Consider the following 114,982-nt stretch of genomic DNA (forward strand, 5'->3'; position numbering starts at 1 on the left):
GCGCGCGTCCGGACTGGGTTCTGGACCAGATCTTCGACCTGTTCGACAACCTCGGTGCTACCGAAGAACAGCTGGACTTCAAAGTCGTCTACGCCTCGGCCCTGAACGGCATTGCCGGTCTGGAACACACCGACATGGCTGAAGACATGACCCCGCTGTACCAGTCGATCGTCGACAACGTACCTGCGCCGAAAGTCGACCGTGAAGGTCCGTTCCAGATGCAGATCTCCGCTCTGGACTACAACAGCTTCCTGGGTGTTATCGGCGTTGGCCGTATCGCTCGTGGCCGCATCAAGCCGAACACTCCGGTTGTCGCTATCGACGCCGATGGCAAGAAGCGTACCGGTCGTATCCTGAAGCTGATGGGTCACCACGGTCTGCACCGTATCGACGTTGAAGAAGCAGCTGCCGGCGACATCGTCTGCATCAGCGGCTTCGACCAGCTGTTCATCTCCGACACTCTGTGCGACCCACTGAACGTCGAAGCGATGAAGCCGCTGACCGTTGACGAACCAACTGTTTCCATGACCTTCCAGGTAAACGACTCGCCTTTCTGCGGTAAAGAAGGCAAGTTCGTGACGTCCCGTAACATCAAGGAACGTCTGGACAAAGAACTGCTCTACAACGTTGCCCTGCGCGTTGAAGAAGGCGACACCGCCGACAAGTTCAAAGTCTCCGGCCGTGGTGAGCTGCACCTCTCGGTACTGATCGAAACCATGCGTCGCGAAGGCTTCGAAATGGGTGTTGGTCGTCCGGAAGTGATCATCCGTATGGTTGACGGCGTGAAGCACGAACCGTACGAAAACGTGACCATCGACCTGCCAGAAGAATCGCAAGGTTCGATCATGGAACAGATCGGTATCCGTAAGGGCGACCTGACCAACATGGTTCCGGATGGCAAGGGCCGTGTGCGCCTTGAGTACAACATCCCGGCTCGTGGCTTGATCGGTTTCCGTAACGAGTTCCTGACCCTGACCTCCGGTGCAGGCATCCTGACCTCGATCTTCGACCGTTACGACGTGATGAAGTCCGGCGACATGTCCGGCCGTCAGAACGGCGTGCTGGTTTCGGTAGCGACCGGTAAGGCTCTGACTTACTCGCTGGAAACCCTGCAAGCTCGCGGCAAACTGTTCCTGGGTCACGGTGAAGACGTGTACGAAGGTCAAATCGTCGGCATCAACAGCCGCGACAACGACCTGGGCGTCAACCCAACCAAAGGCAAGAAGCTCGACAACATGCGTGCCTCGGGTAAAGACGAAACCATCGCTCTGGTTCCGCCTATCCGTTTCACCCTGGAACAAGCTCTGGAATTCGTTCAAGAAGACGAATTGTGCGAAGTCACTCCTAAGTCCATCCGTCTTCGCAAGAAGATCCTGGGCGAAAGCGAGCGTACCCGCGCTGCCAAGAAGTCCGGTAACTAAGTTATTTAGTTAGCTGACAAAAAAACGCCCCCGACCTCAAGGTCGGGGGCGTTTTTGTATGTCTGGGGAAGTGGAATTTGATGATGGAGTTTTCAGAGCCTTGGGATGACTTGGGATCGACCCCTCACCCTAACCCTCTCCCCAGAGGGTAGAGGGGACTGACCGAGTTGTTCTTTCGAGTTACATCGACCTGAAATATCGAGTCGAACTCAGGTTTGAAAAGCTTGAAGATCTGCTCCCTTTCCCCTCTCCCCACTGGGGAGAGGGCTGGGGTGAGGGGTGGTTCTCAAGAGCGGCGCAGAATCAGCCCTTAGCCTCGATCAGAACTTCTCAAGCGTCCGACGGCTCTCGCTGGTCTCACGCGCCACTTCTTTAGGCTTGTAAGCGCAATACCCCGGCCGTGGCCCGATTTTTGGGTGATTGCGGCAGGTGTCCGGGCGCTTTTCATAAATAGTGCACAGACGGCTCTTGCGATCCAGGTACAGGCAATCGTTATTGCTCATGCGCTGGAGGGTGAAGATCTCGGTTTTCTGGCTGTAGCGCTCGACGACCCCTTCCTTCTGCAAACGCTTGGCGATGTTCTTCGCCGGCTCGCCGCGCTCGAATTCGTCGACGATGCCGATACGGATCAGATCCTTGATCTTGACCTCGACCGGCAGGGTGCAGCAACTGGATACACACGAGCCGCACATCGGCGCAGAATATTTGGCCCAGGTATCGAGGCGATCGATCTCTGCGGCAGCGATCAGGTTGGACTTCATCATCGGTTGTTACCAGCGTGTGCATCAGGGCGCGCGATCATACCGGGACTGGTGGATTTTTGAACAACCTTTCGCCAGATTTTTTCTCCTTCTCCCAAATAACACCATTAATCCGGCACGGCCCCTGCATTGATTCAGGTACATGACAATGTAATGCCGGCCTATCTCGCACTATCAGGAAAAACTGCCGAACCAGAGTCCCCGCGGCCTGTCAGACCGTCTAGGCTCAACAACTCCACGCTCGCTCGAGGTCCTATCGATGACTCAAGAACCACTTGTTCGCGAAGCAGAGGTGGCCGCATTTCGCGATGCCGTCTTGACCAAACTCACCTACGCGGTGGGCAAAGACCCGGATCACGCCTTCGACCACGACTGGTTCGAAGCCATTGCCCTGGCAGCGCGCGATCACATGGTCGAACACTGGATGGATCACACCCGGCAGATCTACCGCAAAGGTCAGAAGCGGGTTTACTACCTCTCCCTCGAATTTCTCATCGGCCGGCTGCTGTACGACAGCCTGAGCAACCTCGGCCTGCTCGACGTCGCCCGCGAAGCGCTGACCGAACTTGGCGTCGACCTGGAACGCATTCGCCTGCTGGAGCCCGACGCGGCCCTGGGCAACGGTGGCCTCGGTCGTCTGGCAGCGTGCTTCATGGAAAGCATGTCGACCCTCGGCATTGCTGGCCACGGCTATGGCATTCGTTATGAGCACGGCTTGTTCCGCCAGGCCATCGTCGATGGCTGGCAGCAGGAGCAAACCGAACACTGGCTGGATTTCGGCAACCCGTGGGAATTTGAACGGCCTGAAGTCGTGTACCCGATCGGCTTCGGCGGCAGTGTCGAGACCGTGACCGATGAAGCCGGCAAGTCCAAGCAAGTCTGGTCCCCGGCGGAAACCGTGCGGGCCATTGCTTACGACACACCGGTGGTCGGCTGGCGCGGGGCGAGCGTCAATACGCTGCGCCTGTGGCGTGCCCGCGCCATGGAAGATTTGCACCTGGAACGCTTCAACGCAGGCGACCACTTGGGCGCTGTGGCCGAAGTCGCCCGGGCCGAAAGTATCTCCCGCGTGCTCTACCCGGCGGACAGCACCGAAGCCGGCCAGGAACTGCGCCTGCGCCAGGAATACTTCTTCGTCGCCGCGTCCTTGCAGGATTTGCTGCGCCGCCATCGCAACATGCACACCTCGGTCCTGACCCTGGGCGACCATGCGGCGATCCAGCTCAACGATACGCACCCGTCGATTGCCGTGGCCGAACTGATGCGTCAGCTCGTCGACGTCTACGATGTAGCATGGGACGCCGCGTGGCAGGTCACCGTCGACACGCTCTCGTACACCAACCACACGCTGTTGCCGGAAGCGCTGGAAACCTGGCCGGTCGGTTTGATGGAGCGGATGCTGCCGCGGCACATGCAGATCATTTATCAGATCAACGCCCAGCATATCGATTCGCTGCGTGCCAAAGGCATTCACGACTTCGACGTGCTGCGTGCGGTGTCGCTGATCGAAGAAGACAACGGCCGCCGCGTGCGCATGGGCAACCTGGCGTTCCTTGGTTCCCACAGCGTCAACGGCGTGTCCGCGCTGCACACGCAGCTGATGCGCAAAACCGTGTTCTCCGAACTGCACAAACTCTATCCAGAGCGGATCAACAACAAGACCAACGGCATCACCTTCCGCCGCTGGCTCTACCAAGCCAACCCCGAGCTGACGTCGATGATGGTCGACGCCCTCGGCCCGGACCTGTTGGACAACGCTGAAGCACGCCTGAAGGAACTGGAGCCGTTTGCCGAGAAAGCTGCGTTCCGCAAAGCCTTCGCCGAACAGCGCCTGCACAGTAAAAAAGCCTTGGCGTACCTGATTCATGAACGGCTGGGAATCGCGGTCAACCCGGCGGCGATGTTCGACGTGCAGGTCAAACGGATCCACGAATACAAGCGCCAGTTGCTCAACCTGATGCACACCGTGGCGCTGTACCAAGCGATTCGCGCCGAGCCGGAAATCGACTGGGTGCCGCGGGTGAAGATCTTCGCCGGCAAGGCGGCGGCCAGTTATCACCAGGCCAAGCTGATCATCAAGTTGACCAACGACATCGCCCGGGTAGTGAACAACGACCCGACGGTGCGCGGTCTGCTCAAAGTGGTGTTCCTGCCCAACTACAACGTCAGCCTGGCGGAGAGCATCATTCCGGCGGCGGATTTGTCGGAGCAGATTTCCACCGCAGGCTTCGAAGCCTCGGGTACCAGCAACATGAAGTTCGGCCTCAACGGCGCGCTGACCATCGGCACCCTCGATGGCGCTAACGTCGAAATGTGCGAGTTCATCGGCGCCGAGCACATGTTCATCTTTGGCCTCAGCGCCCAGCAGGTTGAAGCGCGCAAACAGAACCATGAGTTCAATGCGACGCCGGACATTGCCGCATCACACCGTTTGAATGACGTGCTGCAAGCGATCCGCGGCGGGGTGTTCTCGCCGGATGATCCGTCCCGTTACGCGGGTTTGATCGATTCGCTGATCGACTACGACCGCTTCCTGGTCTGCGCCGATTTCGATTCCTACTGGGACGCGCAGATGCGCGTGGAAGCCCATTGGCACGATTCGCAAGCCTGGTGGCGTTCGGCGGTGTTGAACACTTCCCGGATGGGTTGGTTCTCGTCCGACCGGACCATTCGCGAGTACGCCACGGATATTTGGAAGGCGTTGGAGTAACTTTTAGCAGTAATTGCGAGCAAGGCCCGACGGTTGTTGGGCCTGACCGATATACTAGGCACCAGTTCAGTTAGCGCTGCCCGCGATGACGTCAGCGCAGACGCTACAAGGCAATGGGCCGCTTAGGGATATCGACCATGCAATGGATGTTCATGCTGATTGGGCTGGTGCTGGGCTGGATACTCGATGAGTCGTTCAGTGATGCGCTATTGGGTGCGCTGCTCGGGCTGGGTATTGGCCAGGCCATTCGCATCGGCCGTATGGATTCACAAGTGGCCGAGCAGCGTCGGCTGCTGGAACAGGCGCAGGTGGCGCTCAATGGGGTGCAGCAACGCCTGACATTGTTGGAAGTGTCTGGCGTCACCGCGCCTGAAACCAGCGAACCGGTAGCCAGCGAAGCCGCTTCGTCGCCGGAGTTCACACTCGATGAAATTCCTGTCGAAACCCCAGTGCTGATCTGGGACCTCCCGCCCGAACTTGAACCGATGGCCGCAACGGCAGCGCAAACCAGCCGTCCGCTGCCCGACGATGTCTGGAAACCCGAGCCGGTCACCCGCGAACCGCAACAACCCGCCGTCCCGCGCGGCCCGAATTTCATCGAGCGGACCATCAGTGGCGCGCGCAACTGGCTGTTCGGGGGCAACACCGTGCTGCGGGTCGGCGTGGTGCTGTTGTTCCTCGGTCTGGCGTTCTTGCTGCGGTATGCCACCGAAGGCATGGTGGTTCCGATCGAACTGCGTTACGCCGGGGTTGCAGCCGCTGCGTTGGGCTTGCTCGGCCTGGGGTGGTGGCTCAGAACACGCAACAGCAATTACGCACTGATGCTGCAAGGCACCGGGATCGCCGTGTTGTACCTGACGGTGTTCGCCGCGATGCGCCTGCACCCGCTGCTCGATCCAAGCGCCGCGCTGGGCCTGCTGGTCGCGGTGACGGTGTTCTCGGCGATTCTCGCTATCACTCAGGATGCTTTGGGCTTGGCCGCGGCCGCTGCGCTCGGCGGCTTCGCGGCGCCGATCCTGACCTCCACAGGCGCCGGCAACCACGTCGCGCTGTTCAGCTACTTCGCGTTGCTCAACGCCGGCATCCTCGCCATCGCCTGGTTCAAGGCCTGGCGCCTGCTGAACCTGATCGGTTTCGTCGGCACCTTCGGCATCGGTTTCGCCTGGGGCCTGCGCTCCTACACGCCGGAATTGCTGTGGAGCACCGAGCCGTTCCTGATTCTGTTCTTCCTGATGTACTTGGCCATCGGTCTGCTGTTCGCCCGGCGCAAGCTGCTGGAGATGAGCGACGCACCCGAGGACGACAGCCGCGAGGCGTTGCTGCGTTGGTCGGCGCGCAAGGGCGATTACGTCGACGGCACGATGCTGTTCGGTCCGCCGCTGGTGGGCTTCGGATTACAGTTCGCGCTGGTCCAGCATCTCGAGTTTGCCGCGGCGTTCAGTTCCTTGGCGTTGGGCATGATCTACATGGGCCTTGCGCGTTTCCTGATGGGCGGCCGTGCATTGCTGCTCGCGGAAACCTGCCTGGCGCTGGGCGTGATCTTTGCCAGCCTGGCGATTCCGCTGGGGCTCGACGCGCGCTGGACGGCTGCCGCCTGGGCCGTCGAGGGCGCCGGGATCTTCTGGCTCGGCCTGCGTCAGCAACGACCACTGGCTCGCGCGTTTGCCTTGTTGCTGCAGCTGGGCTCAGCCCTGGCGTTTGTCAGCGAACTGCGGATCGGCGACGGCAGTTTGCTCGACGGCGCTCCACTGGGCGCGTTGATGCTCGGCGCAGCGTTGTTGTTCAGCTTCTATCAATTGCGCAAAGCCTCGCCCGAGCAAACGTCGGCATGGGAACGCCAGGGGCTGCCGGTACTGGCTTGCCTCGGCCTGACCTTCCTGTATCTGCTGGCGCCGTTGTTCTTCCTGACCCACGGCACCGCAATCAGTTGGGCGCTGGCGGGGTTGGCGACGTTGTTTGTCGGCTTGCGCCTGCAATCGCGCACGTTCCTGTTCACCGCGTTCGCAGTGCAGTTGCTCGGCGGTGCGTTGTTCCTGCTGCGCTTGCAAGGTTCTGGCGGTGAGTCGGCTGCGGTATTCAGCGCTGGCTGGAGTGGTTTGCTCAGCGCGTCCCTGATCGGCCTGGCGTTGATCGCCGGTATGTTGCTCGCCGCCCGTGATGAGATGGTGCGCAGCGATGTTCGGCTGTTGCGCGGCTTGTCGGTGGTGTTGCTGGCCGGTCTGGTGCTGATGAATCTGGCGGTGCTGTTCGTGCTGCCATGGCAGACCGCGAGTGCGGTGTGGGCGGCCAGTGGCTTGTTCATCATTTGGCTGAGTCTGTACCTCAAGCAGCGCGTGAGTTTTGTCTTCGGTTTGCTGTTGCAGTTGATTGGCGGCGCGGCGTTCCTGTTCGCCGGTCCGGACCTGCTCGGGCCGCTGGCCAGCGAAGGTTTGAAGCCGCTTGCGCACAGCGGTTTCTGGACGCCATTGGTGTTGGGCCTGGCCGCGATGGTCGGCGCCCGGCGCTTGCAACTCGGCAACCATGCCTCGGCGTTCGATGTGCTGAGCTTGCAACGTTTGTCCGAAGTGCTGTTGGTGTGGGGCGCGGGATGGTGGGCGCTGGCGTGGATCAGTGAAGTGCTGCGTTTCGCACCAATGAATCTGCAAGCGACCTTATTGCTGGCGGTTGCAGCCGTGAGCGTGGCGCTGTGGGCGGTGTTGGCGCTGCGGCTGAAATGGTCGTCGCTCGGCCTGCTCTGCACCTTGCTGATTCCCGCTGCCGGTCTGGTGCTGCTCGCCGCGTGGCATTCGCGTTATCACCCGGTAGCGAACTTCGGTTGGCTGGTGTGGGCGGCCGTGTTCTTCGTGCATTTCATCTCCCTGCAACGTCTGGCGCCGATGTTGCCGGCGCGTGCCTTGAGCACCGCCCATGTGCTCGGCTGCTGGCTGCTGATCGGCGTGCTGGCGCTGGAGCTGCGCTACGGTTTGCTGCTGTTGTCCGAGCAGTACAACGCCTGGCGCTGGCTGGGGTGGGCGATCCTGCCGAGTCTGTATCTGGTGTTGATGGCGGCGCCGCGCACCTGGCCTTGGCCTGTTTCGGCTTATCCACGCGAATACCGTTTCTACGCGGCGGCACCGTTGGCCGTGCTGATGCTCGGCTGGTTCTGGCTGGCGAACATTGTCAGCGACGGCACCGCCGAACCTCTGCCCTATGTGCCGCTGATCAATCCGTTGGAGTTGGGGCTGCTGTTTGCGCTGTTCGGCGTCTACGTCTGGTCGCGCAGCGCCGTGACGCAACTGGCCATTCGCAAGGACTACGTTGCCCACGCCACGCAACTGATCGCCGGAGTTTCGCTGTTCGCCTTCTTCACCGCGCTGGTGATGCGCACCGCGCACCATTGGGGCGGCGTGCCGTTCGAGCTGGATGCCTTGCTTGAATCGATGCTGGTGCAGGCCGGTCTGTCCATCGTCTGGACCTTGATGGCGCTGAGTCTGATGATCGGCGGCCATCTGCGTCATCGCCGTGAGGTGTGGCTGATCGGCGCTGCGCTGATCGGCGTGGTGGTGGCCAAACTGTTCTTTGTCGAATTGAGTAACCGCGGCGGCCTTGCGCGGATCGTGTCGTTTATCGGCGTTGGCGTGTTGCTGCTGGTGGTGGGCTATTTCGCGCCGCTGCCGCCCAAGCGTGCCGAGGCTGCGCCGGATATTGAAAGGCCGGCCCCTGAAACCGAAGGAGTGTCGTCTTGAGTCAGAAGTTGAACCTGGGTTGGTTGGGCGCTGTTGCGCTGGGTGTGGCGCTGTCCGCCAGCGCTCAGGAAAAACCGGCGGACTTCGCCACGCAGGTGCCGTTGTCGGTGAGCGGCGAGGGACCTTGGTATCGCCTCGACTTGCCCTTGAGCGTGCAACTGAATGCCCGGCAAACGGACCTCAGCGATGTCCGCGTGTTTAACGCTGCCGGCGAGGCCCAGGCCTACGCCTTGGCGCGCGAGGCGGCGTCAACCCGGGAAAATCGCACGCTGAGCGATGTGAAGTGGTTCCCGCTGTACACCTCGGCTGACGCCACGGAGCGTGCGCCGGGCATTCGCGTGCAATCGAGCGCGAACGGCACCTTGGTTGAAGTCCAGCCGTCCACTCAGCTGGAGGCCGGCGAAGAAGTGCTGCGCGGCTGGTTGCTCGATGCCAGCGGCATCAAGGCACCGTTGCAGCAGCTAATCCTCGACTGGACCAGCGAGCGCGATGGCTTCCAGCGTTTCACCATCGAGGCCAGTGACGACTTGCAGCATTGGCAGTCGTGGGGTGAAGGGCAGGTGGCGCGGCTGACGTTTGCCGACGAGCGGGTCGAGCAGCATGAAGTCGGCTTGCCGGGGCAATCGGCGCGTTATCTGCGCTTGTTGTGGAATTCACCGCAATCGGCGCCGGCGCTGACGTCCGCACAGCTGCAAAGCGCGAATACCCGCAGCCTGCCGCTGCCGTTGGTCTGGTCGCAACCGCTGGCGGGCAGCAGCGTGAAGTCAGGTGAGTACACATGGCAATTGCCGAAGGGGCTGAATGTCGAACGGGTGCAGGTCGAGCTGAGTCAGGCCAACAGCCTGGCGCCGGTGACATTGTCCGGTCGTCGCGAAAGCAGCCTGCCGTGGCAGCCGCTGAGCAGCGGTTTGCTCTATCGCCTGACCCAGAGTGGCCAGGACGTAGTGCAGAACGAATTGCAGCTGTCGGGGCAGACCGTTCAGCAGTTGAAACTTGTCGTGGATGAGCGCGGCGGCGGCTTGGGCGCTGAAGCGCCGACGGTGAAATTTGCTGTGCGCTCGACGCAACTGGTATTCTTGGCGCGCGGGGCGGGGCCTTATACGCTGGCGCTGGGGAATGCGACGGTGAAGGCAGCGAACCTGTCGTTGTCGACGCTGATCCCGGATTACAGCGCGGCGAAGTGGGCGGCGTTGGGCAAGGCTTCGGTGGAAGGTGCGGCGGTGGTGAGCAACACCTCCACGGTGACTGCGGCCGCGACAACGGACACGAACTGGAAGAAGTTCGGGTTGTGGGGGGTGTTGTTGCTGAGTGTGCTGTTTCTGGCGGCGATGGCGTTCAGTTTGCTGCGCAAGCCTCCCGTAAAACCCTGAAGGCGGGTGCTTCGCACCCGATCGCCAGCAGGCTGGCTCCCACAGTTAATCGCATTCCCCTGTGGGAGCCAGCCTGCTGGCGAATGCGGTTTATCGGACGGTAAAAATGCCGGTTTAGAACTACGCTCAACCCGGCGCATGAACTCTATTGGGCGTATCACGTCTGATAGGAGGAAATGCGCCTCGACTCGCGTTAAACTGCGCGGGTTTTTAGCCCCCAATTCCACCGGAGCCTTCCATGTCCCGCGTTACCCTGAGTCGCTATTTGATTGAGCAGACCCGTAGCAACAACACCCCTGCCGATCTGCGTTTCCTGATCGAAGTGGTGGCGCGTGCTTGCAAGGAAATCAGCCACGCCGTCTCCAAGGGCGCCCTCGGCGGCGTTCTGGGCAGCATGGGCACCGAAAACGTCCAAGGTGAAGTGCAGAAGAAGCTTGATGTGATGTCCAACGACATCCTGCTCGAAGCCAACGAATGGGGCGGTCACCTGGCCGGCATGGCATCCGAAGAAATGGACAATGCCTACCAGATCCCGGGCAAATACCCGAAAGGCGCGTACCTGCTGGTATTCGACCCACTGGATGGTTCGTCGAACATCGACATCAACGCGCCGGTCGGTACGATCTTCTCGGTGCTGCGTTGCCCGAACGAATACCTGACCCAGAACGAGCCTTTGAACGAAAAGGCTTTCCTGCAGCCAGGCACTCAGCAGGTTGCCGCCGGTTATGCGATTTACGGTCCACAGACCATGCTGGTGCTGACCCTGGGCAATGGCGTGAAAGGCTTTACCCTGGACCGTGAAATGGGCAGCTTCGTGCTGACCCATGAAGACATCACAATCCCTGAGTCCACGCAGGAATTCGCGATCAACGCGTCCAACCAGCGTCACTGGGAAGCCCCGGTACAACGCTACGTCGGCGAATTGCTGGCGGGCGATGAAGGCCCGCTGAAAAAGAACTACAACATGCGCTGGGTCGCCGCGATGGTTGCCGACGTGCACCGTATCCTGACCCGCGGCGGTCTGTTCATGTACCCACGCGACAGCCGCGAGCCGTCGAAGCCGGGCAAACTGCGCTTGATGTACGAAGCCAACCCGATGTCGTTCCTGGTTGAACAGGCTGGCGGCGCTTCCACCGACGGCCATCAGCGCATCCTCGACATCAAGCCTGACGGCCTGCACCAGCGCGTAGCAGTGTTCCTCGGCTCGAAAGAGGAAGTCGCCCGCGTCACGGCATATCACAAGGAATAAACATGACCGCGCCCTGGCAGCCGTTGCTCGAGTGGTGGTTCGGAACCCTCGAATCCCCCCACGACATAGCGGCTGACAAGGGCAAGTTATGGTTCGGCAAGCGCGACAGCCAGGACCTCGAAGCGCAGACGCGTTTCGGGGACTGGGTCGAGCAGGCACTGGCCGGCGGATTGACTGACTGGGCGCAACGCCCCGAAGGTTGGCTGGCCCTGGTGCTGCTGCTCGATCAACTCCCGCGAATGATCTTTCGCGACACTCCCAAATCCTTTTCAGGCGATCTCAGGGCTCAGGCACTGGTGGCGCAAGGCATTGCGGCGGATTTCGACCGGCAGTTGCGGCCGATCCAGCGGGTGTTTATCTACCTGGTGTTCGAGCACTGCGAGAATCTGGCGGTGCAGAACGAGGCGATTTCGCGGTATATCGATCTGGTGGCGCAGCAGCCGGAGGGTGATCGGAATTTGTTTACCGACTATCTGAACTATGCCGAGAAGCATCAGCGGGTGATTGCGCGGTTTGGGCGGTTTCCGCATCGCAATGCGGTGTTGGGGCGGGAGTCGACGGCTGAGGAACTGGCGTTTCTTTCGGGGCCTGGGTCTCGGTTCTGAATCTTCATTGCGGCTGATGTCGTCATCGCCAGCAGGCTGGCTCCCACATTTGGTTTGTGTCGTTCACAAATTCCCTGTGGGAGCCAGCCTGCTGGCGATGGGGCCAGTGAAAGCAGCTTATATCCGGAAGCTGCCCACCAACTGCTTCAACCGCGCCGCCTGCTGCTCAAGATCCGCACACGCGCGCAAGGTCGACTGCAAGTTCTCCACGCCTTCCTGATTCAACGTGTTGATCTCGGTGATGTCGACGTTGATCGACTCCACCACAGCGGTCTGCTCTTCGGTAGCGGTCGCCACTGACTGGTTCATCCCGTCGATCTCGCCAATGCGCTGGGTCACGCTGCCCAGACGCTCACCGGCCTGGTTGGCGATGCCGACGCTGCTTTCGCTCTGGCGCTGGCTGTCGGTCATGGTGCTCACCGCTTCCCGGGCGCCGACCTGCAATTCCTCGATCATCTTCTGCACTTGCTGCGCCGAATCCTGAGTGCGGTGGGCGAGATTGCGCACCTCGTCCGCGACCACGGCAAAACCACGGCCGGCCTCACCGGCACGCGCCGCTTCGATGGCTGCGTTCAATGCCAGCAAGTTGGTCTGCTGCGAGATGCTGGTGATCACTTCCAGAATCTGTCCGATGTTCACGGTGTTGCTGTTGAGCGTTTCGATGTTGCCGCACGAGTCGCTGATCTTCGCCGAGAGTTGCTGCATCGCCGCGATGGTTTTATCCACCACTTGCTGACCGTCTTCGGCCAAGGCACGTGCGTCGCTCGAATGCTGGGAGGCGAGGGCGGCGTTCTGGGCGATTTCCTGGGCGGCGGCGCCCAGCTCGTTGATCGCGGCTGCCACGCTGCTGGTGCGCGAAGCTTGTTGGTCGGAGTTGAACATCGACGAGTTCGACGCGGCAACCACACGCAAGGCGACTTCGTTGACCTGGCCAGTGGCCGAGGACACTTCGCGAATCGACGTGTGAATACGCTCCACGAAGCGGTTGAACGAGGTGCCCAGTGCGCCGAATTCGTCCTGACCGTGGATGGTCAGGCGTTTGGTCAGGTCACCTTCACCTTCGGCGATGTCATGCATGGCGCGGCCCATGGTCAGCAGCGGCTGCATCAGAAAGCTGATCAGCATGCCCAGCAACGCGATAATGATGACCACGGCGATAACCATGGCGATGATTGCCGAGGTGCGGAATTCGCTTAGCATCGCGAATGCGGTCTCCTGGTCCAGCACCAGCGCCACGTACCAGTCGGCCGAGGGCACACCGTTGACGTGGGTGAAGGAGATGAACTGGGTCTTGCCTTCGAGTTCGACCTCTTTCAGGCCCGGGCTGACTTTCGGCGCGCCGTTCGGGTAGGCCTCGGCGAGGCTCTTGAGCACCAGTTTGCTGTCCGGGTGGATCAGAATCTTGCCGTCGGCGCTGACGATGAACGCGTGGCCGTGACCACCGAAGTTCAGCGAGTTGATGATCGCGCTGACGCTGGACAGGTCTATGTCTGCACCGGCGATGCCGATCATCTGGCTCTGATGCTGAACCGGCGTGGCGACGGTGATCACCAGTTTGCCGGATGACGCGGCGATGTACGGTTCGGTGACGATGGTCTGCTGCGCGCTGTTGGCCGCCTTGTACCAGCCACGGGCGCGGGGATCGTAGTCCGCCGCGCGATTGCCGGCAGGTATCGAGAACATCACGCCGTCGGTGCCACCGAAGTAGCTCAGCTGGAAGTTGCCGGTGTAGGCCGGCAAGTCGATGGCGCGCTTGAGGCTGGCGGGTGCGCTGCCGTCCACGGCGATCTGCTGGGACAAGGATTGCAGCAACTGAATGCGGCTTTCCAGCCAGGTCTGGATGTTGCTGGTAGTCAGGCTGCCGAGTTCCTGCATCGAGGATTCGGTACTGCTGCGCAAGGCCTGGCGCTGGCGGTAGTCGTTGAACAGGATGAAGCAGGCGAACGCAACGGCGACCACGAGGGCGGCTGCCAGCAGGATCTTGTGGCTGAATTTCATGTTTCTGGTCATTAAGTGCACTACCGCGGAGGGACTGGTCAGCGAGGGGCGTCAATTTGCCACAGTCGAGGGCTTTGCGCTGCTTCTATGTCGACTGGCGAGCGCCAAAGATTAGGCGCCTTTTTGCAAAAACCGACGAAATACTCAACGGCTCAAGAAAGTGGCTGATTTATCGGAAAAAGGCAGACGAGCGGCCTGATAAATAGCTGGGCAGTCGGGGAACCAGATAGGGGTTTTCTCTTCTAAGCTTCTGCTTGGCAGCCATGCCATTCCCCCTTCGCCCCAGGAGCTACACCATGTCGCTGCGATCTATCGCCTTGCTCTCGTTCTGCGTGTTGTTGGCCGCATGCAGCAAGGTCAATCAGGAAAACTACTCGAAGCTGTCGGCCGGCATGCCCAAGGCAGAGGTTGAAGCCTTGCTGGGTAAAGCCACTGATTGCTCGGGCGCGCTCGGCATGTCCAGTTGCACCTGGGGTGACAAGAACAGCTTTATCAGCGTGCAGTACGCCGGTGACAAAGTACTGATGTTTTCCGGCCAAGGCCTGAAGTAATCCGGGGCATTACGCCCACGGGAGAAAAACAATGAAGCGGTTATTGATACTCCTTTTTGCCAGCCTGGCATTGGCTGGCTGCGCCACTTCTGGCACAGATCCGTTGGCACCGAAAACCGTCAACAGCGTCAATCTCAAGAAATACCAGGGCACCTGGTACGAGTTGGCCCGTCTGCCGATGTATTTCCAGCGCAACTGCGCGCAATCCGAAGCCCATTACACGCTCAAGCCTGACGGCAACGTGCTGGTGCTGAACCGCTGCCTGACGGCGGACTGGCAATGGGAAGAGGCCAAGGGCACGGCTTATCCACAAGTGCCGGGCAAGACCGACAAGTTGTGGGTCGAGTTCGATACCTGGTTCTCGCGATTGCTGCCGGGTGTAGCGAAAGGGGAATACTGGGTGCTGTACGTCAGCGACGATTACAAGACCGCCATCGTCGGTGACCCGAGCCGCAAATATCTGTGGCTGCTGTCTCGGACGCCGACGGTTAACGGTGTGGTCCGTGAAGACCTGCTGAGCAAGGCGCGTCAGCAGGGCTACGACACCACGCGGTTGATCTGGCGTGCGTCGGATACGCAGATGGCCAAGACCTCGAACTAGCAGTCACCGAAGATTAAAACTGTGGGAGCGAGCCTGCTCGCGATAGCGGACTGTCAGTCAACATCCTTGTTGAAGCTGATGACCCTATCGCTAGCAGGCTAGCTCCCACATTTATTTTGTGTCAGCCGAGGAGATCGCGCAGGACTTGGGTGAACGCCCGATTGCTCTCTTCTTCTGCGGCATGCCGCCCATCCCGCACCACCCACTGGCCATTGACCAGCACATCCCGAACCTGGCGATCGCCGCCGGCAAACAACCAGCGATTCAGAATCCCGTCACCACTGGCCGTCGCCAGGTACGGATCGTTGCCGTCCAGCACCAGCCAATCCGCACGTTTCCCCACTTCCAACGCACCAATCGGCTGGCCCAGCGCCTGAGCGCCGCCATCCAGCGCCGCGTCATACAGTGTGCGGCCAACCATCGGCTGATCCTCGCCATACAACCGGTTACGCCGCTGATCGCGCAGGCGCTGGCCGTATTCCAGCCAACGCAATTCTTCCACCACGCTCAACGACACATGGCTGTCGGAGCCGATGCCCATCCGCCCACCCTGAGCGAGGAAGTCCACTGCCGGAAAAATCCCGTCGCCAAGGTTGGCTTCGGTGGTCAGGCATAAACCGGCGATGGCGCGACTCTTGGCCATCAGCGTGACTTCTTCCTGGTTTGCATGGGTCGCGTGGACCAGGCACCAGCGCTGATCGACTTCGGTATTTTCGTACAGCCATTGCAGCGGACGACGGCCGCTCCAGGCGATGCAGTCATCGACTTCTTTCTGCTGTTCGGCGATGTGAATGTGCACCGGGCACTGCTTGTCGCTGGCGGCCAGCACTTCGCTGATCTGCTGCGGTGTTACCGCGCGCAACGAGTGGAAGCACAAGCCCAGCGACTGCGCCGGTTGCTGCGCCAGGATCGGCTGCAAACGCGACTGAAGCGTGAGGTAGTTTTGGGTGCTGTTGATGAAGCGGCGCTGGCCGTCGTTCGGAGTCTGGCCGCCGAAACCGGAATGGCTGTAGAGCACCGGCAGCAGGGTCAGGCCGATACCGGCGGAGCTGGCCGCCTGGCTGATCCGCAGCGCCAGTTCGGCGGGATCTGCATACGGTTGGCCGTTGGTGTCGTGGTGTACGTAATGAAATTCCGCGACCGATGTGTAACCGGCCTTGAGCATTTCGATGTACAGCTGACGCGCAATGACGCCGAGTTGATCCGGGCTGATTTTTCCGACGAGCCGGTACATCAGATCGCGCCAGGTCCAGAAACTGTCGTTCGGATTACCCGCCACTTCCGCCAACCCGGCCATGGCCCGCTGGAAGGCGTGGGAGTGCAGATTCGGCATTCCCGGCAGCAACGGACCGCTTAGCCGTTCGGCGCCATCTGCGTGGGAATCGGCCTGGATATGGGTCATTACGCCATCGGCGCTGACCTCAAGACGTACATTGTTGGCCCATCCACTAGGCAGCAGCGCGCGTTCGGCAAAGAAGGCGGACATGGTTCAGCACCCCATCGTGTGTTATTTGTATATACATATACAGACGTTTGCCTGCTCGGTAAACTCCGGCAAGCTAGTAACCCTAACCAAACGAACAAGGATTAACCGTGCCGACTCCGCCTGCAGTCTCTCCGTTGGCCGCACACATGGGCGACAGTCCGGCGCCCTTGTACGCCCGCGTCAAACAAATGATCACCCAACAAATCGACAGTGGAAACTGGCCGCCGCACTACCGCGTTCCGTCGGAAAGCGAGCTGGTCAACCAACTCGGTTTCAGCCGCATGACCATCAACCGCGCCCTGCGCGAAATGACCGCCGACGGTCTGCTGGTGCGCATGCAAGGTGTCGGCACCTTCGTCGCCGAACCGAAAAGCCAGTCCGCGCTGTTTGAGGTGCATAACATCGCCGACGAAATCGCCTCCCGTGGTCATCGCCACACCTGCAAGGTGATCACCCTCGAAGAAGAGGCCGCCGGTTCCGAGCGTGCGTTGGCGCTCGATATGCGCGAAGGCCAGCGGGTTTTCCATTCGCTGATCGTGCATTTCGAAAACGACATTCCGGTGCAAATCGAAGACCGTTTCGTCAACGCGCTGGTCGCCCCGGACTATCTCAAGCAGGATTTCACCCTGCAAACGCCTTACGCCTACCTGAACCAGGTTGCGCCGTTGACCGAAGGCGAGCACGTGGTCGAGGCGATTCTGGCCGAGGCCTCCGAGTGCAAGTTGCTGCAGATTGAAAAGGGCGAGCCGTGCCTGCTGATTCGTCGCCGCACCTGGTCCGGCCGTCAGCCAGTGACCGCTGCCCGCTTGATCCACCCCGGTTCCCGTCATCGTCTGGAAGGTCGGTTCCATAAATGAATGAAATGAAAGTCTTACGCGCAAAAGATTACCCGCGCATGCCGTGGAAAAACGGCGGCGGCAGCACTGAAGAAATTACCCGTGATGGCGGTGCCGGCCTTGAGGGTTTCGGCTGGCGTCTGTCGATTGCCGACATCGGCGAGTCGGGCGGTTTCTCGACATTCGCCGGCTATGAGCGGGTGATCACCGTATTGCAAGGCGACGGCATGACCTTGCGGGTTGATGGCCAGGACACTCGGCCATTGTTACCGCTGGACCCGTTTGCTTTCAGCGGCGAGAGTCAGGTCTCGTGCACCTTGCTCGGTGGACCGATCCGAGACTTCAACCTGATTTATGCACCGCAGCGTTATAGCGCGCGGTTGCAGTGGCTGGACGGTGAGCAGCGGTTCTTCAGTTCGGCCGGAACGGTGCTGGTGTTCAGTGTCACCGACGAGCTTGAAGTGAAGGTCGGTAACAGCGCCTCACAACTCGGTCGCCATGATTGCCTGCAACTCGACGGTAACGTTGGCTTGCTGGAGGTCTCCGTCAGTGGCCAATGCTGCGTGATCGAGCTGACTGCACGCTGATCCAACTGTTTACAAAATCTCTGTGGTGAGGGGGCTTGCCCCCGTTGGGTTGCGAAGCGACCCCAAAAAATGGGGCTGCTACGCAGCCCAACGGGGGTAAACCCCCTCGCCACAAAAGCAATCCTCATCCTGTTTCCCGTCGCGCACCAACTTGTTACCGAACGCCCCAGCGTGGCGCAAAATCACAATCAAGTAACAGCTGACACTCTCCCCGCAATATCCCCCCCGAAAATTTCATCTTCGTCAAAACCCTTGATCTACAAGCCTTCCAGCCCTTTAAAGATTTTTCTTGAACACTCATCCAGCAAGTTGGCCGCTTGATTGCATATGCTTGTATGTACAAGTAAAGACGTATGCGTATGAGTCGATCGAGACTCCTCGCAGCGTCCACTGATTCGCTTGTGGCGCGTTGGCGCGCACAGGCTGGCTTACCCACCGCCAGGGTTGGTTTGGATTGATCGCTGAGGAGTCTTTTTCGTGACTGACAATACCCAGAAACCTACGAAGTATCGTGACGTTGAAATCCGTGCCGCGCGCGGTAACAAGCTGACCGCCAAGAGCTGGCTGACTGAAGCGCCGCTGCGCATGTTGATGAACAACCTCGACCCGGAAGTCGCCGAGAACCCTAAAGAACTGGTGGTTTACGGTGGTATCGGTCGCGCGGCACGTAATTGGGAATGCTACGACAAGATTGTCGAGAGCCTGACCAACCTGAACGATGACGAGACCCTGCTGGTGCAATCCGGCAAGCCGGTCGGCGTGTTCAAGACTCACACCAACGCCCCGCGCGTGCTGATCGCCAACTCCAACCTGGTGCCACACTGGGCGAGCTGGGAACACTTTAACGAACTGGATGCCAAGGGCCTGGCCATGTACGGCCAGATGACCGCCGGCAGCTGGATCTACATCGGCAGCCAGGGCATCGTTCAGGGCACCTACGAAACCTTCGTCGAGGCCGGTCGCCAACACTACAACGATGACCTGAAAGGTCGTTGGGTTCTGACCGCAGGCCTCGGCGGCATGGGCGGTGCTCAACCTCTGGCCGCCACCCTGGCCGGCGCGTGCTCGCTGAACATCGAATGCCAGCAGGTCAGCATCGATTTCCGCCTGAACAGCCGTTATGTCGATGAGCAAGCCACCGACCTCGACGACGCACTGGCCCGCATCGAGAAATACACCAAAGAAGGCAAGGCGATTTCCATCGCGCTGCTGGGTAACGCGGCAGAAATTCTGCCGGAACTGGTCAAGCGCGGCGTGCGCCCGGACATGGTCACCGACCAGACCAGCGCCCACGACCCGCTCAACGGTTACCTGCCAGCCGGCTGGACTTGGGAAGAGTACCGCGCTCGCGCCAAGACCGAGCCAGCTGCCGTGGTCAAAGCCGCCAAACAATCGATGGCCGTGCACGTTAAAGCGATGCTCGAATTCCAGAAAATGGGCATCCCGACCTTCGACTATGGCAACAACATCCGTCAGATGGCGCAAGAAGAAGGCGTGGAAAACGCATTCGACTTCCCAGGTTTCGTACCGGCTTACATCCGTCCACTGTTCTGCCGCGGCATCGGTCCATTCCGTTGGGCTGCACTGTCGGGCAACGCGGAAGACATCTACAAAACCGACGCCAAAGTAAAAGAACTGATCCCGGACGACGCCCACCTGCACAACTGGCTGGACATGGCGCGCGAGCGCATCAGCTTCCAAGGGCTGCCGGCGCGTATCTGCTGGGTGGGCCTGGGCCTGCGCGCCAAGCTCGGCCTGGCGTTCAACGAAATGGTTCGCAGCGGTGAATTGTCCGCGCCAATCGTGATCGGTCGCGACCACCTCGACTCCGGCTCGGTCGCCAGCCCGAACCGCGAAACCGAATCGATGCAGGACGGTTCCGATGCCGTGTCCGACTGGCCACTGCTCAACGCTCTGCTGAACACCGCGAGCGGCGCGACCTGGGTTTCCCTGCACCACGGCGGCGGCGTCGGCATGGGCTTCTCCCAGCACTCGGGCATGGTGATTGTCTGCGACGGTACTGACGAAGCGGCCGAGCGTATCGCTCGCGTGCTGCACAACGACCCGGCGACCGGTGTCATGCGTCACGCCGATGCGGGTTACCAGATCGCGATCGACTGCGCCAAGGAACAAGGGCTGAACCTGCCGATGATCACCGGCAAGTAACTCGGTCCCTGTGGGAGCGGGCTTGCTCGCGAATGCGATGGGTCAGCCAGCACAGATGTTGAATGTGCCGGCCTCTTCGCGAGCAAGCCCGCTCCCACAGAAAAGCAGAACCACGCGACTTCCCAGAACAATCCACAGAGGTTGAATCATGGCTGTTAACAGCGATCGTGCAGGCAGTAAACCGTTGATCGAGACGCGCTCGATCGACTACATCCCGGAAGCGGAAAGACACGGTCGTCTGTTGAGCCAGTTCACCCTGTGGATGGGCGCAAACCTGCAAATCACCGCCATTGTGACCGGCGCTCTGGCCGTCGTACTGGGTGGTGATGTGTTCTGGTCGTTGATCGGTTTGCTGATCGGGCAACTGATCGGCGGTGGCGTGATGGCGCTGCATGCTGCGCAAGGGCCCAAGCTTGGCCTGCCGCAGATGATCTCCAGCCGCGTGCAGTTCGGCGTGTATGGCGCGGCCATCCCGATCGTGCTGGTGTGTCTGATGTACCTCGGATTCACCGCAACGGGAACCGTGCTTTCCGGCCAGGCGCTGGGCCAGTTGTTTGGCGTCAGCGACAGCGTCGGCATCCTGATTTTCGCCAGTGTCATCGTGCTGGTCACAGTGCTCGGTTATCGGGTGATCCACTGGATCGGCCGTGTTGCCAGTGTCATTGGCGTGATTGCCTTCGTTTATCTGTTCAGCCGTCTGATGAGTCAGGTTGATGTTGGCGCACTGTTGCAAATCCGCCATTTCAGCTGGAGCAGTTTCTTGCTCGCGGTTTCGCTCGCGGCGTCCTGGCAGATCGCTTTCGGCCCTTACGTGGCGGACTACTCTCGCTACCTGCCGAGCAAGATTTCGTCGGTAAAAACTTTTTTTGCCGCAGGCGCAGGTTCGGTCATTGGTGCGCAGGTAGCGATGGTCCTCGGCGTGTTCGCTGCCGCATCGGCCAACGGCCAATTCGCCGGCCACGAGGTGGCCTATATCGTAGGTTTGGGCGGTACCGGTGCCACCGCTGCGCTGCTGTACTTCAGCATCGCGTTCGGCAAGGTCACCATTTCCACGCTCAACTCCTACGGCAGCTTCATGTGCATTGCGACCATCATCAGCGGTTTCCGTGGTGAGCTGAAGGTCACGCGCTTGCAGCGTCTGGTCTTCGTGCTGGTCATCGTCGGTGCTGCGACCCTGATGGCGTTGCTCGGTCAGCACTCGTTCCTCGGTGCGTTCAAGTCGTTCATCCTGTTCCTGCTGGCGTTCTTTACGCCATGGAGCGCGATCAACCTGGTGGACTACTACTGCATTACCCGCGAGCGCTATGACGTGCCGGCGTTGGCGGATCCGAACGGTCGCTACGGCCGTTGGAACGCCCTCGGTATCAGCGTCTATGTCTTCGGAGTACTGGTGCAGTTGCCGTTCATCGCCACCAAGTTCTATACCGGTCCGCTGGTAGAAGTTCTGGGTGGTGTGGATATTTCCTGGATCATCGGTCTGGTGCTTCCCGCAGCCCTGTATTACGTGTGCGCAAAAAAATGGCACGGCTCGGTACCCGATCACCTGATTCTGCCGGTTGAGCAGGACAGCGTTGTACAACAAAAAACAAGTGGGGCTGGTCGCGCTGCGGCGCAGGCCTGATTGGACGTGGACAGGGCTGGATGCCTCTTGACTGCCGTAAGCCAACTCATGATTAGGAGCGTCAAACAATGAAATCGAACAAGACCCTGCTGACCACATTGCTTTCCATGGGCCTGCTGGCCAGCGCCGGCGCTACTCAGGCCGCCGGTTGGTGCGAGTCGGGCAAACCGGTGAAGTTTGCCGGCCTGAACTGGGAAAGCGGCATGCTGCTGACCGACGTGATGCAAATCGTGTTGGAGAAGGGGTACGACTGCAAGACCGACAGCCTGCCGGGCAACTCCATCACCATGGAAAACGCCCTGAGCAGCAACGACATTCAAGTGTTTGCCGAAGAGTGGGTCGGCCGCAGCGAAGTCTGGAACAAGGCCGAGAAGGCCGGCAAGGTTGTCGGTGTTGGCGCTCCGGTCGTTGGTGCAATCGAAGGCTGGTACGTGCCGCGCTACGTGATCGAAGGCGACGCCAAGCGCAAGCTGGAGCCAAAAGCCCCGGACCTGAAAGCGATTGCCGATCTGGGCAAATACGCTGCCGTGTTCAAGGACCAGGAAGAGCCATCCAAAGGCCGTTTCTACAACTGTCCGGCCGGCTGGACCTGTGAACTCGACAACAGCGAAATGCTGAAAAGCTACGGCCTGGAAAGCACCTACACCAACTTCCGTCCGGGCACCGGCCCGGCGCTGGATGCCGCGGTGCTGTCGAGCTACAAGCGTGGCGAGCCGATCCTGTTCTACTACTGGTCGCCAACCCCGCTGATGGGCCAGGTCGACCTGGTCAAGCTTGAAGAAAAGCCAGGCGTGGACAAAAGCGTGAGCATCAAGGTCGGCCTGTCCAAGACCTTCCACGAGCAAGCCCCGGAACTGGTGGCCGTGCTGGAAAAGGTCAACCTGCCAATCGACCTGCTCAACCAGAACCTCGGGCGTATGGCCAAAGAGCGGATCGAGTCGCCAAAACTGGCCAAGATCTTCTTGAAGGAACATCCTGAAGTCTGGCACGCATGGGTGAGCGAAGACGCAGCCAAGAAAATCGACGCGGCCTTGTAGGTTGAGCCTCTCCGACTGCCGGCGACAGCAGTCGGACGCTTGATCGCAACCCCTTGATTGAGAGTCTCTTATGTTTCCCGAAAGCTTTACCTTTTCCATCGCCGACTGGGTCAACAGTTGGGTCGATTCGCTGGTCACCAACTACGGCGACGTGTTCCGGCACATCTCCGACACCCTGTTGTGGGCCATCGTCAATCTTGAAGGGCTGCTGCGAGCAGCGCCGTGGTGGCTGATGCTGGCCATCGTGGCGGGCGTTGCCTGGCACGCGACCCGCAAAGTCGTGACCACTTCGGTGATCGTCGGCCTGTTGTTCCTGGTGGGCGCGGTCGGCCTCTGGGACAAGCTGATGCAGACCCTGGCGCTGATGATGGTCGCGACGGTCATTTCGGTGCTGATCGGCATCCCGCTGGGCATTCTCTCGGCCCGCAGCAATCGCCTGCGTTCGGTGCTGATGCCGTTGCTGGACATCATGCAGACCATGCCGAGTTTCGTGTACCTGATCCCGGTGCTGATGCTGTTCGGCCTGGGCAAGGTCCCGGCGATTTTCGCCACCGTGATCTACGCCGCGCCACCGCTGATCCGCCTGACTGACTTGGGCATCCGCCAGGTTGACGGTGAAGTGATGGAAGCGATCAACGCCTTCGGTGCCAACCGCTGGCAGCAACTGTTTGGTGTGCAACTGCCGCTGGCCCTGCCGAGCATCATGGCCGGGATCAACCAGACCACCATGATGGCCCTGTCGATGGTGGTAATCGCCTCGATGATCGGTGCCCGTGGCTTGGGTGAAGATGTGTTGGTGGGGATTCAGACCCTCAACGTCGGACGTGGGCTTGAGGCCGGTCTGGCGATCGTGATTCTGGCAGTGGTGATCGACCGCATTACTCAGGCGTATGGTCGGCCACGGCATGAGGTGAGCAAATGAACAACGAAGCCATCAGCAAAATCGAAGTCAAAAACGTCTTCAAGATTTTCGGCAACCGCTCCAAGGAAGCGCTGGGCATGATTGGCCAGGGCAAGACCAAGGATCAGGTGCTGGCCGAGACCGGCTGCGTGGTCGGCGTGAACGACCTGTCGTTGAGCATCGGCACCGGCGAGATCTTCGTGATCATGGGCCTGTCGGGTTCCGGCAAATCGACCCTGGTGCGCCACTTCAACCGCCTGATCGACCCGACCAGCGGCGCGATCCTGGTGGACGGCGTGGACATCCTGCAATACGACATGGAAGCCCTGCGCGAATTTCGCCGTCACAAGATCAGCATGGTGTTCCAGAGCTTCGGCCTGCTGCCGCACAAGACCGTGGTGGACAACGTCGCCTACGGCCTGAAAGTGCGCGGCGAGAGCAAGCAAATGTGTTCCGAGCGCGCGCTGCACTGGATCAACACCGTGGGCCTGAAGGGCTACGAAAACAAATACCCGCACCAGCTCTCGGGCGGCATGCGTCAGCGAGTGGGCCTGGCCCGCGCCTTGGCGGCGGACACCGACATCATCCTGATGGACGAAGCCTTCAGTGCGCTCGACCCGCTGATCCGCGCGGAGATGCAGGACCAGTTGCTGGAACTGCAAAAGACCCTGCACAAGACCATCGTCTTCATCACCCACGACCTCGACGAGGCGGTGCGGATTGGTAACCGCATTGCGATCCTCAAGGACGGGCGCCTGATTCAGGTGGGTACGCCAAGAGAGATCCTGCATTCGCCGGCGGATGAGTATGTCGACCGGTTCGTGCAGCGGCGCGCTGCGGTGGTTTAAAGAGATTTGCGGTGATCGAGCGGGCCTCATCGCGGGCAAGCCCGCTCCCACAGGGATTGGTTGTGTTGCATAAATTTTCTTCACACAACAGAACACTGTGGGAGCGGGCTTGCCCGCGATGGCGCCGGTAAAGCTGCATCAATATTCAAGTTGTACGCACGAGGTCAAAGATGTCCCAGGCTGAAAAAATCGTTATCGCCGACGCTCCGTTGCGTTGGCAGGATGTGGTCGCGGTAGCCCGCTTTGGCGCCGAGCTTGAGCTGTCGCCACAGATTTGGGCACGCATCGAAAACGCCCAGGCCATCGTTCAGCGCATCGTCGCCAGCGGCGAGCGCGCCTATGGCGTCAACACAGGCCTGGGTGCCTTGTGCAACGTCTCGCTCAAAGACGAACAGCTCAGCCAACTGTCGCGCAACACGCTGCTCAGCCACGCTTGTGGCGTCGGCGCGCCGCTGGCCGACGAGCAGACTCGCGCGATCATGTGCGCGGCGATCCGCAATTACAGCCACGGCAAATCCGGCATTCATCGCCGTGTGGTCGAAGCCCTGCTGGCGCTGCTCAATCGCGGTATCACCCCGCAAGTGCCGTCCCAGGGTTCGGTCGGTTACCTGACCCACATGGCCCACATCGGCATCGCGCTGTTGGGTGTCGGCAATGTCAGCTATCGCGGGCAGATCGTTTCTGCGCAGCAAGCCCTGGCCGAAGAAGGTCTGCAACCGGTCCAGCTCGGTGCCAAAGATGGCCTGTGCCTGGTCAACGGCACGCCGTGCATGACCGGCCTCAGCTGCCTGGCGATTGCCGACGCGACGCGTTTGGTGCAATGGGCCGACGTGATCGGCGCCATGAGTTTTGAAGCCCTGCGTGGCCAGATCGCGGCGTTCGATGCCGAGATCATCGCGCTCAAACCGCACCCCGGCATGCAGCAAGTCGGGATCAACCTGCGGGCATTGCTGGATGGCAGTGAAGTAATTGCGTCGAGCAAAGGCATTCGTACGCAGGATGCGCTGAGCATCCGTTCGATTCCGCAGGTTCACGGCGCTGCACGGGATCAACTGACCCACGCGATCAGCCAGATTGAAACCGAACTCAACTCGGTCACCGATAACCCGATGCTGCTGGGCACGCCGGATGATTTCCGCATCATGTCCCAGGCTAATCCACACGGTCAGTCAGTGGCGTTGGCGGCCGATTTGCTGGCCATCGCCATGGCCGAAATCGGCTCTATTGCCGAGCGTCGCCTCGATCGCTTGATCAACCCGCACGTCAGCGGCCTGCCAGCCTTTTTGGTGGCCAATCCCGGGGTGAATTCCGGGATGATGATCGTCCAGTACGTCGCCGCTTCGCTGTGCGCAGAAAACCGCCAGTTGGCGCAACCGGCCGTGCTCGACAACTACGTCACTTCGGGCCTGCAAGAAGACCACTTGAGCATGGGCACCAACGCGGCGTTGAAGCTGCATCGTGCGCTGGAAAACTGCACGCAGATCCTCGCCATCGAGTACCTGCTGGCGGCCCAGGCATTTGAATTTCTCAAGGAACAACGTTTTGGCGCAGGCACCGACGCCGCGTGGCGACTGCTGCGTGAACGCGTCCCGGCTTACGATCAGGACCGTTGGCTGGCACCGGACATTGCCGCCGCTGCCGGCGTGTTGAAAGACTCGAATTTGCTGCACAAGGCGTTACCGAACCTCAACTGATTCCACATCAAACCAGCGTGCCAAGGCGCCAGCCCCCCACAAGGCGGGAAGCGACGGACAACGGACATTTCCGGAGCGTCTGGTTAGTTAACAAGAAGACTCTCAAAAGGAGATAAAAGTGACTGCGCTAAATTTGATTCCCGGCAAACTGAGCCTTGCCCAACTGCGTGATATCTATCAGCAGCCGGTCAAAATCACCCTCGACAACAGCGCCTCGGCCCAGATCGAAGCCAGCGTTGCCTGCGTGGAACAGATCCTCGCCGAGAACCGCACCGCCTACGGCATCAACACCGGTTTCGGCCTGCTGGCTTCGACCCGCATCGCCAGCGAAGACCTGGAAAACCTGCAGCGCTCGCTGGTGCTGTCCCACGCCGCCGGTGTCGGCGAGCCGATCAGCGATGCGCTGGTGCGGTTGGTCATGGTGCTCAAGGTCAACAGCCTGAGCCGTGGTTTTTCCGGCATTCGTCGTGTCGTGATCGACGCACTGATCGCGCTGATCAACGCCGAGGTTTACCCGCACATTCCATTGAAAGGCTCGGTCGGTGCCTCCGGTGACCTGGCGCCTCTGGCCCACATGTCGCTGGTGCTGCTGGGCGAAGGCAAGGCTCGCTACAAAGGCGAGTGGATGGAAGCGACCGAAGCGCTGAAAATCGCCGGCCTGACGCCGTTGACCCTGGCGGCGAAAGAAGGCCTGGCGCTGCTCAACGGCACACAGGTTTCCACTGCTTACGCGCTGCGTGGCTTGTTCGAAGGCGAAGACCTGTTCGCTGGCGCCGTGGCGATTGGTGCCCTGACGGTTGAAGCGGTATTGGGCTCGCGCTCGCCGTTCGATGCGCGCATCCACGCTGCCCGTGGCCAGAAAGGCCAGATCGACGCCGCCGCCGCTTACCGCGATCTGCTGGGTGAACGCAGTGAAGTGTCCGACTCGCACCAGAACTGCGAAAAGGTCCAGGACCCGTACTCCCTGCGCTGCCAGCCACAAGTCATGGGCGCCTGCCTGACCCAGTTCCGTCAGGCCGCCGAAGTGCTGGCCGTCGAAGCCAACGCCGTTTCCGACAACCCGCTGGTGTTCGCCGCTGAAGGCGACGTGATTTCCGGCGGCAACTTCCACGCCGAACCGGTGGCCATGGCCGCTGACAACATGGCCCTGGCCATCGCTGAAATCGGTTCCCTGAGCGAACGCCGCATCTCGCTGATGATGGACAAACACATGTCGCAACTGCCGCCGTTCCTGGTGGCCAATGGCGGCGTGAACTCCGGTTTCATGATCGCCCAGGTGACCGCTGCGGCACTGGCCAGCGAGAACAAGGCGCTGTCCCATCCGCATTCGGTGGACAGCCTGCCGACTTCCGCGAACCAGGAAGACCACGTGTCCATGGCGCCGGCTGCGGGCAAGCGTCTGTGGGAAATGGCCGAAAACACTCGCGGTGTTCTGGCGGTGGAGTGGTTGGCGGCCGTTCAGGGGCTGGATTTGCGCGAAGGTCTGAAGACCTCGGCGAAGCTGGAAAAGGCTCGCGGGATTTTGCGTAACGAAGTGCCGTTCTATGAGAAGGATCGCTTCTTTGCGCCGGACATCAATGCGGCGACTGAATTGTTGGCGACGCGTTGCCTGAATGAACTGGTGTCGGCCAAGCTTTTGCCGAGCCTGTGATGTACTCATCGCCAGCAGGCTGGCTCCCACAGTTGTAATGCGCATCCCTGTGGGAGCCAGCCTGCTGGCGATTCGATTTTGAATAATGTGGAGACTACGGGATGAAAACTCTCTGGCAACACTGCCACGTCGCAACCATGGCGCAAGGCGTCTACTCGATCATCGAAGACGCGGCCATCGTGACGTCCGGTGCGCACATTGAGTGGGTCGGCCCGCGCAGTGAACTGCCGGCTGGGGAATACCCGGCCGTCAACGACTTGAAAGGGGCCTGGGTTACGCCGGGCCTGATCGACTGCCACACCCACACGGTGTTCGGCGGTAACCGCAGCGGTGAATTCGAACAGCGCCTGCAAGGCGTCAGCTACGCGGAAATCGCAGCCGCCGGTGGCGGCATCGCCAGCACTGTGCGCGCCACCCGCGCAGCGACCGAAGACGAACTGTTCGCCAGCGCCGGCAAGCGCCTGAAAAGCCTGATGCGCGACGGCGTGACCACGGTCGAAATGAAATCTGGCTATGGCCTCGACCTGGCCAGTGAACGCAAGATCCTGCGCGTGATCCGTCGCCTCGGCGCCGAACTGCCGGTCAGCGTGCGCAGCACCTGCCTCGCCGCTCACGCGTTGCCGCCGGAATACGCGGATCGCGCCGACGACTACATCGATCACATCTGCGCTGACATGCTCCCGGCCCTGGCTGCCGAAGGGCTGGTGGATGCGGTGGACGCGTTCTGCGAATACCTGGCGTTTTCACCGGCACAGGTCGAGCGCGTGTTCATCACCGCGCAAGAGCTGGGCTTGCCGGTGAAGCTGCACGCCGAGCAATTGTCGTCCCTGCACGGGTCGAGCCTCGCCGCGCGTTACCACGCACTGTCCGCCGATCACCTGGAATTCATGACCGAAGACGACGCCATCGCCATGGCCAAATCCGGCACTGTCGCGGTGCTACTGCCGGGTGCGTTCTACTTCCTGCGCGAAACCCAGTTGCCGCCGATGGAGGCCCTGCGCAAACACGGCGTGAAAATCGCCATCGCCAGCGACCTCAACCCCGGCACTTCGCCGGCGCTGTCGCTGCGCTTGATGCTGAACATGGCCTGCACCTGTTTCCGCATGACCCCGGAAGAAGCCCTCGCCGGTGCAACCATCCATGCTGCCACCGCGTTGGGCATGGCCGACACTCACGGTTCGCTGGAGGCCGGCAAGGTCGCGGATTTCGTCGCCTGGCAAATCGATCGTCCCGCCGACCTGTCGTACTGGCTGGGCGGTGACCTGGAAAAACGCGTCGTGCGTCACGGCGTCGAAACGAGCGTTTAGGAGAACAGTTGTGGATAAGGTTCTGAACTTCAAACAAGGCCGCGTGCCGCTGCTGATCAGCATGCCTCACGCTGGCCTGCGCTTGACCCCGGCGGTCGAAGCCGGGTTGATCCCCGACGCGCGCAGCCTGCCTGACACTGACTGGCACATTCCGACACTGTATGAATTTGCTGCCGAGCTGGGCGCCAGCACCTTGGCTGCCGAATATTCACGGTTTGTCATTGACTTAAACCGGCCGTCTGACGACAAGCCTTTGTATGTCGGCGCGACCACCGGTCTGTATCCGGCAACGCTGTTCGACGGCATTCCATTGTTTCGTGAAGGGATGGAGCCGTCGGCTGCGGAACGGGCGACGTATCTGGAACAGGTTTGGACGCCGTATCACACCACGCTGCAGAACGAGCTGGCGCGACTCAAAGCCGAGTTTGGCTACGCGTTGCTGTTCGATGCGCATTCGATCCGTTCGATCATCCCGCACCTGTTCGACGGCAAACTGCCGGACTTCAACCTCGGGACCTTCAATGGCGCCAGTTGCGATCCGCAGTTGGCCACTCAGCTGGAAGCGATCTGCGCGAAGCACACCGATTACAGCCATGTGCTGAACGGTCGCTTCAAAGGCGGCCACATCACCCGGCATTACGGCAACCCGGCCGAAAATATCCACGCGGTGCAACTGGAGCTGGGGCAGTGCACGTACATGGAAGAGTTCGAGCCGTTCCGCTACCGCCCGGACCTGGCTGGGCCGACGCAAGTGGTGCTCAAGGAATTGCTGCAAGGCCTGCTGGCCTGGGGCAAAAACCACTACAAGCACTAGAACCTGTCGCATAACCCTGTGGGAGCGAGCTTGCTCGCGATGGCGGACTGACAGGCAACAATAATGTTGAATGTTGTGGCCTCATCGCGAGCAAGCTCGCTCCCACAGGTTATGTGTTTACTTCATAGCGCATCACGACGGTCGCCACCGTGCAAATCTCGGTCGCTACAGTTCGCTTTTCCCCTCTCGACGCTGCGTAATGTTCGGGCCACGGTGCACAAAGACACCGGCCCTCACAATAATCTGCCGTACGAGAAAGCTCCCTATGACAAGCACCAAAGGTTTGTTCACCCGCTGTCTCTCAATCCTCTGTGGCACCGCTCTGCTGAGCACCAGCGTCCTGGCCAGTGACGACGCGTCTTGCAAGGCTGTGCGCATGGGCGTGGTCAACTGGACCGACGTCATCGCCACCAGCGGCATGGCTGACGTGTTGCTCAACGGCCTCGGCTACGAAAGCAAGCAAACCAGCGCCGTGCAGCAAATCATCTTCGCCGGCATTCGCGACAAGCGCCTCGATATCTTCCTCGGTTACTGGAAACCAGCGATGGACAAAAACATCGCGCCGTTCGTGGCCGCCAACCAGGTGAAGGTCATGGACAAGCCGAGCCTGGCCGATGCCCAGGCGACGCTCGCGGTGCCTCAGTACGTGGCTGACGCTGGGCTGAAAACCTTCGCCGACATCGCCAAATTCAAAGACAAGCTCGGTGGCAAGATCTATGGCATCGAGCCGGGCAGCGGCGCCAACACCACGATCAAAACCATGATCGAGACCAATCACTTCGGCCTGAAGGATTTCAAACTGATCGAGTCCGGTGAAGCAGGCATGCTCGCCGCCGTTCAGCGGGCGGTGAATCGTAAGGAGTTCGTGGTGTTCGTCGGCTGGACCCCGCACCCGATGAACATCAACATGAAGATCGCCTACCTGACCGGCAGCGAAGACGTCTATGGCCCGAACGAAGGTGCGGCGACGGTCTCCACGGTGACGTCCCCGGACTACGCCGAACGTTGCCCGAATGTGAATCGCCTGCTGCAAAACCTGACCTTCACCGCCGCCCAGGAAAGCCAGCTGATGGTGCCGATCATGGAGCGCAAGACGCCCCAGGACGTTGCCCGGCAATGGCTGCGTGATCATCCAGAAGACCTTCAGCGCTGGTTGGCAGGGGTCAGCAGCTTTGATGGCAAGGATGGCGTAGCCAGCGTTCAGGCCAGCCTGAAAAACTGACGACTAAATACCACCGCCAGTTTGAGTGAGATCACTGTGGCGAGGGGGCTTGCCCCCGTTCGAGTGCGCAGCGCTCGCAAAATCCATAGTCAATCCAGGATTTCGGGGCCGCTTCGCAGCCCAACGGGGGCAAGCCCCCTCGCCACAAAGGCCCCCATTCACAAATCTACTGATGGACTGGCAGCAGGCTCATGACCCCGTATCCGATTTCTGAACAGATGACGGCATTCGTCGAGAAAACTGTCAGCTTCAACAGCGCCGACAGTAGCCTCGACGGGCTGCGTCAGGCCTACAGCGAGATGTGCCGGGCGTTCACTCCGCCACGTCCTGCCGGTCTTTACGTGGTCGATTTCGAGTTGGCCGGTGTGCCGGTGCGCTCCTATCAGCCGCCGGTTTCACCACCGACCGGCGGTGCCCCGTGCATCGTGTATCTGCATGGCGGCGGTTGGGTGGTGGGGGATCTGGATTCCCACGACTTCATCTGCGCCGAGCTGGCGTCTGCACTCGGCGTGCTGGTGATCGCGGTCGATTACCGATTGGCGCCAGAACATCCGTTTCCGGCGGCGTTCGATGATTGCCTGGGTGTCTGGCGCGCGCTGCGAACCGGACCTTTTAAGCTTGACCCCAAACGCACGTTGGTAGCTGGGGACAGCGCCGGGGGCAATCTTGCAGCCGCGCTGTGTCTGGCGCTGCGGGATGCGGGCGAGCCATTGCCGGCGGCGCAGGTCCTGATCTATCCGGGGTTGGGCGGTGATCACCAGTTGCCATCGCGCAGTGAATGCATCGACGCCCCGTTGCTCGCCAGCAGCGATGTGGATTGTTATCACGCCTTGTACCTGCGCGGCACCCGACAGCCGGGCGCCTATGCCATGCCGTTGCTCGCCGAAGACTTTGGCGGTCTGCCGTCGGCATTGATCGCCGTGGCGCAATTCGACCCGCTGCGCGATGACGGCGTGCTCTACGCCGAACAGCTGCAGGCCGCCGGCGTACCCACCACGCTTTACTACGGTGAAGGTCTGGTTCACGGCTGTTTGCGGGCCCGGGGCCAGGTCGCCGAGGTCGACTTGCTCTATGAAACGCTGCTCGGGTATTTGGCTGACAAACTATGACGCTGCAAGGGGCATGCTCATTCGCGTAATTCGGGTTTATGATGCCGGACGGCAGAATAATAGAAGTCCCCCCAGGGATGACCTCGACCCCTTACGGAGCGCGCAATGCAGACTTTGTACCCGCAGATCAAACCCCACGCCCGGCACGATCTGGCCGTCGATGAAACGCACACCCTGTATGTCGACGAAAGCGGTTCCCCGGAAGGTTTGCCGGTGGTGTTCATCCACGGCGGCCCCGGCGCCGGGTGCGATGCCCAGAGCCGCCGGTACTTCGATCCGAACCTGTACCGCATCGTGACCTTCGACCAGCGCGGTTGCGGTCGCTCCACGCCCCACGCCAGCCTCGAAAACAACACCACCTGGGATCTGGTCGCCGACCTTGAGCGAATTCGCAAACACCTGGGCATCGATAAATGGGTGCTGTTCGGCGGTTCCTGGGGTTCGACGCTGGCGCTGGCCTACGCGCAAACCCATCCGGAGCGTGTACACGGTCTGATTCTGCGCGGAATTTTTCTCTGCCGTCCGCAGGAAATCGAGTGGTTCTACCAGTGTGGCGCCAGCCGTCTGTTCCCCGATTACTGGCAGGACTACGTCGCACCCATTCCGCTGGACGAGCGCGACGACCTGCTCAGCGCTTTCCACAAGCGCCTGACCGGCAACGATCAGATCGCCCAGATGCACGCGGCCAAGGCCTGGTCCACCTGGGAAGGCCGGACCGCGACTTTGCGTCCGAACCCGCTGGTGGTCGATCGCTTCTCCGAGCCTCAGCGCGCGTTGTCCATCGCACGCATCGAATGCCACTACTTCACCAACAATGCCTTCCTTGAGCCGAACCAGCTGATTCGCGACATGGGCAAGATCGCCCATTTGCCAGGCGTGATTGTCCACGGTCGATATGACGTGATCTGCCCGCTGGACAATGCCTGGGAACTGCATCAGGCCTGGCCGAACAGCGAACTCCAGGTGATTCGCGACGCGGGCCACGCTGCGTCCGAGCCGGGTATCACCGATGCGCTGGTACGCGCCGCCGGGCAGATGGCTCGCCGCTTGCTCGACCTGCCGCCCGAAGAAGCATGAAGGGCCTGCTGCAACGCGTGCGTGGCGCGCGAGTCGAGGTAGCGGGGGAGGTAGTTGGGGCGGTGGATCAGGGGTTGCTGGTGCTGGTGGCGGTCGAACCCGAGGATACTCGTGCCAGCGCCGACAAACTTCTGCATAAACTGCTTAACTATCGAGTATTCAGTGACGCCGAGGGCAAGATGAATCTGTCGTTGGCGGATGTAAGCGGCGGGTTGCTGCTGGTCTCGCAGTTCACCCTGGCCGCTGATACCAAGAGCGGGTTGCGCCCGAGTTTTTCGACCGCGGCCCCTCCGGCCCTGGGCGAGGAACTTTTCGACTATCTATTAAGCAAAGCGAAACAGGTGCATGGCACTGTGGCATCAGGTAGATTCGGCGCGGATATGCAGGTGCACCTGGTCAACGATGGCCCGGTCACCTTCCTGTTACAGACGTGAAAGCCCTTGAAACATGTTTTTCAGGGCTTTTCGACTGAAAACAGGGGTTTTTCGCGATAAATACTTTGTTACCCCTGATGCGTTGTAACGCGGCCTACTAGATAATCGCGCGCTACGGGGATCAGCGTTCGTTGGTCCATTTTGACTTAGGTAGAGACTTGTCCGTGACCTGTTGGGGAATCATTTAGCCCCATGGGAGTCGGAACAATGCTCGCCAACCTGGCATATAGATAGCTGGCCGTTGGTTTTTTGATCTGTTTTCGGCGAGGGTTGCTCGTGATTGTTAGTCCCTGTAATGCACCAAATATGACTGCCAAACGGTTCCGAAGCGCTCTGGTAGCGGGCTCTGCACTGCTCTGCCTGCTCAGCGCCGGCCAGCTTTGGGCATTCAATCTGGAGGATGTATCGGTCAAGGCGAAAGAGCTGGCCGGACAAAAATACGAAGCCCCGCGCAGTAACCTGCCGAACGAATTCCGCGAAATGAAATTCGCGGACTATCAAAAAATTCGTTTCCGCACTGAAAAAGCCGAATGGGCCGATCAGAAAACCCCGTTCAAGCTTTCGTTCTATCACCAGGGCATGCACTTCGATACGCCGGTGAAAATCAACGAAATCACGGCCAACACCGTCGAAGAGATCAAATACGACCCGAGTCGTTTCGATTTCGGCGATGTGAAGTTCGATCCTAAAGCCACCGAACAACTGGGTTATGCCGGTTTCCGCGTGCTTTACCCGATCAACAAGGCCGACAAGCAAGACGAAATCATGACCATGCTCGGCGCGAGTTACTTCCGCGTTGTCGGCAAGGGTCACACCTATGGCTTGTCCGCTCGCGGCATGGCCATCGATACCGCATTGCCGTCCGGTGAAGAATTCCCGCGTTTCACCGAATTCTGGATTCAACAGCCGAAACCGGGTGACAAGCACCTGGTGATCTTCGCGCTGCTGGATTCGCCACGCGCCACCGGTGCTTACCGTCTGACCCTGCGTCCAGGCAGCGACACTATTGTCGACGTCAAGGCCCGCATGTTCCTGCGTGACAAGGTCACCAAGCTCGGCGTTGCGCCGCTGACCAGCATGTTCCTGTTCGGCGCCAACCAGCCGTCGAAAGTGCTGAACTACCGTCGTGAACTGCACGACTCCAGCGGTCTGTCGATTCATGCCGGCAACGGCGAATGGATCTGGCGTCCACTGAACAATCCAAAACACCTGGCCGTGAGCAACTACTCGATCGAAAACCCGCGTGGTTTCGGCTTGCTGCAACGTGGCCGCGACTTCAGCCACTACGAAGACCTTGACGATCGCTACGACAAGCGCCCAAGTGCCTGGATTGAACCAAAAGGCGATTGGGGCAAGGGCTCCGTCGATCTGGTAGAGATTCCGACTGCCGACGAAACCAACGACAATATCGTTGCCTTCTGGAGCCCGGAAAAACTGCCTGAGCCTGGCCAGCCGCTGGACGTCGCTTATCGCATGCACTGGACCATCGACGAAGCCGCTCTTCATGCGCCGGACAGCGCCTGGGTCCAACAGACCCTGCGCTCCACGGGTGACGTGAAACAGTCCAACCTGATCCGTCAACCGGATGGCAGCGTTGCCTATCTGGTGGATTTCGAAGGTCCGTCCCTGGCGGCACTGCCGGAAACCGCGGACGTTCGCAGCCAGGTCAGCGTGGGCGACAATGCCGAGCTGGTCGAGAACAGCGTGCGCTACAACCCTGAAACCAAGGGCTGGCGCTTGACTCTGCGGATGAAGATCAAGGATCCGGGCAAGCCTACCGAGATGCGTGCAGCACTGGTCGAGAACATCGTGCCGGGCGACCTCTCGAAGAACTCGCTGCCAGTCTCCAACTCTTCGGTTGCCAAGGCCGACAAAGTCGCCGCCAAGCAACAAGAGAAGGCGGACAAGGAAGCCAAGGACGCCAAGCAAGCCGAGGCCAAGCAGGCTGATGCGAAGCCAGTTGCCGATACCAAGGACAAGGACAACAAAGACGCCAAGCAGCCTGTTGCTGCGGACGCGGCCCCAGCCACACCGGAATCGGCCTCGACTGAAGAAGTCCTGACCGAGACCTGGAGCTACCAGTTGCCTGCCGATGAGTAATTCTCAAGTACAGCCAGAGACTCTTGCCGAGTATCTGGCGCATTTACCGATGACCGACCAGCAGCGCGCGGAACTCGCGGGCTGCCAGTCCTTCAGCGAACTGCACCAACGTCTGTCGTCTTCGACATTTGACGCACCGGCCGAGGCTGCTCAAGCCTCGGTGGGCCGTCGCCTGACCCTGAACACCGCTGAAGAGCTGGAAGAAGCGGAAATGCTGGCGGTCGACGCCAGTGGTCGGGTGTGCCTCAAGGCCACTCCGCCGATCCGTCGAACCAAAGTCGTGCCGGAGCCGTGGCGCACCAATATTCTGGTGCGTGGCTGGCGTCGTCTGACCGGTCGCACCAATCCGCCGGCCCCGCCGAAGGACGAGAACGTGCTGCCGGCGGCTCGCTGGCGCACCGTCGGTTCCATTCGGCGTTACATCCTGCTGGTCCTGATGCTCGGTCAGACCATCGTCGCCGGCTGGTACATGAAAGGCATCATGCCGTATCAGGGCTGGTCGTTCGTCGACCTGAACGAAGTCCTGCATCAACCGATCCTGAAAACCGTCACGCAAGTGCTGCCGTATGCGCTGCAAACCAGCATCCTGATTCTGTTCGGGATTTTGTTCTGCTGGGTCTCGGCTGGTTTCTGGACCGCGCTGATGGGCTTCCTTGAGTTGCTCACCGGGCACGACAAATACCGCATCTCCGGTAAAAGTGCTGGCAACGAGCCGATCGCCAAGGACGCGCGCACCGCACTGGTGATGCCGATCTGCAACGAAGACGTGCCGCGGGTGTTTGCCGGTTTGCGGGCGACTTTCGAGTCGGTTGCAGCCACGGGTGACCTGGATCGCTTCGACTTCTTCGTCCTCAGCGACAGTAACGACGCAGACATTTGCGTAGCCGAGCAACAGGCCTGGCTGGACGTCTGCCGTGAAGCCAAGGGTTTCGGCAAGATTTTCTATCGCCGTCGTCGCCGTCGTGTGAAACGTAAAAGCGGCAACCTCGACGACTTCTGTCGTCGCTGGGGCGGTGATTACAAGTACATGGTCGTGCTCGACGCGGACTCCGTGATGAGTGGTGACTGCCTGACCAGTCTGGTGCGCTTGATGGAAGCCACGCCGGACGCCGGGATCATCCAGACCGCGCCGCGTGCCTCGGGCATGGACACCCTTTATGCGCGTATGCAGCAGTTTGCGACCCGTGTGTACGGTCCGCTGTTTACCGCCGGCCTGCACTTCTGGCAGTTGGGTGAATCCCACTACTGGGGCCACAACGCGATCATCCGCATGAAGCCGTTCATCGAGCACTGCGCCCTGGCGCCGTTGCCGGGTAAAGGTGCTTTTGCCGGTGCGATTCTGTCCCACGACTTCGTCGAGGCTGCGTTGATGCGCCGTGCCGGCTGGGGCGTGTGGATTGCCTACGATTTGCCGGGCAGCTACGAAGAACTGCCGCCGAACCTGCTGGACGAACTCAAGCGTGACCGTCGCTGGTGCCACGGAAACCTGATGAACTTCCGCCTGTTCCTGGTCAAGGGTATGCACCCGGTTCACCGTGCGGTGTTCCTGACCGGCGTGATGTCTTACCTGTCGGCGCCGTTGTGGTTCTTCTTCCTGGTGTTGTCGACGGCGCTGCTGGCGGTCAACACCTTGATGGAACCGCAGTACTTCCTTGAGCCGCGTCAGCTCTATCCGCTGTGGCCGCAATGGCACCCGGACAAGGCGATTGCGCTGTTCTCGACGACGATCGTGCTGTTGTTCCTGCCGAAGCTGTTGAGCATCATCCTGATCTGGGCCAAGGGCGCGAAAGAGTTCGGTGGCAAGTTCAAGGTGACCTTGTCGATGCTGCTGGAGATGCTGTTCTCCATGTTGCTGGCGCCGGTGCGGATGATTTTCCACACCCGTTTCGTACTCGCCGCGTTCCTCGGCTGGGCCGCGACCTGGAACTCGCCACAACGTGATGACGACTCCACGCCATGGAGCGAAGCGGTCAAGCGCCACGGTCCGCAAACCCTGCTGGGCTTCTTCTGGGCCCTGCTGGTGGTCTGGCTGAACCCGAGTTTCCTGTGGTGGCTGGTGCCGATCGTCGGTTCGTTGATGCTGTCGATCCCGGTGTCGGTGATCTCCAGCCGTGTCGGTCTGGGGCTCAAGTCCCGTGACGAGAGCCTGTTCCTGATCCCTGAGGAATACAATCCGCCACAGGCGCTGCTGGCAACCGATCAGTACACCCACGAAAACCGTTGGCATGCACTGAACGACGGTTTCATCCGTGCGGTGGTCGATCCGCAGCAGAACGCCTTGGCGTGCTCGCTGGCGACCTCGCGTCACGGTCAGGCCGAGCCGATCGAATGGTTGCGCATCGAGCGGGTGCGTCACGCCTTGAAAGTCGGGCCTGACGGCCTGAACAACAATGAGCGTGTGCAACTGCTGAGCGACCCGGTGGCACTGGCTCGCTTGCACGAGCAGATCTGGAATGAAGGCCATCCCGAGTGGCTGGCAGCCTGGCGCAAATCGGTGAAAGCCGATCCCCATGCGCCGCTGCTACCGCTTAAACCACTGAGTGCGCAGCCTCAGTTGGCGTAACAGACAGCCCCGCTAACCAGCGGGGCTTTTTTTTGGCTGAACGTTGCCAAACCCTTGTGCAAACAAACGAGTGCGTTAGCATCCGTCCCCGAATGGGTGCGCCCGGACAATTTTCTGTTCGTATCTGCCGGTTTCCTAAAGGAAATCCGCCGTTTGCGCGCCTCACAACGCAATGGTTTTGGGGACTTGATGATGAAGAAGTATCTGTCGATGCTGCTGGTCGGCGTCACGGCATTGGTTGCAGTCAGCGCGGCGCAGGCCGGTGCCATTGATGACGCGGTCAAGCGCGGCACGCTGAAAGTCGGCATGGACCCGACCTACATGCCGTTCGAAATGACCAACAAGCGCGGCGAGATCATCGGTTTCGAAGTCGACATCCTCAAAGCCATGACCAAGGCGATGGGCGTCAAACTGGAATTGGTATCCACCGGTTATGACGGCATCATCCCGGCCCTGCTGACCGACAAGTTCGACATGATCGGCAGCGGCATGACCCTGACCCAGGAACGCAACCTGCGCCTGAACTTCAGCGAACCGTTCATCGTGGTCGGCCAGACCCTGCTGATCCGCAAGGAACTGGAAGGCACCATCAAATCCTATAAAGACCTGAACACCGCCGACTACCGCATCACCTCCAAGCTCGGCACCACCGGTGAGATGGTCGCCAAGAAGCTGATCTCCAAAGCCAAGTACCACGGCTACGACAACGAGCAGGAAGCTGTGCTCGACGTGGTCAACGGCAAGGCCGACGCCTTCATCTACGACGCGCCGTACAACGTCGTGGCCGTGAACAAGGTCGGCGCCGGCAAACTGGTGTTCCTTGACAAGCCGTTCACCTACGAGCCGCTGGCTTTCGGTCTGAAGAAGGGTGATTACGACAGCATCAACTTCATCAACAACTTCCTGCACCAGATTCACGAAGACGGCACCTACGATCGCATCCATGACAAGTGGTTCAAGGACACGGCCTGGCAGAAGGACATGGAGTAACTCGGTCAGATAAACCGAGTCGCGCCCAATCGCCAGCAGGCTGGCTCCCACAATGAAATTCATTCCCCTGTGGGAGCCAGCCTGCTGGCGATGACGGCCTCCAAGGCAATACAAATCCCGGAACCTGCAATGAAACAGAAAAAAGCCCAATGGCCCTGGCACGTCTTGACCGTACTCGTGCTGATCGGCCTGGCCGGCGCGTTGTATTACGCCACCTCGCTGATGTCCTACGAATGGCGCTGGAACCGCGTGCCGCAATACTTCGCCTACCATGCCGAAGAGTCCCAGCGCGCCGCCGACATCTCCACTGTCAGCGAACTGGTGCGCAAGGGCGATAAAGCCGAAGTCACCCTGCGCAATGACGCAGGCGACGAGCAACACGTGACCGTAGACGACAACAGCCTGCAAGTCGCCCGGGGCGATGACGTCGCGGAGGGTGACGTGATCGGCGTGACTCGCCATTGGGCCGCCGGACCGCTGATGTGGGGCCTGTGGACCACCTTGTGGTTGTCCGTGGTGTCTGGCGTGCTTGGCCTGCTGATCGGCCTCGCCACGGGCTTGTGCCGTCTGTCGAACAATCCGACTTTGCGCGATCTCTCGACCATTTACGTCGAACTGGTGCGCGGCACGCCGTTGCTGGTGCAGATCTTCATTTTCTACTTCTTCATCGGCACCGTGATGAACCTGTCCCGGGAGTTCGCCGGGATTGCCGCGCTGTCGCTGTTCACCGGTGCCTATGTCGCTGAGATCATCCGTTCCGGCGTGCAGTCCATCGCCCGTGGCCAGAACGAAGCCGCCCGTTCTCTGGGCTTGAGCGCTGGCCAGTCGATGCGCCATGTCGTGCTGCCGCAAGCCTTGAAGCGCGTGCTGCCGCCGCTGGCCGGGCAGTTCATCAGTCTGGTCAAGGACACTTCACTGGTGTCGGTGATCGCGATTACCGAACTGCTCAAAAGCGGCCGTGAAGTCATCACCACCTCGTTCTCGCCGTTCGAAATCCTGTTCTGCGTGGCCGGGCTGTACCTGTTGATCAACCTGCCGCTGTCGAAAATCGCCAGCCGGCTTGAGCGGAGGCTCGCGCAAAGTGATTGAAGTCCGCGATCTGGTAAAAGTCTTCGACACCCGTGGCCAGGTGGTTCGCGCGGTGGATAACGTCACCACGCACGTGGCCAAGGGCGAAGTGCTGGTGGTGATCGGCCCGTCCGGTTCCGGCAAGTCCACTTTCCTGCGCTGCCTCAACGGCCTGGAAGAGTTTGACTCGGGTTCGGTGAGCATCGACGGCCTGCAACTGGCCGATCCGAAAACCGACGTGAACGCCTACCGCCGCGAAGTCGGCATGGTGTTCCAGCATTTCAATCTGTTCCCGCACATGACCGTGCTGGAAAACCTCTGCCTGGCCCAGAAAGTCGTGCGCAAACGCGGCAAGAAGGAGCGCGAGGCCAAGGCCTTGGCGTTGCTGGAAAAGGTCGGCATTGCGCAGAAGGCCAACGAATTTCCGTCACGCCTGTCCGGCGGTCAGCAACAGCGTGTGGCGATTGCCCGGGCGTTGGCGATGGAGCCAAAGGTCATGCTGTTCGATGAGCCGACTTCGGCGCTTGATCCGGAAATGGTCGGCGAAGTGCTGGACGTGATGAAAACCCTGGCCGTGGAAGGCATGACCATGGTCTGCGTCACCCACGAAATGGGCTTTGCGCGGGAAGTGGCGGATCGGGTGCTGTTCTTCGATCACGGTAAATTGCTGGAAGATGCCTCACCGGCGGAGTTCTTCGATGCACCGAAGGATCCGCGGGCGCAGGCTTTCTTGCGGCAGGTCCTCTGACAGTAGCGCCTTGCGGGCCGCTAATCGCTAGCAGGCTAGCTCCCACAGTGGATTTGTGGTGTTCACACCAAACCCTGTGGGAGCCAGCCTGCTGGCGATAGCATCACCTCGGTCCCAAGCGAGCCGAGGTATTTACATCGCCTTATACCTTGAACCGCCCCACCAGCATCTGCAGATGCGTCCCCAACCGCGCCAGCTCAACGCTGGAGGCCGCGGTCTCTTCACTGGCTGCCGAGGTCTGGTCCGACACGTCGCGCACGTTCAGCACGCTACGGTTGATCTCCTCGGCCACGGCGGTTTGCTGCTCGGCCGCGGCGGCGATCTGCTGATTCATCGATTGAATCGCCGACACCGTGCGGGTGATGCTTTCCAGTGAGCTGCCGGCGCGGCGGGTCAGTTCGACGCTGCTGTCGGTCAGGCTGCGGCTGTTGTCCATGATGGTCGCGACCTGCTGGGTGCCGGTTTGCAGGCCGACGATCAGCTCTTCGATTTCCTCGGTGGACTTCTGGGTGCGCTGGGCCAGGCTGCGGACTTCATCGGCGACCACCGCGAAACCGCGACCCGCTTCACCGGCACGGGCGGCTTCGATCGCCGCGTTGAGCGCCAACAGGTTGGTTTGCTGGGCGACGGATTTGATCACGTCGAGCACGCTGCCGATCTTGTCGCTTTCGCGTTTCAGATCGCCCATGGCCGCAGTGGAGTTGCCGACTTCAAGGGCCAGGCGCTCGATCTGGGCGATCGCTTCGCCGACCACTTTGTCGCCCTCGCGGGCTTGTTGGTCGGCGGCGACGGCCGCTTCGGAGGCTTCTTCGGCGTTACGCGCGACTTCCTGCACGGTGGCGGTCATTTCGTTCATCGCGGTGGCCACCTGGTCGGTCTCGACCTTCTGGCTATTGACCCCGGCACTGGTCTGTTCGGTGACGGCGGACAGCTCTTCCGCAGCATTGGCGATTTGCGTAACGCCATCGCTGATGCCGCCGATCAGTTCGCGCAGGCCCAGGGTCATGCTCTGCATGGCGCGCTGGAGTTGGCCCAATTCGTCGCGACGCTCGGAAACGAGGTTTTGCGTCAGATCGCCAGCGGCCACGCGTTCGGCGACTTTGAGGGTCTGGTTCAGCGGAATCACGATCTGGCGAGTGATCGCCCATGCCGCCAGCAAGCCAAACGCCAGGGCCAGAACGGTGGCCATCAGTAACAGGTTCTTGGCGTGCGCGGCGTCGGTGTCACGGACGATGGTTTGCGACACGGTGAGTTTTTTGCTGACGTTGAGCAGGATCTCGCCTTGCTCGGCCATGCGCTTGAGGGAGGCGGCGCTGGCAACCTGCGAGTCGCGGAACTGGCTGACAGCGGCACGGTAGGCTTTAAGCGAATCACTGGCCTGTTGCAGGTTGGCGATGTGCTGCTCAGGCAGTTTCGATGGCAGGCTTTCGAGATTTTTCAGGGCGTTATCGATGGCGTCCAGCGCAGGCTGTTCGGCCTCGGTCTTGCCGCTGTAGGTGTAGCCGCGAACCTGGAAGCGGGCCTGCTGAATCAGTTTGCTCAGGTCGATCACGCTGTTGAAGTCGGCGACGCTCTCGCCTTGCAGCATGGATTTTTCGACCTCGGCGACGCGGGCTACCGCATTGTCGGCGGTCGCGCCCAGCTTGCTGCGGGCGTCTTCGCGGTTGGCGCCGGCCTGGGTCATCGCGATGAAGGCTTGCTTGTACTGACTGACGGCAGCCAGTTGCTGATCGATCATCGCCACGTCGGAAGGCTGTTCGATCAATTTGCGCGCGGTTTGCAAACCGGCGTCGAGTTGGCTCAGCAGGTCGTTGACGGCGGCCGGGCCTTGTTCACCTCGGCGCATGTCGTAATCCATGCGGGCCAGGCGCAGGTCTTTGGTCAGGTCATTGAGGCTGGCGATGAACCCGAGCTTGTCGCCACGGCTCATCACGCCGGTCAGGCCGGTCCAGCCGGTGAAGGTGATCAGCAACGTGAGCAGCAGCACCAGACCGAAGCCGATCCCCAATTTGCGATTGACGCTTACATTTCCCAGACTCTCGGCTAGCCAACGGTACATGCTGCTACTCCCTCGGACCACTCATTGGTTTTATGGGGGCTGTATCGGCAGGTGGCCGGGAATCTGTAGGTGCAACGCGGTATTCGGGTTGAGTAAATCCCCGTGGCGAGGGAGCTTGCTCCCGCTCGGCTGCGGAGCAGTCGTAAAACCGATGAATACGGTCTGGCTGGATAAAAGCGGTGGCCGCTGCGCGCCCAAGCGGGAGCAAGCTCCCTCGCCACAGTGACCGTGCTTGATCTTAAAAGAGCCGGGCGAGCAGCGCGGTGACGGCGGTTTCGACGCGCAGGATGCGCTCGCCGAGTTGTACCGGTTGCAGGCCGGACTTGGCCAGCAGGTCGATTTCGTAAGGGATCCAGCCGCCTTCAGGGCCGATGGCCAGGGTTACCGGCTCGTCCAGGCCGCGGGGGCAGGGCGGGTAGTTGCCGGGGTGACCCACCAGGCCAAGGGTGCCTTCGGATATGGCCGGCAGACGGTCTTCGACGAAGGGTTTGAAGCGCTTCTCGATGACGATTTCCGGCAGCACGCTGTCCCGGGCCTGTTCCAGACCAAGGATCAATTGCTCACGAATCGCCTCCGGCTCCAGAAACGGCGTCTGCCAGAAGCTCTTCTCGACGCGATAGCTGTTCACCAGGATGATTCGCGGCACACCCATGGCGGCCACGGTCTGGAACACCCGACGGAGCATTTTGGGGCGCGGAAGGGCCAACACCAGGGTCAGTGGCAGCTTGGCCGGTGGCGGCTGGTCGAGGGAGACGCGTAGTTCGGCTTCATCGGCGTCCAGACGCAGCACTTCGGCCGAGCCCATCAGCCCGCCGATACGTCCGACGCGCATGCTGTCACCCACTTCGCAACGATGGACTTCCTGCATGTGCGTCAACCGGCGATCGCGCAGGATCACCCGGTCGGCCGCAATGAAGTCGGCCTCTTCGAGGAGCAGCAGGTTCACGGCTGGGTCGCTGGCGGCTGGTCGTTGTGATCGTCGACCGGCTGGTCGTCCGGATGCTCGCCGCGCTTGCTGATCAGGCCGCCAAACAGGATGCCGATCTCGAACAGCAGCCACATTGGTACAGCCAACAGCGTCTGCGAAAAGATGTCCGGCGGCGTCAGGATCATGCCGACGACGAAGCAGCCGATGATCACGTACGGGCGGATCTTCTTCAGGTATTTGACGTCGACCACGCCGATCCACACCAGCAGCACCACGGCCACCGGAATCTCGAACGCCACGCCGAAGGCAAAGAACAGCGTCATGACGAAATCGAGGTAGCTGCTGATGTCGGTCATCATTTCCACGCCGGCCGGGGTGGCGGCGGCGAAGAATTTGAAGATCAACGGGAACACCAGGTAATAGGCGAACGCCATACCGGCATAGAACAGCATGATGCTGGACACCAGCAACGGCACGGCGATGCGCTTCTCATGCTTGTACAGGCCCGGCGCGATGAAGCCCCAGATCTGATGCAGGATCACCGGAATCGCCAGGAACAGCGACACCATCATGGTCAGCTTCAGTGGTGTCAGGAACGGCGACGACACGTCGGTGGCGATCATCGTCGCACCGACCGGCAGGTATTGGCGCAGCGGCGTCGAGACGAAGGTGTAGATCTGCTGGGTGAAGGCGAACAACCCGGCGAAGATGATGAAGATCGCCGCTACGCAACGCAGCAGGCGGGTACGCAACTCGGTGAGGTGCGAAACCAGCGGCATGTGCTGGTCGTTTTCAGGAAGATCGCTCATGGGGCTCGCGGCGGCAGTGTTGGGTCATGAGGGGCCGGCGCAACAGGCGCAGCCGCAGGCGTGGCAGGTTCAAGCGGTGGCGTTGCAACAACGGTGGCAGGTTCTACAGCCGCTGTGACAGGCGCAGGCTCGGAGGCAGGTGCATGAATCGTCTGCTCCGCCACGGGCTCAACCGGTTGGACCGGTTGGACCGGTGTGGCTTCCTGCTGGGTCGGCGTGAAGATCTTCCGCGCCTCCTGCTCCAGCGACAGAATGTGCTCGTTGTGCAGTTGCCGACGAATCTCGTCGGCACCGATTTCACGTTCAACTTCCTGTTTGATCGCGTTGAAGCTGCGCTTCAGACGACCGACCCACAGGCCGGCGGTGCGCGCAGCACCCGGCAGACGCTCGGGACCCAGCACCAGCAGGGCGATGAGGCCGACGAGCAGCAGTTCAGAGAAGCTGATACCAAACATTAGTCAGTGCTCACACGTCTTTGCGGATCGGCTCTTCGACTTTTTGCGCCTGCACGTCGATGGTGTGCGGCTGGTTCACGGACTGCGTGGTCTGTGGCTGAACCGGTGGCACCGGTTGGGCCGGAGTAACAGTCGGATCGGCCGGTTTTTCGTCGTCGTTCATGGCTTTCTTGAAGCCCTTGATCGACTCGCCCACGTCAGTGCCGAGGTTTTTCAGTTTTTTGGTGCCGAACACCAAAACGACAACAACCAGGATGACGATCCAGTGTTTCCAGTCAAAAATGCCCATGTTGCTGCTCCTCTCTAATAGTTGTTCAGGCGGACGGGCGCGAGGCTTTCTCGGCGTGTCCGGACAGACCGAAACGACGGTCCAGTTCATCGAGTACAGCCTGTGGATGCTGCCCCAGTTGGGCGAGCATGACCATGCTGTGGAACCACAAATCGGCGGTCTCGTAGATCACATCGCTGCAGTCACCGCTGATGGCGGCGTCCTTGGCGGCAATGATGGTTTCGACCGACTCTTCGCCGACTTTTTCCAGAATCTTGTTCAAGCCTTTGTGGTACAGGCTGGCGACATACGAGCTGTCGGCGGCGGCGCCTTTGCGCTCTTCCAGCACCTCGGCCAGACGGGTCAGGGTGTCACTCATGGGTGTGTCCTGCGGAATAAATGGCGTGCGGGTCTTTGAGCACCGGGTCGACGGTTTTCCAGTCGCCGTTCTCGAAGACGCGATAGAAGCAGCTCTGGCGGCCGGTATGGCAGGCGATGTCGCCGATCTGCTCGACCATCAGGATGATCACGTCGGCGTCACAGTCCAGGCGCATCTCATGCAGCGTTTGCACATGGCCGGACTCTTCGCCCTTGCGCCACAGCTTGCCACGGGAACGTGACCAGTAAATGGCACGGTTTTCGGCCGCGCTCAGTTCCAGTGCTTCGCGGTTCATCCAGGCCATCATCAGGACGCGCCCGGTCTTGTGATCCTGGGCAATCGCCGGCACCAGGCCGTCGGCGTCCCACTTGATCTCGTCCAGCCAGTTTTTCATCTTCGACTCCGACAGCGGGTTCCACACTTCATGAGCAGAACCCAAGCGTTGAAACAGTGTGCCAGCGTGCGGTGGCTCTGGCTATCGGCGAACGACCAGATACAAACCGACGGCTACCATGAGGCCGGCCGGCCAGTGGCCCAGTTCGTTCAACGGCCTGCCCGCCGCGAGTATGGTGCCGCCGGCCAGGTGCGCACAGCCGAGCAGTCGCAGGAACCAGTCGTCCTTGCGCTTGTGCCACGGTGGTGGCGGGTCGTTGGCGTGGGGTTGGGACATGCGCTCAAGCAGGTCGCGGGCCATGTTGGTCAGGTGCGGAATCTGTTCGAACTGGCTCTGCACGTTGCCGAGCAAGGCTTTGGGGCTGACGCGCTCGCGCATCCAGCGTTCGAGGAACGGCTGCGCGGTGTTCCACAAATCCAGATCCGGGTACAGCTGACGGCCCAGGCCTTCGATGTTCAACAGGGTTTTTTGCAGCAGCACGAGTTGCGGTTGCACTTCCATGTTGAAGCGTCGAGCGGTCTGGAACAGGCGCATCAGCACCTGACCGAATGAAATATCTTTTAATGGTTTTTCGAAGATCGGTTCGCACACCGTACGGATCGCCGCTTCGAATTCGTTGAGTTTGGTTTCCGCCGGTACCCAGCCCGAATCGATGTGCAGTTGGGCGACACGTCGGTAGTCGCGCTTGAAAAACGCGAACAGGTTACGCGCCAGGTAATCCTGGTCTTCCGGGGTCAGGCTGCCGACGATGCCGCAGTCGATTGCAATGTACTGCGGGCTCCACGGATTCACGGTGCTGACAAAGATGTTGCCCGGGTGCATGTCGGCGTGGAAAAAGCTGTCGCGAAACACCTGGGTGAAGAAGATTTCCACACCGCGTTCGGCGAGCATTTTCATGTCGGTGCGCTGGTCGGCCAGGGTCGCCAGATCGGTCACCTGAATCCCGTAGATGCGCTCCATCACCAGCACTTTTGGCCGGCACCAGTCCCAATAGACTTGCGGCACATACAGCAGCGGTGACCCGTCGAAGTTGCGCTTCAATTGGCTGGCATTGGCCGCTTCGCGCAGCAGGTCGAGTTCGTCATAGATGGTTTTTTCGTAGTCCAGGACCACGTCCACCGGGTGCAGCAGGCGCGCGTCGGCCGAGAGCTTTTCGGCGGCGCGGGCGAGGATGAACAGCCACGCCAGGTCCTGGGCGATGATCGGTTTCAAGCCCGGGCGGATGACTTTGACGACGACTTCTTCGCCGGTTTTCAGCTGCGCGGCATGCACCTGCGCTACTGAGGCCGAGGCCAGCGGTTCAACGTCGAAGCGGCTGAAGACCTCACTGATCTTCTTGCCGAGCTGCTCTTCGATCAGGTTGACCGACACCTGCGAGTCGAACGGCGGCACCCGGTCCTGCAGCTTCATCAGCTCATCGGCGATGTCTTCGGGCAGCAGGTCGCGGCGCGTCGAAAGGATCTGCCCGAACTTGATGAAAATCGGCCCAAGGTCCTGCAACGCCAGGCGCAAGCGTGCGCCACGGCTCAGGTCCAGCGTCTTGCGCGGGAACCAGCGCCACGGCAACGCATAGCGCAGCGCCAGCAGAAACCAGGGCAGCGGCAGGGCGAACAACAGGTCATCGAGGCGGTAGCGAATCACAACGCGCTGGATGCGCAACAAACGGCGGACGGCAAGCAGCTTCATGCGTTATCGCTTGGGTCGAGGGATCGGGAAAGGCGCTCGAAACGCGCCTCGAGACGTTCCAGATCGAGCTTGATCTGGTCCAGTTCACTGAAACGGGCTTCGGCTTCGCGCTGACCGACGAGGGTGCGCGATTCTTCGGCCAGGTATTCGCCCAGATTCTGATTCAGGCTGGCGAAGCCTTGCTGATACCAGCGTGCGCGACTGCGCAGGTGCCCGCTGACCAGTTGCGTGGCCACAGGCCCCAGCCAGCGCGAGAGTTCGTACTCCCAGTCCAGCTCAAGGTCCTGAAGGATCGCCGCCAGTTCCAGCAGTACGCCGCTGTCACCGTCAAGCTCGACTTCCGGGCCATGCAGCACCGATGTCTTGTCCTTGCTCATCGCCAGTTTCAACAGGCTTGAAGCCGGTGCGCGCAAGGTGCAATCGGCGCCGGTTTCCCAGTGGGAGGCGAGCATCAGGCCTTCGTCGCTGGGCAAAATGAACAGTTGCAGCGCCGGGCTGCAGCAATCGACGGCAATCACTCTTCCGCTCAAATGCGCCAGCCGCGGCAGCGCCGTACTGTCGAGACGCAGCACCCGGTTCAGACCGAGTTCAACGCTGGCGAGCAGGCCGGCCAGCAGCATCAGGGTTTGATGCCGCGGTGCAGGGCGACGATGCCTGCGGTCATGTTGTGGTAAGTCACGCGGTCGAAACCGGCTTCGACCATCATCGACTTCAGGGTTTCCTGATTCGGGTGCATGCGGATCGATTCGGCCAGGTAGCGATAGCTTTCCGAGTCGTTGGTGATCAGCTTGCCCATCAGCGGCATGAAGGCGAACGAGTAAGCGTCGTAGGCTTTGGACATCAGCGCGTTGGTCGGTTTGGAGAATTCCAGCACCAGCAAACGGCCGCCTGGCTTGAGTACGCGCAGCATCGAGCGCAGGGCGTCTTCTTTATGCGTCACGTTGCGCAGACCGAAGGCGATGGTCACGCAGTCGAAATGGTTGTCCGGGAACGGCAGCTTTTCAGCGTCGGCCTGAACGAATTCGACGTTGCCGGCCACACCCAGGTCCAGCAGGCGGTCACGACCGACCTTGAGCATGGATTCGTTGATGTCGGCCAACACCACCTGGCCGGTCGGACCCACGAGGTGCGAGAATTTCTTGGTCAGGTCGCCCGTGCCGCCAGCGATGTCCAGCACGCGGTTACCGGTGCGAACGCCCGACAGCTCGATCGCGAAACGCTTCCACAGGCGGTGCATGCCGCCCGACAGGAGGTCGTTCATCAAGTCGTACTTGGCCGCTACCGAGTGAAAAACCTCAGCGACTTTTTCCGCTTTCTGGCTTTCCGGAACGTTTTTGAAGCCGAAGTGAGTGGTGGGTTCGGCATCGCTGCCTTTGCGCTGATCAGTCATATCGCTGTCACCAAAAGAGAATGCGGGACATTCTAATCCCGGTGGCCTGCTTTGTCTTGGCAAGGCTGCAGGTAAGATAGGCAACCACCGGGACGTTTTGCCGCAGCAGCGGTCAAGATGCTTCAGGAAAGCATTCATAAAGCAGGAGTCATTCGATGGCCCGTATTAGTGTTGAACGTGCCCACGGCCTGGGCAAGGAAGCGGCCCGCGAGAAGGCCGACCAGTTGGCGCAGAAACTGTCCGATCAATATGGCCTGGAGCCGCAGTGGTCCGGCGACACCCTGAACCTCAGACGCTCCGGCGTTAAAGGCGCGGTACTTGTCAGCGAAGACTCGATCCGCGTCGATGTGGAGTTGGGCCTGATGATGTCGGCCATGAGCGGCATGATCAAATCGGAAATCGAAAAGGCTCTTGATAAGGCTCTGGTCTGATTTCGAATTGAGGCCCCTGTGGGAGCTAGCCTGCTAGCGATAGCGGTTCATCAGTCAACAACAATGTCGACGGATAAATCGCTATTGCTAGCAGGCTAGCTCCCACATTTGTTTTGTGGTGTGTCCGAAGTTTTATGTCAGTTGTTAGGGTGCCGTTTCTAATTTTTCTCCCTACTTTGTGCCTGAGCCCGACACTTTCGCGGGCAGTTCCTCAAACCTTCTGCGCGTGAGGTGCACCATGGCCAAAGTTATTCTGAAGAAAAAAATCGACGCTTCGACAACCGCACTTAGCGACGTCAAATCCTATGCCCGCAAGATCTGGCTGGCAGGCCTGGGGGCCTACACCAAGGTTGGCCAAGAGGGCAGCGAGTACTTTCAAGAGTTGATCAAGGCTGGTCAAACTGTTGAAACCAAAGGCAAAAAAGCAGTTGCCGAGAAACTAGAAGCGGCTAACTCAGAGATCGATGAAGCCAAGAGTGAAGTGAGCACTTTCAAAGCCAAGGTCGAAGTTCAACTCGACAAGGTCGAGAAGGCTTTTGACTCGCGTGTCGCAAGTGCCTTGAATCGTATCGGCATTCCGTCTAAACATGACGTTGAGACACTCTCTGCTAAGCTCGATGAGCTGACGGCATTGCTCGAACGCGTCGCGCGTAAATCTTAAGGAGAACGGGATGGCTGGTAAAAAGAACACCGAAAAAGAAGGCAGCTCGTGGATTGGGAAAGTCGAAGACTACTCCCGCAAGATCTGGCTGGCTGGTTTAGGCGTGTACTCGAAGATCGACACTGACGGCAGCAAGCTCTTCGATACATTGGTTAAAGACGGCGAGAAAGCCGAGAAGCTGACCAAGAGCGCAGTCGGCAAGAAAGTCGATGACGTCAAGGATTCCGCTTCGTCGGCCAAGTCGCGCATCAGCGGCGTGAAAGATCGTGCGCTGGGCAAGTGGGATGAGCTGGAAGGGGCTTTCGACAAGCGCCTGAACAGCGCCATTTCGCGCCTGGGTGTGCCGAGCCGCAATGAAGTGAAAGCGCTGCACAGCAAGGTCGATACCCTGACCAAGCAAATCGAAAAACTCACTGGCGCCAAGGTGGCGCCTGTTGCGGCGAAAACTGCAGCGGCCAAACCTGCTGCCAAACCACTGGCCAAGGCTGCCGCTAAACCGGTCGCCAAAGCCGCGTCGAAAGTTGCGTCCGCAGCCAAGTCCGCTACCAAAACTGCCGCCGCTAAACCTGCTGCAGCCAAGGCAGCGGTCAAATCGGTCGCCGCCAAAGCCGCAGCAAAACCAGCGGCTAAAACAGCTGCCGCTAAACCGGCTGCTAAAACTGCAGCGGCCAAACCGGCAGCCAAGCCAGCGGCAAAACCTGCCGCAGCGAAGAAGCCAGCAGTGAAAAAACCGGCCGCTCCTAAAGCTGCCGCACCAAAACCAGCAGTGGCTGCCGCCAAACCGGCAACCTCGCCGACTCCGGCCAGCACCTCGAACTCTGCTGCCGCGCCGACCCCTGCTGTAACCCCGACTGCCGCGCCAGCTCCATCGACGCCAACCAGTCAGTCCTGATTTTCAGGGCTCAAGAAAACGCCCGGCCTGCAAAGGTCGGGCGTTTTTGTTTGTGCACGGATCTGCAAACACCGCAGCCGCTGTGGGAGCTAGCCTGCTAGCGATAGCGGTTCATCAGTCACAACAATGTCGACGGATAATCGCTATCGCTAGCAGGCTAGCTCCCACAGGGGGGCGGCGGTGTTCAGGGGTTACTCGTGTTCTTCGAGGTATTGCAGCGCCAGTTGCTCAGTCGCGACCTTGATCGGCGGCAGCAAATGCGGCGCCACCAGCATCATGATCTGATACACCACCAACCTCACTTCACCCTCGCGATCAAGAATCCGCTGGTAGTCCAGCGAGAACAGCAGCGTCATGGTGATCTGCTCCACCAATTGCCCCAGCGCCTGCGTATCGCTGACCAACTGCCCCTGAGCCTTCAGCCGCGCCAGCAATGAAGCCAGCGTGCGCTTCAGTGCATTGAGCAGGTTGCGGATTCCCTTGGCCAGTTTCGGCAAGCGCCCGGCCAGGTTCGACAGGTCCTGAAACAGAAACCGGTAGTGGGCCAGCCGCTCGACGATCAAGTGCAGGAACAGCCAGTAATCCTCCGGCGCCAATTCCACATCGGCCGGCGGATCAAGCAGTGGCGCAAGCTCGGCCTGGAAACGCTCGAACAATCCGAGAATCAGCGGTTCCTTGCCGTGGAAGTGGTAGTAGAGGTTGCCCGGGCTGATCCCCATTTCGTTGGCAACTTCCATGGTGGAAACGTTCGGTTCACCCTTCTGATTGAACAATTGCAGGGCACATTCGAGGATCCGGTCGCGGGTTTTCATCCAGTCTTCTTAATGGTCGAGTCATGCCACGGCAGACGTGTGCCGTGGTTCGTTGTCAGTCAGCGCACACGAACGTAAGTGCCGGGTGCCGCCTCCAGCGGTGGATAGTTCTGGTTGCCGAGGGTCATGTGGGTTTCTTTTTGCGCGCCCGAGCGTTCCTGAACCCAGCCCAGCCATTGCGTCCACCAGCTACCGTCGACTTGCTTGGCGTCGTAATACCAGGCCCGTGGATCGCTGCTCAGTTTCGCGCTCTCGACGAAGTTGGCTTTCGGGTTCGACGGTGGGTTGAGGATGCTTTGTACATGACCGCTGTTGGACAGCACGAAGCGCCGCTCGCCACCCAGCAGCAGCGTCGAGCGATACACCGCATCCCACGGCGTGATGTGGTCGTTGATACCGGCCACGCTGAAGCTGTCGACGGTGACTTTCTGCAAGTCGATCGGCGTGCCGCACACTTCCAGTCCGCCCGGATGACCCAGCGGGTTGTGCTTGAAGAAGTCCAGCAGGTCGCCATGCAAGGCCGCTGGCAAGCGGGTGTTGTCGTTGTTCCAGTAGAGGATGTCGAACGCTGGCGGCTCCTTGCCCAACAGGTAGTTATTGACGAAGTAACTCCAGATCAAATCGTTGGGGCGCATCCAGGCAAAGACCTTGGCCATGTCGCGTCCGTCCAGCACACCTTTCTGATAGGAACGACGCTTGGCGGCTTCCAGGGTCTGTTCGTCGGCGAAGAGTGTGGCCGGGCTGTCCATCTGACTGTCGAGCAAGCTCACCAGATACGTCGCGCTGGACACCCGCCGCAGTTGTCGCTTGGCCTGCAAGTGCCCTTGCAGCGCGGCGATGGTCAGCCCGCCGGCGCAAGCGCCCATCAGGTTGACCTCGCGAGCACCGGTGATCGCGCGGCAGACGTTCATTGCTTCTTCCACCGCTTCGACGTAGGTCGACAGACCCCATTCACGGTGACGCACATCCGGGTTGCGCCAGCTGATCATGAACGTCTGCAGGCCGTTTTTCAGGGCGAACTGGACGAAGCTGTTGTGCGGGCTCAAGTCGAAAATGTAGTACTTGTTGATCTGCGGCGGCACCACCAGCAGCGGTTTGGAATACTGCTTTTCGCTCATCGGCTTGTACTGGATCAGCTCCAGCAGTTCGTTGCGAAACACCACGGAACCGGTGGTGGTGGCGACCGTTTTGCCGACCTCGAAAGAGTGCTTGGTGACTTGTCTGGGCAGGCCGTCGTTATGCAGGAAGTCATCGAACAAGTGGCTGATGCCGCGCACCAGGCTGTGGCCGCCGGAGTTGAAGATCTCCTTGATCGCCAACGGATTGAGCAGGGAGTTGGACGGCGCCACGGCGTCGTTGAGCAAGGCGAACGCGAAGTGGGCGCGAGCGCGATCGTCCGGGGTCATGTTGCTTTCGTCGATCCAGCTTTTGACCTGCTTCTGCCAGCTCAGGTAGGCCTGCAAACTGCGGCGATAAAACGGGTTGAGGCTCCACGCCGGGTCGGCGAAGCGATTGTCCTGCGGGTTGGTCGGGTGCAGGGTTTCACCCAGCAGCACGCGACCCAGTTGGCCGCCGAGTTTCAAGGCGTGTCGGGCGCTGTGCACCGGGTTGCGCAGGCCATGGGCGGCAACGCTGCGCAGGGTCGACAACAGATCCCGGCCACGCAGGCCGGTGATCGCACTCTGTGCGTTGATGAACGCGGCGGGAGTGGGCAAAAAGTCCCTCGCTGGTTTTTCGCGCATGAATCAACACTCCTTCGTCTTCAGGCCAAATACAAATACACCGAACCAGAACACCATAGACGCTGTTACGGGTTGTTGCGCGGTACGGCGTCCTGCCGACCGACAATGGGCCGGTTAACCGCCCAATGGCGCCGGATGCGGATGCATCACGGCGCGCTGACGTTCCTCCTCGAGGAATTTCATGATGATCGGTGCCACGGCTTCGGCGCGGGTAATCAGGAACAGGTGCCCGTCATCGATGATGTGCAGCTGAGCATTGGGAATCCGCCAGGCCAGCACGCGCATGTTGATCAGCGGGATCAGCGGATCGTCGTCGCCGGCCAGCACCAAGGTCGGCTGATGGATCTTGTGCAGCCAGTGAATGCTGGTCCAGCCAAGCCCGGCGAACAGCTGCCAGTAGTAACCGAGCTTGCCCGCCGAACGCACTTTCGCTGCGTGGCTGGCGGCCAGGGTCGGGTCGCGACGGAACGAACCGCCATAGATCATCGGCGCAATGCGGATTACGTGGGACGGCTGGATGTAGCGCCGTGGGCTGGCCATCATCCACAGCACTTTCGGTTTGCCCGGCACCATCACCGCACCGGCCGCCGTGGCCGCCAGCACGAGTTTCTTGCAGCGCTCGGGATAGTCGTACGCGAACTGCTGGGCGAGGGCGCCGCCCCAGGAAACGCCGATGACGTTGACCTTTCCGTAGTCGAGGTAGTCGAGCATCCGTGCCGTGAGTTTCGCCAGCCCCGGAAAACGGTACGGCCGATTGGGCGTCGAGGAGCCGCCGACACCGGGTACGTCGAAGGCGATGACTTCCAGGTCCGGGTCCAACGCCGCGACAAACGGAAACACCAGCTCCAGGTTGGCGCCGATGCCGTTGAAAATCAGCAAGGGCGTCAAGTGAGGCTTGCCGGGGCGTACCGCCGTGCGGAGGGTCTGGCCATCCAGGTCGACGGTACGGAATATGAACGGTTGCGGCATGCTTCAGGCCCTGTGGGTTAATTCATCCCCGATCCCCCTGTGGGAGCGGGCATTTGTGGCGAGGGGATTTATCCCCGTTGGGTGGCGAAGCCGCCCCAAAACCTGCAACCTCGGTGTATCAGTTACACCGAGTGCGTTGGTTTACGACTGCTTCGCAGTCGAACGGGGATAAATCCCCTCACCACAAAAGCTCCCTTCTACAGAGGGAGGGGTGTGTCAGTTACCGCTCATGCACATAGGTGCCGGGTGCTGCTTCGCCGGCCGGATAGGCCTTGTTTCCCAGGCTCGCCGGGGATTTCTTCAGCTTGCCCGAACGCTCGGCCTGCCAGGCCTGCCAGTGCAGCCACCAGGAGTCAGTGTGCTTGGTGGAATTCTCTTGCCATTCTTCGGCTTTAACCGGCATTTCCGTGCTGGTCATGTAACGTGACTTAGGGTTGCCCGGCGGGTTCAGAATGCTTTGGATATGCCCGCTGCTGGACAGCACGAATTCAACCTTGCCGCCAAACAACTGCGCCGACTTGTAGCAGGACTTCCACGGGGTGATGTGGTCGTTGGTGCCGGCCAGGGAAAAGATGTCGGCCGTGACCTGTTTCAGGTCGATCGGCGTGCCGCACACTTCCAGTGCGTCGGGACGAATCAGCGGGTTGTTCTTGAACATTTCGATCAGGTCGCCGTGGAACGCGGCGGGTAACCGGGTGGTGTCGTTGTTCCAGAACAGGATGTCGAATACCGGCGGCTCGTTGCCCAGCAGGTAGTTGTTGACCCAGTAGTTCCAGATCAAATCGTTGGGGCGCATCCAGGCGAAGACTTTCGCCATGTCGCGGCCTTCCAGCACACCGGCCTGATAGGAATGGCGCTTGGCGGCTTCGAGGGTCTGCTCGTCGACGAACAGGGCTACGTCGCTGTCCAGGGTGGTGTCCAGCACGCTGACCAGCAACGTCAGGGCGTTGACCTTCTTCTCGCCGATCGCGGCGTAGTGGCCCAGCAGGGCGGTGCAGGTGATGCCGCCGGAGCAGGCACCGAGCATGTTCACGTCTTTGCTGCCGGTGATCGCGGTGACCACGTCGACCGCTTCCTTCAGCGCCTCGATGTAGGTCGACAGACCCCACTCGCGCTGCTCCTTGGTCGGGTTGCGCCAGCTGACGATAAACGTCTGCACGTTGTTGCGCAGGCAGAAGCGCGCCAGGCTCTTGTCCGGGCTCAGGTCGAATACATAGAACTTGTTGATTTGCGGTGGCACCACCAGCAGCGGTCGCTCGTGCACCTGCTCGGTGATCGGGCGGTACTGGATCAATTCCAACACGTCGTTGCGGAACACCACCGCGCCTTCGGTCACGCCCAGGCTCTTGCCGACTTCGAACGCGCCCATGTTGACCTGGCTCGGCATGCCGCCGTTGTGCACCAGGTCCTTGGCCAGATGCGAGAGGCCGTCAAGCAGGCTTTTACCGCCGGTTTCGAAGAAGCGTTTGACCGCCGCCGGGTTGGCCGCACTGTTGGTCGGGGCCATGGCTTCGGTCATGAGGTTGATCACGAAATGCCCGCGACTGACGTCTTTGGGCGGCAGATTGCTGTCGTCAATCCAGTCGTGGAGTTCCTTGCGCCACGCCAGGTAAGTTTGCAAATAACGTTTGTAGAGCGGGTTCTGGCTCCAGGCCGGATCGGCGAAGCGACGGTCATCGCTGGTCGGTTGAAGCTCCGATTTACCGAACAACACATTCTTCAGTTCAAGGCCGAAATGGGCGACATGCTTGGCACTGTGAATCGGTTGTCTGATGGCCTGCCTGAGCACCATACGAGCAGACGCCAGCAGATCCTTTCCACGCAGCCCAACGACAGGATTCAGCCCCAAGGTGTTTTCCGAGGCTTGATACTTCAAGTCATCGTTATTCTTGTTACTCATCTACGACGCTCCATTGTCCTGAGACGAGTACCTGGATCCAGCCGTGTTTTCACACAGCCAATGCCAGGTACTTCTGCTCGGGTGACCGTTAATTCTGCATCGCTGCTTTTTACGGCAGAGAGCACTGCAGGGAACTTGCCAGTTCCATTGGTTACCCGAGTTTAATTTTTTTCGCAAGCGGGCCAATCATTGACCCAGGAGCGGAGCATTCAAACAGATGGAATTAGAAAATGCCCTCTAAAGAGCAAGAGGGCTGACCTAGAGCATCAGCTTGACGATGGATTCGTTCGGATCGCGGGTTTTTCCGGCGGCTTTGAGCTCAGCAAGATAATCGTTCCAAAGCGCCTCCTGACGCACGCCCAGCTGGTACAGATATTCCCAGGTGAACAGGCCGCTGTCGTGGCCGTCGTCGAAGGTCAATTTCAGTGCGTACTGACCGGCCGGTTCTACCTTGGTCAGGCCTACGCCGATCTTGCCAAATTGCAGGATGGGATTGCCGTGGCCCTGGACCTCGGCGGAAGGAGAGTGCACGCGCAAGAACTCGGCGGGCAGGTGATGTTCCTCGCCGGACGCGTATTTCAGCGACAGGGTTTTCGAGGCTTTGTGCAGTTTGATATCGGTGGGGAGTTGGGTCGTCATGGGGCCGATCTTCCGTCTGTATGGAGGCCCTGTGTTGGCGGGTGATCCTGTGGCGAGGGAGCTTGCTCCCGCTCGGCTGCGCAGCAGTCGTAAATCCGCAGAACGTGGTCTTCCTGATAAACCGCGTTCGCCGATTTTGGGGCCGCTGTGCGACCCAGCGGGAGCAAGCTCCCTCGCCACAGAAGCCCGCTCACACAGAATGAGACCTACAGGATATAACGGGACAGGTCTTCGTTCTGCGCCAATTCACCGAGGTGGCTGTTGACGTATTCGGCGTCGATCAGGATCACCTTGTCATCGTGGGCACTGGCCAGGTCGCCGGCGCTGAACGACACTTCTTCGAGCAGACGCTCAAGCAACGTGTGCAGGCGACGGGCACCGATGTTCTCGGTCTTCTCGTTGACCTGCCAGGCGATCTCGGCGATGCGCTTGATGCCGTCCGGCTGGAACTCGATGGCCAGGCCTTCGGTTTTCAGCAAGGCGCAATACTGCTCGGTGAGCGACGCGTGCGGCTCGCTGAGGATGCGCTCGAAGTCTTCCGGCGTCAGCGCCTTCAGTTCGACACGAATCGGCAGACGACCTTGCAGCTCAGGCACCAGGTCGCTCGGCTTGCTCAGGTGGAACGCACCGGAAGCGATGAACAGGATGTGGTCAGTCTTGACCATGCCCAGCTTGGTGTTGACGGTGCAGCCTTCGATCAGGGGCAGCAAGTCACGCTGCACGCCTTCACGGGACACGTCGACGCCGCCGGAATTACCGCGCTTGGCGACCTTGTCGATTTCATCGATGAACACGATGCCGTGCTGCTCGACGGCCTCCAGAGCCTTGGCCTTCAACTCTTCATCGTTGACCAGGCGGCTGGCTTCTTCGTCACGCACCAGTTTCAGCGCTTCCTTGACCTTGATCTTGCGGTTTTTCTTTTTGCCCTTGCCCATGTTGGCAAACAGGCTCTGCAACTGGTTGGTCATCTCCTCCATGCCCGGTGGCGCGGAGATATCGACGCCGGCCATTTCGGCGACTTCGATTTCGATCTCCTTGTCATCCAGCTGACCTTCGCGCAGGCGCTTGCGGAACAGCTGGCGGGTGTTGGAGTCGGCCGATGGGGCGTCATCACTGTTGAAGCCCATGCGCGCCGGCGGCAACAGGGCGTCGAGGATGCGCTCTTCGGCGGCGTCTTCGGCGCGGTGGCGAACCTTGGTCATTTCCTGTTCGCGCAGCAGTTTGATCGCCGCGTCAGCCAGGTCACGAATGATCGATTCGACGTCGCGACCGACGTAGCCGACTTCGGTGAACTTGGTCGCTTCGACCTTGATGAACGGCGCGTTGGCGAGCTTGGCCAGGCGACGGGCGATCTCGGTTTTACCGACGCCGGTCGGGCCGATCATCAGGATGTTCTTGGGTGTTACTTCAACGCGCAGCTCTTCAGGCAGCTGCATCCGGCGCCAGCGGTTACGCAGCGCGATGGCGACGGCGCGCTTGGCATCGTCCTGGCCGATGATGTGGCGATTGAGTTCGTGGACGATTTCACGGGGAGTCATGGACATAGTAATTGGCGGTCCTCTAGCAAAAGTGAGCCGTGGCGCTAGGCCGGAACAGGCTTACTCGGCGAGGTCCTGCTCCTCAATGGTGAAGGTGTGGTTGGTGAATACGCAGATGTCGCCGGCGATACCGAGCGCGGTTTCGACGATTTCCCGGGCCGAGAGATCGGTTTTTTTCAGCAGCGCGCTGGCGGCGGCCTGGGCGTAACCGCCGCCGGAGCCCATGGCGATCAGGCCTTCTTCAGGTTCGACCACGTCGCCGTTGCCGGTGATGATCAGGGAGGCGTCTTTGTTCGCGACCGCGAGCATGGCTTCGAGGCGGCTGAGGGAGCGGTCAGTGCGCCATTCTTTGGCGAGTTCGACAGCGGCGCGAACCAGGTGGCCCTGATGTTTCTCAAGCTGGCCTTCAAAACGCTCGAAGAGAGTGAAGGCGTCAGCGGTGGCCCCGGCAAAACCGGCGATTACCTGGCCGTGGTACAGGCGACGAACTTTCTTCGCGTTGCCTTTCATCACGGTATTGCCGAGAGAAACCTGGCCGTCGCCGCCCATGACGACTTTGCCGTGGCGGCGAACTGAAACGATGGTGGTCAAGAGAGAGTCTCCACGCAGCGGGGCGAAAATGCCTTATGCCAACTCATATGGGGGTGGTGATGCGTTTTTCAACTGCGGGACGGGAGAGGGGACGAGCGGTGTGTCAGTTTGCAAAGGAGTGTGCAGGTGAATCGCCTGTGGCGAGGGAGCTTGCTCCCGTTCGGCTGCGAAGCAGTCGTAAATCCGGGTTTCGCGGTTTGTCTGGCAAACCGCGATGACTGAATTGGGAGCGCTCCGCACTCCAGCGGGAGCAAGCTCCCTCGCCACAAAAGCAGGTTGTTTTCGGGAGATTAGCGGTTCTGGCGTTGTTGTAACAACAGGTTGCTGAAGCCGGCGCCGGACAGTTGTTTCTGCGCCGTGGTGAGCTGTTCGCGATTGCTGAACGGACCAACCAAAACCCGATACCAGGTCTCGTCCTTGACCGTGCCGGATTCAACCGCCACTGCCTGGCCCAGCAAAATGATCTGCGCCCGAACCTTGTCTGCGTCAGCCTCCTTGCGGAACGAACCGGCCTGCAGGAAGAACTTGGTCACCGGGGCTGCTTTGGACACCGGTGGAGCTGGCGGCGGAGTGATCCCGGCCAGTGCCGCTTGAGCGCGCGCAGTATCAATTTTCGCCGCTTGCTCGGGCGTGACCGGCGTGGTCGGAATCGCCGGCACTTGTGGCGTCGGCAGGGTTTTCTCCGGTACGGCATCCGGTGGCACGATGACTTCCGATTCCGGCAGCAACGTGTAGAAGTCGTACTTCGGCTTCACCGGTTGCGTCGGGCTCGGCGGGGTCTTGTTGGCCTCGGCGATCTTGGCTTTCTGCTGCTCGATCTTCTCGCGCTTGACGCTCTCGCTGCCCTTGCCCGGTTCCAGTTTCATCAGGAACACAATGAACGCGCCGACCGTCAGGCCGATGGCCATCCACAGCCAGCCCGGGATCGGTTGCTTTGCAGGAGCTTGGTAACGGCTGGCGCCACGCTTGGGTGCAGGTTTTTTCTTGGCAGCCAACTTACATACGCTCCAGAGTTTCCAGACCCAAGAGTTCCAGGCCTTGCTTGAGAGTGCGGCCGGTCAGCGCGGCGAGGCGCAGACGGCTCTGCATTTGCGCCGGGGTGTCGGCGCTGAGGATCGGGCAGTTCTCGTAGAAACTGGAGAACAGGCCGGCGACATCGTACAGGTAGGTGCACAGGATGTGCGGTGTGCCTTTTTCGCACACGTTGTTCAGCACTTCACCGAACTGCGCCAGCTTGGCTGCCAATTCGTGTTCGTGCGCGGCTTCGAGGACGATCTGGCCTTCGACTTCGCTGAAATCCTTGCCTAGTTTGCGGAACACGCCGGCCACGCGGGTGTAGGCGTACAGCAGGTACGGCGCAGTGTTGCCTTCGAAGTTCAGCATCTGGTCGAAGTTGAAGCTGTAGTCGCTGGTGCGGTGCTTGGACAGGTCGGCGTACTTCACCGCGCCAATGCCCACGACTTTGGCGATGTTGCGCAATTCGTCTTCGGCAAGCGTGGGGTTCTTGTCTTTCACCAGGGTGTAGGCGCGTTCCTGGGCTTCGGTCAGCAGGTCGATCAGCTTCACGGTGCCGCCATCACGGGTCTTGAACGGACGGCCATCGGCGCCGTTCATGGTGCCGAAGCCCATGTGTTCCATTTCCATCGGGTGCGTCACGAAGCCAGCCTTGCGGGCGACCGCGAACACTTGCTGGAAGTGCAGCGCCTGACGCTGGTCGACGAAGTACAACGCACGGTCAGCCTTGAGCTTGCCGCTGCGATAACGCACGGCCGCCAGGTCGGTGGTGGCGTAGAGGTAGCCGCCGTCGGCCTTGACGATGATCACCGGCAGCGGGTCGCCGTCGGCGTTCTTGAATTCGTCGAGGAACACGCACTGCGCGCCATTACTCTCGACCAGCATGCCCGCGGCCTTGAGGTCGTTGACCACATTGATCAGGTCGTCGTTGTAGGCACTTTCGCCCATCACGTCGGCCATGGTCAGTTTGACGTTCAGCAGCTCGTAGATTTTCTGGCAGTGCGACAGCGAGATGTCTTTGAACTTGGTCCACAGCGCCAGGCAGTCCGGGTCGCCGGCTTGCAGCTTGACCACCAGGCCTCGGGCGCGATCAGCGAACTCTTCGGATTCGTCGAAGCGTTGCTTGGCGGCGCGGTAGAAGTTTTCCAGGTCCGACAGCTCGTCGCTGGTGATCGGGTTTTCCTGAAGGTAAGCCATCAGCATGCCGAACTGGGTGCCCCAGTCGCCGACGTGGTTCTGACGGATCACTTCGTCGCCGAGGAACTCCAGAACGCGCGCCACGCCGTCGCCGATGATGGTCGAGCGCAAGTGGCCGACGTGCATCTCTTTGGCCAGGTTCGGCGCCGACAGGTCAACCACGGTGCGCTGTGCCGGGCCAGCCTTGCGCACACCGATATGTTCATCGGCCAGGGCGGCGTCCAGGCGAGTGGCCAGGGCATCAGTGTTCTGGAAGAAATTCAGGAAGCCCGGGCCGGCGATTTCGGTCTTGCTGACGTTTTCGTCAGCCGGCAGCGCGGCGATGATTTTCTCTGCCAGATCACGCGGCTTCATGCCCGCAGGCTTGGCCAGCATCATGGCGATGTTGCTGGCGAAGTCGCCGTTCTTCTTGTCGCGGGAGTTTTCCACCTGGATCGCCGGCGACAGGCCTTCAGGCAACACACCTTCGTTGACGAGTTGGGTGATGGCTTGTTGGATCAGCTGGCGAATGGTGTCTTTCATGGTGTTCTCTTTCGACCGCAAGCGCGGCGGCGCTTCGATGCGCTAGTGGAAAAACTGGGCATTATCCGTGGCCCAGACGTGCTTGCCAACTATAGCGGGCAGGTTATGGATATGTGGTGACTATTAGGGCCTCTTCGCGAGCAAGCCCGCTCCCACAGTGAATCTGCGGTGTTCATACATTATGTGTCTGTCACAACCCCTGTGGGAGCGGGCTTGCTCGCGAAGGCGATTTCTAAATCAATACAAATCCACCGGATCGACATCCAGCGACCAACGCACCGCCCGGCCACTCGGCATCTGTTCCAGCACCAGCAACCAATTGGCGAGCAACCGATGCAACGGCGCCCGGGCCGTGGCCTGCAACAACAACTGCGCACGATACCGCCCCGCGCGACGCTCCATCGGCGCCGGCACCGGGCCGAGAAGCTCAATCCCGGTCAGATTCTGCTCAGCCAGCAAACGTTCGGCCTCGCTGCACGCCTCATCGAGAAAACCTTCGGCCTGCCCAGGCTTGTGCGCTTCGGCCCGTAGCAACGCCAAATGCGCAAACGGCGGCAATCCTGCAGAACGACGCTCACTCAAGGCCTGTTCGGCAAAGGCGAAATAGCCCTGTTCGGTCAGTTGCACCAACAGCGGATGATCGGCCAGGTGCGTCTGGATAATCACTTTGCCCGGCTCTTCGGCGCGCCCCGCACGGCCCGCAACCTGAACGATCAGCTGCGCCATGCGCTCGCTGGCGCGGAAGTCGCCGGAGAACAGCCCGCCGTCGGCATCGAGTATCGACACCAGCGTCACCCGTGGAAAGTGGTGCCCTTTGGCGAGCATTTGCGTGCCGACCAGAATGCATGGATGGCCTTTCTGGATGGTCGCGAACAGCTGATTCATCGCATCCTTGCGCGAGGTGCTGTCGCGGTCGACCCGCAGCACCGGAAAGTCCGGGAACAGGATCGCCAAGCGTTCTTCTGCGCGCTCGGTGCCGGCGCCCACCGGTCGCAAATCGACCTTGCCGCACTTCGGGCAGTGTCGAGGCACGCGCTCGACGTAGCCGCAATGGTGGCAGCGCAGTTCACCGGAGCGCTGGTGCACGGTCATTCGCGCATCGCAGCGCTGACACTCGGACATCCAGCCGCAGTCGTGACACAGCAGCGTCGGCGCAAAGCCGCGACGATTGAGAAACACCAACACCTGCTGGCCGGCTGCCAGCGTCTGACCGATGGCTTGCTGCATTGGCCCGGAAATGCCGCTGTCCAGTGGACGACTTTTGACATCGAGACGCAGGAATCGCGGCTGCTTTGCGCCGCCAGCACGCTCGTTCAGCCGTAGGAGGCCATACCGACCGGTGTAGGCGTTGTGCAGGCTTTCCAGCGAAGGCGTCGCGGAGCCGAGCACGATGGGGATGTTTTCCTGCCGCGCGCGCACCAACGCCAGATCGCGGGCGTGATAGCGCAAGCCTTCCTGCTGTTTATAAGAGCCGTCGTGCTCTTCGTCGATGATGATCAGGCCGGGATTTTTCATTGGCGTGAACAGCGCCGAACGGGTGCCGATGATGATGTCGGCGTCACCGTCCCGGGCGGCGAGCCAGGCTTCGAGGCGCTCGCGGTCGTTGACCGCTGAGTGAATCAGGGCGATGCGCGCATTAAAACGCTGCTCGAAGCGCGCCAGGGTTTGCGGGCCGAGGTTGATCTCCGGGATCAACACCAACGCTTGCTTGCCGGCTTCAAGGGTTTCGCGGATCAGCTGTAAATAGACTTCGGTCTTGCCGCTGCCGGTGACGCCGGCCAGCAGGAACGCGTGATAACTGTCGAACCCGGCGCGAATCGCCTCATAGGCGGCGCGCTGCTCCGGATTGAGCGGCAACTCCGGTTGCGCCAGCCAGTGTTCGTGGCGGGCGCCGGGGGCGTGCTTGCGGATTTCCACCTGCACCAGATCCTTGGCCAGCAACAGATCAAGACTGTCCTTGCTCAGCATCAGTTTGCTCAGCAATTGATGGGCGACGCCGTGAGGGTGTTGGGCGAGGGTCGCCAGGGCTTCACGCTGGCGGGGCGCGCGGGCGATGCGCGGATCGTCAAGGCTGGCGCCCGGCGCGGCGGACCAGAAGCGTTCCTGGCGCGCCTCGGCCAGTTCACCCTGACGCAGCAACACCGGCAGCGCCCAGCTCAAGGTATCGCCGAGGCTGTGCTGGTAATACTGCGAGGTCCACAGGCACAGTTTGAACAGCGCGGGCGGTAACGGCGGCGTGGCGTCGAGCAGGGCCAGGGCCGGCTTGAGCTTTTCCACCGGGACTTCGCTGGTGTCGGTGACCTCCACCAGAATCCCGATCATCTCCCGCCGGCCGAACGGCACCCGCAGGCGCATGCCCGGTTGCAACTGGGCGCGCAGGACGCCGGCCGGGGCACGGTAATCGAACAGACGGCGCAGCGGCGAAGGCAGGGCGAGGCGCAAAATGGCGTCGGGCACGCGGGGGATTCTCGTTGGACGGGGCAGTAAATGAAAGGCTGAACACGTAACCTGTGGTAGCGACCTGTGGCGAGGGGATTTATCCCCGTTCGGCTGCGAAGCAGTCGCAAATTCAATGAATACGGTTTTTCTGAGACACCGTAATCACCGCTTCAGGGCCGCTCCGCGACCCAACGGGGATAAATCCCCTCACCACAGGTCACTCCCGCAGGGACGCTGCTTTGGACCGGGAGCCTAGCAGACGGTCGGTAGAAGCGACAGCTTGCGTGATTGTCAATGTCTGATAGAATCCGCGGCCTAATTACGTGCGGTATTCAACAATAGTGTTGGGTGGCGGCACGCTAGCCCGAGGAAGACACCATGAAAGCTGATATCCATCCAGATTATCCAGTCATTGCTGTTACTTGCAGCTGTGGCAACAAGTTCGAAACCCGTTCGACCTTCGGCAAAGCTCTGCCGATCGACGTTTGCAACGAATGCCACCCGTTCTACACCGGTAAGCAGAAGACTCTGGATACCGGCGGCCGTGTGCAGCGCTTCGCAGACCGTTTCGGTGCTTTCGGCAAGAAAGCTCCTGCTGCAGCAGAGTAAGGTTCGAAAGCCCCATGGGCTTTACCTTGCTAATGAAAAAGGCGTCCCTCGCGGGCGCCTTTTTTGTGTCCGCGATTTGGCTGTCCGGCGCCCAGGCTTTCTGCCCGGTGCCGAGCGGCCTTACACCCGTCGCGGTGCAGCGGGTGGTGGATGGCGACACCTTGCGCCTGAACGATGGCCGCAGTGTGCGCATGATCGGCTTGAACACGCCTGAGCTGGGCAAGCAGGGCCGTTCAGACGAGCCGTTTGCCGTGGTTGCGCGCAAACGCCTGGAAGCGCTGGTTGCAGCCAGCGACGGACGCGTGAGTTTGCTGCCTGGTAAAGAGAGCCAAGATCATTACGGCCGCACGCTGGCCCATGTCTATGGTGCCAATGGCGCCAACCTCGAAGCGCAGATGCTTGCCGAAGGTCTTGGATTTCAAGTGGCGGTCGCGCCGAATATCGATTTGGTCGGCTGCCAGCAAGCCGCCGAACGCAGTGCCCGTCAGGCCGGTCTTGGGCTGTGGCGGCAATCCCCTGTACTGAAAGCAGAGCAGATCAACGCTTCCGGTTTCGCCGTGCTCAGCGGTCGTGTGAGCAAGGTTCAGCGCAATCGCGGCGGGGTTTGGATTGAGTTGCAGGACGCGGTTGTATTGCGCGTTGCACCCAATTTGCTCGGGCAGTTCGATGTAGCGTCGCTTGAGCGGCTGAAGGGCAAGCAGATCGAGGCGCGTGGCTGGGTAGTGGATCGATCGCGCCGGGGCGGTTTGAAATCTGGGCAGGCGCGCTGGCTTCTGTCGCTCACCGATCCGTCGATGCTGCACGCGGCGCCCTGAGAAAAAATTGTAGACATTTTTTCTATTGATTGTGAACAGTCTATCCCTTGTGTTCCGTGGCTCTTGGCCCAAAGTCTTAGGGCAGGGCGCTTGACAGGGGTGACTGGTCAGTCTTGTGGGGACTTTGCGACACGCGTATCCTCGGCGGTCCGTCTGTCCAACAGTAAAAGCGGAATGCCCACATGTCTGATTTGAAAACTGCCGCTCTCGAATATCACGCCCATCCTCGTCCAGGGAAGCTGAGTGTCGAGCTCACCAAGGCCACCGCTACCGCCCGCGACCTGTCGCTGGCCTACAGCCCCGGCGTAGCCGAACCAGTACGCGAAATCGCCCGCGATCCTGAACTGGCCTACAAATACACCGGCAAAGGCAACCTGGTTGCAGTCATTTCCGATGGCACCGCGATTCTCGGCCTGGGTAACCTCGGCCCATTGGCTTCCAAGCCAGTCATGGAAGGTAAAGGCGTGCTGTTCAAGCGTTTCGCCGGCATCGACGTTTTCGACATCGAAGTCGACTCCGAAAGCCCGCAAGCCTTCATCGACACCGTCAAGCGTATCTCCATCACCTTCGGTGGCATCAACCTGGAAGACATCAAGGCACCTGAGTGCTTTGAGATCGAACGCGCTCTGATCGAGCAGTGCGACATTCCGGTATTCCACGATGACCAGCACGGCACCGCGATCGTTACCGCCGCCGGCATGATCAACGCCCTGGAAATCGCTGGCAAAACCCTCGCCGACGCCAAGATCGTCTGCCTGGGCGCCGGTGCGGCCGCCATCTCCTGCATGAAATTGCTGGTGAGCATGGGCGCCAACATCGAAAACATCTTCATGGTTGATCGTACCGGCGTGATCCACTCCGGCCGTGACGACCTGAACCAGTACAAGGCTGTCTTCGCTCACGCGACCGACAAGCGCACCCTGGCTGACGCCCTGACCGGTGCCGACGTGTTCGTTGGCCTGTCCGGCCCGAACCTGTTGAGCGCTGAAGGCCTGAAATCCATGGCGGCCAACCCGATCGTGTTCGCCTGCTCCAACCCGGATCCGGAAATCGCCCCGGAACTGGCGCACGCCACCCGTGACGACGTGATCATGGCGACCGGCCGTTCGGACTACCCGAACCAGGTCAACAACGTGCTGGGCTTCCCGTTCATCTTCCGTGGTGCCCTGGACGTTCGCGCCAAGCGCATCAACGAAGAAATGAAAGTGGCCGCGGCCAACGCCCTGCGCGAACTGGCCAAGCTGCCGGTTCCTCAGGAAGTGTGCGACGCCTACGGTGGCATCAAGCTGGAATTCGGTCGTGAGTACATCATTCCGAAGCCGATGGATGCTCGCCTGATTACCGTGATCTCCGATGCTGTGGCCAAAGCCGCCATCGAGACCGGCGTAGCAACCCTGCCGTATCCGAAGAACTACCCGCTGAAAAGCGTGGATGACGTGTTCAACGGCTAAGTCGTTTAGCGCTTCAACCGAAAGCCCCGATTCGTATGAGTCGGGGCTTTTTTTGTCTGTGGTTTTTGTGGTGTCTGTGAGGGACTCTTCGCGGGCAAGCTCGCTCCCACAGTGGATTATCGGTGTGCATGCGATCTGGTACGCAACAGAGATCCCTGTGGGAGCGGGCTTGCCCGCGAAGGGGCCTTCCAGGACAACACAAAACCTGCAGGCAATAAAAAGCCCCGCACCTCTCTCGAAGGCGGGGCTTTTGCATTGCGCTACGCGATCAGAACAAATCGATCGGCGCCGCCTCATCCGCCGGCAGCGGGCTACCCGGCGCATTGCCGTTACCCAGCTCATTCACCGACGGTGGTGTGTCTTCAGCCTTGAACAGCTCGAAGTACGCGCCTGGCGTGCCCGGGGTGGCTGCGCGACCGCTGACCGGGTCAACCCGCAGGCTGAGGATGCCTTCCGGCTCTGCCTGGGTATGAGGCGGCTTGTCTTTCAGAGCGGCAGCCATGTAGTTCATCCAGATCGGCAGCGCGACGGTGCCGCCGAACTCACGTTTGCCCAGGCTTTCAGGCTGATCGAAGCCGGTCCAGACGGTGGTCACGTAATCGGCGTTGTAGCCGGAGAACCAGGCGTCCTTGGATTCGTTGGTGGTACCGGTCTTGCCCGCAATGTCACTGCGGCCCAAGGCCAGAGCGCGGCGGCCGGTGCCGAGCTTGATCACGTCCTCGAGCATGCTGTTGAGGATGTAGGTGGTGCGACCATCGACGATGCGTTCAGCCACGGCTGGCGTCTGCGGTGCAGCGCCGGGTGCGGCCGGAGCCTCGCCTGGCGTCGTATTGATCGTGAACGCCTGGGCCTCGCTCGGTGCGGCGATGCCGTTGGTTGCTACATCGCTCTGAGGAACGCTCGGCGGGTTGGCGACGAACAGCGTGTCGCCATTGCGGCTTTCGATCTTGTCGATGATGTACGGGGTGATTTTGTAGCCGCCGTTGGCGAAAGTGCTCCAGCCGGTGGCGATTTCCATTGGCGTCAGGGTCGCGGTGCCCAGGGCCAGGGACAGGTTGCGCGGCAGGTCCTGCTTGTTGAAGCCGAACTTGCTGATGTAGTCGATGGTGCGATCGACGCCCAGCGCCTGCAGCAGTCGGATCGACACCAGATTGCGCGACTTGTACAACCCTTCACGCAGGCGGATCGGGCCCAGGAAGGTGTTGGTGTCGTTCTTCGGACGCCAGACCTTGTCCAGGTATTCGTCGACAAACACTATCGGTGCATCGTTCACCAGGCTGGCGGCGGTGTAGCCGTTGTCCAGCGCAGCGCTGTACACGAAGGGCTTGAAGCTCGAACCCGGCTGACGTTTGGCCTGCATGGCGCGGTTGTAGTTGCTCTGCTCGAAGGCAAAACCACCGACCAGCGAGCGTATGGCGCCGTTCTGCGGATCAAGGGACACCAGCGCACCTTGCGCTTGCGGGATCTGGCTGAACTTCAGCGAATTGTCCGGTTGGCGTTGCACGCGAATCAGGTCACCGACCTGCGCCACGTCAGATGGCTGCTTCGGATTGGCGCCCATGCTGTTGGTGTTCAGGAATGGACGTGCCCATTTCATGGTGTCCCAGGCGACGTGTTCTTCACCGGTGCGGGTAATCACTTGCAGGCCGTTCTTGTCGACCTGAGTGACGATGGCCGGCTCAAGGCTGCTGATGGTCCGCTGTTTGGTCAGCTCGGTGGCCCAGGCCTCGCGAGTCTTGCCCGGCAGGCGCGATTCAGGGCCGCGATAGCCGTGTCGCTGATCGTAGGTCATCAAGCCTTCGTGGACGGCGGTGTTGGCCATTTCCTGAAGATTGCTCGGTACCGTCGTGGTGACGCGGAAACCTTCGGTGTACGCATCGCTGCCATAACGGCCGACCATTTCGGCGCGGGCCATTTCGGCGATGTACGGCGCGTTCACTTCCGGCGTCGGCACGTGGTAGCTGGCGTTCAGCGGCTCGTTGATTGCGGTGGTGTAGTCGGCTTCGGTGATCTTGCCGAGCTTGTACATGCGCCCAAGGATCCAGTCGCGACGTTCCTTGCTGCGAGCCGGGTTGGCCAGTGGGTTGAAGCGCGAAGGAGCTTTTGGCAGGCCGGCGATCATCGCCATCTGCGCCAGGCTGACATCACGAATCGACTTGCCGTAGTAAACCTGCGCGGCGGCTTCGATGCCGTAGGCGCGGTTACCCAGGTAGATTTTGTTGACGTACAGCTCGAGGATCTCGTCCTTGGTCAGCTGCCGTTCGATCTGCAGGGCCAGGAGAATTTCGGTGGTTTTGCGCGAGAAGCTGCGTTCGCTGGTCAGGAAGAAGTTCTTCGCCACCTGCATGGTGATGGTGCTGCCGCCGGACTGGATGTGTCCGCTTTTTACCAGTTGGGTCGCAGCGCGCATCAGGCTGCTGGGATCGACGCCATAGTGGTTGGCGAAATTGTCGTCTTCAGCGCTTAGTAACGCATTGATGAAATTGGGGGGAATGTCGGCGAAACGGATCGGCGTGCGGCGCATTTCGCCAAATTCTGCGATCAACTTGTTGTCGCTGCTGTACACCCGCAATGGAATCTGCAACTGGATGCTTCTCAGAGCCTCCACAGATGGCAATCCCGGACTAAGGTAAAGAAACGCGCCGCTCAGACCAAGGAGCAGTCCGCAGAAAACGGCGACGATGGACCAACCGAAAAATTTCAGCAGACGAATCAAGGCTTTGGGATATCCAGGGCAAAGAATGAATTGGGCAACAGGGTTCAGATAACAGGGAACGACCCGCGCTTGCAGTAAAAACCGGAAAAAAACGCTGGGCATTATAAGCATTTTTCCGTCGAGGGCGTCATTTGCGCTGCTGTCAAGACGGGTGGTTTGAACGCAATGGGTATTACAGAGTCCGTAAGACACGGATAGTCATAGGGAATTGGTAGTGCTAGGACTCTTCAATAAAAAAGCCAACACGCTTCTGGGGATCGACATCAGCTCCACGTCGGTGAAGCTGCTTGAGCTAAGTCGCCAGGGCGAGCGTTATCGGGTCGAGGCCTATGCGGTCGAACCCTTGCCCGCCAACGCAGTGGTCGAAAAAAATATCGCCGAGCTCGAAGGCGTGGGTCAGGCTCTCTCTCGCGTGTTGCTCAAGGCCAAAACCAATCTCAGAAATGTCGCCGTAGCTGTCGCCGGATCGGCAGTCATCACCAAAACCATTGAGATGGATGCAGGTCTTTCCGACGACGAGATGGAAAACCAGCTGAAGATCGAGGCCGATCAGTACATCCCCTATCCGTTGGATGAAGTCGCCATCGACTTCGAAGTCCAGGGCGCGTCGGCGCGTAACCCCGAGCGGGTCAATGTGCTGCTGGCGGCCTGTCGCAAGGAAAACGTCGAAGTGCGTGAAGCCGCCCTGGCGCTGGCCGGCCTGACGGCGCGCGTGGTGGACGTCGAGGCTTATGCGCTGGAGCGATCGTTCTCGTTACTGGCCGGGCAACTGGCGGTTTCGCAGGAGGGGCTGACCGTGGCGGTGGTCGACATCGGCGCGACCATGACCACCCTGAGCGTGCTGTACAACGGGCGGATCATCTACACCCGCGAACAATTGTTCGGCGGTCGGCAGCTGACGGAGGAAATCCAGCGTCGTTATGGCCTGACCATCGAGCAGGCGGGGCTGGCGAAGAAGCAGGGCGGGTTGCCGGACGATTACGTCAGCGAAGTCTTGCAGCCGTTTCGCGATGCGCTGGTGCAGCAGGTTTCCCGGTCGTTGCAGTTCTTCTTCGCCTCCGGTCAGTACAACGCGGTCGATCACATCCTGCTGGCGGGCGGTACCGCGTCAGTCCCGGGGCTTGATCGCTTGATCGAACAGCGGCTCGGCACACCGACCCAGGTGGCCAACCCGTTCTCCGACATGGCGTTGAGCAGCAAGGTCAACGCCGGCGCCCTGGCAAGCGACGCGCCAGCACTGATGATCGCCTGCGGGCTTGCCCTCAGGAGTTTCGACTGATGGCGCGGATCAACCTTTTACCCTGGCGCGAAGAGCTGCGTGAAGAACGTCGCAAACGCTTTTTGCTGGCGCTGGTCGGCGTATTGGTGTGCTCGGTGGGCGCGATTTTTATCGCAGACCAAGTCATCAACGCCGCCATTGACCGACAGGTGGCCCGGAACGATTACATCGGCAAACAGATTGCCGTGGTCGACGAGCGCATCAAGCAGATCAGCGAGCTGAAGTCCCGTCGCCAGCAGCTCGTCGAGCGCATGCGCATCATTCAGGACCTGCAAGGCAACCGTCCGATCAGCGGGAGGATTTTCGACCAGTTGGCGCGTACCCTGCCGGACGGGGTGTATTTCACCGAAGTGAAGATGGCCGGTAAAACCCTATCCATTACCGGCGCGGCGGAATCGAACAATCGTGTTTCCGACCTGATGCGCAATCTGGATGCGTCCGACTGGTTCGATGCGCCGAGTCTCACGGAAGTCAAAGCCACCACTGCCGGGCAGCTGGATCAGGCCAATGTCTTTCAGTTGACCGTTCGTCAGACCCAGCCCGCTGTCGTGGAGGCTGGCAAATGAGCCCCTCGGAATGGTTTGAAGGCCTGCGCAAGATCGACATCAACGATCTGGACACCAACAACATGGGCTCCTGGCCGCCAGCGATCAAGGCCCTGGCGGGTGTCTTGCTGATGGTGCTGGTGCTGACCCTTGGTTACACCTTTTACATCAGCGATCTGGAAGATCACCTCGAACTTCAACGTGAGCAAGAGTCGACCCTCAAGGAGCAATTCGCGACCAAGGCGCACATGGCGGCGAACCTGGAGCTGTACACCCAGCAGATGAAAGAGATGGAGAACTCTTTCGGTGTGTTACTGCGGCAATTGCCCAGCGACACCGAAGTACCGGGGCTGCTGGAAGACATCACCCGCACTGGCCTCGGCAGCGGGCTGGAGTTCGAAGAGATCAAGCTGCTGCCGGAAGTTACCCAGCAGTTCTACATCGAACTGCCGATCCAGATCACCGTGACCGGCGCCTATCACGACCTGGCGACGTTCGTCAGTGGCGTGGCCGGATTGCCGCGGATCGTTACGCTGCATGATTTCGATCTCGCGCCAGCCGACCCCGAAGGCGGTCCGAAGCTGCGCATGAGCATCCTGGCCAAGACCTACCGCTATAACGACAAGGGGCTGCAGAAATGACCCCGATTCGTTGCTTGTTGATGGTTGTGTTGTTCGCCGGTCTGGCCGGTTGCGGCAACGGCAATGACGTCGGTGACCTCGACGCCTACATGAACGAAGTGCGCCTGCGGCCACCCGGCAAGATTGAACCAACGCCGACATTCCGGTCTTACCCAACGTTCACCTACAACGCTGCCAACCTGCGCAGCCCGTTTTCCCGGCAGGTCAGGGTCGACCTGGCGGGGCAAAAGCGCGGCTCGCGCAACGTCAAACCCGACCCCAACCGGGCCAAGCAATACCTCGAAGGTTTCAACATCGAGCAGTTTGAAATGGTCGGCACGATTTCCAATGCCACCGGCTCCTTTGCGCTGTTGCGCGGGGCAGGCGGGGTGCATCGGCTGAAAGTCGGCGATTACCTGGGGCGTAACGATGGACGGATCGTCGCCATCAGCGGCTCGCAAGTCGATGTGGTCGAAATCGTTCCCGACGGCGAAGGCGCCTGGCTGGAACGACCACGGACCATCCCTTTGAAAGAGCACTCATAGTGGAACTCGAATAATGAACAGGATTTTCTCAACCCTCGGTATCTCGCTATGGATAGCGTTGCTGTCGCCGATGGTACAAGCGGCCAACCTCAAAGCGCTGGATGTCGCCGCGCTACCGGGTGATCGTGTCGAGTTGAAGTTGTCTTTCGATAGCCCGCCCCCGCAACCCCACGGTTACACGACCGAGTCGCCCGCACGCATTGCGCTGGATCTGCCCGGCGTTGTCAGTCAGCTCAAAAGCAAAAATCGTGAACTGGGCGGCGGAAATGCCCGTAGCGCCACAGTGGTGGAAGCCAAGGACCGTACGCGACTTATCATCAATCTGACTCAGTTAACCCCTTACAGCGCACGGGTTGAGGGCAACAATCTGATCGTGGTGGTCGGGCAAGGCGCCACCAACAAAGCGTCCCGCCCGCCCGCCAGCGCACCCCGCGCCGCGACTGCAACGCCAGCCCCGACGAAAGCCTACGCACCCGTGGGCAAGGCCATCCGTGGTGTGGATTTCCAGCGCGGCACGCAGGGTGAAGGCAATGTGGTGATTGATCTGTCGGATCCTTCCATCGCCCCGGATATTCAGGAACGCGACGGCAAGATCATCCTCGGTTTTGCCAGAACCCAATTGCCAGAGCCATTGCGTGTGCGCCTGGACGTCAAGGATTTCGCCACCCCGGTGCAGTTCGTCAATGCCAGCGCCACGGGCGACCGGGCCACAATCAGCATTGAGCCCAGCGGCGCGTTCGATTATTCGACCTACCAGACTGACAACAAGCTGACGGTCAGCATCCGGCCGATGACGGTCGATGACCTGCAAAAGCGCAACGCCGAGCGTTTTGCCTATACCGGTGAAAAGCTCTCGCTGAATTTCCAGGACATCGATGTGCGTTCGGTGCTGCAACTGATCGCCGATTTCACCAACCTCAATCTGGTGGCCAGCGACACGGTGCAGGGCGGCATCACCTTGCGTTTGCAGAACGTGCCGTGGGACCAGGCGCTGGACCTGGTGCTAAAAACCAAAGGCCTGGACAAGCGCAAGATCGGCAACGTCCTGCTGGTGGCGCCGGCCGATGAAATCGCGGCGCGCGAGCGTCAGGAACTGGAGTCGCAGAAGCAAATCTCCGAGCTTGCGCCCCTGCGTCGTGAGTTGTTGCAGGTCAACTACGCGAAGGCTGCCGATATCGCCAAGCTGTTCACCTCGGTGACCAGTGCCGAAGCGAAAATCGACGAGCGGGGTTCTATCACGGTCGATGAGCGGACCAACAACATCATTGCCTACCAGACCCAGGACCGACTCGACGAACTTCGTCGTATCGTCGCGCAACTGGATATCCCGGTGCGCCAGGTCATGATCGAGGCGCGAATCGTCGAAGCCAACGTCGACTACGACAAGAGCCTCGGCGTGCGCTGGGGTGGTTCGGTGCAGAAGGGCAACTGGAACACGTCTGGGGTCAACGGCTCTTCGACCACCATTGGTACGCCGGGCAGCACCAGTACCAATTCGCCGTTCGTCGACTTGGGGACCTCTGCCAATACTTCGGGGATCGGCATCGCCTTCATTACCGACAATGTGCTGCTGGACCTTGAGCTTTCGGCCATGGAGAAAACCGGCAACGGGGAAATCGTTTCGCAGCCCAAGGTGGTCACGTCCGACAAGGAGACCGCGAAAATCCTCAAGGGCACCGAGATTCCCTATCAGGAGGCCAGCTCCAGCGGTGCCACGTCGGTGTCGTTCAAGGAGGCGTCGCTGTCCCTTGAGGTCACGCCACAGATCACCCCGGACAACCGCATCATCATGGAGGTCAAGGTCACCAAGGACGAACCGGACTATCTGAACAAGGTCCAGGATGTGCCGCCGATCAAGAAAAACGAGGTCAATGCCAAGGTCCTGGTCAATGATGGCGAGACCATCGTCATTGGCGGGGTTTTCTCAAATACTCAGAGCAAGGTTGTAGATAAGGTGCCATTTCTCGGTGATGTGCCGTATCTTGGCCGCCTTTTCCGGCGTGATGTGGTTTCGGAGAAAAAATCCGAGCTGCTGGTATTTCTCACTCCGCGTATCATGAATAACCAGGCGATTGCTGTGAGTCATTGATTCTGTGCGAAATTTGATTCTTGTTGGACCGATGGGAGCTGGAAAAAGCACCATCGGCCGGTTGCTGGCCAAAGAGCTGCGCCTGCCGTTCAAAGATTCCGATAAGGAAATTGAATTGCGCACGGGCGCCAATATCCCGTGGATTTTCGATAAAGAAGGCGAACCGGGCTTTCGTGACCGTGAGCAGGCGATGATCGCCGAGCTGTGCGGCTGCGACGGCGTGGTGCTGGCGACCGGTGGGGGCGCGGTGATGCGCGAAGCCAATCGTCGGGCGTTGCACGCCGGCGGTCGGGTGGTCTATCTGCATGCCTCAGTCGAGCAGCAGGTCGGCCGCACGTCTCGCGATCGTAATCGTCCGTTGTTGCGCACCGCCGATCCGGCCAAGACCCTGCGGGATCTGCTGGCGATCCGCGATCCGCTGTATCGGGAAATCGCCGACCTGGTGGTTGAAACCGATGAGCGGCCACCACGAATGGTGGTGCTCGATATTCTCGAACGCTTGCAGCAACTACCTCCCCGTTAAAGCGAGGCGCGAAATGCGCTATCCTCGGCGTCCTGTCACCACCGCTCAAGGTTGTGGCGGATGGCTACCGAACGGCGTCACACCAGCAGGCGCCGTGGACATTCGTTAACTCATGGCAGGACGCCTGATTCCATCTTCACTGTGGGGACACATGCAGACACTCAAGGTCGATCTAGGCGAGCGCAGCTACCCGATTCATATTGGCGAAGGTTTGTTGGATCAGCCTGAGCTGCTGGCCCCGCACATCCGCGGACGGCAAGTGGCGATCGTCTCCAACGAGACCGTTGCGCCGCTCTATCTCGAACGTCTGACCCGCAGCCTCGCGCAGTTCTCGGTGATTTCCGTGGTGTTGCCCGACGGCGAAGCTTTCAAAACCTGGGAAACCCTGCAGCTGATTTTCGACGGCCTGCTGACCGCACGCCATGACCGCCGCACCACAGTAATCGCCCTCGGCGGCGGTGTGATTGGTGACATGGCCGGTTTTGCGGCGGCCTGCTATCAGCGTGGTGTCGATTTCATCCAGGTCCCGACCACATTGCTGTCGCAAGTCGACTCCTCGGTGGGCGGCAAGACAGGAATCAACCATCCGCTGGGCAAGAATATGGTCGGCGCCTTCTATCAGCCAAACGTGGTGCTGATCGATACCGCGACCCTCAATACCCTGCCGGCCCGGGAACTCTCTGCCGGGCTGGCGGAAGTCATCAAGTACGGGCTGATCTGCGACGAGCCGTTCCTGACCTGGCTCGAAGAAAACGTTGATCGCCTGCGTGCCCTGGATCAGGTCGCCCTGACGTACGCCATCGAGCGTTCCTGCGCCGCCAAGGCTGAGGTGGTCGGCGCCGACGAGAAGGAAACCGGTGTTCGTGCCACGTTGAACCTGGGCCACACCTTCGGACACGCTATCGAAACCCATATGGGCTATGGTGTCTGGCTTCATGGGGAAGCGGTCGCTGCTGGCACCGTAATGGCTTTGGAAATGTCCGCGCGACTGGGCTGGATCAGCGAGCAAGAGCGCGATCGCGGCATTCGCCTGTTTCAGCGTGCCGGCCTGCCGGTCATCCCGCCTGACGAGATGACCGAAGCCGATTTTCTCGAACACATGGCAATTGACAAGAAAGTGATTGACGGTCGTTTACGCCTGGTGCTGCTGCGCCACATGGGCGAAGCGGTGGTGACCGACGATTATCCGAAAGAAGTTTTACAGGCCACGCTGGGAGCGGATTACCGCGCCCTGGCTCAGCTTAAAGGTTAATAAGATCCCGATGACTAGTTTGCATGCCGACGAGGCTTTCCTCGGCCATTACCAGTTGAGTCATGACCCGTTTGCTCCACGGGTGCCTGGCTTCAAATTCTTCCCGGCCCAGCGCAAACCGGTGCTGGGGCAACTGCATCACCTGGCACGCTATAGCCAGTTGCTGCTGGTGGTCACGGGCCCGCAAGGCAGTGGCAAGACCCTGTTGCGCCAGGCCCTGGTGGCCAGCACCAACAAGCAATCAGTGCAAAGCGTCGTGGTTTCCGCCCGTGGCGCCGGCGATGCGGCCGGCGTGCTGCGTCAGGTGGCTCAGGCGCTGAACGTCGCCCAGGCGGAGGTCAACGCGATTCTGTCGCAGGTCGTGCAACTGGCGCTGACCGGGCAGGAAGTCTATTTGCTGGTGGATGACGCCGAGCAGCTCGACGAATCCGCGCTGGAGGCCTTGCTGGCCCTGGCCGCCGGTGCGCCGGAAGGTCGTCCGCATGTGTTCCTGTTCGGTGAGTCCTCGCTGATTGCTCAACTCGACGCGCTGAGCCTCGAGGAAGAGCGTTTCCACGTCATCGAGTTGCAGCCTTACACCGAAGAAGAAACCCGCGAATATCTGGACCAGCGGCTCGAAGGCGCCGGCCGGGGTATCGAACTTTTTACCGCAGATCAGATCTCTGATATTCACGAAAGCTCCGACGGCTGGCCTGGCACCATCAACCAGGTTGCCCGCGATGCAATGATCGAAGCCATGATTGCCAGCCGCTCAGCGGTCAAGCGTCCAAGTATGGGGTTCAACATGCCGAAGAAACACGTATTGGCGATTTCCGCCGTCGTCGTGGTCGCGGTAGCCGCCGCCTGGTTGATGCCGGGTCGCAGCAAAGCACCGACCACCGGCGCGCCAGCCAACGAGCAGGCGCAATTGCCGCTCGGCCAGGGCACGCCACAACCTAACAGCGACGGTGCGCCTTCCGTCGAATTCGCCGGTAATTCGCAACCGATGCCATTGCCGCTGGTCGGCAACTCGCAACCGGTCATGCGCGGTCCGTTGGCCGAAGCGGCCGGTGGTATCACCGAAGGCGACGACGGCGTGCCGGTCGAGGGTTCCAGCGCAACACCGCCAACCGTGACCACCACTGCACCGCCTGCCGGCATCCAGCCTGGCCCTGCGCCGACACCGGCCGCTAAACCGGCTCCAGCGCCGACTCAGGTCGCGACCGCCAAGCCAGCCCCGGCTGCGCCTGCCGTGAAGCCGGCTCCGGCGCCAGCCAAGCCAGCCGCCGTGGCCACCGCCAAGCCTGCCGAGAAACCGGCCGCCGCTCCTGCGAAAGGCGCAGGCGGTACTTGGTACGCCGGTCAGCCGACCAGTAACTACGTGGTGCAGATCCTCGGCACCAGCTCCGAAGCGACTGCGCAAAACTTCGTGAAAGAGCAGGGCGGCGAGTACCGTTATTTCAAGAAAGTGCTCAACGGCAAGCCGCTTTACGTGATCACCTACGGTAACTTCGCCAACCGCGATGCAGCCCTTACCGCCATCAAGGCCTTGCCAGCGAAGGTTCAGGCTGGTAAACCTTGGCCTCGCACTGTCGCCAGCGTCCAACAGGAACTGGCAACAACTCGCTGAAGATTCGGCGGCCTTACCCAGGCCGCCTCTCCAAGCACCTCAAAATTTCTGCAAGCGCATGCCGTCTCTCAAGACCGCGTGCCTTGTGGTGTCTGCGTTACAGTAGTCTTTGAGTCGTTGCGGTCAAAATTAAAAAAGTTTTGACTAGCACAGCAGATCGCTTTAAACCTTTCACAAATGCGACATGGATTTGCGACAGTTCGTCGTCAAATTTGTGAGCCTCTGTGTCGCTGTGTACAATGACCACCCTTTTGCCCCCGCTAAGCCGGCGTACGTTCGGCGCGGATCGCAAGTGGTTGAATTGAAAAGAAATTTGCCTCGAAAAGAGGCAGCCTGGTGAGAAAGTGTCTATGAAAGCAGGTCTGTACCAACCAGATGAATTCAAGGATAACTGCGGTTTCGGCCTGATTGCCCATATGCAGGGCGAGCCCAGTCATACCCTTTTGCAAACGGCCATTGAGGCCCTGACCTGCATGACCCACCGCGGTGGGATCAACGCCGACGGCAAGACCGGTGACGGTTGCGGTCTGCTGATTCAAAAACCGGACGTGTTCCTGCGAGCCATCGCCCAGGAAACATTCGGTGTCGAACTGCCCAAGCAATATGCCGTGGGCATGGTCTTCTTCAACCAGGACCCGGTCAAAGCCGAAGCCGCTCGCGAGAACATGAACCGCGAGATCCTGGCCGCCGGCCTGCAACTCGTCGGCTGGCGCAAAGTGCCGATCGACACCAGCGTCCTCGGCCGCCTGGCCCTGGAGCGTTTGCCGCAGATCGAACAGGTGTACATCGGCGGTGAAGGCCTGAGCGACCAAGACATGGCGATCAAGCTGTTCACTTCCCGCCGTCGCTCGTCCGTGGCCAATGCCGCCGACACCGACCACTACATCTGCAGCTTTTCGCACAAGACCATCATTTATAAAGGCCTGATGATGCCGGCGGATCTGTCCGCCTTCTATCCAGACCTCAGCGACCAGCGCCTGCAAACCTCGATTTGCGTGTTCCACCAGCGCTTCTCCACCAACACCCTGCCGAAATGGCCGCTGGCTCAACCGTTCCGCTTCCTGGCGCACAACGGCGAGATCAACACCATCACCGGCAACCGCAACTGGGCCGTGGCCCGTCGCACCAAATTCACCAACGACCTGATGGACCTGGAAGAACTCGGCCCGCTGGTCAATCGCGTCGGTTCCGACTCCTCCAGCATGGACAACATGCTCGAGCTGATGGTCACCGGTGGCATCGACCTGTTCCGTGGCGTGCGGATGATCATTCCGCCTGCGTGGCAGAACGTCGAAACCATGGACCCGGACCTGCGTGCGTTCTACGAATACAACTCGATGCACATGGAGCCGTGGGACGGCCCGGCCGGCGTGGTAATGACCGATGGTCGCTACGCAGTGTGCCTGCTCGACCGTAACGGTCTGCGCCCTGCGCGCTGGGTCACCACCAAGAACGGCTTCATCACCCTGGCCTCGGAAATCGGTGTCTGGAACTACCAGCCTGAAGACGTGATCGCCAAGGGCCGCGTCGGTCCGGGCCAGATCTTTGCCGTGGACACCGAAACCGGTCAGATCCTCGACACCGATGCGATCGACAACCGCCTGAAGTCCCGTCATCCGTACAAGCAATGGCTGCGCAAGAATGCCCTGCGCATCCAGGCGACCATGGAAGACAACGACCACGGTTCGGCTTTCTACGACGTCGATCAGCTCAAGCAGTACATGAAGATGTACCAGGTCACGTTCGAAGAGCGCGATCAGGTGCTGCGTCCGCTCGGCGAGCAAGGCTACGAAGCCGTCGGCTCGATGGGCGACGATACGCCGATGGCCGTGCTGTCCCAGCGCGTGCGCACGCCGTACGACTATTTCCGCCAGCAGTTCGCGCAGGTCACCAACCCGCCAATCGACCCGCTGCGTGAAGCCATCGTCATGTCGCTGGAGATCTGCCTCGGTGCCGAGCGCAACATCTTCCAGGAGTCGCCGGAGCACGCCTCGCGCGTGATCCTCAGCTCGCCGGTCATTTCCCCGGCCAAGTGGCGCTCGCTGATGAACCTCGATCGCCCGGGCTTCGAGCGCGCGATCATCGACCTCAACTACGACGAAAGCGTCGGCCTCGAAGCGGCCATCCGCAACGTTGCCGATCAGGCCGAAGAAGCCGTGCGCTCCGGCCGCACCCAGGTCGTGTTGAGTGACCGTCACATTGCCCCGGGCAAGTTGCCGATCCACGCCTCCCTGGCCACCGGCGCGGTACACCACCGCCTGACCGAAAAAGGCCTGCGCTGCGACTCCAACATCCTCGTGGAAACCGCCACCGCTCGCGACCCGCATCACTTTGCGGTGTTGATCGGTTTCGGCGCCTCGGCGGTCTATCCGTTCCTGGCCTACGAAGTGCTGGGCGACCTGATCCGCACCGGTGAAGTCTTGGGCGACCTCTATGAGGTGTTCAAGAACTACCGCAAAGGCATCACCAAAGGTCTGTTGAAGATCCTGTCGAAGATGGGCATCTCGACCATCACCTCGTACCGCGGTGCGCAGCTGTTCGAAGCCATCGGCCTGTCCGAAGAAGTTTGCGAGCTGAGCTTCCGTGGCGTGCCAAGCCGCATCAAGGGTGCGCGTTTCGTCGACATCGAAGCCGAGCAGAAAGCCCTGGCCGCCGAAGCCTGGAGCCCGCGCAAGCCGATCCAGCAGGGCGGTCTGCTGAAGTTCGTCCACGGTGGCGAATATCACGCGTACAACCCGGACGTGGTCAACACCCTGCAAGCCGCAGTGCAGCAGGGCGACTACAGCAAGTTCAAGGAATACACGGCGCTGGTCGACAACCGTCCGGTGTCGATGATCCGCGACTTGTTCAAGGTCAAGACCCTGGACACGCCGCTGGACATCAGCGAGATCGAACCGCTGGAATCGGTGCTCAAGCGCTTCGACTCCGCCGGCATCTCGTTGGGCGCCTTGTCGCCTGAGGCTCACGAAGCCCTGGCCGAAGCCATGAACCGCCTTGGTGCGCGTTCCAACTCCGGCGAAGGCGGCGAAGACCCGGCGCGCTACGGCACCATCAAGAGCTCGAAAATCAAGCAAGTCGCGACGGGCCGTTTCGGTGTAACCCCGGAATACCTGGTCAACGCTGAAGTGCTGCAGATCAAGGTCGCCCAAGGCGCCAAGCCCGGCGAAGGCGGTCAACTGCCAGGTGGCAAGGTCAACGGCCTGATCGCCAAGCTGCGTTACGCAGTGCCAGGCGTGACCCTGATTTCGCCGCCGCCGCACCACGACATCTATTCGATCGAAGACTTGTCGCAGCTGATTTTCGACCTGAAACAAGTCAACCCGAAGGCCCTGGTCTCGGTGAAGTTGGTGGCAGAAGCGGGCGTCGGCACCATCGCTGCCGGTGTGGCCAAGGCCTATGCGGACTTGATCACCATCTCCGGCTACGACGGCGGCACCGGCGCATCGCCGCTGACCTCGATCAAATACGCGGGCGCTCCGTGGGAACTCGGCCTGGCCGAAACCCACCAGACCCTGCGCGGCAACGACTTGCGCGGCAAAGTCCGGGTGCAGACCGACGGTGGCCTGAAAACCGGCCTCGACGTGATCAAGGCTGCGATCCTCGGCGCTGAAAGCTTCGGCTTCGGCACCGCGCCAATGATAGCCCTGGGCTGCAAATACCTGCGTATTTGCCACCTGAACAACTGCGCCACCGGCGTCGCGACTCAGAACGAGAAGCTGCGCAAGGATCACTACATCGGTACCGTCGACATGGTGGTGAATTTCTTCACCTACGTCGCCGAAGAAACCCGTGAGTGGTTGGCCAAGCTGGGCGTGCGCTCCCTCGAAGAGCTGATCGGTCGTACCGATCTGTTGGACATCCTCGAAGGCCAGACCGCCAAGCAGAACCACCTGGACCTGACCCCGTTGCTGGGCAGCGATCACATCCCGGCAGACAAACCCCAGTTCTGCCAGGTCGACCGCAACCCGCCGTTCGACAAGGGCCTGCTGGCCGAAAAAATGGTCGACATGGCCACCTCGGCCATCAATGACATGAGCGGCGCCGATTTTGCCCTGGACATCTGCAACTGCGACCGTTCGATCGGCGCACGAATCTCCGGTGAAATCGCGCGCAAGCACGGCAACCAAGGCATGGCGAACGCGCCGATCACCTTCCGCTTCAAAGGGACGGCCGGTCAGAGCTTCGGTGTGTGGAACGCCGGTGGCCTGAACATGTACCTGGAAGGCGACGCCAACGACTATGTCGGCAAAGGCATGACCGGCGGCAAGCTGGTCATCGTTCCGCCGAAGGGCAGCGTCTACAAGACTCAGGACAGTGCCATCATCGGCAACACCTGCCTCTACGGCGCCACGGGCGGCAAGCTGTTCGCCGCCGGCACCGCGGGCGAGCGTTTTGCCGTGCGTAACTCCGGTGCCCACACGGTTGTGGAAGGCACGGGCGATCACTGCTGCGAGTACATGACCGGTGGTTTCGTCTGCGTCCTGGGCAAGACCGGTTACAACTTCGGCTCAGGCATGACCGGCGGTTTCGCCTACGTGCTCGACCAGGACAACAGCTTTGTTGACCGGGTCAACCACGAACTGGTGGAAATCCAGCGGATCAGCGGTGAGGCGATGGAAGCCTATCGCAGCCACTTGCAACGCGTGCTGAACGAATACGTCGAGGAAACCGACAGCGAATGGGGTCGTAACCTCGCTGAAAACCTTGACGACTATCTGCGTCGTTTCTGGCTGGTCAAGCCCAAGGCTGCCAACCTGAAATCGTTGCTTTCCAGCACCCGTGCCAACCCGCAGTGATATGCGCCTGAAGAGTTTGATGAGGTTTTAACAATGGCTGAACGTCTGAATAACGACTTCCAGTTCATCGACGTCGGGCGCAAAGATCCGAAGAAGAAACTGTTGCGTCAACGCAAGAAAGAGTTCGTGGAGATCTACGAACCCTTCAAACCCCAGCATTCGGCCGATCAGGCCCACCGCTGCCTGGGTTGCGGTAACCCGTATTGCGAATGGAAGTGCCCGGTGCACAACTTCATTCCGAACTGGCTGAAGCTGGTGGCCGAGGGCAACATCCTCCAGGCCGCCGAGCTGTCGCACCAGACCAACACCCTGCCGGAAGTCTGCGGTCGGGTGTGCCCGCAGGATCGTCTGTGCGAGGGTGCTTGCACCCTCAACGACGGCTTCGGCGCGGTGACCATCGGTTCGGTCGAGAAGTACATCACCGACACCGCGTTCGCCATGGGCTGGCGTCCGGACATGTCCAAGGTCATACCGACCGGCAAGCGTGTGGCGATCATCGGTGCAGGCCCGGCCGGCCTCGGTTGTGCCGACGTGCTGGTACGCGGCGGCGTGACCCCGGTGGTGTTCGACAAGAACCCGGAAATCGGCGGTCTGCTGACCTTCGGCATCCCGGAGTTCAAGCTGGAAAAGACCGTGCTGAGCAATCGCCGCGAAGTCTTCACCGGCATGGGCATCGAGTTCCGTCTGAACACCGAAGTGGGCAAGGACGTGACCGTCGAGCAACTGCTCGAAGAATACGATGCCGTGTTCATGGGCATGGGCACCTACACCTACATGAAGGGCGGCTTTGCCGGTGAGGACCTGCCGGGCGTGCATGACGCGCTGGACTTCCTGATCGCCAACGTCAACCGCAACCTGGGCTTTGAAAAGTCGCCGGAAGATTTCGTCGACATGAAAGGCAAGAAGGTCGTGGTGCTGGGCGGCGGCGACACGGCAATGGACTGCAACCGCACGTCGATTCGCCAGGGCGCCAAGTCGGTGACCTGCGCCTATCGTCGTGACGAAGCGAACATGCCGGGCTCGCGTAAAGAGGTGAAGAACGCCAAGGAAGAAGGCGTGAAATTCCTCTACAACCGCCAGCCGATCGCCATCGTGGGTGAAGACAAGGTCGAAGGCGTGAAAGTGGTCGAGACCCGTCTCGGCGAGCCTGACGCCCGTGGCCGTCGCAGCCCCGAGCCGATCCCGGGCTCCGAAGAGATCATCCCGGCTGACGCCGTGGTCATCGCCTTCGGTTTCCGCCCAAGCCCGGCGTCGTGGTTTGAGCAGCACAGCATCCAGACCGACAGCCAGGGCCGCGTCGTGGCACCGGAACAAGGTCAGTACAAGCACCAGACCAGCAACCCGAAAATCTTCGCCGGTGGCGACATGGTTCGCGGGTCTGACCTAGTGGTGACGGCGATCTTCGAAGGGCGTAATGCCGCTGAAGGGATCCTGGATTACCTGGGCGTCTAACCCCCGATCCAGACCTGACATGCAGTAACCCTGTGGGAGCTGGCCTGCCAGCGATTGCATCACCTCGGTCTTGTTGACTACCGAGGTGGCCGCATCGCTGGCAGGCCAGCTCCCACATTGGTTTCCGGGTGTTGCTGAAATCTGCGTGTTTATTGCGACAAATTGACCCGATAGACAAAAGGCTGACCTGCAACCGTGCCTTTTGCGTCGCGCTCTGAGAAAATGCCCGCACTTTTTTTCCGGATGCCGACATGACTGCCCTGAAGAACGACCGTTTCCTTCGTGCCCTGCTCAAGCAACCCGTAGACGTCACCCCCGTGTGGATGATGCGTCAGGCCGGTCGCTACCTGCCGGAATACCGCGCCAGCCGCGCCAAGGCCGGTGACTTCATGAGCCTGTGCATGAACCCGGAGTTCGCTTGCGAAGTCACGATGCAGCCGCTCGACCGCTATCCGCAACTGGACGCGGCGATCCTGTTCTCCGACATCCTCACCATCCCGGACGCTATGGGCCAGGGCCTGTACTTCGAAACCGGTGAAGGTCCACGCTTCAAAAAAGTGGTCAGCACCCTGGCCGACATCGAAGCCCTGCCGATTCCTGATCCGCACAAAGACCTCGGCTACGTCATGGATGCGGTCAGCACCATCCGCCGTGAACTGAATGGCCGCGTGCCGCTGATCGGCTTCTCCGGCAGCCCATGGACCCTGGCCACCTACATGGTCGAAGGCGGCTCGTCGAAAGACTTCCGCAAGACCAAGGCCATGCTCTACGACAACCCGCAAGCCATGCACCTGCTGCTGGACAAGCTCGCACAGTCGGTCACCAGCTACCTCAACGGCCAGATCATGGCTGGCGCGCAAGCGGTGCAGATCTTCGACACCTGGGGCGGCAACCTCTCGGCGGCGGCGTACCAGGAATTCTCCCTGGCCTACATGCGCAAAATCGTCAGCGGCCTGATCCGCGAACACGAAGGCCGCAAAGTACCGGTCATCCTGTTCACCAAGAACGGCGGCCTGTGGCTGGAAAGCATCGCCGATGCCGGTGCTGACGCCTTGGGCCTGGACTGGACCTGCGACATCGGCGAAGCCCGCCAGCGTGTCGGCAACAAAGTTGCCCTGCAAGGCAACATGGACCCGACCGTGCTGTACGCCAAGCCAGAAGCCATTCGCACCGAAGTTGGCCGCATCCTCGCCAGCTATGGCAAGGGCAGTGGTCACGTGTTCAACCTCGGCCATGGCATCACCCCGGAAGTTGATCCGGAACATGCGGGTGCGTTCATGCGCGCGGTGCATGAGCTGTCGGCGCAATATCACGAGTGATCGTCGGCCAATAAAAAACGCCCGGCATATGCCGGGCGTTTTTGTGTGAGATATCAGATCGTACACGGTCAATGTGGGAGCGGGCTTGCTCGCGAAAGCGGTTGATCATTCAACATCGATGCCGACTGACCCACCGCTTTCGCAAGCCCGCTCCCACAGGGGATTTTTGTCAGGCTTTTAAATCGCCGAGCGGCGGCAACTTCGCCAGCTTCAACGCCACCAACAGCGCAATCACCAGCAGCGCACCAATAAACAACCCGATCCCGTTCCACCCGCCCAGGTGCCAGAACACTCCGCCCGCCGTCCCCGCAATACTCGACCCGGCGTAATAGCTGAACAGGTACAACGACGACGCCTGCCCCTTGGCCTTGACCGCCCGACGCCCGATCCAGCTACTCGCCACCGAGTGCGCGCCGAAGAAGCCGAAGGTGAAGATCAGCATGCCGATAATCACCACCGGCAGCGGCGTGAACATCGTCAGTGCTAGACCGGCGAGCATCAGCACAATCGTCGCCCAAAGCACTTTGCGCCGGCCCAGCTGGTCAGCCAGCGAACCGATTTTCGCCGAGCTGTAGATGCCCGACAGGTACACCACCGACAGCAGCCCAACGAACACCTGGTCCATGTGATACGGCGCGGCCAGCAAGCGATAACCGATGTAGTTGAACAGCGTGACGAACGCGCCCATCAGCACAAAAGCCTCAAGGAACAGCAACGGCAACCCGGCGTCGCGAAAGTGCATGGTGAAGCCATCGACCAGACTGCGCGGGTGCAGCGACCGAGCGCGGAAGTTGCGTGATTCGGGGAGGATTTTCCAGAACACCGTCGCCGCGATCAGCGCCAGACCGCCGATCACCAGCATCGCCGTGTGCCAGCTGACAAAGTCGATCAACACGCCGGTGATCAAGCGGCCACTCATTCCGCCAATCGCATTACCAGCGATGTACAACCCCATCGCGAGGCCGATGTGCTGTGGGTGGATCTCTTCGCTCAGGTAGGTCATGGCGACCGCCGCCAGGCCGCTCAACGACAACCCGATCAACGCACGCATCACCAGCACGCCTTGCCAGCTCGGCATCATCGCGCTGGCCATGGTGCACAACGCCGCGGCGAACAGCGCCGCGACCATCACCGGTTTGCGTCCGACACGGTCGGAGATCGGGCCGGTGATCAGCAGGCCAATGGCGAGCATGCCAGTGGCCACCGACAGGATCAGGCTGCTTTGCGCCGCGTTGATCGAATACTCGTGGGACAGCAGCGGCATCATCGGCTGTACGCAGTAGAGCAGGGCGAAGGTCGCGAAGCCACCGGAGAACAGCGCCAGCACCGTGCGCATGAACATCGGCGTGCCTTTCTCGATGTAGATCTCTTTCAATTCGGCGACAACATCGTCCACCGCATCGGGCGGGACTTCATGGGCAAGGGGGGCGACAGCAGTTTTCACTTCGGACCTCGGAGGGCGCAGCCGGTCAGGCAATGAAAAAAGCATATAGCTGCCTAATGATTCAATCCAATATATTGTTCGACCTGTTTGATAGGTTTAACGACCTAATGGAGTTTTCATGGAATTGCGTCACCTGCGCTACTTCATCGCCGTCGCCGAAGAACTGCACTTCGGCCGCGCCGCTCAGGCATTGGGCATCTCGCAACCGCCCCTGAGCCAGCAGATTCAGGCACTGGAACAAGAGGTGGGTGCCCGACTGTTTGAGCGAACCAATCGTCGGGTCGAGCTCAGCGAGGCCGGTCGGCTGTTTCTGGAAGAAGCGCGGTTGGTGCTGGCCCAGGTCGACAAAGCGGCCGATGTGGCACGGCGTGCGCAGCTCGGCGAGTTGGGCGAACTGAAGATCGGCTTCACCTCGTCGGCGCCGTTCAACTCGACCATTCCTCAGGCGATTTTTTCGTTTCGCCAGCGTTTCCCCGCGGTGCATTTGAATCTGCGGGAGATGAGCAGCACCCAAGTGGCCGACGCGCTGGTGGATGAGTCGATCGAAGTCGGCATCATGCGACCCCTCGGGTTACCGGATTCCCTCAGCGTCGTGGAACTGATGCGAGAGCCGCTGGTGGCGGTGCTCAGCTCCAAGCATCCGCTAGTCAGCGGCAGTGAAGAAGGGTTGTTCCTGTCGGCATTGGCCCTCGAACCGTTTGTGTTTTTCCCACGCAGTTATGGCAGTGGTCTGTACGCACAGTTGCTCAGCCTGGCCCGCGATGCCGGTTTCAGCCCGCACTTTGCGCAAGAGGCGGGCGAGGCGATGACGATTATCGGGTTGGTGGCGGCGGGGTTGGGCGTTTCGGTGCTGCCGGCGTCCTATCAGCGGATGCGCATTGACGGCGTGGTGTATCGGCCGTTGCTCGATCCGGAAGCGGTGTCGGCGGTGTGGCTGGTGCAGCGCAAGGATCAGAAATCACCGATGGCCAAGGCGTTTGTGGAGTTGTTGACGCGCAAGCTGACGCCTTAGGGACTCAAGGTTTTTATAGATGCGCCCCTTGGTCTTTTTTCTGATCGGCCGATAACCGCTATTGGAATCATCACAAACTATGGAGATACACGATGTTCAAGCAGTTAACGTTTACCGCTCTTCTGGCCATGATGGCGCTGACTGGCGGTTGTGCTTCGGTAAAAATGGCTGATGAAACCCAGGACGCTCAGGCCAAGACGTTCCAGGTAAGCCCGGACAAAGCCAACATCTATGTTTATCGCAACGAGAGCATGGGCGCAGGCGTGAAAATGCCAGTCACGCTCAACGGCAAACCGGTAGGCCAGACCGTCGCCAAGTCCTACCTGATGTTGGCCGTCCCGGCGGGTCAACAGACCCTCGTGTCCTCGGCGGAAAACGATTCTGAACTGAAACTCACCGCAGAAGCCGGCAAGAACTACTTTGTCTGGCAGGAAGTGAAAGTGGGCTTCATCAAGGCGCGCAACAACCTGCAAGTTGTCGACGACAAGACAGGCCGCGCAGGCGTTACTGAAAGCAAGTTGATTCAAGCTCAGTAAGCGTGTCGACAGCCCTCGCGCAGAGTGTGGGGGTTGTTCCGTTCATTGAGAGCCGCGCATTCGAGAGGTGGTGGCGCCCTGAAATCACTGCGGCCTTATGACCACCCATTTTTTTATAACGGGATCTATTGGCTGCTCCGCTTCAATTTCTGCCGGGGTTTGACTGAACGCCATGCCGTTTCCGCAAGCCGCAGTGAACATATCCCCATTGAAACTGTAGAACTCGACATTCGTTACGGTCTCGCACGCATCGCTCGCCACTATTTTTCTTGCGAGTTTGACCCGAGACGACTGATAGGTGTCATACCAGTCCTTGAAATAGGCTTTGGATCGGGTAGCTGATGCACCGGGACTCAAGATATCGCTGGCAACCCTGGCATCGTAGGGTCTCGCTGCGAAGCTCGTATAAGGTTGGATATCCTGCGGACTAACAGGATAGACACGCGCATTCCCCTTTTGTATGTCGAGTTTAACCACCATCAACTGCGCTTCTTCTGGATAAACCTTATAAACGACGTCCAAAAGACTAAGGGATGGGCTAGGGCTTTTTTCACCTGCGTAAATGAACTTCTCGTCCTTTTTCAGATTGAAGCGCCGGATCATCGTGTTGATTTTGTCGAGCCGCTTGCGTTCCTCCAAGCTGCTTTCCGCAACCGCCACAGGCTTCAGACTCTTCAATTGCTCGGGTATCGGCAATACCTGGACTTGAACATCCGCCTGCGCGCTACAGACGGCCGCTGCCAAGACCAAGGGAATAACGGGTTTCAACATGCATCCTGCTCCTTGTAGAGAAATCTTCCGGGTTTTGCTGTGTTCTATGTCGAAGGGGTTCGCTCCCGCTGAGTGCGCAGCACGCACACAATCGGCCGTGATTGCCCGGAGCATTGACCGTAGCGCGACGCTTGAATTCTGGCTGTGAGACGTTTCCGAAATTGGGTACTCAACTTTCCTGTATTTAGTTCTTTGCCAAGATGTCTGTGGTTTTTATATCCCGGCAACCTCCCTTGCACACCACGCCACTTGTTTTCAGTGTGTGTGATCCCTGATCCAGTCAGCATGATGTAGCTCGAAAAAGAGCTCTCCCTCCTGCCGCATCCCTATAGCGACGATTTTCACATCTAGATGCGCTTGCTCTCGGGACTACATGAACTTGCGTCGTTGCCCACGCTTGCGTGAGAACTCACCGACTTGTGCGCATTGGAGGTCGCCGATAGTTTAAGTCAGTGCCTGTGAACCGAGATTCGGGATGCGAGGTTTACCGCGAAACGCCGGCAGGGATGAAAGCTATGACCGAACAATTCACTCGCTGGGACTCCGCCGACTACCTAAGGTCAGAAGAGGACATGGATGAATATCTAGACGTTTGCACGGAAACAGCGGGAAGTGATTCGGGATTTATCGCTAAAGCGCTGGGTGTGATTGCGCGTGCTCGCAGCAAGGATAGATTCTTGAACGATGCCATCGGTGTTCCCGACTGGGGCTTGTGAGACTCTGAGGATCCTGGGCAACCAGCCATCGCAGAGCCAGGCAGGTATGAGGCGATGACAAGCCAGCCTGTTTGCAAAAAAAGGGCGCCTGAAAAGGCGCCCTTTGTTGTGTCTGGTGTTACTGAACCTTCGCCAAATCCCCTTTCAGCGCAACACCGGCCATGATCGCTCCGGCGTGGCATTCATAGGTCTTGGCATCTTTGCGCTCATTGCTCTTGTAGAAGCTGACAATGTTGGTCACTGCGTTAGCGCCAGCGCCCTTGGCTGCTTGGAACAGGCTGATGATTGCCGATTGCGCGACCCATTCGCAGGCCACTTCGTCAGACTTGTTGAAGGCGTTGGTTTTCTTGTTGGTCACGGCCCCCGCGCTGAGGACGGTGACGTTGCCCGTCGGTGTATTGCCGGCCAGGTAGAACTTCACGCTGCCATCGATTTTGCCGGCGCGGGTGGCTTCGGCGACGGCTTTGTCGAAGGGCAGGTACACGGGAGTGTCGCGAGCCTGGCTGACAGCCGGGAGGGCGCAGATCAGCAGGGTGGTGGCGGCAGCGAGTTTCTTGAAGTGCATGGAGGTCTCCTTGACCCGGATTAGTTCGGTTACGACCAGCGACGGAAAATCAACGAGGCGTTGACGCCGCCAAAAGCGAAATGGTTGTTCATCACGTGTTTGGTGCGCAGTTTGCCCGAACGCGTCAGCGCGGGTCGACCTCAATGAGGTCGACCTTCTTTTTTACGCCGAGAGCTGCATCTGTAATCGCCGTCCGACGACATCCAGCAAGTCGCAACCATCGCGCAATGACGTGACTAATACGCGTGCCAACTCACTGTAAACCCCCTCGCTAAAGGCGAGACTCTCCAGCAGTTGAGTTGCCGTGCGGATCCGGTAGGCCGCCGTTTCATGCAACACGTCCAGCGGTGCTTCGGTGTCGATCAGCAGCGATGCGATGGTGCTATCGGTGCCGGTGATAGGCATATATCGATCCATGACAAACCTCCACTCGGTAAAAAACGCGACGATTCAGTGGGCATTATTGGAGGGAACCTCAGACGCCCCACCGGGTGGGTCCAGGTTGTCCAGTGCCCGATTTATCATCAGTTCCGCCAGCACCGCCAACTGTTGGATTGCCAGCGCAATGTTGCGATGGGAGCTTTCGAGATTGCGGGCAAGGTCCGTGCTCATGACATTGAGCGAGGCCAGCGTTTCACAGGCATGAGCGAGCAGCGAAGGCGTGTCGATGTCTGGCTGGAGGGTGAAGAAATAGCTGACAGGGTCGGGTTGCCCGGGTTTGCGCAAGCGGGCGCTGACGCGGTGTTCAGTGAGATCGGATAGTTTGGATGAATCAATATCGTCGTCGGCTGATTGTGGAGAGTTGGGGGGAGTTCTTTTCATATCGAAGTTCCTTGCAAGATTAAAGAAGTGACAGTCCAAAACCATCAGGGGGATTGGTTGGCGGCAATGCGTGAATTGACCTGCCAGTAGATTTATTACCAGAAAATTCAGATGTATTAATCAAATAAATTAACATCTGTGTAATTAAATGATTCATGTTTAAGAAGAGCGTCAGTAATGGTGTAGGTTGCATTGCAAGCAAATTCCCTTGTTGTTGTAAGAAGTGTCGTTAAATGAAGTAAGTTATCGCTGTCAGATTTTTTACCTATCAGTATCGGTGTGAAGCAATGTTTGACGTTTGTTTGATGTGTTTGAGATATTGTCTGCGCAGTGCCGCCTCTTTAGATTGCGAAAAAGGCGGGCAGTCACTTTCTTAGCCATTCAGTCAGCATGCATGGTTTGTTTTAACTACAAGCAAATGGTAAGTATCTTGATGTTTAAGCGAGAAAAGACTGAAAGGTTGAAAAGTAATATTAAGTATTTGATAAAAAGTCGCGGAGAAACGCGGCTGTCTCTGTGCAATGCCAGTGGTTTGACCAGGACGACTATCTACAACATTTTGGAGGGGCGGGTTGTCAATGTTCAACAGTCCACCATCCGCAAAATTTCTGATTTTTTCGGTGTCTCTTATAGGGAGATAGAGACTGTTGACTTTGAAGAAAGAGACATCATAGAAAGTAGCGTTTCTTTGCAAGGTAATATGAATCCTGCAGCCGTCCCTATCATCAAAGAGAGCTTGCTTGAGCAAAGTCTGGGCAAGAGGATTGGCGAGTTGGTCGCTACCCATCCTCTGACTTATTTTTTCGGCACAGCCTGCAATTTAATCGGTGTGCTTCTGGAGAATGAAATTATCGGTGTGAATGAGTCGGGAGACTTGTTAATAGTCAAGAAGGGGTTGGTGAGTAATAACAAAGAAAAGCTGGCGTACGATAAGTTGACGAAACGGTTGTTCATAACCATTGAGCCCTGCTGTTGTTCAGATGCGGTTATTGTCATCGGGGAGATAATGGAGGAGCGGTTCAATGGATAGTGTTTCGGAGAACAGTCGGTATAAATTGTTAGGCTTTGAAAATAGTAAAGGTCTTGCCATTATCATGATTGTTTCGACAGGAAAGATCACGAAAGTAAAGCTTGATGATTTATTAAGAAGTGAAATAGTGGATGATTTAAGCAGGTCAGAGATAAAGTCGTTGTATAGGAAATTTTATTCTGGCGGGGCTGCACTGACGGCTTATGAGATAAATGATCGACATGAAAAGTCGTGGATGATTTATGTGGCGCTCAATTTGTTGCTTTTCGCACTCTATATTTTCACTAATGTTGCAGCGACAAAGCTTGTGTATATCGAGTCGATCGACGTTGTCGTGACCCCAGGAGTTTTTCTGTATCCGCTGACATTTCTAGTAGTTGATATGTTGAATGAGTTCTATGGACTTAGGTTGGCAAGAAAAGCCATCTTGTTTGCATTTGCAAGTAATGCGCTGATTACTATATTGCTAAGTTCGACCAGCTATCTTCCCGGTTTGACAGGTTGGAAACTCGATACGCCATACAGTGAAGTCATGGCGCATGTATCCTCAGTGTTGGTAGCGCCCTCTGTGTCTTTTATTTTTTCTGAATATGTGAACTCATACTTGCTGAACAAGATAAAGGAACTTACGAGTGCGAGGTTGCTATTTTTGCGCGTGTTTTTAAGTACGTTTTTTGCAGTAATAATCGACAGCTTTATTTTCTGCTTTATTGCGTTTTATGGAACAATGACTAGCGCGGAAATACTTAATATAATTTATATTCAGATCGCCATAAAAATGTGCTTCGCTGTTTTTAACGTTTTTCCAGCCTATGGAGCAAGGTCTTTATTTAAACGGTATGTGGCTGAAGCCAAGGTTGCATAAACGCAGGGGACGCTCTCTCCCCTGCGCTTTAAACTATTTTGAGTTCAGTTTTTCTTTCAAACTATTCATCACCGCTGATTTGTTTTCAAGAAACGCTACCATACCTCTTGCTCGAAGATTACACGCGTCACAATCACCGCATCCACTGCCTATTATTCCGTTATAGCAAGTCAGCGTATAGTGCTGAATCAATTCGAATTTTCCGTGATACTCAGCCAAGGCCCACGTCTCAGCCTTGTTTAATCGCATAAGCGGAGTATCAATGCGTACTTTATAATCCATGCCTAACTCAATGGAGCTGTTTAGAGATTTTACAAACGCATCGCCACAATCAGGATAACCAGAGCTTTCCGTCTCACAAACGCCTGTGATTACAGTTTCAGCGCGAACCTGGTATGCATAAATAGAAGCCAAGGTTAAAAATAAAATATTTCTACCCGGTACGAAGGTGTTAGGTATATTTTCTTCGGAATTATTGGCGCTTGGAATAGGAATGTTATCGCGCGTTAAACTACTGATGGCCAGATCATTCAACAAAGAAGTGTCCAGCACCTTATGGATCGTCACTCCAAGTTCTTTCGAAAGTTGCTGCGCCACTTCAATTTCTGCGCGGTGACGCTGGCCATAGTCAAAGGTAATGCAGTGAATTTCATCGTAAAGCGGCAACGCCTGGATCAAGCAGGTTGTGGAGTCCTGCCCACCGCTGAAAACGATAACGGCCTTTTTAGTCATGGTTCGATCTTCCTTGGGATGCCCCCGATGTGTCACGGGGGCATTGACCCTAGCGCGAAGCTCAAATTCTGGCTGTGGGACGTTTCCGAAATCGTGTACTCCAGTTTCCGGTTGTGTCTTTCGTTGCTTACGACCAGCGACGGAAAATCAACGAGGTGTTGACGCCACCAAACGCAAAATTGTTGTTCATCACGTACTCGTTGCTCATCTGGCGGAACTCGCCGCGCAGGTAGTCGAGCTTGCCGCAATGCGGATCGACCTCGTCGAGGTTGAACGTGTGCACGTACAGGTCGCGGTTCATCATTTCGATGCTGAACCAGGACTCCAGCGCTCCGCAGGCACCCAAGGTGTGACCGAGGAAGCTCTTTTGCGAACTGATCGGCATGTGTTCGCCGAACAACGCGCTGGTGGCCAGTGTTTCGGCAATATCGCCCTGTTCTGTGGCGGTGCCGTGACCGTTTACGTAGCCGATGTCTGACGGCTGCAACCCGGCGTCTTCCAGCGCCAGTTCCATGGCCCGGCGCATGGTGGCCTGCTCTGGACGCGTGGTGTGCTGGCCATCGGCGTTGCTACCGAAACCGACGAGCTCGGCATGGATGTGCGCGCCGCGTGCCAACGCATGTTCGAGCTCTTCAAGCACCAACATGCCGCCGCCTTCACCGATCACCAGGCCATCGCGGTCTTTGTCGTAGGGGCGCGGGCTGGTTTGCGGGGCGTCGTTTTTCAGGCTGGTGGCGTAGAGCGCGTCGAAGACCATGGCTTCGGTCGGGCAGAGTTCTTCGGCACCACCGGCAAGCATCAGCGGCAGACGGCCGAATTTGATCGATTCGTAGGCGTAGCCGATGCCCTGGCTGCCGCTGGTGCAGGCGCTGGAGGTCGGGATCAGTCGACCGGTGAGGCCGAAGAAGATGCTGATATTCGCCGCGGTCGTGTGCGGCATCATCCGCACGTAGGAGTTGGCGTTCAGGCCCTCGGCCACCGAGTTGAGCAGCATGTTGCCGAACGCCTTGATCTCGTCGGTGCTGCCGGTGGACGAGCCGCAGGCGACGCCCATGCGCCCGTCCTTGATGATCGGGTTACCCAACAGTCCGGCGTCGGCCAGCGCCTGTTCAGACGCGCCGACGGCCAGGCGCGAGACCCGGCCCATGCTGCGCAGCTGCTTGCGGGTCCAGTGGCTCGGGACCTTGAAGTCGTCGATGGGCCCGGCCAGACGCGTGTTGAGTTCGGTGAACCGATCCCACTCGTCCATCCGGCGAATGCCGCTGCGGTTGGCCGCGAAGTGGCCGGCGATGGTGTCCCAGTCGCTGCCCAGTGAAGTGATGCCGGCCATGCCGGTGACGACGACGCGCTTCATCAACACAGGCCTCCGTTGACGGCCAGAACCTGCCGGGTGATGTACGACGCTTCCGCCGACATCAGGAAATTCACCGCGCTGGCCACCTCTTCCGGGGTGCCCATGCGCTGTGCGGGAATCATTTTCATCAGTTCTTCCACCGGCACGTTTTCGTCGAGCATGGCTGTGTCGATCAGGCCGGGTGCGACACAGTTGACGGTGATTTTGCGCTTGCCCAGTTCGATCGCCAACGCTTTCGCCGCGCCGATCAAACCGGCCTTTGAGGCGCTGTAGTTGACCTGGCCACGATTGCCGATCAACCCGGAAACCGAGGTGATGCAGACAATCCGTCCGGCAGCACGACGACGAATCATCGGCATCATCACCGGGTGCAGCACGTTGTAGAAACCGTCGAGGTTGGTGCGCATCACCACATCCCAATCATCCTCGCTCAGCGCCGGAAAAGCACCGTCGCGCGTCAGGCCGGCGTTTAGCACCACGCCGTAATAGGCGCCATGAGTTTCTACGTCGGCGTCGAGAATGGCTTTGCAGCTGGCGCGGTCGGAGACGTCGAATTGCAGGACGCGGGCATTGCGGCCCAAGGCTTCGATTTCAGCCTGCACTGCGATGGCCTCGGCCAGGCCGCTGCGGCAATGCAACACGATGTCGTGCCCGGCCTGGGCCAGACGCAATGCGATAGCGCGGCCGATGCCACGGCTGGAACCGGTGACCAGTACGGACTCAGTCATCACTGGGCTCCTTGGGATTCATGAAGGTATTGAGCGGCCTGAGGCGGGCGGAACACGTTCAGGCGGGCGGTGGCGTGAATGCCGGGGGCGTTGATGTGGCATTCGAACACGCCCATGCCGTTGTCGTCTTCCAGCGAGCGTATGCCGTGGATAGTCAGCTCGGTGCCCGCGGGGAAGTGCTCCACGTTGCATTCGAATTTACGGGTGCCGAGCAGGAAGCCCAGCGCCACCGCATCACCGCGCTGGCGCGCATGGCAACCGGCGTAGGCCGCGACACTCTGGGCCATCAGTTCAATGCCGACCCATGCCGGCAGGCTGCCGTCAGGACGGTTGAACAGGCCATCGGGCTTGACGGTGAGGCGGGTGTGGATCTGCTCGTCATCGAACGCCAGGATCTGATCGATGAGGATCATGTCGCCAGCGTGCGGCAGCAGTTCGGCGAGCGGCCAGTCAATCATGGGGCATCTCCGATAATCAGGCTGACGTTATTGCCACCGAAAGCAAAGGAATTGCTCATCAGGTAGCGAGGTGCAATGGACGTCAGGCGATCGGCCGGGGTCACCCATTGCAAGGCCGGCAACTCTGGGTCGGGCTGACCGTCCCAGACGTGGGGCGGCACGAGGTTTTCCCGGTTGTCCGTGCTCAGGCTCAACCAGCAGAACGCCGCTTCCAGGGCGCCGGCAGCGCCGAGCGTATGTCCGGTCATCGGCTTGGTGGAAGAGCAGGGCACGCCATGCGGGAACAGGGCCGAGACTGCCAGGCTTTCCATTGCATCGTTGTGTTGGGTCGCGGTGCCGTGCAGGTTCAGGTAGCCGATTTGTTCGGGCTGCACATTTGCGCGGCTCAGGGCTTTGCTCATCGCTTGCAGGGCGCCACGGCCGGTTGGTTCCGGCGCCGAGATGTGGTGCGCATCGGAACTGGCGCCGCTGCCGAGCAGGGCAATCGGTTGGCTGTCGCCGGCCTTTTTGCTCATCAGAAACAGCACGGCGGCTTCGCCGATATTGATGCCGTTGCGGTTAACCGAAAACGGGTTGCAGCGCTGCTCGGACACCGCTTCCAGGGCCGAAAAGCCGTTGAGAGTCAGTTTGCACAAACTGTCGACGCCGCCACACAGCACGGCATCGCACAAGCCCAGGTCCAACAGGCGCTGGGCACTCATCAACGCCCGGGCGCTGGAGGTGCAAGCGGTGGAGATCACATACGCCGGACCGCTCAATTGCAGCCAGTCGGCGAGGAAGTTGGCCGGCGCGCCGAGTTCCTGCTGCTGATAATCGTAGTCAGCGGGGAATTCATGTTCGCGGATGTAATGGGCCAGGCCACGGCTGGCCTCATCGATGCCCGAGGTGCTGGTGCCCAGAATCACGCCGATACGGTCACGGCCGTAAGTCTGGATCGCTTGATCAATCTCGTCACGAATTTGCAGCGCGGCTTCCAGCAACAGTTGGTTGTTGCGGCTGCTTTGCTCAGCCAGTTCCGGTGGAATTGGCGCCAGTTCGCCACGCACCGCCGCCACCGGCAACGACCGCTCCGGCACCCAGCCGGACTCGCTGCGCATGCCGGAGCAATCGCCGGCAAACAGGTTGCGGGCGACTTCCCGTTTGTCGCGACCCAGGGCGCAGATCACCCCGAGGGCATTCAGGTAGGCAGTCATGGCATTTCACCGCTCAGAGGCGTGACCAGGTACTTCGGACCTTTAGGCAGGTTCAACTCAAATCTCAGTGGTTGCGAGTAATGTACGTCCCAACGCGCGGGCAGGGAACGTTGCGATCCATGTTGCCAGGCGTCGGGGTAGTTGCCCTGCAACTCGCCTTGCGGGGTCAGCGCGAACAGCAACGCGGCGAACAATTCCCGTGCTTCCGGATTCGGCGGCAGCAGGCCGTCGGCTTGCCACTGGCCATCGATCAGTTTCTGGCGTGCCTGCGGAATGCCCAGCAAGTCCATCATCGACCAGCGAATGCCAGGGCCTTCGCGCGCAATCACCAGCACCCAGTCCTGACGTTGATCAGCCACTAAGCGCTGAATGTGCAATTGCTGCGGCAACGGCAGGTTTTCAGTTTGCCCGGGCAGCGGCGCCTGGCTGGCGCAAGCGCTCAGCAGCAGGAGGCAACCCAGAAGCAGGTAACGAATCATGAGACATCTCTTGCGCAGAGTTCCGACAACACGCGCAGCCGACGCTTGGGTTCGCTGACGAACGGATTGCGCTCGTCCCAGGCATAACCGGCGAGGATCGCACTGATCATACGGCGGATATCCGCTGAGCTGCCCGGATGGTAAATCACATCCTGGAAGGTCCCGGCGTACCAGCCTTCGACGTAGCAGCGGAAGGTGTCGACGCCACGCTTGAGCGGCGCGGCAAACTCGGTCTGCCAGTCGACGCTTTCACCTTGCAGTTGCCGATGCAAAACGCCGGCGGCCATGCTCGCCGAACGCATGGCGATGGTCACGCCGGAGGAGAACACTGGGTCGAGGAATTCTGCGGCGTTGCCCAGCAGCGCGAAGCCCGGGCCGTGCAGGGTTTTGACGTTGGCCGAGTAACCGCCGATGGTGCGCGCCGGCGTGTCCCACACGGCATTTTTCAGCACGCCAGCCAGGCTTGGGGTTTCAGCGATGAAGCCACGCAGGCAATCGTCCAGATTCTCCATGCGCCCTTCGAAATGTTCGGCGGCCGCGACCACGCCCACCGAGCAGCGGCCGTTGCTGAACGGAATGGTCCAGAACCAGATGTCGCGATGGATCGGGTGGGTGGTGATGAGGATTTTTTCCCGCTCGAAGGTCGGGCTGTCGATATGGTCTTCGATGTGGGTGAACACGGCCTGGCGCACCGGGAAGTTCGACGGCGCCTCAAGGTCCAGCAGGCGTGGCAGCACGCGACCGTAGCCGCTGGCATCGAGCACAAAATCCGCTTCGACGCGGTACTGGCTGCCATCCTCGCGCAGCACATCAAGCTGTGGTTTCGGCAAGTCGAAATCGGCGCTGACGATGGCTTCGCCATAACGAACGTCGACGCCTTGCAGCGCGGCCTGATCGGCCAGCAGTTTGTCGAAATCGGCGCGTTGCACCTGGAAAGTCGTCGGTTTGCCGTTGCTGAAGGTGTCACCGAAATCAAAGGCGCTGTAGTGCTCACCCCAGGCGAACGCGGCGCCGTTTTTCATCTGGAACCCGGCGGCGTTCACGGCCTCGAGCATGCCGGCTTCTTCGACGAAATCCAGGCAGTGCGACAACAGGCTTTCACCGATGGAAAACCGTGGGAAGTGCTGGCGTTCGATCATCAGCACGTCGTGGCCTTTGCGCTTGAGCAGCGCGGCGGCAATGGCGCCCGAAGGACCCGCGCCAATGACAACAACCTGGCGACGTTCCATTTCAACTGTTGGCACGGGGGCTCCTTGCCGGGGCGGCGAGATTCAAAGGGGTTTGGTGCATGCCGGCGAGTGCCGGCAGCAGCGTAGCGATCAGGCCCATCACCATCAGCGCGAAGTACAGCGCGGGGCTGATGAGCTGTTGTTGCAGCAGCAGGTTGAGAAAGACGATCTCGCTCAACCCGCGAATATTGAGCAGCAGGCTTTCGCGCCAGCGACTGGCGCCTTCAAACGAAGTACCGGCCCAGCCGAGGCCGAGCCAGTTGCCCAGGAGTTTGCTGGCAATCGGCAACAGCAGCAGCGCCGCCAGCTGCACCCAGCCGAGGCTGGCCATGGCGGCATGGACATTGATCTGCACGATGCCGAACGTGAGGATCAGCGGGATGGCGATCCAGGTTTGCAAACGGATCATCCAGATCGCCGGCAACGGCAACCCCAGCGGCACTTTCAGTGCGGCCATGCACAGCAGATAACCGATGCCGAAAATCAGGGCATTGAGCTTGAAGTGTTCGGCGACCACCAGCAGCGCGAAGAAGCAGCCGCTGTGCAGCAACGGTTGGCGCAAACCCAGCAAACGCAGGAGCAACGGCAGGCAAGCGCCGGCCAGCGGCAACAGCAGACTGCTCAGGTGCAGGCTGCCTTGGGCAAAGCCGAACAGCGTCCAGCACGTCAGGTCGATGAGGATCGCGGTTTGCACCAGGCGACGGGTCGCAGCGGGCGGGTAGTTGATGTGGCGCAGGTACAAAAACAACACCGGAATGGCGGTGATGGCGAACACCAGGCCCACCGCCAGCGAACTGATCCACGGTTGCGGCGGCAGCAGCCACACCGAAGTGACAAGCCCGCAGGTAAACGGAATGCAAAAACTCGGCAGGGCGATTTTCAGGCTCTGGCGATCCAGCCGCAGGTCGATCACATCGCTGAGGATGTTTCCCAGCAACAAGGCAAAACCGAGGCTGTAGAGGTTTTTCAGCCACACTGGCGAGATCAGCTCGGCGCCGCTGAGTTGCCAGCCCGGCTCGATCCAGAAGTACATCAGCAGCGGCAGGCCGAAAGTCGCCAACAGCAATTGGCTGACGATCGGGATCAGACCGAAGTGCCGACCCACGCGGGTGGCGACGGCAAACATCGCCAGGGCCATCAGCCAAAACAGGGCGATCATCATGCGGCTGGCTCCACGACGGTGGCGGCATGCACTTGGCGTCCGGCCCATGGCGCCAGGATGAAACTGAAGGCCAGGCCGAGGCTCACCGACAGACCGAAGTTGCTCACCGCCGGTGTGCTGGACACCGCCAGCAAACCGAACGACAGCCACGTGGTCACCGCCGCCAGCAAGGTGCCCAGCAGGCTCACAGCAGCGCCGCCGACCTGTTCGCGCATGAGGATCGCGTAATCGACGCTGATCGCCGTCACCAGCAACAGGCCGAACAGGCTGAACAGGGTCAGCGGTTGACCCATCCAGCCGAGACTGGCGAGGCTGCATAGCGCAGCAAGCAAAGGCAGCGAGACGATGCGCAACGCCCCACCGAAGCCGAACGGCAGGATCAGCACCAGCACGATCAACACGCAGGAAGCGAGTTTCAATTCTGCCGCGCTGATCTGGGTCGCGGCGAAAACGCTGTTTAATTCACCGAGGCGGTCGACCAGTTCGACGCCCGGCAAATCCAGCGCCTGAACGCGCAGCAGCGAAGGGTTGTTCAGGCCTTGCAGGCTGACCATTGCCGCCACGCCGTCATCGGTCGGCCCCAGCCACAGGGTGCGATAAGGTTCCGCCAGCGGCCCGACAAGCGATGCGTCGATGTCTTCGACAGGCAGCGCCTGCAGCGTTGCAAGCTCCGCCTGCAGCGCTTCTGCCGGCACGCCGAGGTCGAGCAAGGGCTGCCAGAACTGCGGCAACTTGCTCAACGCGTCGCGCACTTTGCGCTGATCGCTCGGTTGGCTGACCAGTTGATTCAGCGACAGGTAGCCTTGGAGTTTTTCCAGGTTGACCAACTGATCCAGGCGCTCGCTCAGCGCGGTTTGGCGTTCGAGCAGTTCCTGCTGATTGGCCGCGCGCACCAGGAAGAACTGGCTGGTCGGTTGATAGCCGGTAATGCGCGCAATGGCCTGGGCTTCGTCAGTCAATTGCTGGGGCGCGCCGATCCACTGGCGGATATCGTTTTTGCTCTCGAGCTGCAACAAACCGCCGGCGCAGAAAGCAATCAGCAGCGCCAATAACACTGGCGTACTCACGTGCTTGAGCAGCGCTTCACGCAGGTTCAGCAAACACTCGCAGACACGCAGCGGCCAACGCGCCGGCCGCAGGTTCACGCCCTTGAGCAGCGCAGGCAGCAGGCACACCGCTGACAGGTAAGCGCCGAGCAGGCCGGCGGCGGAGAACACGGCAATCTGGGTCAGGGCCGGGAACGGCGTCCAGGCCAGGGCCAGGTAGCCGATGCAACTGGTGATCAGGCTCAGCGTCAGGCCCGGCAGGGTCAGGCGTAACGCCGGCCAACTGTTCCAGGGTTTCAGGCTCCAGCTTTTCGACAGGTAATGCAGCGGGTAATCGACGGCCACGCCGATCAGGCTCGAACCGAGTACCAGCGTCATCACATGCATGTGGCCGAACAGCGCCACGCACGCCACCGCACCAAACAGCATGCCCACCAGCACCGGAACGAAAGCGAGCAAGACACGCCAGCGCCGGAAGGCCAGTAACAGCAGCAACAGAATGCCGACGGTGGCGCCGCCACCGACCCACGTCATCTCGCGGGTGGCTTGTCGCTGACCGTTGGCCGCATACAGCAAACCGCTGGCAGCGAGCAGTTGCACGTCGGCCTGGGCGGCTTCTCCGCGGCTATGTTCGAGCAAGTCCGCCACTTGCAGCGGCAGGCTCATGTCGAAGGCGTTGCCCGTGGTTTTTGCCCGCAGCAATACCCAACTCTTGCCGTCGGCATCGGCCACCAGCGCTCCGCTGCCGATGTCCAGTTGCACGGCGCCGTGTTGCGGCTGGCTGTTCTGGATGCGCCCGGTCAGGCCCAGCCAGTCCTCCTGGCTCGGTACCAGGCTGAAACCGGTGAACGGGTCGAACAGCGCTTGCACGCGCTGTTGGATAAAGGCGTCGGGATGGTCGATCAGTTGCTGGCGGTCCATCGCCGAGAGCATCGCCAGTCGGCCTTGCAGCAGTTGCGTGCGCAGTGCCGGCAAGTCGGCTTGCAGGTTCCACTGGACCTTCTCGAACAAACCGCTGGCCTGCCACCGCTCGCCCAGTTTCTGCGCCATGGCGATGGCTTGCGGGCGATCTTTATGGCCGACCAGCACCAGCATTTCGCGGTTCAGCGGTTCTTGCATGCGTTGTTCGGCGCGCAATTCCAGCGCGTCCGGCGCGGTGCCCGGCACCAGTTCCATCAGGTTGGCCGACAGTGGTGCACCGTCACGCCATTGCCAACCGGCGAGCGCGAGCACCGCCAGCAGCAGGGTCAGAAACAACCACGGAAGCTTGCGTTCACTCGGCAAAGTCATGCTGCTCCGCGTCGCTCAACGGTTGGGTGCTGGTGCTGTCCTGCATGCGCAAAAGTGTGCTGTCGCCCTGGGTTTCCAACAGTTCGATGCTGTGCACCAATTCGCTGCCGGTGATGTTGATCTGGTTGAACACCTGCTTGAGCAGCAATGAGCGCGGGATCAGCGTCAGTTTCCAGCTCTGCGCGTCGCCGCTCAGGGACAGTTCGAAGTCCCGTTGCAATCCGCTGCTGTCACCTTGCAGCACGGCGAGGAACAAGCGGTTCTGCTCGGCGCCGGCGCTCTTGCTCGGCAGCATCTGCCAACCGTTGGCGTCACGTCGGGCAATGCCTTTGTCGGTGATGCGGTAATCCTGTTGCAGCGGCGTTTTCAGCAGCCACAGCAAACCGTGGTTTTTCGCGAGGACGAAGGTGCCCTTGCTGGTCAGCGGCTTGGGCAATGCACGCAGGTGTTTTTCCTGAATGAAATTGCCGTGGATCACGTCGGGTTTGGCCAGTTGATCGCTCAGTTGTTGCAAATCGAAGGCGTGAGCAATCGATGACAATCCGAGCAGCGCCAATGCGCCGAGGTATTTGAAAAACGGGTTCATGCCAGCATCCTTTCAACGGCATCGGTGAAGATCTTCGGCGAGGCCAGCTGCATTTCGCGGCTGCTCATGTCGACGGCCACCTGCACGGAACTGGCGCGGGTCAACCGCTCACCGGTTTGCAGATCGCTGATCAGGTAATTGATCTTCAGACGGTTCTCCCACTCCACCAGATTGGCCCGCACATTCAGCTTCTGGCCGAACACGGCGCCACGCACATAGCGCAGTTGCAGGTCGATCACCGGCCAGGCGTAACCCGACTCAACCATGGCGGTGTAGTTGTGGCCGATCTTGTCCAGCAGCGCACAACGGGCGATTTCCAGGTATTTGACGTAATGGCCGTGCCAGACGACGTTCATGGTGTCGACGTCAAAGAACGGCACGAGGATTTCCGTATCGGTGTGAAGCACTCCCTTGCTACGCATGCAGCCTCCAGTGTTGCTCGGCGATACGTTTCAGGCACAGGCGCAATTCGCCTTCCAGCGCACGGTCTTCGATGACCGGCGGGAAGTCCTTGGCCAGCTCTTCGTGCATGGCCGCCAGTGCGGGTGGCAACGGGCGCGCGTCCTCGGCCTTGCTGCGCAGCCACACGCCCTGGTTAGCGGCCAGCAGGGTGGCGGCGGCGACCTGTTCGGTCAGCTCCAGCACACGGATCGCATCGCGAGCAGCGATGGTGCCCATGCTGACCTTGTCCTGGTTGTGGCATTCGGTGGAGCGCGAGAACACGCTGGCCGGCATGGTGTTTTTCAGCGCCTCGGCGGTCCAGGCGCTGGTGCCGATCTGCACAGCCTTGAAGCCGTGATTGAGCATCGCGCGGTCGGCCGTGGCGCCAGACAAGTTGCTCGGCAGGCCATGGTTGTAACGCTCATCCACCAGCAGCGCGAGTTGCCGGTCCAGCAGATCGGCAACGTTGGCCACTAGGTTTTTCAGGCTGTCCATGGCGAACGCAATGTGGCCGCCGTAGAAGTGCCCACCGTGCAACACGCGTTCGGCTTCAGCGTCGATGATCGGGTTGTCGTTGGCGCTGTTGAGCTCGATCTCAATGAACGAACGCAGCCAGTTCAGACTGTCGGCCAGAACGCCGAGGACATGCGGCGCGCAACGCAGGGAGTAACGGTCTTGCAGGCGATGCAGCGGTGCGGTCGGCGCGTCAATTGCCAGATCCTTGCGCAGCCACGCGGCGACTTGCATCTGCCCCGGGTGCGGTTTGGCGGCGAACAGACGTTCGTCGAAGTGCTCGGGATTGCCTTGCAGCGCGACCACATTCAGCGCGGTGATGCGCGTGGCCAGTTGCAGCAGGTAATCGGCGCGGGCATAGGCCAGGCAGGCGAGGCCGGTCATCACGGCGGTGCCATTCATCAGCGCCAAAGCTTCTTTCGGGCGCAGTACCAGCGGCGTCCAGCCGAGTTCACGATGCACGTCGCCGGCTTGGCGGCGTTCGCCCCGGAACATCACCTCGCGCTCGCCGGACAAGGTTGCAGCGACGTAGGACAGCGGCGTCAGATCACCGCTGGCGCCCACCGAGCCTTCTTCGGGGATCAGCGGCAGGATGTCGTGTTCGAGGAACGCCTGAAGGCGCTCCAGCAGTTCCACGCGCACCCCGGACACGCCGTGGCACAGCGACTGCAAACGCGCCGCCAGCACAGCGCGCGTGGCTTGCGCGTCGAGCAGTTTGCCCAGGCCGCAACCGTGGAACGTGTACAGATGACGAGGCAACGCCTCGACGTGATGCAGCGGTACAGCGACCACGCACGAGTCGCCGTAACCGGTGGTCACGCCATAGATCACGCCTTCCTTGTCCAGCAGGGAATCGAGGAATCGCGCGCCCTTGGCGATGCGCTCGCGGTACGCAGGGTCGCTTTGCAACTGCGTCGGCACCTGACGGTTGGCCGCAGCCAGCACGTCTTCTATGCGCAAAGGGAGTTCGCCGAAGGTTACCGGCTCAAGCGTTGGCGTCGTCATCGGTCTTCCAGAAAGGGTAAAAGTTGAACCATTGTCGGGGCGCTTCAAGGCAATAGTGACCCAGGCGTTCGGCGTAGCGGGACGCCCACTGATGAATGACCTGTTCGCGGTCGCTGCGTTTCCACACCACGGCCTCGGTAAACGGTTCGAGGGTGACTTGATATTGGCCTGTCGGTTTCTTCAGGCACATCAGCAGATGGATCGGGCATTTCAGCAAGCCGGCCAGCAGCCACGGCCCTTGCGGAAACGCGGCCTGATGACCGAGGAAGTCCACGGTCACGCTGCGCCCGCCATGCAGCGGCACGCGGTCGCCGGCAATCGCCAGCCACTCGCCGCGCTCCAGGCGTTCATGCAGTTGCAGCATGATCACCGGGTCCAGCTCACTGACCTGAATCAGCCGCAGATTGGTCGCGCCGGCTTCGCCGAGCAAACGGTTGAACTGCTCGGCGTGCTTGGTGTGGACCAGCACGTTCATGGTGACTTTCTCACCGATTTCCGCCAGTGCGCGACAGACTTCGAGATTGCCCAAATGCGCACCCACCAGCATCTGCCCGCGCGTGCCGCGCAGTTGAGTGCGCAGGAGCGCCGGGTCAACGATTTCGATGTGCTCGATGCTCAGCTTGCCGTTCCACACGTCGAGCTTGTCGAGCATCGAATCGGCGAAGGCCATGAACTGGCTGAACACTCGCCAGTGGGTCGGGCGCAATTCAGGGCGAGCGCTCCAGTCTGCGAGGCGCTGCTGGTATTGCCAAGCGCTGCGGCGGGCGCTGCGACCGAACAGGAAAAAGTACAACACGATGCCGTACAGCAGCGGACTCAACAGCCGTCGGCCCAGCACTTTGGCGCCGAACGCGGTGAGTTTCATCAGCCAGAAACTGCCACGCTCCTGACGGTCGGCCCAGTGTTCTTTGTCTGTGTTGATGCTCATGCTCGCCACCGTCGCCAGAGGATCACCGGTGCCCGCAGCAACATGCCGAAGAACAGCCGGGTGTGCATGCTCGAAATCAGCACATTGTCGTGGAACATCCGGAAATGCGAGACACCGTCCAGCGGGTAATGGACCTTGGTCGGCAGCCACTGCATCGGCTGATTGCGCCAGGCCAGGCGCACGAGGATGTCCGAGTCGAAGTCCATGCGCTTGCCGATCTTCGCCGAGTCGATCAGCGCCAGGGTCGGAGGCAAGGGGTAGACGCGGAAACCGCACATCGAGTCGCGGATCTGCAATGACAGCGTGTTGATCCAGACCATCACGTGGGTCAGGTAACGGGCGTACAAGCGGCCTTTCGGCACGCTGGCGTCGTATTGCGGATAGCCGCAGATCACTGCGTTGGGGTGCGCGCGTGATTGTGCGATGAAGGTCGCGACATCGTGCAGGTCGTGCTGGCCGTCGGCGTCCACCTGCAAAGCATGGCTGAAACCCAGGCGCGAAGCTTCGCGCAGCCCGGTCATGACCGCACCGCCCTTGCCTTGGTTGGCGGCGAGGCGGATCAGGTTGACCATTTCACGCTGGGCCAGTTGGTCGAGCACCCTGGCGCAGGGCTGATCGCTGGCATCGTCCACCAGAATGCACGGCAGGCCACTGGCGATCAGCGCGTCGACGACCGTGGTGATCGCGGTTTCGTGGTTGTAGACCGGGATGATTGCGCAGGGGTTATGCATGTTTCGAAACCTCCCCTGAACCACTGTGGCGAGGGAGCTTGCTCCCGCCCGAGTGCGAAGCGCTCGCCATGAAATCTACGCCGGATGGTTTTGGGTCTGCTTCGCAGCCCAGCGGGAGCAAGCTCCCTCGCCACAATGATCTCCATTGCCACAGGTTATGCATCGGGCATTGCCTCCAGCAAAATCCGCCCACTTGAGCAGGTCGCGGTTTCATTGCGGTAGGCGAAATACAGTTTGCTGCGTTCCGGGTCGAAGCGCAGGTGCAACTGGACTTCATCGCCGGGGCGCACCAGTTGCTGGAACTTCAGCACTTCCATGCCGGCAAATTTGCCCGGCAGGTTCATCAATTGCTGGCCGAGGCTCAGCGCCCAATCCACCTGCACCACACCGGGCAGTACCGGCGTTCGCGGGAAGTGTCCGCTGAAGTAGGCCAGGTCCGGCGGCACGGCCAGTTGCAGGCTCCATTCGCCATCGACTTCGACCTGCTCCAGCACTTCCGGTACCTTGGGGCGGGGTGCCAGCAGCAAGGCCTCGACGTCGGCCTGCGGCAGTTTGCCCTGAGCGTTCAGGGGCAATTGCCGCAGCATTCGCCAGCGTCGTGGCAGGGCCAGGGCTTCGCAATGCTGGCTCAGGTGCTGACGCAATTCCTGCGTCAGGGTGCGTCGACCTTGATTGCGCAAGGCATGCAGGCCCGCGTCCGTCAGCACCAGCAGTGCACCCAGTGAGGCGCGGTTTTCCTGGACCACGCCGAGGCGCGCGTCGGCGACCCAGTCATGCTCCATAAGCGCCTTTTCCAGCATCGGCAACGAGATACGTTTTTCTTCCAGTTTGACGATCCGGTCCAGCCGTCCGAGCAGTTCGAATCGGCCGTCGGCAGCGATTCTGGCGGCATCGGCGGTGTGTTCGATATGGCCGGCAGGCAAGTAGGGCGAGGCGATCAGCAGAGCGCCCTCGCTGTCCTGACTCAGCTCAACCTCAGCAAACGGTTGCCAGAGATCGTGACCCTGACGCCAGGCGATGCCGCCGGTTTCCGAGCTGCCGAGGATTTCCGTCGGCCATTGTTGCAGGCGCTCGTGAAGACTTTGCGCAGCCTCGGCGGGTAGCGCGCCACCGGAAGAAAACACTCGGCGAACCGCACTCAAGGCCGGCCAGTCGAGGTTGTCACCCATGCGCTTGAGCAGCGCCGGGCTGGCGACCCAGGCAAACGTCGGGTGTTCGCGACTGGCGCGCTGCAAGTCTTCCGGAAAGGCCAGTTGCTTGCGTACGAACGGGCGCCCGGCGCACAGCGGCCACAGCACCCGAAACAGCAAACCGTAGATGTGCTGGGTGGCGACGCTGCCGATGATGCACGCCTGGCCCAGGTCGGCGCCCCAGAGCTGCTCCAGCGCCTGAACTTCACTGGCGAGCTGGCGCAGAGTCTTGTCGATGCGCTTGGGTTCGCCGCTGGAACCGGAAGTACACAGGCTCAGCTGGCAGGTGTCCAGATCCAGTTTGGCGGGGGACAGGGGCGCCTGTCGATAATCGATAAGGTGCGCATCATCGGCCTGATCGGTCAGCCACAGATCGACTTCGCTCGACCAGCGTTGGCGAGTCTGTGGTTGCAGGTCGGCAGGCAGCAGCACGCTGACCCCGGCACGCCAGGCGCCGAGCAGGGCAATCGCCAGGTCAGCGGCGTCTTCAAAGTGCACGGCAATGCGTTGCACGCCTTGGGATTGCAGGCCGGCCGCGAGGCTTAGCGCCTGTTCGCACAGCTGTGCGTGATTCAACGCCGGTTCGGCCGTCACGGCACGCTCCGGCTGAGCCTTGAGCAACAGCTGCTCAAGTGTTATCCAATTCATGGGTGGCCTCGTACCCGTTGTCGTATGAGCCATTCAATGGCAAACAGCAGGCCCATCAATCCATAGGAAATCAGGCCGGTGTACAACATCCACCAACTCAGCGGCGCCCACAGGGTCAGGGCGGCGGCGAGCAAACCGTTACAGAGGAAAAACACACACCAGACGATGGTCACCTGGCGGGTGTAGACAATCGCCTTGGCCGGCAAGTGCGGTTCCCGCAGGCGCGCCAGGCGTTCCACCATCGGCGGCCCGACTTTCAGGCTCAGGCCAAACAGGCCAAGCATGAAAGCGCTGATCAGCACCGGGTACCAACGCAGCAACAGCGGACTGTCGAACAACGCCAGCAACAGGCAAAAGCCAATCGCGGTGATCGCCATCCACAGGTTGCCGGGGCGACGCGCACCCAGCAGCACCCGCGCCAGCCACAGGCTGCCCAGCAGCAGACCGAACTGCCACGGAGCAAAGTGTTCCATGCCGAAATACACCGCGAAGGGGTACAACAGGCCCGCCAGCAGCAGGCCAAGGCCGATCAGTCGACTCATGCGGCCGGTTGAACCAGACGGTAGACCGCCTCGACCACGTCGCTGACGGTACGCACCGATTTGAATTCTTCGGCGGCGATTTTCTTGCCGGTCTGACGTTTGATGTGATCAATCAGGTCGACGGCGTCGATGCTGTCGATTTCCAGGTCCTGATACAGATTGGATTCGAGGCTCACGCGCTCAGGGTCCAGCTCGAAGAGTTCGACCAAGGCATCGCGCAGGGTGTTGAAAATGTCATCACGAGTTTGCATGGTCCGGTCTCAAGCTGCCTGTTTTGCGGTGACGAACGCCGCAAGGCTCGCCACGTTACTGAAATGATTACGGGTGTCCTTGGCGTCGGCGTCGATTTTGATGCCGTACTTTTTCTGGATCGCAAGGCCGAGTTCCAGGGCGTCCACCGAGTCCAGGCCCAGGCCTTCGCCAAACAGGGTCTGGTCGTCGCCGATGTCTTGTGCGCTGATGTCTTCGAGGCCGAGGGCGTCGATGATCAGTTCTTTGATTTCACGGTGTAGATCGCTCATCTTCGGCGAGCTCCTTAATAAAGTAAGAATGCAAATAATCGTTGAGCTTGCGCGAAGCCTGAGGCGCAGGACCGCACGCGGCAAAGGCTTGTGGGTCTATATCGGCCCCCACACGAAAACTGAAGTGCACGCGACGTTTCGGGATGCGATACCAGGGTTCGGCCTTCGTCAATGTGGTCGGGCTGACCTTGATGATCACCGGGGTCAGGATTTTCGCACCCCGCAGGGCAATCGATGCACCCCCCCGATGAAAGGCCGGCGGTTCGCCTGGCTGGGTGCGAGTACCTTCGGGAAAGATGATCAGCGTCTGACCGCTTTTCAGTGCGTCGGCCGCAGCGTCGAGCATGTCCATGCTGCCGTCGTTGCTGATGTAATCGGTGCGGCGTAGCGGGCCGCGGGTGAACGGGTTCTCCCAGAGGCTTTTCTTGACCACGCAGTTGCTGTGACGCACCAGTCCGATCAGAAACACCACATCGATCAGCGACGGGTGATTGGCCATGATCATCTGGCCCGGGCGACCAAGCTTCTCCGCGCCCTGGATGTCGTAGGTCAGCACGCCGGTACGGGCCATGAACCGGACAAAAAACCAAAAGCAGCGACTGACGGTTCTACGTGCCCGCAGCCGATGAGTCTGGGCATCGCCGGGCAGGCAACTCAGCAACGGGAAAACCACCAGGCGCAGGCACAGCCCGCCTAACCCGAACAGAGTGAAGCTCGCAGCGGTCGCCAGCAAACGCCAGTAATAGGCGTCGCGGTTTTTTTCGCTTACAGGTTGCGTTGCCAGGTCCATACACGATTTTTCCAGGCATGTTGGCAGGTGGTCTGCTGGCCGAGCAGGGTACGCAATAGATTCAGGGCATGGGGCCAGTGGGCTTTGGACAACGCATCCGAAGTGCTGTTCAGGGACAGCTGCCAGTCGGTACCCGGTGTCAGCAACAGACCGACGGCATACGGGAACGGCACGTCGTCGATCCAGGCCGAGTAGGCCTGGGGCGGTTTTTCTTCAGTGACGATCAGCAGTACCGCAGGCGCGCCTTCGGCAAGCAGCGCCGCGGCCTCTAGCATGCCGTGTTCAAGGCCGTCTCCGGCGGCGGCAAGGGCAGTCATCTCACTGGTTTCGCCACGCATGATCGACCACAGGCCAATCACCGCGTTGTGCACCGACAAGCTGAATTGCGTCGGTGACAACGGTTGTTCGGCTGCCAGATCGCGCAGGATTTCGAAGGTGCGGGGCGTTTCGCCATGACGGGAAATAAAGACCAACGGTAGGTCCTGGCGACCATCGGCCAGGGGCCAGCCGACGCTGAACGCCATCCGCGCCAGACGGCTGAGCCGCCGGCGCTGCATGGCAGGCAGAAAAGACACGTCGGGGGCGGCATCGCTGCTCTGAAGCACGACCGGTTGTCGGCTCCAGGCCTGCCAATCGTCCACGCTTTCGAGCCCTGGGGCCCACGCGCGCCATTGGGCGATGTTGAAATTGATCACAGGCATTCATCCCGCCCCTGCGGGCTTTCTTGACGCGGCGAGTCGCAGAGAAACGCGACGACCTTACGTGGCGCTTGGCGCCGAGTGGCGCGCATTATCCCGTTGCGACGGGCGTGTAGCAAATGATGGTTACGTTTTGCGCAGTCAAATGAACTGATTAGTCCGCGAAAAGCTGTCGTTTGGCCATTATCCACATCGTGCTGAGCAAGTCTGTCGGCTCTGTCGGCGATCGATGGCAGAGTTGGCGGTTTTTTTATTGGGAGATTGCCGCTGACTGTGTAGTCCCCGTGCCGACGAGGTAGCTAAGCAGCGCCATGGACTACTACACTCGATCATTCTTTGATACACGGAGGTTTTTCACATGCGGCGCGTGGTGTTCAATCAGAAAGGTGGCGTGGGCAAATCCAGCATTGCCTGCAATCTGGCGGCGGTCAGCGCCAGCGAGGGGTATCGCACCCTGTTGGTGGATCTCGATGCCCAGGCCAACTCCACTCAGTACCTAACGGGCCTCACCGGGGATGACATCCCGATGGGCATCGCCGACTTCTTCAAGCAAACCCTGTCCTCAGGACCGTTCTCGAAGAAGAACCAGGTCGATATCTACGAAACGCCGTTCGAAAACCTCCACGTCATCACCGCAACCGCCGAGTTGGCCGACTTGCAGCCCAAGCTTGAGGCCAAACACAAGATCAACAAGCTGCGCAAATTGCTCGATGAACTGGGGGAAGATTACGACCGCATCTATCTGGATACCCCGCCAGCGCTGAACTTCTATGCGGTATCGGCATTGATTGCCGCTGACCGGGTGCTGATCCCATTCGATTGCGACAGCTTCTCGCGCCAGGCGCTATACGGCCTGTTGGCGGAAATCGAAGAGTTGAAGGACGACCACAACGAAGGCCTGGAAGTCGAAGGCATCGTGGTCAATCAGTTCCAGGCCCGTGCCAGCCTGCCGCAGCAGATTCTCGACGAGCTGATCGCCGAAGGATTGCCGGTATTGCCGGTGTACCTGACCAGCTCGGTGCGCATGCGCGAATCCCATCAGGCCAATACGCCGCTGATTCACCTCGACCCACGGCACAAGCTGACGCAGCAGTTCGTCGAACTGCATAACCTGCTCGAAAACGCCTGAATCTGTCGACGTCGCCCAACCCAATGTGGGAGCGAGCAAGCCCGCTCCCACATTAAATCGCGGTGGTTTTAAATCCCCTGGCTACGCAACCAGCTCATCAACTGCGGTAACGGAAACGCCCCGCTCTGACGCGCCACTTCCCGGCCGTTCTTGAACAGAATCAGGCTCGGAATCGAGCGAATCCCCAACTGAGCCGACAATTGCTGATTCGCCTCACTGTCCAGTTTCGCCAGTCGACATTTACCCGCCAATTGCGCCGCCGCCTGCTCGAACACCGGCGCAAACGACTTGCACGGCCCGCACCACTCCGCCCACACATCCACCAGCAACGGCAGATCGCCCTTGATCTGGCTGGCGTAATCGCCTTGTTTCAATTCGAACGGCTTGTTCAGCAAGACCTCGGCCTTGCAGCGACCGCATTTTGGGTGATCGTTGAGGCGTTCGGCGGGGATGCGGTTGAGGCCGTTGCAGTGAGGGCAGGGGATGAGGAGTGGGTCGGTCATGGTCGAGGCTCTGAATGTTTGGGCAGTCTAAAGCTGATTTGGAGTCGCAAGCTTCATTTATCAAGCCAGCAAAAGACGGGGGCAGGCGCAGTGATTGTCGTAAATGCACACATATTCTGGAGTTTCGGGGCGGGATCGGTGGCTACGCTGGAAGCAACTTCACCGTTTTCTAATCTCTTTATGAGGAGCTCGCTTTGCCTTTAAGCTCGTGCTACTTTTGTTGCACTTATCGAGAAGTCGATATCTCTCAATTGTCGGATAGGAGTTATCCCGTGTCCGTGACTTCCAAAATCCGCCGTCAAGGTGGCGCTGCAGTGATTACTCTCCCGCCAACGCTGCTGAAGCTCCTGCACCTGGAAGTAGGAGCACAACTGGAACTGAATGTGGTCGATGGTGAGTTGATTGCCCGTCCGGTTGTACGGCCTTCTCGCAAGCGCTATAGCCTTGCAGAGTTGCTTGAAGGTTCCGAAGAAGTAGCCGAGTTGAATGCGCAGACGGCGTTTGCACGTGAAGGCGATCCAGTTGGCCGGGAGTTGGGTTGATGGTTCGGCGTCAGGCCCCACAGCGGGGGGATGTTTACTGGATTGATCCGAACCCGGTTGCGGGACGCGAAATGATGAATAGGCATCGATTCGTGGTAATTACGCCAAGGGAAATCAACGCCTTGGGTGTCAGCATGACTGTGCCGGTGACCAGTGGCGGCAGCTTCAGTCGAAACACCGGCTTGGCGGTCATCGTCT

103 protein-coding genes and 2 pseudogenes (2 of these 105 only partly in view) are annotated in these 114,982 nt (G+C 60.1%); 53 read left to right on the forward strand and 52 right to left on the reverse strand.

Going from position 1 to position 114,982, the window contains the following annotated elements; translation table 11 throughout:
* On the forward strand, nt 1-1,421 hold the 3' portion of the coding sequence (gene typA / locus DJ564_RS02705) for a translational GTPase TypA (protein ID WP_109627491.1). 400 nt of this gene lie to the left of the window's left edge; only the last 1,421 of its 1,821 coding nucleotides appear in the window; its start codon lies beyond the left edge, outside the window; it ends in the stop codon at nt 1,419-1,421.
* A 320-nt stretch (nt 1,422-1,741) separates the two neighbouring features.
* Here the strand turns inward: typA and DJ564_RS02710 are convergent, their stop codons facing one another.
* A complete protein-coding gene (locus tag DJ564_RS02710) occupies nt 1,742-2,182 on the reverse strand; it encodes a YkgJ family cysteine cluster protein (protein ID WP_109635925.1) in 441 nt (146 codons plus the stop codon).
* A 259-nt stretch (nt 2,183-2,441) separates the two neighbouring features.
* On the opposite strand from DJ564_RS02710, the gene DJ564_RS02715 reads away from it, so the two are divergent.
* The 5 genes from DJ564_RS02715 to DJ564_RS02735 all read left to right on the forward strand — a co-directional run bounded on the left by DJ564_RS02715 (nt 2,442) and on the right by DJ564_RS02735 (nt 11,841).
* The gene (locus DJ564_RS02715; RefSeq protein ID WP_109627493.1) at nt 2,442-4,892 is read left to right on the forward strand and encodes a glycogen/starch/alpha-glucan phosphorylase; all 2,451 of its coding nucleotides are present in this window, start codon (nt 2,442-2,444) and stop codon (nt 4,890-4,892) included.
* Nucleotides 4,893-5,029: 137 nt separating this feature from the next.
* A complete protein-coding gene (locus DJ564_RS02720; protein ID WP_109627495.1) occupies nt 5,030-8,617 on the forward strand; it encodes a DUF2339 domain-containing protein in 3,588 nt (1,195 codons plus the stop codon).
* Nucleotides 8,614-9,987, forward strand: a complete 1,374-nt coding sequence (locus DJ564_RS02725; protein WP_109627496.1) for a DUF3999 domain-containing protein — start codon at nt 8,614-8,616, stop codon at nt 9,985-9,987. The genes DJ564_RS02720 and DJ564_RS02725 overlap by 4 nt, the downstream gene beginning before the upstream one ends.
* Nucleotides 9,988-10,225: 238 nt before the next feature.
* On the forward strand, nt 10,226-11,236 hold the full coding sequence (locus tag DJ564_RS02730) for a class 1 fructose-bisphosphatase (protein WP_109627498.1): 1,011 nt from the start codon (nt 10,226-10,228) through the stop codon (nt 11,234-11,236).
* Between the two features lie 2 nt (nt 11,237-11,238).
* Nucleotides 11,239-11,841, forward strand: coding sequence for a DUF924 family protein (locus DJ564_RS02735; protein ID WP_109627500.1), 603 nt, complete (start codon nt 11,239-11,241; stop codon nt 11,839-11,841).
* 117 nt (nt 11,842-11,958) lie between these two features.
* Here the strand turns inward: DJ564_RS02735 and DJ564_RS32690 are convergent, their stop codons facing one another.
* Both DJ564_RS32690 and DJ564_RS32695 read right to left on the reverse strand, forming a co-directional pair.
* Nucleotides 11,959-12,723, reverse strand: a complete 765-nt coding sequence (locus tag DJ564_RS32690) for a methyl-accepting chemotaxis protein (RefSeq protein ID WP_370694726.1) — start codon at nt 12,721-12,723, stop codon at nt 11,959-11,961.
* A 93-nt stretch (nt 12,724-12,816) separates the two neighbouring features.
* Nucleotides 12,817-13,851, reverse strand: a pseudogene (locus tag DJ564_RS32695) (cache domain-containing protein); the annotation flags it as partial.
* Between the two features lie 284 nt (nt 13,852-14,135).
* On the opposite strand from DJ564_RS32695, the gene DJ564_RS02745 reads away from it, so the two are divergent.
* Together DJ564_RS02745 and DJ564_RS02750 are read left to right on the forward strand one after the other, a co-directional pair.
* Nucleotides 14,136-14,390 carry a hypothetical protein gene (locus DJ564_RS02745; RefSeq protein WP_010464535.1) on the forward strand — a complete coding sequence of 85 codons (255 nt, stop codon included), beginning with the start codon at nt 14,136-14,138 and terminating at the stop codon, nt 14,388-14,390.
* A gap of 31 nt (nt 14,391-14,421) precedes the next feature.
* Nucleotides 14,422-14,991 (forward strand): lipocalin family protein, encoded by a 570-nt coding sequence (locus tag DJ564_RS02750; RefSeq protein WP_109627504.1) that lies wholly within the window; start codon nt 14,422-14,424, stop codon nt 14,989-14,991.
* Nucleotides 14,992-15,112: 121 nt separating this feature from the next.
* On the opposite strand, the gene DJ564_RS02755 is transcribed toward DJ564_RS02750, so the two are convergent.
* Entirely contained in the window at nt 15,113-16,477 is a 1,365-nt protein-coding gene (locus DJ564_RS02755; RefSeq protein WP_109627506.1) for a formimidoylglutamate deiminase, read from the reverse strand.
* 146 nt (nt 16,478-16,623) lie between these two features.
* On the opposite strand from DJ564_RS02755, the gene hutC reads away from it, so the two are divergent.
* The 20 genes from hutC (at nt 16,624) to DJ564_RS02855 (ending at nt 41,250) form a co-directional block, all read left to right on the forward strand.
* Nucleotides 16,624-17,334 carry a histidine utilization repressor gene (gene hutC / locus DJ564_RS02760; protein WP_178082336.1) on the forward strand — a complete coding sequence of 237 codons (711 nt, stop codon included), beginning with the start codon at nt 16,624-16,626 and terminating at the stop codon, nt 17,332-17,334.
* A complete protein-coding gene (locus DJ564_RS02765; protein ID WP_109627509.1) occupies nt 17,331-17,900 on the forward strand; it encodes a HutD family protein in 570 nt (189 codons plus the stop codon). Before hutC ends, DJ564_RS02765 begins: the two co-directional genes overlap by 4 nt.
* Before the next feature lie 477 nt (nt 17,901-18,377).
* Nucleotides 18,378-20,066 (forward strand): urocanate hydratase, encoded by a 1,689-nt coding sequence (hutU, locus tag DJ564_RS02770; protein ID WP_109627511.1) that lies wholly within the window; start codon nt 18,378-18,380, stop codon nt 20,064-20,066.
* 148 nt (nt 20,067-20,214) lie between these two features.
* Complete coding sequence (locus DJ564_RS02775; protein WP_109627513.1) at nt 20,215-21,687, forward strand: cytosine permease; 1,473 nt, start codon at nt 20,215-20,217, stop codon at nt 21,685-21,687.
* 68 nt (nt 21,688-21,755) lie between these two features.
* On the forward strand, nt 21,756-22,724 hold the full coding sequence (locus DJ564_RS02780) for an ABC transporter substrate-binding protein (RefSeq protein ID WP_109627514.1): 969 nt from the start codon (nt 21,756-21,758) through the stop codon (nt 22,722-22,724).
* Nucleotides 22,725-22,794: 70 nt separating this feature from the next.
* Entirely contained in the window at nt 22,795-23,646 is an 852-nt protein-coding gene (locus DJ564_RS02785) for a proline/glycine betaine ABC transporter permease (RefSeq protein WP_109627516.1), read from the forward strand.
* On the forward strand, nt 23,643-24,473 hold the full coding sequence (locus DJ564_RS02790; RefSeq protein ID WP_109627517.1) for a glycine betaine/L-proline ABC transporter ATP-binding protein: 831 nt from the start codon (nt 23,643-23,645) through the stop codon (nt 24,471-24,473). The genes DJ564_RS02785 and DJ564_RS02790 overlap by 4 nt, the downstream gene beginning before the upstream one ends.
* Nucleotides 24,474-24,643: 170 nt before the next feature.
* On the forward strand, nt 24,644-26,167 hold the full coding sequence (gene hutH, locus DJ564_RS02795) for a histidine ammonia-lyase (RefSeq protein ID WP_109627519.1): 1,524 nt from the start codon (nt 24,644-24,646) through the stop codon (nt 26,165-26,167).
* Nucleotides 26,168-26,285: 118 nt separating this feature from the next.
* On the forward strand, nt 26,286-27,818 hold the full coding sequence (gene hutH / locus DJ564_RS02800; RefSeq protein ID WP_109627521.1) for a histidine ammonia-lyase: 1,533 nt from the start codon (nt 26,286-26,288) through the stop codon (nt 27,816-27,818).
* A 101-nt stretch (nt 27,819-27,919) separates the two neighbouring features.
* Complete coding sequence (gene hutI, locus DJ564_RS02805; protein WP_109627522.1) at nt 27,920-29,125, forward strand: imidazolonepropionase; 1,206 nt, start codon at nt 27,920-27,922, stop codon at nt 29,123-29,125.
* Nucleotides 29,126-29,135: 10 nt separating this feature from the next.
* Nucleotides 29,136-29,939, forward strand: coding sequence for an N-formylglutamate deformylase (hutG, locus tag DJ564_RS02810; RefSeq protein WP_109627524.1), 804 nt, complete (start codon nt 29,136-29,138; stop codon nt 29,937-29,939).
* Nucleotides 29,940-30,204: 265 nt separating this feature from the next.
* Nucleotides 30,205-31,161, forward strand: a complete 957-nt coding sequence (locus tag DJ564_RS02815) for a choline ABC transporter substrate-binding protein (protein WP_109627525.1) — start codon at nt 30,205-30,207, stop codon at nt 31,159-31,161.
* Nucleotides 31,162-31,352: 191 nt separating this feature from the next.
* On the forward strand, nt 31,353-32,270 hold the full coding sequence (locus tag DJ564_RS02820; protein ID WP_109627527.1) for an alpha/beta hydrolase: 918 nt from the start codon (nt 31,353-31,355) through the stop codon (nt 32,268-32,270).
* A gap of 105 nt (nt 32,271-32,375) precedes the next feature.
* The gene (gene pip / locus DJ564_RS02825; RefSeq protein WP_109627529.1) at nt 32,376-33,347 is read left to right on the forward strand and encodes a prolyl aminopeptidase; all 972 of its coding nucleotides are present in this window, start codon (nt 32,376-32,378) and stop codon (nt 33,345-33,347) included.
* A complete protein-coding gene (dtd, locus tag DJ564_RS02830; RefSeq protein WP_109627531.1) occupies nt 33,344-33,781 on the forward strand; it encodes a D-aminoacyl-tRNA deacylase in 438 nt (145 codons plus the stop codon). The genes pip and dtd overlap by 4 nt, the downstream gene beginning before the upstream one ends.
* A gap of 276 nt (nt 33,782-34,057) precedes the next feature.
* A complete protein-coding gene (locus tag DJ564_RS02835; RefSeq protein ID WP_109627532.1) occupies nt 34,058-35,881 on the forward strand; it encodes a glucan biosynthesis protein G in 1,824 nt (607 codons plus the stop codon).
* On the forward strand, nt 35,874-38,444 hold the full coding sequence (gene mdoH / locus DJ564_RS02840; protein ID WP_109627534.1) for a glucans biosynthesis glucosyltransferase MdoH: 2,571 nt from the start codon (nt 35,874-35,876) through the stop codon (nt 38,442-38,444). The genes DJ564_RS02835 and mdoH overlap by 8 nt, the downstream gene beginning before the upstream one ends.
* Nucleotides 38,445-38,636: 192 nt before the next feature.
* Nucleotides 38,637-39,434, forward strand: coding sequence for a transporter substrate-binding domain-containing protein (locus DJ564_RS02845; RefSeq protein WP_109635926.1), 798 nt, complete (start codon nt 38,637-38,639; stop codon nt 39,432-39,434).
* A 129-nt stretch (nt 39,435-39,563) separates the two neighbouring features.
* The gene (locus tag DJ564_RS02850; RefSeq protein WP_109627535.1) at nt 39,564-40,523 is read left to right on the forward strand and encodes an amino acid ABC transporter permease; all 960 of its coding nucleotides are present in this window, start codon (nt 39,564-39,566) and stop codon (nt 40,521-40,523) included.
* A complete protein-coding gene (locus tag DJ564_RS02855; RefSeq protein ID WP_109627537.1) occupies nt 40,516-41,250 on the forward strand; it encodes an amino acid ABC transporter ATP-binding protein in 735 nt (244 codons plus the stop codon). Before DJ564_RS02850 ends, DJ564_RS02855 begins: the two co-directional genes overlap by 8 nt.
* Nucleotides 41,251-41,392: 142 nt before the next feature.
* Here DJ564_RS02855 and DJ564_RS32700 read toward each other — a convergent pair whose 3' ends face one another.
* The 11 genes and pseudogenes from DJ564_RS32700 to ubiE form a co-directional block, all read right to left on the reverse strand.
* Complete coding sequence (locus DJ564_RS32700) at nt 41,393-42,265, reverse strand: methyl-accepting chemotaxis protein (RefSeq protein WP_371922069.1); 873 nt, start codon at nt 42,263-42,265, stop codon at nt 41,393-41,395.
* A pseudogene (locus DJ564_RS32705) lies at nt 42,251-43,309 on the reverse strand (methyl-accepting chemotaxis protein); the annotation flags it as partial. The pseudogene DJ564_RS32705 and the gene DJ564_RS32700, both read right to left, overlap by 15 nt.
* 238 nt (nt 43,310-43,547) lie before the next feature.
* Nucleotides 43,548-44,255, reverse strand: a complete 708-nt coding sequence (locus DJ564_RS02865) for a 16S rRNA (uracil(1498)-N(3))-methyltransferase (protein ID WP_109627540.1) — start codon at nt 44,253-44,255, stop codon at nt 43,548-43,550.
* Entirely contained in the window at nt 44,252-45,046 is a 795-nt protein-coding gene (gene tatC, locus DJ564_RS02870; protein ID WP_084322536.1) for a twin-arginine translocase subunit TatC, read from the reverse strand. The genes DJ564_RS02865 and tatC overlap by 4 nt, the downstream gene beginning before the upstream one ends.
* Nucleotides 45,043-45,501: a Sec-independent protein translocase protein TatB gene (gene tatB, locus DJ564_RS02875; RefSeq protein WP_109627542.1), complete on the reverse strand. Its 459-nt coding sequence runs from the start codon at nt 45,499-45,501 to the stop codon at nt 45,043-45,045. Before tatB ends, tatC begins: the two co-directional genes overlap by 4 nt.
* Before the next feature lie 10 nt (nt 45,502-45,511).
* On the reverse strand, nt 45,512-45,790 hold the full coding sequence (locus DJ564_RS02880; protein ID WP_010464483.1) for a twin-arginine translocase TatA/TatE family subunit: 279 nt from the start codon (nt 45,788-45,790) through the stop codon (nt 45,512-45,514).
* Nucleotides 45,791-45,815: 25 nt separating this feature from the next.
* On the reverse strand, nt 45,816-46,148 hold the full coding sequence (locus DJ564_RS02885; protein ID WP_008047820.1) for a phosphoribosyl-ATP diphosphatase: 333 nt from the start codon (nt 46,146-46,148) through the stop codon (nt 45,816-45,818).
* A complete protein-coding gene (gene hisI, locus DJ564_RS02890) occupies nt 46,141-46,542 on the reverse strand; it encodes a phosphoribosyl-AMP cyclohydrolase (RefSeq protein ID WP_054054645.1) in 402 nt (133 codons plus the stop codon). The genes DJ564_RS02885 and hisI overlap by 8 nt, the downstream gene beginning before the upstream one ends.
* An 81-nt stretch (nt 46,543-46,623) precedes the next feature.
* Nucleotides 46,624-48,228 (reverse strand): ubiquinone biosynthesis regulatory protein kinase UbiB, encoded by a 1,605-nt coding sequence (ubiB, locus tag DJ564_RS02895; RefSeq protein WP_109627544.1) that lies wholly within the window; start codon nt 48,226-48,228, stop codon nt 46,624-46,626.
* The gene (locus DJ564_RS02900; RefSeq protein WP_109627545.1) at nt 48,225-48,848 is read right to left on the reverse strand and encodes an SCP2 domain-containing protein; all 624 of its coding nucleotides are present in this window, start codon (nt 48,846-48,848) and stop codon (nt 48,225-48,227) included. Before DJ564_RS02900 ends, ubiB begins: the two co-directional genes overlap by 4 nt.
* Complete coding sequence (ubiE, locus tag DJ564_RS02905; protein ID WP_007948968.1) at nt 48,848-49,618, reverse strand: bifunctional demethylmenaquinone methyltransferase/2-methoxy-6-polyprenyl-1,4-benzoquinol methylase UbiE; 771 nt, start codon at nt 49,616-49,618, stop codon at nt 48,848-48,850. Before ubiE ends, DJ564_RS02900 begins: the two co-directional genes overlap by 1 nt.
* A 155-nt stretch (nt 49,619-49,773) precedes the next feature.
* Here ubiE and DJ564_RS02910 point away from each other — a divergent pair, with 155 nt between their 5' ends.
* The 3 genes from DJ564_RS02910 to DJ564_RS02920 all read left to right on the forward strand — a co-directional run bounded on the left by DJ564_RS02910 (nt 49,774) and on the right by DJ564_RS02920 (nt 51,602).
* Nucleotides 49,774-50,049 (forward strand): polyhydroxyalkanoic acid system family protein, encoded by a 276-nt coding sequence (locus DJ564_RS02910; protein WP_094469536.1) that lies wholly within the window; start codon nt 49,774-49,776, stop codon nt 50,047-50,049.
* Nucleotides 50,050-50,287: 238 nt separating this feature from the next.
* A complete protein-coding gene (locus DJ564_RS02915) occupies nt 50,288-50,710 on the forward strand; it encodes a phasin family protein (RefSeq protein WP_109627547.1) in 423 nt (140 codons plus the stop codon).
* 10 nt (nt 50,711-50,720) lie between these two features.
* Nucleotides 50,721-51,602 carry a phasin family protein gene (locus tag DJ564_RS02920; RefSeq protein ID WP_109627549.1) on the forward strand — a complete coding sequence of 294 codons (882 nt, stop codon included), beginning with the start codon at nt 50,721-50,723 and terminating at the stop codon, nt 51,600-51,602.
* 191 nt (nt 51,603-51,793) lie between these two features.
* Here the strand turns inward: DJ564_RS02920 and DJ564_RS02925 are convergent, their stop codons facing one another.
* From DJ564_RS02925 to DJ564_RS02985, 10 genes are all read right to left on the reverse strand, one after another.
* On the reverse strand, nt 51,794-52,414 hold the full coding sequence (locus DJ564_RS02925; protein ID WP_033055348.1) for a TetR/AcrR family transcriptional regulator: 621 nt from the start codon (nt 52,412-52,414) through the stop codon (nt 51,794-51,796).
* A 59-nt stretch (nt 52,415-52,473) separates the two neighbouring features.
* Nucleotides 52,474-54,156: a class II poly(R)-hydroxyalkanoic acid synthase gene (phaC, locus tag DJ564_RS02930; protein ID WP_109627551.1), complete on the reverse strand. Its 1,683-nt coding sequence runs from the start codon at nt 54,154-54,156 to the stop codon at nt 52,474-52,476.
* Nucleotides 54,157-54,270: 114 nt separating this feature from the next.
* Nucleotides 54,271-55,125, reverse strand: a complete 855-nt coding sequence (gene phaZ / locus DJ564_RS02935) for a poly(3-hydroxyalkanoate) depolymerase (protein WP_084322545.1) — start codon at nt 55,123-55,125, stop codon at nt 54,271-54,273.
* 220 nt (nt 55,126-55,345) lie between these two features.
* Nucleotides 55,346-57,025 carry a class II poly(R)-hydroxyalkanoic acid synthase gene (phaC, locus tag DJ564_RS02945; protein ID WP_109627554.1) on the reverse strand — a complete coding sequence of 560 codons (1,680 nt, stop codon included), beginning with the start codon at nt 57,023-57,025 and terminating at the stop codon, nt 55,346-55,348.
* A gap of 258 nt (nt 57,026-57,283) precedes the next feature.
* Nucleotides 57,284-57,664, reverse strand: coding sequence for a gamma-butyrobetaine hydroxylase-like domain-containing protein (locus DJ564_RS02950; protein ID WP_109627556.1), 381 nt, complete (start codon nt 57,662-57,664; stop codon nt 57,284-57,286).
* Between the two features lie 206 nt (nt 57,665-57,870).
* Nucleotides 57,871-59,208 carry an ATP-dependent protease ATPase subunit HslU gene (gene hslU / locus DJ564_RS02960; protein WP_109627557.1) on the reverse strand — a complete coding sequence of 446 codons (1,338 nt, stop codon included), beginning with the start codon at nt 59,206-59,208 and terminating at the stop codon, nt 57,871-57,873.
* A 54-nt stretch (nt 59,209-59,262) separates the two neighbouring features.
* Nucleotides 59,263-59,793 carry an ATP-dependent protease subunit HslV gene (hslV, locus tag DJ564_RS02965; protein WP_007899242.1) on the reverse strand — a complete coding sequence of 177 codons (531 nt, stop codon included), beginning with the start codon at nt 59,791-59,793 and terminating at the stop codon, nt 59,263-59,265.
* A gap of 290 nt (nt 59,794-60,083) precedes the next feature.
* Nucleotides 60,084-60,788: an SPOR domain-containing protein gene (locus DJ564_RS02975; protein ID WP_109627561.1), complete on the reverse strand. Its 705-nt coding sequence runs from the start codon at nt 60,786-60,788 to the stop codon at nt 60,084-60,086.
* 1 nt (nt 60,789) lies between these two features.
* On the reverse strand, nt 60,790-62,526 hold the full coding sequence (argS, locus tag DJ564_RS02980) for an arginine--tRNA ligase (RefSeq protein WP_109627563.1): 1,737 nt from the start codon (nt 62,524-62,526) through the stop codon (nt 60,790-60,792).
* A gap of 237 nt (nt 62,527-62,763) precedes the next feature.
* Complete coding sequence (locus DJ564_RS02985) at nt 62,764-64,983, reverse strand: primosomal protein N' (RefSeq protein WP_109627564.1); 2,220 nt, start codon at nt 64,981-64,983, stop codon at nt 62,764-62,766.
* Between the two features lie 360 nt (nt 64,984-65,343).
* Between DJ564_RS02985 and rpmE the strand changes: the two genes are divergently transcribed.
* From rpmE to DJ564_RS03000, 3 genes are all read left to right on the forward strand, one after another.
* Complete coding sequence (gene rpmE, locus DJ564_RS02990; protein ID WP_077747612.1) at nt 65,344-65,574, forward strand: 50S ribosomal protein L31; 231 nt, start codon at nt 65,344-65,346, stop codon at nt 65,572-65,574.
* Nucleotides 65,575-65,588: 14 nt separating this feature from the next.
* A complete protein-coding gene (locus tag DJ564_RS02995; protein ID WP_109627566.1) occupies nt 65,589-66,389 on the forward strand; it encodes a thermonuclease family protein in 801 nt (266 codons plus the stop codon).
* Between the two features lie 182 nt (nt 66,390-66,571).
* Nucleotides 66,572-67,840 carry a malic enzyme-like NAD(P)-binding protein gene (locus tag DJ564_RS03000; RefSeq protein ID WP_010464435.1) on the forward strand — a complete coding sequence of 423 codons (1,269 nt, stop codon included), beginning with the start codon at nt 66,572-66,574 and terminating at the stop codon, nt 67,838-67,840.
* Nucleotides 67,841-68,108: 268 nt separating this feature from the next.
* Here the strand turns inward: DJ564_RS03000 and DJ564_RS03005 are convergent, their stop codons facing one another.
* Nucleotides 68,109-70,553, reverse strand: a complete 2,445-nt coding sequence (locus DJ564_RS03005) for a penicillin-binding protein 1A (protein ID WP_371922070.1) — start codon at nt 70,551-70,553, stop codon at nt 68,109-68,111.
* A 217-nt stretch (nt 70,554-70,770) separates the two neighbouring features.
* Here DJ564_RS03005 and DJ564_RS03010 point away from each other — a divergent pair, with 217 nt between their 5' ends.
* From DJ564_RS03010 to hemE, 11 genes are all read left to right on the forward strand, one after another.
* On the forward strand, nt 70,771-71,835 hold the full coding sequence (locus DJ564_RS03010; protein WP_109627569.1) for a pilus assembly protein PilM: 1,065 nt from the start codon (nt 70,771-70,773) through the stop codon (nt 71,833-71,835).
* A complete protein-coding gene (locus DJ564_RS03015) occupies nt 71,835-72,401 on the forward strand; it encodes a PilN domain-containing protein (protein WP_109627570.1) in 567 nt (188 codons plus the stop codon). The genes DJ564_RS03010 and DJ564_RS03015 overlap by 1 nt, the downstream gene beginning before the upstream one ends.
* A complete protein-coding gene (pilO, locus tag DJ564_RS03020) occupies nt 72,398-73,021 on the forward strand; it encodes a type 4a pilus biogenesis protein PilO (protein ID WP_109627572.1) in 624 nt (207 codons plus the stop codon). The genes DJ564_RS03015 and pilO overlap by 4 nt, the downstream gene beginning before the upstream one ends.
* A complete protein-coding gene (locus tag DJ564_RS03025) occupies nt 73,018-73,545 on the forward strand; it encodes a pilus assembly protein PilP (protein ID WP_109627573.1) in 528 nt (175 codons plus the stop codon). The genes pilO and DJ564_RS03025 overlap by 4 nt, the downstream gene beginning before the upstream one ends.
* Nucleotides 73,546-73,558: 13 nt before the next feature.
* A complete protein-coding gene (gene pilQ / locus DJ564_RS03030) occupies nt 73,559-75,634 on the forward strand; it encodes a type IV pilus secretin PilQ (RefSeq protein WP_109627575.1) in 2,076 nt (691 codons plus the stop codon).
* Between the two features lie 4 nt (nt 75,635-75,638).
* A complete protein-coding gene (gene aroK / locus DJ564_RS03035; RefSeq protein WP_010464421.1) occupies nt 75,639-76,157 on the forward strand; it encodes a shikimate kinase AroK in 519 nt (172 codons plus the stop codon).
* A gap of 151 nt (nt 76,158-76,308) precedes the next feature.
* On the forward strand, nt 76,309-77,409 hold the full coding sequence (gene aroB, locus DJ564_RS03040) for a 3-dehydroquinate synthase (RefSeq protein ID WP_109627577.1): 1,101 nt from the start codon (nt 76,309-76,311) through the stop codon (nt 77,407-77,409).
* A 10-nt stretch (nt 77,410-77,419) separates the two neighbouring features.
* Nucleotides 77,420-79,018, forward strand: coding sequence for an AAA family ATPase (locus DJ564_RS03045; protein WP_109627578.1), 1,599 nt, complete (start codon nt 77,420-77,422; stop codon nt 79,016-79,018).
* A 350-nt stretch (nt 79,019-79,368) separates the two neighbouring features.
* Complete coding sequence (gltB, locus tag DJ564_RS03055; protein WP_109627580.1) at nt 79,369-83,814, forward strand: glutamate synthase large subunit; 4,446 nt, start codon at nt 79,369-79,371, stop codon at nt 83,812-83,814.
* 33 nt (nt 83,815-83,847) lie between these two features.
* The gene (locus tag DJ564_RS03060; protein WP_109627581.1) at nt 83,848-85,266 is read left to right on the forward strand and encodes an FAD-dependent oxidoreductase; all 1,419 of its coding nucleotides are present in this window, start codon (nt 83,848-83,850) and stop codon (nt 85,264-85,266) included.
* Between the two features lie 251 nt (nt 85,267-85,517).
* Nucleotides 85,518-86,585, forward strand: coding sequence for a uroporphyrinogen decarboxylase (gene hemE / locus DJ564_RS03065; protein WP_109627584.1), 1,068 nt, complete (start codon nt 85,518-85,520; stop codon nt 86,583-86,585).
* A 169-nt stretch (nt 86,586-86,754) separates the two neighbouring features.
* Here the strand turns inward: hemE and DJ564_RS03070 are convergent, their stop codons facing one another.
* Nucleotides 86,755-88,029 (reverse strand): MFS transporter, encoded by a 1,275-nt coding sequence (locus tag DJ564_RS03070; protein ID WP_109627586.1) that lies wholly within the window; start codon nt 88,027-88,029, stop codon nt 86,755-86,757.
* Between the two features lie 118 nt (nt 88,030-88,147).
* On the opposite strand from DJ564_RS03070, the gene DJ564_RS03075 reads away from it, so the two are divergent.
* Together DJ564_RS03075 and DJ564_RS03080 are read left to right on the forward strand one after the other, a co-directional pair.
* Nucleotides 88,148-89,041, forward strand: coding sequence for a LysR family transcriptional regulator (locus DJ564_RS03075; protein ID WP_109627587.1), 894 nt, complete (start codon nt 88,148-88,150; stop codon nt 89,039-89,041).
* Between the two features lie 92 nt (nt 89,042-89,133).
* Nucleotides 89,134-89,577: a DUF2846 domain-containing protein gene (locus DJ564_RS03080; protein ID WP_109627589.1), complete on the forward strand. Its 444-nt coding sequence runs from the start codon at nt 89,134-89,136 to the stop codon at nt 89,575-89,577.
* Between the two features lie 84 nt (nt 89,578-89,661).
* Here the strand turns inward: DJ564_RS03080 and DJ564_RS03085 are convergent, their stop codons facing one another.
* Entirely contained in the window at nt 89,662-90,348 is a 687-nt protein-coding gene (locus DJ564_RS03085) for a hypothetical protein (RefSeq protein ID WP_109627590.1), read from the reverse strand.
* Between the two features lie 515 nt (nt 90,349-90,863).
* Between DJ564_RS03085 and DJ564_RS03090 the strand changes: the two genes are divergently transcribed.
* Nucleotides 90,864-91,064, forward strand: coding sequence for a transcriptional regulator (locus tag DJ564_RS03090; protein WP_109627592.1), 201 nt, complete (start codon nt 90,864-90,866; stop codon nt 91,062-91,064).
* Between the two features lie 118 nt (nt 91,065-91,182).
* Here the strand turns inward: DJ564_RS03090 and DJ564_RS03095 are convergent, their stop codons facing one another.
* The 3 genes from DJ564_RS03095 to DJ564_RS03105 form a co-directional block, all read right to left on the reverse strand.
* Nucleotides 91,183-91,629, reverse strand: coding sequence for an excinuclease (locus DJ564_RS03095; RefSeq protein ID WP_109627594.1), 447 nt, complete (start codon nt 91,627-91,629; stop codon nt 91,183-91,185).
* A gap of 162 nt (nt 91,630-91,791) precedes the next feature.
* On the reverse strand, nt 91,792-92,046 hold the full coding sequence (locus DJ564_RS03100) for a hypothetical protein (protein WP_109627596.1): 255 nt from the start codon (nt 92,044-92,046) through the stop codon (nt 91,792-91,794).
* 33 nt (nt 92,047-92,079) lie between these two features.
* Nucleotides 92,080-92,451: a DUF6124 family protein gene (locus tag DJ564_RS03105; protein WP_109627597.1), complete on the reverse strand. Its 372-nt coding sequence runs from the start codon at nt 92,449-92,451 to the stop codon at nt 92,080-92,082.
* A 433-nt stretch (nt 92,452-92,884) separates the two neighbouring features.
* Here DJ564_RS03105 and DJ564_RS03110 point away from each other — a divergent pair, with 433 nt between their 5' ends.
* Nucleotides 92,885-93,481: a helix-turn-helix transcriptional regulator gene (locus DJ564_RS03110; protein ID WP_109635928.1), complete on the forward strand. Its 597-nt coding sequence runs from the start codon at nt 92,885-92,887 to the stop codon at nt 93,479-93,481.
* Complete coding sequence (locus DJ564_RS03115) at nt 93,474-94,346, forward strand: queuosine precursor transporter (RefSeq protein ID WP_109627599.1); 873 nt, start codon at nt 93,474-93,476, stop codon at nt 94,344-94,346. Before DJ564_RS03110 ends, DJ564_RS03115 begins: the two co-directional genes overlap by 8 nt.
* Nucleotides 94,347-94,379: 33 nt before the next feature.
* On the opposite strand, the gene queC is transcribed toward DJ564_RS03115, so the two are convergent.
* The 20 genes from queC to DJ564_RS03215 form a co-directional block, all read right to left on the reverse strand.
* Nucleotides 94,380-95,078, reverse strand: coding sequence for a 7-cyano-7-deazaguanine synthase QueC (queC, locus tag DJ564_RS03120; RefSeq protein WP_109627601.1), 699 nt, complete (start codon nt 95,076-95,078; stop codon nt 94,380-94,382).
* 127 nt (nt 95,079-95,205) lie between these two features.
* Nucleotides 95,206-96,432 carry a beta-ketoacyl-ACP synthase gene (locus tag DJ564_RS03125; RefSeq protein ID WP_109627602.1) on the reverse strand — a complete coding sequence of 409 codons (1,227 nt, stop codon included), beginning with the start codon at nt 96,430-96,432 and terminating at the stop codon, nt 95,206-95,208.
* On the reverse strand, nt 96,432-97,160 hold the full coding sequence (fabG, locus tag DJ564_RS03130; protein ID WP_109627604.1) for a 3-oxoacyl-ACP reductase FabG: 729 nt from the start codon (nt 97,158-97,160) through the stop codon (nt 96,432-96,434). The genes DJ564_RS03125 and fabG overlap by 1 nt, the downstream gene beginning before the upstream one ends.
* Nucleotides 97,160-97,618: a hotdog family protein gene (locus tag DJ564_RS03135; RefSeq protein ID WP_109627606.1), complete on the reverse strand. Its 459-nt coding sequence runs from the start codon at nt 97,616-97,618 to the stop codon at nt 97,160-97,162. The genes fabG and DJ564_RS03135 overlap by 1 nt, the downstream gene beginning before the upstream one ends.
* Nucleotides 97,615-98,811 carry a beta-ketoacyl-[acyl-carrier-protein] synthase family protein gene (locus tag DJ564_RS03140; protein WP_109627608.1) on the reverse strand — a complete coding sequence of 399 codons (1,197 nt, stop codon included), beginning with the start codon at nt 98,809-98,811 and terminating at the stop codon, nt 97,615-97,617. The genes DJ564_RS03135 and DJ564_RS03140 overlap by 4 nt, the downstream gene beginning before the upstream one ends.
* Nucleotides 98,808-99,290 carry a hypothetical protein gene (locus DJ564_RS03145; RefSeq protein ID WP_109627610.1) on the reverse strand — a complete coding sequence of 161 codons (483 nt, stop codon included), beginning with the start codon at nt 99,288-99,290 and terminating at the stop codon, nt 98,808-98,810. The genes DJ564_RS03140 and DJ564_RS03145 overlap by 4 nt, the downstream gene beginning before the upstream one ends.
* Entirely contained in the window at nt 99,287-100,534 is a 1,248-nt protein-coding gene (locus DJ564_RS03150; protein ID WP_109627612.1) for an NAD(P)/FAD-dependent oxidoreductase, read from the reverse strand. The genes DJ564_RS03145 and DJ564_RS03150 overlap by 4 nt, the downstream gene beginning before the upstream one ends.
* Nucleotides 100,521-101,681: a sodium:proton antiporter gene (locus DJ564_RS03155; RefSeq protein ID WP_109627614.1), complete on the reverse strand. Its 1,161-nt coding sequence runs from the start codon at nt 101,679-101,681 to the stop codon at nt 100,521-100,523. The genes DJ564_RS03150 and DJ564_RS03155 overlap by 14 nt, the downstream gene beginning before the upstream one ends.
* The gene (locus tag DJ564_RS03160) at nt 101,678-104,017 is read right to left on the reverse strand and encodes an MMPL family transporter (protein WP_109627616.1); all 2,340 of its coding nucleotides are present in this window, start codon (nt 104,015-104,017) and stop codon (nt 101,678-101,680) included. Before DJ564_RS03160 ends, DJ564_RS03155 begins: the two co-directional genes overlap by 4 nt.
* Nucleotides 104,001-104,603, reverse strand: a complete 603-nt coding sequence (locus DJ564_RS03165; protein ID WP_109627618.1) for an outer membrane lipoprotein carrier protein LolA — start codon at nt 104,601-104,603, stop codon at nt 104,001-104,003. Before DJ564_RS03165 ends, DJ564_RS03160 begins: the two co-directional genes overlap by 17 nt.
* Nucleotides 104,600-105,025, reverse strand: coding sequence for a thioesterase family protein (locus DJ564_RS03170; protein WP_109627619.1), 426 nt, complete (start codon nt 105,023-105,025; stop codon nt 104,600-104,602). Before DJ564_RS03170 ends, DJ564_RS03165 begins: the two co-directional genes overlap by 4 nt.
* Complete coding sequence (gene hutH, locus DJ564_RS03175) at nt 105,018-106,562, reverse strand: histidine ammonia-lyase (protein ID WP_109627621.1); 1,545 nt, start codon at nt 106,560-106,562, stop codon at nt 105,018-105,020. The genes DJ564_RS03170 and hutH (DJ564_RS03175) overlap by 8 nt, the downstream gene beginning before the upstream one ends.
* Nucleotides 106,543-107,490, reverse strand: a complete 948-nt coding sequence (locus tag DJ564_RS03180) for a glycosyl transferase (protein ID WP_109627623.1) — start codon at nt 107,488-107,490, stop codon at nt 106,543-106,545. Before DJ564_RS03180 ends, hutH (DJ564_RS03175) begins: the two co-directional genes overlap by 20 nt.
* Nucleotides 107,487-108,221 carry a glycosyltransferase family 2 protein gene (locus DJ564_RS03185; RefSeq protein ID WP_109627624.1) on the reverse strand — a complete coding sequence of 245 codons (735 nt, stop codon included), beginning with the start codon at nt 108,219-108,221 and terminating at the stop codon, nt 107,487-107,489. Before DJ564_RS03185 ends, DJ564_RS03180 begins: the two co-directional genes overlap by 4 nt.
* A 155-nt stretch (nt 108,222-108,376) precedes the next feature.
* Nucleotides 108,377-110,059 carry an acyl-CoA synthetase family protein gene (locus DJ564_RS03190; RefSeq protein ID WP_109627626.1) on the reverse strand — a complete coding sequence of 561 codons (1,683 nt, stop codon included), beginning with the start codon at nt 110,057-110,059 and terminating at the stop codon, nt 108,377-108,379.
* Nucleotides 110,056-110,601: a hypothetical protein gene (locus DJ564_RS03195; protein ID WP_109627628.1), complete on the reverse strand. Its 546-nt coding sequence runs from the start codon at nt 110,599-110,601 to the stop codon at nt 110,056-110,058. Before DJ564_RS03195 ends, DJ564_RS03190 begins: the two co-directional genes overlap by 4 nt.
* Entirely contained in the window at nt 110,598-110,852 is a 255-nt protein-coding gene (locus DJ564_RS03200) for an acyl carrier protein (RefSeq protein ID WP_007992314.1), read from the reverse strand. The genes DJ564_RS03195 and DJ564_RS03200 overlap by 4 nt, the downstream gene beginning before the upstream one ends.
* Nucleotides 110,853-110,861: 9 nt before the next feature.
* On the reverse strand, nt 110,862-111,122 hold the full coding sequence (locus DJ564_RS03205; protein WP_008149626.1) for a phosphopantetheine-binding protein: 261 nt from the start codon (nt 111,120-111,122) through the stop codon (nt 110,862-110,864).
* Nucleotides 111,103-111,912 (reverse strand): 1-acyl-sn-glycerol-3-phosphate acyltransferase, encoded by an 810-nt coding sequence (locus DJ564_RS03210; protein WP_109627629.1) that lies wholly within the window; start codon nt 111,910-111,912, stop codon nt 111,103-111,105. The genes DJ564_RS03205 and DJ564_RS03210 overlap by 20 nt, the downstream gene beginning before the upstream one ends.
* Nucleotides 111,888-112,613, reverse strand: a complete 726-nt coding sequence (locus DJ564_RS03215; protein ID WP_109627630.1) for a beta-ketoacyl synthase chain length factor — start codon at nt 112,611-112,613, stop codon at nt 111,888-111,890. Before DJ564_RS03215 ends, DJ564_RS03210 begins: the two co-directional genes overlap by 25 nt.
* Before the next feature lie 355 nt (nt 112,614-112,968).
* On the opposite strand from DJ564_RS03215, the gene DJ564_RS03220 reads away from it, so the two are divergent.
* A complete protein-coding gene (locus DJ564_RS03220) occupies nt 112,969-113,739 on the forward strand; it encodes a ParA family protein (protein ID WP_109627631.1) in 771 nt (256 codons plus the stop codon).
* A 68-nt stretch (nt 113,740-113,807) separates the two neighbouring features.
* Here the strand turns inward: DJ564_RS03220 and trxC are convergent, their stop codons facing one another.
* On the reverse strand, nt 113,808-114,242 hold the full coding sequence (gene trxC / locus DJ564_RS03225) for a thioredoxin TrxC (protein WP_109627632.1): 435 nt from the start codon (nt 114,240-114,242) through the stop codon (nt 113,808-113,810).
* Nucleotides 114,243-114,514: 272 nt separating this feature from the next.
* Here trxC and DJ564_RS03230 point away from each other — a divergent pair, with 272 nt between their 5' ends.
* Together DJ564_RS03230 and DJ564_RS03235 are read left to right on the forward strand one after the other, a co-directional pair.
* Nucleotides 114,515-114,784: an AbrB/MazE/SpoVT family DNA-binding domain-containing protein gene (locus tag DJ564_RS03230; protein ID WP_109627633.1), complete on the forward strand. Its 270-nt coding sequence runs from the start codon at nt 114,515-114,517 to the stop codon at nt 114,782-114,784.
* Nucleotides 114,784-114,982, forward strand: the 5' portion of a protein-coding gene (locus DJ564_RS03235; RefSeq protein ID WP_109627634.1) for a type II toxin-antitoxin system PemK/MazF family toxin. It continues 164 nt past the right edge of the window; 199 of the gene's 363 nt are visible here — the first part of the coding sequence; its start codon is at nt 114,784-114,786; the stop codon falls past the right edge of the window. Before DJ564_RS03230 ends, DJ564_RS03235 begins: the two co-directional genes overlap by 1 nt.

The sequence above is a fragment of the Pseudomonas sp. 31-12 genome (assembly GCF_003151075.1).
GTDB lineage: Bacteria > Pseudomonadota > Gammaproteobacteria > Pseudomonadales > Pseudomonadaceae > Aquipseudomonas.

Excerpts from the sequence above, each read along its gene's own strand:
- DJ564_RS02710 (WP_109635925.1), bottom strand. The coding sequence starts at position 2,182 with ATGAAGTCCAACCTGATCGCTGCCGCAGAGATCGATCGCCTCGATACC.
- DJ564_RS02715 (WP_109627493.1), top strand. The coding sequence starts at position 2,442 with ATGACTCAAGAACCACTTGTTCGCGAAGCAGAGGTGGCCGCATTTCGC.
- DJ564_RS02720 (WP_109627495.1), top strand. The coding sequence starts at position 5,030 with ATGCAATGGATGTTCATGCTGATTGGGCTGGTGCTGGGCTGGATACTC.
- DJ564_RS02730 (WP_109627498.1), top strand. The coding sequence starts at position 10,226 with ATGTCCCGCGTTACCCTGAGTCGCTATTTGATTGAGCAGACCCGTAGC.
- DJ564_RS02735 (WP_109627500.1), top strand. The coding sequence starts at position 11,239 with ATGACCGCGCCCTGGCAGCCGTTGCTCGAGTGGTGGTTCGGAACCCTC.
- DJ564_RS32690 (WP_370694726.1), bottom strand. The coding sequence starts at position 12,723 with ATGTTCAACTCCGACCAACAAGCTTCGCGCACCAGCAGCGTGGCAGCC.
- DJ564_RS02745 (WP_010464535.1), top strand. The coding sequence starts at position 14,136 with ATGTCGCTGCGATCTATCGCCTTGCTCTCGTTCTGCGTGTTGTTGGCC.
- DJ564_RS02750 (WP_109627504.1), top strand. The coding sequence starts at position 14,422 with ATGAAGCGGTTATTGATACTCCTTTTTGCCAGCCTGGCATTGGCTGGC.
- DJ564_RS02755 (WP_109627506.1), bottom strand. The coding sequence starts at position 16,477 with ATGTCCGCCTTCTTTGCCGAACGCGCGCTGCTGCCTAGTGGATGGGCC.
- hutC (WP_178082336.1), top strand. The coding sequence starts at position 16,624 with ATGGGCGACAGTCCGGCGCCCTTGTACGCCCGCGTCAAACAAATGATC.
- DJ564_RS02765 (WP_109627509.1), top strand. The coding sequence starts at position 17,331 with ATGAATGAAATGAAAGTCTTACGCGCAAAAGATTACCCGCGCATGCCG.
- DJ564_RS02775 (WP_109627513.1), top strand. The coding sequence starts at position 20,215 with ATGGCTGTTAACAGCGATCGTGCAGGCAGTAAACCGTTGATCGAGACG.
- DJ564_RS02780 (WP_109627514.1), top strand. The coding sequence starts at position 21,756 with ATGAAATCGAACAAGACCCTGCTGACCACATTGCTTTCCATGGGCCTG.
- DJ564_RS02785 (WP_109627516.1), top strand. The coding sequence starts at position 22,795 with ATGTTTCCCGAAAGCTTTACCTTTTCCATCGCCGACTGGGTCAACAGT.
- DJ564_RS02790 (WP_109627517.1), top strand. The coding sequence starts at position 23,643 with ATGAACAACGAAGCCATCAGCAAAATCGAAGTCAAAAACGTCTTCAAG.
- hutH (WP_109627519.1), top strand. The coding sequence starts at position 24,644 with ATGTCCCAGGCTGAAAAAATCGTTATCGCCGACGCTCCGTTGCGTTGG.
- hutI (WP_109627522.1), top strand. The coding sequence starts at position 27,920 with ATGAAAACTCTCTGGCAACACTGCCACGTCGCAACCATGGCGCAAGGC.
- DJ564_RS02815 (WP_109627525.1), top strand. The coding sequence starts at position 30,205 with ATGACAAGCACCAAAGGTTTGTTCACCCGCTGTCTCTCAATCCTCTGT.
- DJ564_RS02820 (WP_109627527.1), top strand. The coding sequence starts at position 31,353 with ATGACCCCGTATCCGATTTCTGAACAGATGACGGCATTCGTCGAGAAA.
- pip (WP_109627529.1), top strand. The coding sequence starts at position 32,376 with ATGCAGACTTTGTACCCGCAGATCAAACCCCACGCCCGGCACGATCTG.
- dtd (WP_109627531.1), top strand. The coding sequence starts at position 33,344 with ATGAAGGGCCTGCTGCAACGCGTGCGTGGCGCGCGAGTCGAGGTAGCG.
- mdoH (WP_109627534.1), top strand. The coding sequence starts at position 35,874 with ATGAGTAATTCTCAAGTACAGCCAGAGACTCTTGCCGAGTATCTGGCG.
- DJ564_RS02845 (WP_109635926.1), top strand. The coding sequence starts at position 38,637 with ATGAAGAAGTATCTGTCGATGCTGCTGGTCGGCGTCACGGCATTGGTT.
- DJ564_RS02850 (WP_109627535.1), top strand. The coding sequence starts at position 39,564 with ATGAAACAGAAAAAAGCCCAATGGCCCTGGCACGTCTTGACCGTACTC.
- DJ564_RS32700 (WP_371922069.1), bottom strand. The coding sequence starts at position 42,265 with ATGCAGAGCATGACCCTGGGCCTGCGCGAACTGATCGGCGGCATCAGC.
- tatC (WP_084322536.1), bottom strand. The coding sequence starts at position 45,046 with ATGAGCGATCTTCCTGAAAACGACCAGCACATGCCGCTGGTTTCGCAC.
- tatB (WP_109627542.1), bottom strand. The coding sequence starts at position 45,501 with ATGTTTGGTATCAGCTTCTCTGAACTGCTGCTCGTCGGCCTCATCGCC.
- DJ564_RS02880 (WP_010464483.1), bottom strand. The coding sequence starts at position 45,790 with ATGGGCATTTTTGACTGGAAACACTGGATCGTCATCCTGGTTGTTGTC.
- DJ564_RS02885 (WP_008047820.1), bottom strand. The coding sequence starts at position 46,148 with ATGAGTGACACCCTGACCCGTCTGGCCGAGGTGCTGGAAGAGCGCAAA.
- hisI (WP_054054645.1), bottom strand. The coding sequence starts at position 46,542 with ATGAAAAACTGGCTGGACGAGATCAAGTGGGACGCCGACGGCCTGGTG.
- ubiB (WP_109627544.1), bottom strand. The coding sequence starts at position 48,228 with ATGAAGCTGCTTGCCGTCCGCCGTTTGTTGCGCATCCAGCGCGTTGTG.
- DJ564_RS02900 (WP_109627545.1), bottom strand. The coding sequence starts at position 48,848 with ATGCTGCTGGCCGGCCTGCTCGCCAGCGTTGAACTCGGTCTGAACCGG.
- ubiE (WP_007948968.1), bottom strand. The coding sequence starts at position 49,618 with ATGACTGATCAGCGCAAAGGCAGCGATGCCGAACCCACCACTCACTTC.
- DJ564_RS02910 (WP_094469536.1), top strand. The coding sequence starts at position 49,774 with ATGGCCCGTATTAGTGTTGAACGTGCCCACGGCCTGGGCAAGGAAGCG.
- DJ564_RS02915 (WP_109627547.1), top strand. The coding sequence starts at position 50,288 with ATGGCCAAAGTTATTCTGAAGAAAAAAATCGACGCTTCGACAACCGCA.
- DJ564_RS02920 (WP_109627549.1), top strand. The coding sequence starts at position 50,721 with ATGGCTGGTAAAAAGAACACCGAAAAAGAAGGCAGCTCGTGGATTGGG.
- DJ564_RS02925 (WP_033055348.1), bottom strand. The coding sequence starts at position 52,414 with ATGAAAACCCGCGACCGGATCCTCGAATGTGCCCTGCAATTGTTCAAT.
- phaC (WP_109627551.1), bottom strand. The coding sequence starts at position 54,156 with ATGCGCGAAAAACCAGCGAGGGACTTTTTGCCCACTCCCGCCGCGTTC.
- phaZ (WP_084322545.1), bottom strand. The coding sequence starts at position 55,125 with ATGCCGCAACCGTTCATATTCCGTACCGTCGACCTGGATGGCCAGACC.
- phaC (WP_109627554.1), bottom strand. The coding sequence starts at position 57,025 with ATGAGTAACAAGAATAACGATGACTTGAAGTATCAAGCCTCGGAAAAC.
- DJ564_RS02950 (WP_109627556.1), bottom strand. The coding sequence starts at position 57,664 with ATGACGACCCAACTCCCCACCGATATCAAACTGCACAAAGCCTCGAAA.
- hslU (WP_109627557.1), bottom strand. The coding sequence starts at position 59,208 with ATGTCCATGACTCCCCGTGAAATCGTCCACGAACTCAATCGCCACATC.
- argS (WP_109627563.1), bottom strand. The coding sequence starts at position 62,526 with ATGAAAGACACCATTCGCCAGCTGATCCAACAAGCCATCACCCAACTC.
- rpmE (WP_077747612.1), top strand. The coding sequence starts at position 65,344 with ATGAAAGCTGATATCCATCCAGATTATCCAGTCATTGCTGTTACTTGC.
- DJ564_RS02995 (WP_109627566.1), top strand. The coding sequence starts at position 65,589 with ATGGGCTTTACCTTGCTAATGAAAAAGGCGTCCCTCGCGGGCGCCTTT.
- DJ564_RS03000 (WP_010464435.1), top strand. The coding sequence starts at position 66,572 with ATGTCTGATTTGAAAACTGCCGCTCTCGAATATCACGCCCATCCTCGT.
- DJ564_RS03015 (WP_109627570.1), top strand. The coding sequence starts at position 71,835 with ATGGCGCGGATCAACCTTTTACCCTGGCGCGAAGAGCTGCGTGAAGAA.
- pilO (WP_109627572.1), top strand. The coding sequence starts at position 72,398 with ATGAGCCCCTCGGAATGGTTTGAAGGCCTGCGCAAGATCGACATCAAC.
- DJ564_RS03025 (WP_109627573.1), top strand. The coding sequence starts at position 73,018 with ATGACCCCGATTCGTTGCTTGTTGATGGTTGTGTTGTTCGCCGGTCTG.
- pilQ (WP_109627575.1), top strand. The coding sequence starts at position 73,559 with ATGAACAGGATTTTCTCAACCCTCGGTATCTCGCTATGGATAGCGTTG.
- aroB (WP_109627577.1), top strand. The coding sequence starts at position 76,309 with ATGCAGACACTCAAGGTCGATCTAGGCGAGCGCAGCTACCCGATTCAT.
- DJ564_RS03045 (WP_109627578.1), top strand. The coding sequence starts at position 77,420 with ATGACTAGTTTGCATGCCGACGAGGCTTTCCTCGGCCATTACCAGTTG.
- gltB (WP_109627580.1), top strand. The coding sequence starts at position 79,369 with ATGAAAGCAGGTCTGTACCAACCAGATGAATTCAAGGATAACTGCGGT.
- DJ564_RS03060 (WP_109627581.1), top strand. The coding sequence starts at position 83,848 with ATGGCTGAACGTCTGAATAACGACTTCCAGTTCATCGACGTCGGGCGC.
- hemE (WP_109627584.1), top strand. The coding sequence starts at position 85,518 with ATGACTGCCCTGAAGAACGACCGTTTCCTTCGTGCCCTGCTCAAGCAA.
- DJ564_RS03075 (WP_109627587.1), top strand. The coding sequence starts at position 88,148 with ATGGAATTGCGTCACCTGCGCTACTTCATCGCCGTCGCCGAAGAACTG.
- DJ564_RS03080 (WP_109627589.1), top strand. The coding sequence starts at position 89,134 with ATGTTCAAGCAGTTAACGTTTACCGCTCTTCTGGCCATGATGGCGCTG.
- DJ564_RS03085 (WP_109627590.1), bottom strand. The coding sequence starts at position 90,348 with ATGTTGAAACCCGTTATTCCCTTGGTCTTGGCAGCGGCCGTCTGTAGC.
- DJ564_RS03090 (WP_109627592.1), top strand. The coding sequence starts at position 90,864 with ATGACCGAACAATTCACTCGCTGGGACTCCGCCGACTACCTAAGGTCA.
- DJ564_RS03095 (WP_109627594.1), bottom strand. The coding sequence starts at position 91,629 with ATGCACTTCAAGAAACTCGCTGCCGCCACCACCCTGCTGATCTGCGCC.
- DJ564_RS03100 (WP_109627596.1), bottom strand. The coding sequence starts at position 92,046 with ATGGATCGATATATGCCTATCACCGGCACCGATAGCACCATCGCATCG.
- DJ564_RS03105 (WP_109627597.1), bottom strand. The coding sequence starts at position 92,451 with ATGAAAAGAACTCCCCCCAACTCTCCACAATCAGCCGACGACGATATT.
- DJ564_RS03110 (WP_109635928.1), top strand. The coding sequence starts at position 92,885 with ATGTTTAAGCGAGAAAAGACTGAAAGGTTGAAAAGTAATATTAAGTAT.
- DJ564_RS03115 (WP_109627599.1), top strand. The coding sequence starts at position 93,474 with ATGGATAGTGTTTCGGAGAACAGTCGGTATAAATTGTTAGGCTTTGAA.
- queC (WP_109627601.1), bottom strand. The coding sequence starts at position 95,078 with ATGACTAAAAAGGCCGTTATCGTTTTCAGCGGTGGGCAGGACTCCACA.
- DJ564_RS03125 (WP_109627602.1), bottom strand. The coding sequence starts at position 96,432 with ATGAAGCGCGTCGTCGTCACCGGCATGGCCGGCATCACTTCACTGGGC.
- fabG (WP_109627604.1), bottom strand. The coding sequence starts at position 97,160 with ATGACTGAGTCCGTACTGGTCACCGGTTCCAGCCGTGGCATCGGCCGC.
- DJ564_RS03135 (WP_109627606.1), bottom strand. The coding sequence starts at position 97,618 with ATGATTGACTGGCCGCTCGCCGAACTGCTGCCGCACGCTGGCGACATG.
- DJ564_RS03140 (WP_109627608.1), bottom strand. The coding sequence starts at position 98,811 with ATGACTGCCTACCTGAATGCCCTCGGGGTGATCTGCGCCCTGGGTCGC.
- DJ564_RS03145 (WP_109627610.1), bottom strand. The coding sequence starts at position 99,290 with ATGATTCGTTACCTGCTTCTGGGTTGCCTCCTGCTGCTGAGCGCTTGC.
- DJ564_RS03155 (WP_109627614.1), bottom strand. The coding sequence starts at position 101,681 with ATGATGATCGCCCTGTTTTGGCTGATGGCCCTGGCGATGTTTGCCGTC.
- DJ564_RS03160 (WP_109627616.1), bottom strand. The coding sequence starts at position 104,017 with ATGACTTTGCCGAGTGAACGCAAGCTTCCGTGGTTGTTTCTGACCCTG.
- DJ564_RS03165 (WP_109627618.1), bottom strand. The coding sequence starts at position 104,603 with ATGAACCCGTTTTTCAAATACCTCGGCGCATTGGCGCTGCTCGGATTG.
- DJ564_RS03170 (WP_109627619.1), bottom strand. The coding sequence starts at position 105,025 with ATGCGTAGCAAGGGAGTGCTTCACACCGATACGGAAATCCTCGTGCCG.
- hutH (WP_109627621.1), bottom strand. The coding sequence starts at position 106,562 with ATGACGACGCCAACGCTTGAGCCGGTAACCTTCGGCGAACTCCCTTTG.
- DJ564_RS03180 (WP_109627623.1), bottom strand. The coding sequence starts at position 107,490 with ATGAGCATCAACACAGACAAAGAACACTGGGCCGACCGTCAGGAGCGT.
- DJ564_RS03185 (WP_109627624.1), bottom strand. The coding sequence starts at position 108,221 with ATGCATAACCCCTGCGCAATCATCCCGGTCTACAACCACGAAACCGCG.
- DJ564_RS03190 (WP_109627626.1), bottom strand. The coding sequence starts at position 110,059 with ATGAATTGGATAACACTTGAGCAGCTGTTGCTCAAGGCTCAGCCGGAG.
- DJ564_RS03195 (WP_109627628.1), bottom strand. The coding sequence starts at position 110,601 with ATGAGTCGACTGATCGGCCTTGGCCTGCTGCTGGCGGGCCTGTTGTAC.
- DJ564_RS03200 (WP_007992314.1), bottom strand. The coding sequence starts at position 110,852 with ATGCAAACTCGTGATGACATTTTCAACACCCTGCGCGATGCCTTGGTC.
- DJ564_RS03205 (WP_008149626.1), bottom strand. The coding sequence starts at position 111,122 with ATGAGCGATCTACACCGTGAAATCAAAGAACTGATCATCGACGCCCTC.
- DJ564_RS03210 (WP_109627629.1), bottom strand. The coding sequence starts at position 111,912 with ATGGACCTGGCAACGCAACCTGTAAGCGAAAAAAACCGCGACGCCTAT.
- DJ564_RS03215 (WP_109627630.1), bottom strand. The coding sequence starts at position 112,613 with ATGCCTGTGATCAATTTCAACATCGCCCAATGGCGCGCGTGGGCCCCA.
- DJ564_RS03220 (WP_109627631.1), top strand. The coding sequence starts at position 112,969 with ATGCGGCGCGTGGTGTTCAATCAGAAAGGTGGCGTGGGCAAATCCAGC.
- trxC (WP_109627632.1), bottom strand. The coding sequence starts at position 114,242 with ATGACCGACCCACTCCTCATCCCCTGCCCTCACTGCAACGGCCTCAAC.